General features: G+C 64.3%; 106 protein-coding genes (2 of these 106 cut by a window edge). 56 read left to right on the forward strand and 50 right to left on the reverse strand.

Going from position 1 to position 113,330, the window contains the following annotated elements; all coding sequences use genetic code 11:
* A protein-coding gene (dcp, locus tag ISS97_RS01480) for a peptidyl-dipeptidase Dcp (RefSeq protein ID WP_379987507.1) crosses the window boundary here: on the forward strand, positions 1-1,877 show its 3' portion. It extends 316 nt beyond the left edge of the window; 1,877 of the gene's 2,193 nt are visible here — the last part of the coding sequence; the start codon falls outside the window, past its left edge; it ends in the stop codon at positions 1,875-1,877.
* A 135-nt stretch (positions 1,878-2,012) separates the two neighbouring features.
* The gene (locus tag ISS97_RS01485) at positions 2,013-2,396 is read left to right on the forward strand and encodes a hypothetical protein (RefSeq protein ID WP_379987509.1); all 384 of its coding nucleotides are present in this window, start codon (positions 2,013-2,015) and stop codon (positions 2,394-2,396) included.
* Positions 2,397-2,490: 94 nt separating this feature from the next.
* Here ISS97_RS01485 and ISS97_RS01490 read toward each other — a convergent pair whose 3' ends face one another.
* The 5 genes from ISS97_RS01490 to bufA2 all read right to left on the reverse strand — a co-directional run bounded on the left by ISS97_RS01490 (position 2,491) and on the right by bufA2 (position 6,414).
* Complete coding sequence (locus ISS97_RS01490) at positions 2,491-3,444, reverse strand: MBL fold metallo-hydrolase (RefSeq protein WP_379987511.1); 954 nt, start codon at positions 3,442-3,444, stop codon at positions 2,491-2,493.
* Positions 3,441-4,343, reverse strand: coding sequence for a helix-turn-helix transcriptional regulator (locus tag ISS97_RS01495; RefSeq protein WP_379987512.1), 903 nt, complete (start codon positions 4,341-4,343; stop codon positions 3,441-3,443). The genes ISS97_RS01490 and ISS97_RS01495 overlap by 4 nt, the downstream gene beginning before the upstream one ends.
* Before the next feature lie 101 nt (positions 4,344-4,444).
* Positions 4,445-5,227, reverse strand: coding sequence for an HvfC/BufC family peptide modification chaperone (locus ISS97_RS01500; protein ID WP_379987514.1), 783 nt, complete (start codon positions 5,225-5,227; stop codon positions 4,445-4,447).
* A complete protein-coding gene (gene bufB / locus ISS97_RS01505; protein WP_379987516.1) occupies positions 5,224-6,066 on the reverse strand; it encodes an MNIO family bufferin maturase in 843 nt (280 codons plus the stop codon). Before bufB ends, ISS97_RS01500 begins: the two co-directional genes overlap by 4 nt.
* A 66-nt stretch (positions 6,067-6,132) precedes the next feature.
* Positions 6,133-6,414 carry a BufA2 family periplasmic bufferin-type metallophore gene (bufA2, locus tag ISS97_RS01510; RefSeq protein ID WP_379987518.1) on the reverse strand — a complete coding sequence of 94 codons (282 nt, stop codon included), beginning with the start codon at positions 6,412-6,414 and terminating at the stop codon, positions 6,133-6,135.
* 272 nt (positions 6,415-6,686) lie between these two features.
* Between bufA2 and ISS97_RS01515 the strand changes: the two genes are divergently transcribed.
* Complete coding sequence (locus ISS97_RS01515; RefSeq protein WP_379987520.1) at positions 6,687-7,148, forward strand: DoxX family protein; 462 nt, start codon at positions 6,687-6,689, stop codon at positions 7,146-7,148.
* Between the two features lie 58 nt (positions 7,149-7,206).
* Here ISS97_RS01515 and ISS97_RS01520 read toward each other — a convergent pair whose 3' ends face one another.
* The 5 genes from ISS97_RS01520 to trxA all read right to left on the reverse strand — a co-directional run bounded on the left by ISS97_RS01520 (position 7,207) and on the right by trxA (position 13,393).
* Positions 7,207-8,574 (reverse strand): glutamate--cysteine ligase, encoded by a 1,368-nt coding sequence (locus ISS97_RS01520; RefSeq protein WP_379987522.1) that lies wholly within the window; start codon positions 8,572-8,574, stop codon positions 7,207-7,209.
* 336 nt (positions 8,575-8,910) lie between these two features.
* Positions 8,911-10,362 carry a sensor histidine kinase gene (locus ISS97_RS01525; protein WP_379987524.1) on the reverse strand — a complete coding sequence of 484 codons (1,452 nt, stop codon included), beginning with the start codon at positions 10,360-10,362 and terminating at the stop codon, positions 8,911-8,913.
* Complete coding sequence (locus ISS97_RS01530) at positions 10,331-10,996, reverse strand: response regulator (RefSeq protein WP_379987526.1); 666 nt, start codon at positions 10,994-10,996, stop codon at positions 10,331-10,333. Before ISS97_RS01530 ends, ISS97_RS01525 begins: the two co-directional genes overlap by 32 nt.
* 135 nt (positions 10,997-11,131) lie before the next feature.
* On the reverse strand, positions 11,132-12,916 hold the full coding sequence (rho, locus tag ISS97_RS01535) for a transcription termination factor Rho (protein WP_379987528.1): 1,785 nt from the start codon (positions 12,914-12,916) through the stop codon (positions 11,132-11,134).
* A 150-nt stretch (positions 12,917-13,066) separates the two neighbouring features.
* Positions 13,067-13,393, reverse strand: coding sequence for a thioredoxin TrxA (gene trxA, locus ISS97_RS01540; protein WP_090449422.1), 327 nt, complete (start codon positions 13,391-13,393; stop codon positions 13,067-13,069).
* Positions 13,394-13,823: 430 nt separating this feature from the next.
* Here trxA and ISS97_RS01545 point away from each other — a divergent pair, with 430 nt between their 5' ends.
* The 12 genes from ISS97_RS01545 (at position 13,824) to ISS97_RS01600 (ending at position 29,359) form a co-directional block, all read left to right on the forward strand.
* Positions 13,824-15,539: a DEAD/DEAH box helicase gene (locus ISS97_RS01545; RefSeq protein WP_379987530.1), complete on the forward strand. Its 1,716-nt coding sequence runs from the start codon at positions 13,824-13,826 to the stop codon at positions 15,537-15,539.
* Between the two features lie 103 nt (positions 15,540-15,642).
* Complete coding sequence (gene ftsE, locus ISS97_RS01550; protein WP_379987532.1) at positions 15,643-16,320, forward strand: cell division ATP-binding protein FtsE; 678 nt, start codon at positions 15,643-15,645, stop codon at positions 16,318-16,320.
* 26 nt (positions 16,321-16,346) lie between these two features.
* Complete coding sequence (gene ftsX / locus ISS97_RS01555; RefSeq protein WP_379987692.1) at positions 16,347-17,306, forward strand: permease-like cell division protein FtsX; 960 nt, start codon at positions 16,347-16,349, stop codon at positions 17,304-17,306.
* A 137-nt stretch (positions 17,307-17,443) separates the two neighbouring features.
* Positions 17,444-18,301: a response regulator gene (locus ISS97_RS01560; RefSeq protein ID WP_379987533.1), complete on the forward strand. Its 858-nt coding sequence runs from the start codon at positions 17,444-17,446 to the stop codon at positions 18,299-18,301.
* Positions 18,298-19,020, forward strand: a complete 723-nt coding sequence (gene ung / locus ISS97_RS01565) for a uracil-DNA glycosylase (protein WP_379987535.1) — start codon at positions 18,298-18,300, stop codon at positions 19,018-19,020. Before ISS97_RS01560 ends, ung begins: the two co-directional genes overlap by 4 nt.
* Before the next feature lie 128 nt (positions 19,021-19,148).
* A complete protein-coding gene (locus tag ISS97_RS01570) occupies positions 19,149-20,105 on the forward strand; it encodes a hypothetical protein (RefSeq protein WP_379987537.1) in 957 nt (318 codons plus the stop codon).
* 157 nt (positions 20,106-20,262) lie between these two features.
* Positions 20,263-21,120: an RNA polymerase sigma factor RpoH gene (gene rpoH / locus ISS97_RS01575; RefSeq protein ID WP_379987539.1), complete on the forward strand. Its 858-nt coding sequence runs from the start codon at positions 20,263-20,265 to the stop codon at positions 21,118-21,120.
* An 81-nt stretch (positions 21,121-21,201) separates the two neighbouring features.
* Positions 21,202-21,903 (forward strand): response regulator transcription factor, encoded by a 702-nt coding sequence (locus ISS97_RS01580; protein WP_379987541.1) that lies wholly within the window; start codon positions 21,202-21,204, stop codon positions 21,901-21,903.
* On the forward strand, positions 21,900-23,321 hold the full coding sequence (locus ISS97_RS01585; protein ID WP_379987542.1) for a sensor histidine kinase: 1,422 nt from the start codon (positions 21,900-21,902) through the stop codon (positions 23,319-23,321). The genes ISS97_RS01580 and ISS97_RS01585 overlap by 4 nt, the downstream gene beginning before the upstream one ends.
* A gap of 177 nt (positions 23,322-23,498) precedes the next feature.
* On the forward strand, positions 23,499-26,705 hold the full coding sequence (locus ISS97_RS01590; RefSeq protein WP_379987544.1) for an efflux RND transporter permease subunit: 3,207 nt from the start codon (positions 23,499-23,501) through the stop codon (positions 26,703-26,705).
* Complete coding sequence (locus ISS97_RS01595; protein ID WP_379987545.1) at positions 26,695-27,897, forward strand: efflux RND transporter periplasmic adaptor subunit; 1,203 nt, start codon at positions 26,695-26,697, stop codon at positions 27,895-27,897. The genes ISS97_RS01590 and ISS97_RS01595 overlap by 11 nt, the downstream gene beginning before the upstream one ends.
* Positions 27,881-29,359 (forward strand): efflux transporter outer membrane subunit, encoded by a 1,479-nt coding sequence (locus ISS97_RS01600; RefSeq protein ID WP_379987547.1) that lies wholly within the window; start codon positions 27,881-27,883, stop codon positions 29,357-29,359. The genes ISS97_RS01595 and ISS97_RS01600 overlap by 17 nt, the downstream gene beginning before the upstream one ends.
* Positions 29,360-29,365: 6 nt before the next feature.
* On the opposite strand, the gene ISS97_RS01605 is transcribed toward ISS97_RS01600, so the two are convergent.
* From ISS97_RS01605 to ISS97_RS01650, 10 genes are all read right to left on the reverse strand, one after another.
* Positions 29,366-29,965: a cytochrome c3 family protein gene (locus tag ISS97_RS01605; RefSeq protein WP_379987548.1), complete on the reverse strand. Its 600-nt coding sequence runs from the start codon at positions 29,963-29,965 to the stop codon at positions 29,366-29,368.
* A gap of 2 nt (positions 29,966-29,967) precedes the next feature.
* Entirely contained in the window at positions 29,968-30,513 is a 546-nt protein-coding gene (locus tag ISS97_RS01610; RefSeq protein WP_379987550.1) for a nitrate reductase cytochrome c-type subunit, read from the reverse strand.
* 11 nt (positions 30,514-30,524) lie between these two features.
* Complete coding sequence (napA, locus tag ISS97_RS01615) at positions 30,525-33,020, reverse strand: periplasmic nitrate reductase subunit alpha (RefSeq protein WP_379987552.1); 2,496 nt, start codon at positions 33,018-33,020, stop codon at positions 30,525-30,527.
* Positions 33,017-33,328: a chaperone NapD gene (locus ISS97_RS01620; protein ID WP_379987554.1), complete on the reverse strand. Its 312-nt coding sequence runs from the start codon at positions 33,326-33,328 to the stop codon at positions 33,017-33,019. Before ISS97_RS01620 ends, napA begins: the two co-directional genes overlap by 4 nt.
* Complete coding sequence (napF, locus tag ISS97_RS01625) at positions 33,325-33,840, reverse strand: ferredoxin-type protein NapF (RefSeq protein WP_379987556.1); 516 nt, start codon at positions 33,838-33,840, stop codon at positions 33,325-33,327. Before napF ends, ISS97_RS01620 begins: the two co-directional genes overlap by 4 nt.
* Positions 33,841-33,844: 4 nt before the next feature.
* Positions 33,845-34,006 carry a periplasmic nitrate reductase, NapE protein gene (locus ISS97_RS01630; protein ID WP_379987557.1) on the reverse strand — a complete coding sequence of 54 codons (162 nt, stop codon included), beginning with the start codon at positions 34,004-34,006 and terminating at the stop codon, positions 33,845-33,847.
* A 240-nt stretch (positions 34,007-34,246) separates the two neighbouring features.
* Positions 34,247-35,200: a transaldolase gene (gene tal / locus ISS97_RS01635; protein ID WP_379987559.1), complete on the reverse strand. Its 954-nt coding sequence runs from the start codon at positions 35,198-35,200 to the stop codon at positions 34,247-34,249.
* Positions 35,201-35,236: 36 nt separating this feature from the next.
* Positions 35,237-36,532, reverse strand: coding sequence for an NAD(P)/FAD-dependent oxidoreductase (locus tag ISS97_RS01640; RefSeq protein ID WP_379987561.1), 1,296 nt, complete (start codon positions 36,530-36,532; stop codon positions 35,237-35,239).
* Positions 36,533-36,630: 98 nt separating this feature from the next.
* Entirely contained in the window at positions 36,631-38,799 is a 2,169-nt protein-coding gene (locus tag ISS97_RS01645) for a primosomal protein N' (RefSeq protein WP_379987562.1), read from the reverse strand.
* A 478-nt stretch (positions 38,800-39,277) separates the two neighbouring features.
* Positions 39,278-40,486 (reverse strand): DUF3667 domain-containing protein, encoded by a 1,209-nt coding sequence (locus ISS97_RS01650; protein WP_379987563.1) that lies wholly within the window; start codon positions 40,484-40,486, stop codon positions 39,278-39,280.
* A gap of 105 nt (positions 40,487-40,591) precedes the next feature.
* On the opposite strand from ISS97_RS01650, the gene ISS97_RS01655 reads away from it, so the two are divergent.
* Positions 40,592-41,971 carry an MATE family efflux transporter gene (locus ISS97_RS01655; RefSeq protein WP_379987565.1) on the forward strand — a complete coding sequence of 460 codons (1,380 nt, stop codon included), beginning with the start codon at positions 40,592-40,594 and terminating at the stop codon, positions 41,969-41,971.
* Between the two features lie 51 nt (positions 41,972-42,022).
* Entirely contained in the window at positions 42,023-43,885 is a 1,863-nt protein-coding gene (gene sppA, locus ISS97_RS01660) for a signal peptide peptidase SppA (protein ID WP_379987567.1), read from the forward strand.
* 26 nt (positions 43,886-43,911) lie between these two features.
* Here the strand turns inward: sppA and ISS97_RS01665 are convergent, their stop codons facing one another.
* Together ISS97_RS01665 and ISS97_RS01670 are read right to left on the reverse strand one after the other, a co-directional pair.
* A complete protein-coding gene (locus ISS97_RS01665) occupies positions 43,912-44,745 on the reverse strand; it encodes an ABC transporter ATP-binding protein (RefSeq protein ID WP_379987569.1) in 834 nt (277 codons plus the stop codon).
* Positions 44,746-44,749: 4 nt separating this feature from the next.
* The gene (locus ISS97_RS01670; protein ID WP_379987571.1) at positions 44,750-44,965 is read right to left on the reverse strand and encodes a hypothetical protein; all 216 of its coding nucleotides are present in this window, start codon (positions 44,963-44,965) and stop codon (positions 44,750-44,752) included.
* A 75-nt stretch (positions 44,966-45,040) separates the two neighbouring features.
* Here ISS97_RS01670 and ISS97_RS01675 point away from each other — a divergent pair, with 75 nt between their 5' ends.
* Positions 45,041-45,823 carry an SDR family oxidoreductase gene (locus ISS97_RS01675; protein ID WP_379987572.1) on the forward strand — a complete coding sequence of 261 codons (783 nt, stop codon included), beginning with the start codon at positions 45,041-45,043 and terminating at the stop codon, positions 45,821-45,823.
* A gap of 179 nt (positions 45,824-46,002) precedes the next feature.
* Here the strand turns inward: ISS97_RS01675 and ISS97_RS01680 are convergent, their stop codons facing one another.
* Positions 46,003-46,647 (reverse strand): DUF4124 domain-containing protein, encoded by a 645-nt coding sequence (locus tag ISS97_RS01680; RefSeq protein WP_379987574.1) that lies wholly within the window; start codon positions 46,645-46,647, stop codon positions 46,003-46,005.
* Between the two features lie 26 nt (positions 46,648-46,673).
* The gene (locus ISS97_RS01685) at positions 46,674-47,618 is read right to left on the reverse strand and encodes a DegV family protein (RefSeq protein ID WP_379987575.1); all 945 of its coding nucleotides are present in this window, start codon (positions 47,616-47,618) and stop codon (positions 46,674-46,676) included.
* A 232-nt stretch (positions 47,619-47,850) separates the two neighbouring features.
* Here ISS97_RS01685 and ISS97_RS01690 point away from each other — a divergent pair, with 232 nt between their 5' ends.
* The gene (locus ISS97_RS01690; protein ID WP_379987576.1) at positions 47,851-48,636 is read left to right on the forward strand and encodes an AMP nucleosidase; all 786 of its coding nucleotides are present in this window, start codon (positions 47,851-47,853) and stop codon (positions 48,634-48,636) included.
* A gap of 160 nt (positions 48,637-48,796) precedes the next feature.
* Here the strand turns inward: ISS97_RS01690 and ISS97_RS01695 are convergent, their stop codons facing one another.
* From ISS97_RS01695 to ISS97_RS01715, 5 genes are all read right to left on the reverse strand, one after another.
* Positions 48,797-51,871, reverse strand: a complete 3,075-nt coding sequence (locus ISS97_RS01695) for a TonB-dependent receptor (RefSeq protein ID WP_379987577.1) — start codon at positions 51,869-51,871, stop codon at positions 48,797-48,799.
* Positions 51,872-52,445: 574 nt separating this feature from the next.
* Positions 52,446-53,369 (reverse strand): Grx4 family monothiol glutaredoxin, encoded by a 924-nt coding sequence (gene grxD, locus ISS97_RS01700; protein ID WP_379987579.1) that lies wholly within the window; start codon positions 53,367-53,369, stop codon positions 52,446-52,448.
* Positions 53,370-53,455: 86 nt separating this feature from the next.
* On the reverse strand, positions 53,456-54,313 hold the full coding sequence (locus ISS97_RS01705; protein WP_379987580.1) for a UDP-2,3-diacylglucosamine diphosphatase: 858 nt from the start codon (positions 54,311-54,313) through the stop codon (positions 53,456-53,458).
* A 109-nt stretch (positions 54,314-54,422) separates the two neighbouring features.
* On the reverse strand, positions 54,423-55,025 hold the full coding sequence (locus tag ISS97_RS01710; RefSeq protein WP_379987581.1) for an SGNH/GDSL hydrolase family protein: 603 nt from the start codon (positions 55,023-55,025) through the stop codon (positions 54,423-54,425).
* 9 nt (positions 55,026-55,034) lie between these two features.
* A complete protein-coding gene (locus tag ISS97_RS01715; protein ID WP_379987583.1) occupies positions 55,035-56,273 on the reverse strand; it encodes an aminotransferase class I/II-fold pyridoxal phosphate-dependent enzyme in 1,239 nt (412 codons plus the stop codon).
* A 316-nt stretch (positions 56,274-56,589) separates the two neighbouring features.
* Between ISS97_RS01715 and rsgA the strand changes: the two genes are divergently transcribed.
* The 5 genes from rsgA to aceE all read left to right on the forward strand — a co-directional run bounded on the left by rsgA (position 56,590) and on the right by aceE (position 66,273).
* Positions 56,590-57,645 carry a ribosome small subunit-dependent GTPase A gene (gene rsgA, locus ISS97_RS01720; RefSeq protein ID WP_379987585.1) on the forward strand — a complete coding sequence of 352 codons (1,056 nt, stop codon included), beginning with the start codon at positions 56,590-56,592 and terminating at the stop codon, positions 57,643-57,645.
* Between the two features lie 28 nt (positions 57,646-57,673).
* Positions 57,674-58,945, forward strand: coding sequence for a flavohemoglobin expression-modulating QEGLA motif protein (locus ISS97_RS01725; RefSeq protein ID WP_379987587.1), 1,272 nt, complete (start codon positions 57,674-57,676; stop codon positions 58,943-58,945).
* Positions 58,946-59,524: 579 nt separating this feature from the next.
* Positions 59,525-61,816: an NADP-dependent malic enzyme gene (locus tag ISS97_RS01730; protein ID WP_379987588.1), complete on the forward strand. Its 2,292-nt coding sequence runs from the start codon at positions 59,525-59,527 to the stop codon at positions 61,814-61,816.
* A 199-nt stretch (positions 61,817-62,015) separates the two neighbouring features.
* Positions 62,016-63,395 carry a hypothetical protein gene (locus ISS97_RS01735; protein ID WP_379987590.1) on the forward strand — a complete coding sequence of 460 codons (1,380 nt, stop codon included), beginning with the start codon at positions 62,016-62,018 and terminating at the stop codon, positions 63,393-63,395.
* Between the two features lie 184 nt (positions 63,396-63,579).
* The gene (aceE, locus tag ISS97_RS01740; RefSeq protein ID WP_379987592.1) at positions 63,580-66,273 is read left to right on the forward strand and encodes a pyruvate dehydrogenase (acetyl-transferring), homodimeric type; all 2,694 of its coding nucleotides are present in this window, start codon (positions 63,580-63,582) and stop codon (positions 66,271-66,273) included.
* Between the two features lie 72 nt (positions 66,274-66,345).
* Here the strand turns inward: aceE and ISS97_RS01745 are convergent, their stop codons facing one another.
* The 3 genes from ISS97_RS01745 to ISS97_RS01755 form a co-directional block, all read right to left on the reverse strand.
* Entirely contained in the window at positions 66,346-66,681 is a 336-nt protein-coding gene (locus ISS97_RS01745; protein WP_379987594.1) for a hypothetical protein, read from the reverse strand.
* Between the two features lie 90 nt (positions 66,682-66,771).
* Positions 66,772-67,446, reverse strand: coding sequence for a glutathione S-transferase family protein (locus ISS97_RS01750; protein WP_379987595.1), 675 nt, complete (start codon positions 67,444-67,446; stop codon positions 66,772-66,774).
* Between the two features lie 53 nt (positions 67,447-67,499).
* Entirely contained in the window at positions 67,500-68,426 is a 927-nt protein-coding gene (locus ISS97_RS01755) for a LysR family transcriptional regulator (protein ID WP_379987596.1), read from the reverse strand.
* 91 nt (positions 68,427-68,517) lie between these two features.
* On the opposite strand from ISS97_RS01755, the gene ISS97_RS01760 reads away from it, so the two are divergent.
* Entirely contained in the window at positions 68,518-69,753 is a 1,236-nt protein-coding gene (locus tag ISS97_RS01760; RefSeq protein ID WP_379987598.1) for an MFS transporter, read from the forward strand.
* A 41-nt stretch (positions 69,754-69,794) separates the two neighbouring features.
* Positions 69,795-71,099, forward strand: a complete 1,305-nt coding sequence (locus tag ISS97_RS01765; RefSeq protein ID WP_379987600.1) for an SGNH/GDSL hydrolase family protein — start codon at positions 69,795-69,797, stop codon at positions 71,097-71,099.
* Positions 71,100-71,765: 666 nt separating this feature from the next.
* On the opposite strand, the gene ISS97_RS01770 is transcribed toward ISS97_RS01765, so the two are convergent.
* Together ISS97_RS01770 and ISS97_RS01775 are read right to left on the reverse strand one after the other, a co-directional pair.
* Positions 71,766-73,031, reverse strand: a complete 1,266-nt coding sequence (locus ISS97_RS01770) for an MFS transporter (RefSeq protein WP_379987602.1) — start codon at positions 73,029-73,031, stop codon at positions 71,766-71,768.
* A 61-nt stretch (positions 73,032-73,092) separates the two neighbouring features.
* Complete coding sequence (locus ISS97_RS01775; protein WP_379987604.1) at positions 73,093-74,295, reverse strand: acyltransferase family protein; 1,203 nt, start codon at positions 74,293-74,295, stop codon at positions 73,093-73,095.
* Positions 74,296-74,449: 154 nt separating this feature from the next.
* On the opposite strand from ISS97_RS01775, the gene ISS97_RS01780 reads away from it, so the two are divergent.
* From ISS97_RS01780 to ISS97_RS01795, 4 genes are all read left to right on the forward strand, one after another.
* On the forward strand, positions 74,450-75,325 hold the full coding sequence (locus tag ISS97_RS01780) for a LytTR family DNA-binding domain-containing protein (RefSeq protein WP_379987605.1): 876 nt from the start codon (positions 74,450-74,452) through the stop codon (positions 75,323-75,325).
* 162 nt (positions 75,326-75,487) lie between these two features.
* The gene (locus tag ISS97_RS01785) at positions 75,488-76,222 is read left to right on the forward strand and encodes a hypothetical protein (protein ID WP_379987606.1); all 735 of its coding nucleotides are present in this window, start codon (positions 75,488-75,490) and stop codon (positions 76,220-76,222) included.
* 75 nt (positions 76,223-76,297) lie between these two features.
* Positions 76,298-76,744 carry a DUF6491 family protein gene (locus tag ISS97_RS01790; protein WP_379987608.1) on the forward strand — a complete coding sequence of 149 codons (447 nt, stop codon included), beginning with the start codon at positions 76,298-76,300 and terminating at the stop codon, positions 76,742-76,744.
* A 10-nt stretch (positions 76,745-76,754) separates the two neighbouring features.
* Positions 76,755-77,018 (forward strand): hypothetical protein, encoded by a 264-nt coding sequence (locus ISS97_RS01795; protein ID WP_379987609.1) that lies wholly within the window; start codon positions 76,755-76,757, stop codon positions 77,016-77,018.
* A gap of 27 nt (positions 77,019-77,045) precedes the next feature.
* On the opposite strand, the gene ISS97_RS01800 is transcribed toward ISS97_RS01795, so the two are convergent.
* From ISS97_RS01800 to ISS97_RS01815, 4 genes are all read right to left on the reverse strand, one after another.
* Positions 77,046-78,104 carry a serine hydrolase domain-containing protein gene (locus ISS97_RS01800; RefSeq protein WP_379987611.1) on the reverse strand — a complete coding sequence of 353 codons (1,059 nt, stop codon included), beginning with the start codon at positions 78,102-78,104 and terminating at the stop codon, positions 77,046-77,048.
* 80 nt (positions 78,105-78,184) lie between these two features.
* Positions 78,185-79,006 carry a ferritin-like domain-containing protein gene (locus ISS97_RS01805; RefSeq protein WP_379987613.1) on the reverse strand — a complete coding sequence of 274 codons (822 nt, stop codon included), beginning with the start codon at positions 79,004-79,006 and terminating at the stop codon, positions 78,185-78,187.
* 218 nt (positions 79,007-79,224) lie between these two features.
* Positions 79,225-79,641, reverse strand: coding sequence for a universal stress protein (locus ISS97_RS01810; RefSeq protein WP_379987615.1), 417 nt, complete (start codon positions 79,639-79,641; stop codon positions 79,225-79,227).
* 27 nt (positions 79,642-79,668) lie between these two features.
* Complete coding sequence (locus tag ISS97_RS01815) at positions 79,669-80,094, reverse strand: glycine zipper 2TM domain-containing protein (protein WP_379987617.1); 426 nt, start codon at positions 80,092-80,094, stop codon at positions 79,669-79,671.
* A 355-nt stretch (positions 80,095-80,449) separates the two neighbouring features.
* Here ISS97_RS01815 and ISS97_RS01820 point away from each other — a divergent pair, with 355 nt between their 5' ends.
* From ISS97_RS01820 to ISS97_RS01860, 9 genes are all read left to right on the forward strand, one after another.
* Positions 80,450-80,908 (forward strand): hypothetical protein, encoded by a 459-nt coding sequence (locus ISS97_RS01820; protein ID WP_379987618.1) that lies wholly within the window; start codon positions 80,450-80,452, stop codon positions 80,906-80,908.
* Positions 80,909-81,005: 97 nt separating this feature from the next.
* Positions 81,006-81,548 carry a peroxiredoxin gene (locus ISS97_RS01825; RefSeq protein ID WP_379987619.1) on the forward strand — a complete coding sequence of 181 codons (543 nt, stop codon included), beginning with the start codon at positions 81,006-81,008 and terminating at the stop codon, positions 81,546-81,548.
* A complete protein-coding gene (locus ISS97_RS01830) occupies positions 81,548-82,024 on the forward strand; it encodes a hypothetical protein (protein ID WP_379987620.1) in 477 nt (158 codons plus the stop codon). The genes ISS97_RS01825 and ISS97_RS01830 overlap by 1 nt, the downstream gene beginning before the upstream one ends.
* 65 nt (positions 82,025-82,089) lie before the next feature.
* Positions 82,090-82,842, forward strand: a complete 753-nt coding sequence (locus ISS97_RS01835; RefSeq protein WP_379987622.1) for a DUF2884 family protein — start codon at positions 82,090-82,092, stop codon at positions 82,840-82,842.
* Positions 82,843-82,962: 120 nt separating this feature from the next.
* Positions 82,963-83,403 carry a PA2169 family four-helix-bundle protein gene (locus ISS97_RS01840; protein WP_379987624.1) on the forward strand — a complete coding sequence of 147 codons (441 nt, stop codon included), beginning with the start codon at positions 82,963-82,965 and terminating at the stop codon, positions 83,401-83,403.
* Positions 83,404-83,412: 9 nt separating this feature from the next.
* Positions 83,413-83,979 (forward strand): DUF924 family protein, encoded by a 567-nt coding sequence (locus ISS97_RS01845; RefSeq protein ID WP_379987626.1) that lies wholly within the window; start codon positions 83,413-83,415, stop codon positions 83,977-83,979.
* Positions 83,980-84,015: 36 nt separating this feature from the next.
* Positions 84,016-84,288, forward strand: a complete 273-nt coding sequence (locus ISS97_RS01850; protein ID WP_379987628.1) for a DUF2845 domain-containing protein — start codon at positions 84,016-84,018, stop codon at positions 84,286-84,288.
* A gap of 112 nt (positions 84,289-84,400) precedes the next feature.
* Positions 84,401-84,712 (forward strand): DUF2845 domain-containing protein, encoded by a 312-nt coding sequence (locus ISS97_RS01855; RefSeq protein WP_379987629.1) that lies wholly within the window; start codon positions 84,401-84,403, stop codon positions 84,710-84,712.
* 75 nt (positions 84,713-84,787) lie between these two features.
* Positions 84,788-86,011 carry a low temperature requirement protein A gene (locus ISS97_RS01860; protein WP_379987630.1) on the forward strand — a complete coding sequence of 408 codons (1,224 nt, stop codon included), beginning with the start codon at positions 84,788-84,790 and terminating at the stop codon, positions 86,009-86,011.
* Between the two features lie 297 nt (positions 86,012-86,308).
* Here the strand turns inward: ISS97_RS01860 and ISS97_RS01865 are convergent, their stop codons facing one another.
* Entirely contained in the window at positions 86,309-87,331 is a 1,023-nt protein-coding gene (locus tag ISS97_RS01865) for a 2-dehydropantoate 2-reductase (RefSeq protein ID WP_379987632.1), read from the reverse strand.
* Complete coding sequence (locus ISS97_RS01870) at positions 87,328-88,986, reverse strand: FAD-binding dehydrogenase (RefSeq protein WP_379987634.1); 1,659 nt, start codon at positions 88,984-88,986, stop codon at positions 87,328-87,330. The genes ISS97_RS01865 and ISS97_RS01870 overlap by 4 nt, the downstream gene beginning before the upstream one ends.
* A gap of 323 nt (positions 88,987-89,309) precedes the next feature.
* Here ISS97_RS01870 and ISS97_RS01875 point away from each other — a divergent pair, with 323 nt between their 5' ends.
* From ISS97_RS01875 to lpdA, 5 genes are all read left to right on the forward strand, one after another.
* On the forward strand, positions 89,310-90,143 hold the full coding sequence (locus tag ISS97_RS01875; RefSeq protein ID WP_379987636.1) for a DUF2884 family protein: 834 nt from the start codon (positions 89,310-89,312) through the stop codon (positions 90,141-90,143).
* A 409-nt stretch (positions 90,144-90,552) separates the two neighbouring features.
* Positions 90,553-91,377 carry a mechanosensitive ion channel family protein gene (locus ISS97_RS01880; RefSeq protein WP_379987637.1) on the forward strand — a complete coding sequence of 275 codons (825 nt, stop codon included), beginning with the start codon at positions 90,553-90,555 and terminating at the stop codon, positions 91,375-91,377.
* Positions 91,378-91,527: 150 nt separating this feature from the next.
* Positions 91,528-93,213, forward strand: a complete 1,686-nt coding sequence (aceF, locus tag ISS97_RS01885) for a dihydrolipoyllysine-residue acetyltransferase (protein ID WP_379987639.1) — start codon at positions 91,528-91,530, stop codon at positions 93,211-93,213.
* Positions 93,214-93,237: 24 nt separating this feature from the next.
* Positions 93,238-94,176, forward strand: coding sequence for a mechanosensitive ion channel family protein (locus ISS97_RS01890; RefSeq protein ID WP_379987641.1), 939 nt, complete (start codon positions 93,238-93,240; stop codon positions 94,174-94,176).
* 53 nt (positions 94,177-94,229) lie between these two features.
* Positions 94,230-96,002, forward strand: coding sequence for a dihydrolipoyl dehydrogenase (lpdA, locus tag ISS97_RS01895; RefSeq protein WP_379987643.1), 1,773 nt, complete (start codon positions 94,230-94,232; stop codon positions 96,000-96,002).
* A gap of 85 nt (positions 96,003-96,087) precedes the next feature.
* Here the strand turns inward: lpdA and ISS97_RS01900 are convergent, their stop codons facing one another.
* A complete protein-coding gene (locus tag ISS97_RS01900; protein WP_379987644.1) occupies positions 96,088-96,783 on the reverse strand; it encodes a hypothetical protein in 696 nt (231 codons plus the stop codon).
* 197 nt (positions 96,784-96,980) lie between these two features.
* Between ISS97_RS01900 and dapB the strand changes: the two genes are divergently transcribed.
* On the forward strand, positions 96,981-97,781 hold the full coding sequence (gene dapB, locus ISS97_RS01905) for a 4-hydroxy-tetrahydrodipicolinate reductase (protein WP_379987646.1): 801 nt from the start codon (positions 96,981-96,983) through the stop codon (positions 97,779-97,781).
* 9 nt (positions 97,782-97,790) lie between these two features.
* Here the strand turns inward: dapB and ISS97_RS01910 are convergent, their stop codons facing one another.
* On the reverse strand, positions 97,791-98,471 hold the full coding sequence (locus ISS97_RS01910; protein WP_379987647.1) for a hypothetical protein: 681 nt from the start codon (positions 98,469-98,471) through the stop codon (positions 97,791-97,793).
* Positions 98,472-98,539: 68 nt separating this feature from the next.
* Positions 98,540-99,640, reverse strand: coding sequence for a DNA polymerase IV (gene dinB / locus ISS97_RS01915; protein WP_379987649.1), 1,101 nt, complete (start codon positions 99,638-99,640; stop codon positions 98,540-98,542).
* Positions 99,641-99,823: 183 nt separating this feature from the next.
* On the opposite strand from dinB, the gene ISS97_RS01920 reads away from it, so the two are divergent.
* From ISS97_RS01920 to ISS97_RS01930, 3 genes are all read left to right on the forward strand, one after another.
* The gene (locus ISS97_RS01920) at positions 99,824-100,510 is read left to right on the forward strand and encodes a type 1 glutamine amidotransferase domain-containing protein (RefSeq protein WP_379987650.1); all 687 of its coding nucleotides are present in this window, start codon (positions 99,824-99,826) and stop codon (positions 100,508-100,510) included.
* Between the two features lie 196 nt (positions 100,511-100,706).
* Positions 100,707-102,038, forward strand: coding sequence for an APC family permease (locus tag ISS97_RS01925; RefSeq protein ID WP_379987652.1), 1,332 nt, complete (start codon positions 100,707-100,709; stop codon positions 102,036-102,038).
* Positions 102,039-102,392: 354 nt separating this feature from the next.
* Positions 102,393-104,534 (forward strand): beta-galactosidase, encoded by a 2,142-nt coding sequence (locus tag ISS97_RS01930; protein WP_379987654.1) that lies wholly within the window; start codon positions 102,393-102,395, stop codon positions 104,532-104,534.
* Between the two features lie 13 nt (positions 104,535-104,547).
* On the opposite strand, the gene ISS97_RS01935 is transcribed toward ISS97_RS01930, so the two are convergent.
* Positions 104,548-105,000 (reverse strand): hypothetical protein, encoded by a 453-nt coding sequence (locus tag ISS97_RS01935; RefSeq protein ID WP_379987655.1) that lies wholly within the window; start codon positions 104,998-105,000, stop codon positions 104,548-104,550.
* On the reverse strand, positions 104,997-105,563 hold the full coding sequence (locus tag ISS97_RS01940) for an RNA polymerase sigma factor (RefSeq protein ID WP_379987657.1): 567 nt from the start codon (positions 105,561-105,563) through the stop codon (positions 104,997-104,999). The genes ISS97_RS01935 and ISS97_RS01940 overlap by 4 nt, the downstream gene beginning before the upstream one ends.
* Before the next feature lie 127 nt (positions 105,564-105,690).
* Between ISS97_RS01940 and ISS97_RS01945 the strand changes: the two genes are divergently transcribed.
* Positions 105,691-106,014: a hypothetical protein gene (locus tag ISS97_RS01945; RefSeq protein ID WP_379987659.1), complete on the forward strand. Its 324-nt coding sequence runs from the start codon at positions 105,691-105,693 to the stop codon at positions 106,012-106,014.
* Between the two features lie 112 nt (positions 106,015-106,126).
* Complete coding sequence (locus ISS97_RS01950; protein WP_379987660.1) at positions 106,127-106,489, forward strand: hypothetical protein; 363 nt, start codon at positions 106,127-106,129, stop codon at positions 106,487-106,489.
* Positions 106,490-106,515: 26 nt separating this feature from the next.
* Here the strand turns inward: ISS97_RS01950 and ISS97_RS01955 are convergent, their stop codons facing one another.
* The 4 genes from ISS97_RS01955 to ISS97_RS01970 are packed head-to-tail and all read right to left on the reverse strand — an operon-like array spanning position 106,516 to position 108,629.
* Positions 106,516-106,920: a hypothetical protein gene (locus ISS97_RS01955; RefSeq protein ID WP_379987662.1), complete on the reverse strand. Its 405-nt coding sequence runs from the start codon at positions 106,918-106,920 to the stop codon at positions 106,516-106,518.
* On the reverse strand, positions 106,917-107,396 hold the full coding sequence (locus tag ISS97_RS01960) for an Mpo1 family 2-hydroxy fatty acid dioxygenase (RefSeq protein WP_379987664.1): 480 nt from the start codon (positions 107,394-107,396) through the stop codon (positions 106,917-106,919). The genes ISS97_RS01955 and ISS97_RS01960 overlap by 4 nt, the downstream gene beginning before the upstream one ends.
* Positions 107,396-107,728: a DMT family transporter gene (locus tag ISS97_RS01965; RefSeq protein ID WP_379987665.1), complete on the reverse strand. Its 333-nt coding sequence runs from the start codon at positions 107,726-107,728 to the stop codon at positions 107,396-107,398. Before ISS97_RS01965 ends, ISS97_RS01960 begins: the two co-directional genes overlap by 1 nt.
* Positions 107,729-107,732: 4 nt before the next feature.
* Positions 107,733-108,629, reverse strand: coding sequence for a phosphoribosylaminoimidazolesuccinocarboxamide synthase (locus ISS97_RS01970; protein ID WP_379987667.1), 897 nt, complete (start codon positions 108,627-108,629; stop codon positions 107,733-107,735).
* A gap of 198 nt (positions 108,630-108,827) precedes the next feature.
* On the opposite strand from ISS97_RS01970, the gene ISS97_RS01975 reads away from it, so the two are divergent.
* The 3 genes from ISS97_RS01975 (at position 108,828) to rpe (ending at position 110,725) form a co-directional block, all read left to right on the forward strand.
* Entirely contained in the window at positions 108,828-109,145 is a 318-nt protein-coding gene (locus tag ISS97_RS01975) for a c-type cytochrome (RefSeq protein ID WP_379987669.1), read from the forward strand.
* On the forward strand, positions 109,142-109,951 hold the full coding sequence (djlA, locus tag ISS97_RS01980; RefSeq protein ID WP_379987670.1) for a co-chaperone DjlA: 810 nt from the start codon (positions 109,142-109,144) through the stop codon (positions 109,949-109,951). Before ISS97_RS01975 ends, djlA begins: the two co-directional genes overlap by 4 nt.
* Positions 109,952-110,056: 105 nt before the next feature.
* Positions 110,057-110,725, forward strand: a complete 669-nt coding sequence (gene rpe / locus ISS97_RS01985) for a ribulose-phosphate 3-epimerase (RefSeq protein WP_379987672.1) — start codon at positions 110,057-110,059, stop codon at positions 110,723-110,725.
* A 484-nt stretch (positions 110,726-111,209) separates the two neighbouring features.
* On the opposite strand, the gene ISS97_RS01990 is transcribed toward rpe, so the two are convergent.
* Positions 111,210-111,335 (reverse strand): hypothetical protein, encoded by a 126-nt coding sequence (locus ISS97_RS01990; protein WP_379987674.1) that lies wholly within the window; start codon positions 111,333-111,335, stop codon positions 111,210-111,212.
* A 171-nt stretch (positions 111,336-111,506) separates the two neighbouring features.
* Here ISS97_RS01990 and pdsR point away from each other — a divergent pair, with 171 nt between their 5' ends.
* The 3 genes in view from pdsR to ISS97_RS02005 are tightly spaced (at most 40 nt apart) and all read left to right on the forward strand, a layout consistent with a single transcriptional unit that may run on beyond the window.
* The gene (pdsR, locus tag ISS97_RS01995; protein WP_379987676.1) at positions 111,507-112,196 is read left to right on the forward strand and encodes a proteobacterial dedicated sortase system response regulator; all 690 of its coding nucleotides are present in this window, start codon (positions 111,507-111,509) and stop codon (positions 112,194-112,196) included.
* Positions 112,196-112,783, forward strand: a complete 588-nt coding sequence (locus ISS97_RS02000; RefSeq protein WP_379987678.1) for a hypothetical protein — start codon at positions 112,196-112,198, stop codon at positions 112,781-112,783. The genes pdsR and ISS97_RS02000 overlap by 1 nt, the downstream gene beginning before the upstream one ends.
* A gap of 40 nt (positions 112,784-112,823) precedes the next feature.
* Positions 112,824-113,330, forward strand: partial view of an ATP-binding protein gene (locus ISS97_RS02005; protein WP_379987679.1) — the start only. It continues 1,509 nt past the right edge of the window; the window shows 507 of its 2,016 coding nt (coding positions 1-507); its start codon is at positions 112,824-112,826; its stop codon lies off the right edge, out of view.

Genomic DNA, 113,330 nt, shown 5'->3' on the forward strand with positions numbered 1-113,330 from the left:
AGAAGTCGGGCAGCCTGCTTCATCGTGTCAACAATGCGTTTGATGCCGTGACCAGCGCCAACACCAGCGACGCGCTGCAGAAGGTGCAGGAAGAGGAAGCGCCCAAGCTGGCCGCGCACCAGGATGCCATCTACCTCAACGACAAGCTGTTCAAGCGCGTCGAGGCGATCTATCAGCAGCGCGACACGTTGAAGCTCGACCCCGAGTCGCTGCGCCTGGTGGAAGTGACCTACCAGAAGTTCGTGCACCATGGCGCCAAGCTGTCCGAGGCTGACAAGACCAAGCTGAAGGAACTCAACAAGGAAGAATCCACGCTCAGCACGCAGTTCACCAACAAGCTGCTGGCCGCGACCAAGGCCGGCGCCGTGGTGGTGGACGACAAGGCGAAGCTGGCGGGGCTTTCCGATGGCGACGTCGCTGCCGCCGAGCAGGCCGCCAAGGAGCGCAAGCTCGACGGCAAGTGGGTGCTGTCGCTGCAGAACACCACGCAGCAGCCGGAACTGCAGAGCCTGGACGATCGCGCTACCCGCGAGGCGTTGTTCAAGGCTTCGTGGGATCGCGCCGAGCACGGCGACGCCAACGATACCCGCGCCATCATCGAGCGCATCGCGCAGTTGCGCGCGGAGCAGGCCAAGCTGCTCGGCTTCCCGAACTACGCGGCGTGGACGCTGGAAGACCAGATGGCGAAGACGCCGGAAGCGGCCATCAAGTTCATGCAGAACCTGGTGCAGCCGGCCACGGCGCGCGCGCAGACCGAAGCCAAAGACATCCAGGCGGTGATCGACCAGCAGAAGGGTGGCTTCAAGGTCGCAGCCTGGGACTGGAGCCACTACGCCGAGCAGGTGCGCAAGGCCAAGTACGATCTTGACGAGTCACAGATCAAGCCGTACTTCGAGCTGGACAACGTGCTGCAGAACGGCGTGTTCTACGCCGCCAACCAGCTCTACGGGCTGACCTTCAAGGAGCGCAAGGACATCCCGGTGTACCAGCCGGATGTGCGCGTGTTCGAAGTGTTCGACAAGGACGGTACCTCGATGGCGCTGTTCTATTGCGACTACTTCAAGCGCGACAACAAGAACGGCGGCGCGTGGATGAGCAACTTCGTCGATCAGTCCAAGCTGCTCGGCACCAAGCCGGTGATCTACAACGTCGCCAACTTCACCAAGCCGGCACCAGGCCAGCCGGCGCTGCTGTCGTTCGATGACGTCATCACCATGTTCCACGAATTCGGCCACGGCCTGCACGGCATCTTCGCTGATTCGCAGTACCCGAGCCTGTCGGGTGCCAACACCGCGCGCGACTTCGTGGAGTTCCCGTCGCAGTTCAACGAGCACTGGGCGACCAACCCCAAGGTCTTCGCCAACTACGCCAAGCACTATCAGAGCGGCGAGCCGATGCCGCAGGCGCTGGTGGACAAGATCAAGAAGGCCGCCACCTTCAACAAGGGCTACGACATGACCGAGCTGGTCGCCGCCGCCCTGCTCGACATGAACTGGCATAGCCTGGGCGCGGATGCGCCGAAGCAGGACGCCGACGCCTTCGAAGCCGCCGCGCTGAAGAAGGACAAGATCGACCTCAGCTACGTGCCGCCGCGCTACCGCTCCAGCTACTTCCAGCACATCTGGGGCAACGGCTACGCCGCCGGCTACTACGCCTATCTGTGGACGCAGATGCTGTCGGACGATGCCTTCGAGTGGTTCAAGGAACACGGCGACCTGACCCGCGAGAACGGCGACCGTTTCCGCGCAATGATCCTTTCGCGCGGCAACACGGTGGAGCTCGGCAAGCTGTATCTCGACTGGCGCGGCAAGGAGCCGAGCGTGGAGCCGATGCTGATCGACCGCGGCCTGAAGAACGCACCCGCAGCCAAGAAGTAACCGGTGTCGTGGCGAACCGGTGCGGGAGACGCGCACCGGTTCGCAGGACTGGCGGCCTGCTGGAAGGCAGGCCGCGATTGCAGCAATGGTTGTACGGATCAAAACCGTTTTTCGCATCCACTTAAGGAGAAAGTCATGCAAAAACTGCCGTCCATGCTTGCATCCATCGTCTTATCGGGAGCATTCGGTCTGTTAGCCGTGGCGCCCGCGGCCCATGCGCAGTCGACTGGCGTAGCACTGTCGTGCGACGTCAATGTTTGCGATGCAACCGCATCGAGCCCGGGTTCGCCGACGCCGTTCCAATACAACTGGTCGTTCAGCGGCACTGCGCATTTGAGCGCACCGTTCCATTGCAATAACAGTGGGCCGCTGGGGCACAAGGCCGAGTGTACGTTCCAGTGTTATCAGCCGTACCAGGATCACATCATCATGCACGTCACGGCGCTGGATGCGACCGGCGCCTATATCGGTGAGGCATCGGCCGGTACCGTCTGCAACGGCACCGCCGGTGGTGTGTAAGCGCGGTATGGCCGGTGGCCGGATCTTCGCCGGCTGAGGCAGCATCGTATTATTGGGATCGGAAAGGGTCGGCTTATGCCGGCCCTTTTTTTGTCTACATGGCGTCGTTGCGCAAAGGTAGCGGAAGGCATAGGCCATCATGCGCAACCTCCACGGGTCCGCGGTAGATTGAGCGGATGACGCGCAGCGACTCCGGCAAGGCCTGCTCGGAACGCTGCATCAAATGCGAAAGCAGCAGGCGCCGCACACCCGCGCGTTGCGCCAGCGCGGCAATGCGGGAAGGCGGTGCATGCAGGCGTGACGCAACGTCGTCATCGCCGTGCTCGGAAATTGCCAGATTGGCGATCAGCAGGTCGGCATGCTTCGCCAGTTCGAGCAGAGCCGACGCTTGCGCATCCGTATCGCCAAGGTAGACCACCGAGCGTCCCCGCACATCGACACGCCAGGCGAGCGCAGGAACCGGTCCGTGTTGGACGGGTGTCGCACGCACGTTGAAAGCGGGGTTGGTGAATACCGTGGCGATATCGCCTTCACTCAGCTGCAACGTGGTGGGCCGGAGCCGATAGGCGGCGCCGTCGGGTTGCAGGAATCCGGCGAGATACGGATAGGCAGCATGGTCGTCGCTGAAGAGGGCGGAGAGCCAGGCGCCGAGCGAGGGGAAGGCATCATTGCCGGGAGGGCCGAGGATTGGCAGGTCGTTTCGACGTTCGCTGAAGAAGGACGCTTTGACATACGCGGGTATGTCCGCCGTGTGGTCGGTGTGCAGATGCGAAAGGGCGATCAGGTCAAGATCTTCAAAGTGTCCTTGCGCCTTGCCGAAGGCGACGGCGGTACCTGCGCCCGCGTCGAAGATCGCGCGTGCCTTGCCGTCGATCCAGAGTACGTGACCGCTCTGCGCTCGCTGGTTGAGCTCTGGGCCTCCACTGCCCAAGACCTGCCAGGCAATATCGCGGTCGCAGGTGGCGGGCGCGTCCGATGCCGTTGCGGACAACGTGGCCGATGTGAATGCAAGTGCGCACGCGAAGCGACGTAATCCCCAGGCCATCATGCCGCGAGCGCATCCGCGCGCACGCTGCCGGGGCTGACGCCGCTTACGCGTTTGAACAGGCGACGGAACGCTGCCTCGCTGCCGTAGCCCATGCGCTCGGCAATCGCTGCGACAGACAGTTGCCGCTCGCGCAGCAATTGCTCGGCAAGACTCACCCGCCATTGCGTGACGTACTGCATCGGCGGCATGCGCATCAGTTGGGTGAAGCGTTCGGCGAAAGCCGAGCGAGACATGCAGGCCAGCGCGGCCATCGACTGCATGGTCCAACTCTTTCCCGGTGTTTCATGGACGGCATGCAGCACTTTGCAGATGCGCGTGTCCGCCAGTGCGGCGAACAGGCCGCGGCGCTCGGTGCTGCGGCTGGCGTAGTCGCAGACGGCCAGGGTGAACAGGGTATCGGCCAGCTTGTTGAGCAAGACCTGGCGGCCAGCCAGCCCGGAGCTGGACACCTCAACCATCATGCTGGAGAGCTGGCGAAAGGTAGAGCCGGCCTCGCTCGAACGCACCACGAAGCAGGCGGGCAAGGCATGGCTGAGCGGATGATGGGCGCGAGTGGAGAAATGCAGTTCGCCGCAGATGAGGCTGGTCGCATCGGGATGCTCGCGGTCGGCAGCCGTGAGGCGATGCGCATGGCCATGCGGCAGTACCACCAGATCGCCGGCTTCCAGGTGTAATGCCCGCACCAACGCCTCGCTTTCGACCCGGCATTCGCCGGCGCCGACAAGGTGAAACAGGCCGCAATCGAAGCGGGGCTCATCGAGGAACCAGGAGCCGCAATGTTCTTCCTCGGCCACGATATCCACGCGCAGCGTCGACTGGTTCAGCAGGGCCTCCAGAGCCGGTGCCACCGATGAGCAGATGCCGGATGGCTGGGGAGCGGAGCAGGCTGCGGCGAGCATGAGGATCCCTTTCGTTGAGCGTCTAAGCGTTCATTCGAAGGGGAGGGGCTTTGGGTTACCTGTGAGTAGCCCGAATTCTGGTGGGTGTCCTTCCGCGGTCGTTATCCATCCAGCGACCAGGACTGGATCAGCCCGGCCTCCAGCCATCCGTGAAGCAGGGCGGCGAGGCGCGACATGGCTTGTTCCGCGTCGCTCAGCTCGGCCAATCGGCTACATAGGTCTGCCACGGTTTCGCCGCGCGTCGCGCCGCCCAGCAGCTGGCGCTCGTCATCGGCGACCCAGCGGTAGCGCACGGCCAGCGCCTGGCGCCACACCAGCAGGTGACGTGGATGCCGGAAGCGACGCAGATGCGGGCGTGGCCCGCTCTGGTCCGCGGCGCGGCGGAAAGCATCGGCATTGCAGGAGAGCGTCAGTATCTGCAGATGGATTTGCGGCCGCAGAGACAAGGATACCCAGCGCTCCGGCGGAACTACGGCGAGATCGGCAGGCGCGACGCAAGCCTCATCGGCCGCGTCGAAGGCGGTGGAGATGGCCCAGTCCAGCCGCGCCATGTCGGCCAGCTCGGGTCGTTCCAGCCAGGGCTGCGCATAGTCGAGGAATGCGGCGAGACCCGCGCCGTGCCAACGGATGTTGTAGTGGGTGGACGGGTGCGCGTCGATGTAACGGTCCAGCAGCGTGTTGAAGCGGCGGCCGGCGAGGCAGCGCAGGCCGGAGTATTCGCTGGCGAGCGCGTCGCGCAGTCGTGCGCGGTAGCCATGCCGGTAGATGCCGAGCCGCGCTTGCGCATCGGCGCTGGCGTCACCGCGAATGTCGTCCAGCCGTGGCGGCTTGTCCGCCAGCACGGCTTGCTGCATGCGCTGCTGCAACGCTTGCAGGCTGCTCATGCCGCATGCCTCAACAACGGCTCGGCCAAGGCGCGTGCCTGAGCCAGTTCGGCGAGCAACTCGGCGAGCGGCGGCATATGGTCGTCGCGTTCGATCATGGTGGAGACCGGGCCGAAGCGGCGCACGGCATCCTGGTAGAGTTCCCACACAGGCGACGCGACCGGTGCGTCGTGGGTATCGATGATCAGCGCTCCGCCCTGTTCATGCCCCGCAAGGTGGAACTGCTGCACGCGAGGCGGGGGGATGCCATCGAGATAGCGCAGCGGCGCGAAACGATGGTTCTGCGCGCTGACATAGATATTGTTGATGTCGAGCAGGATCAGGCAGTCGGCGCGCTCGGCCACGGCGGCGAGAAACTCCCACTCGGTCAGTTGTGCGTCGGCGAAGCTGACATAGCTGGAGACGTTCTCCAGCAGGATGCGGCGACCGAGACGGTCCTGTACCTGCTTTACGCGTTCCACCACGTGAGCGAGCGCTTCCTCGGTGTAGGGCAGTGGCATCAGGTCGTGCAGATTCACGCCCTGCACCCCGGTCCAGCAGAGGTGATCGGAGATCCACGCTGGCTCGATGCGGTTCGCCAGTGTGGCGAGGCGAGACAGATAGCCTTCGTCCAGCGGATCGGTACTGCCGATGGACATCGATACGCCGTGCATCGCCAGCGGAAAGCGCTCGCGGAAGCGTTCCAGCCAGACCAGCGGCAGGCCGCCGGGCACCATGTAGTTCTCGGAGACGATCTCCAGCCATTCGACGCCCTGCGGATGCTCGAGCAGTTCCTGGTAGTACTCGACGCGCAGGCCCAGGCCATAACCAAGGTGGGGCAGGCGGGCGGAGGTAGGCATGGCGAGATCTCCTCGATGAAGAAAAACTGGCGGGGTCTCGTGTAAGTCGAAACCCCGCCGGATACATCAGCCAGCCGTCTTGGCGGCAGCCTGGGCGGCGTCGCAGTCCTGCTGGCTCTTCTGCATGGTGAAGCCCTGACCCTTGCAAGCGTTCTTGCCCTTGCAAGAGTTGCTGGCCTGCTTGCATGCACCGTGGCCCTTACAGGCCGACGAGTTCATGCACTTCACCTCGGCCTTGTTGCCGGTGGAGGACTGGTCGGCAGCCATAGCGGCCGAGGCTGCGGTCATCGCAAACAGGCCCGCCACCATCGCGGCCATCGCACCACCGTTGAATGTCTTGGTCTTCATCTGTGACTCCTTGGAAATGTCAGGGGCCGCGGTTTGCGGCGAAAGTGTCTCGTCCGGCATGCAGGGGATAGGTTCCGGTCTCGACGCCGATATTGTGCGCAGCGATCAAGGCGCCGGATGCTTCCGAACATCCCGCGTTTATGACCAATCGTCCGGACGCGCGGATAAGTGTGCAGGACAGGACGGCGGGCAAGAAAGCGCGGACGGTGGGACATGGAGGCGGCCAGGGGTGGCGGACATCATGCGGACACCCTCTCCAAGGAACGATCACGATGCGACAGTTTATTGCCACGCGCGCTTCGCGCCTGCTGGATGTTTTGTATGCGGCGCGCTGGACGGGTCCGCTGGTGCTGCGATTGGTGTTCGGCTACTTCTGGCTGGAGACCGGGATAGGCAAAGTGCAGCATCTGGATGGCTTCACCCAGCGCTTCATCGGTTGGCACATTCCGTTTCCTGTCTTTAGCGCGACGCTGTCGGCATGGACCGATCTGATCGGCGGTGTGCTGTTGATACTCGGTCTGTTCACACGGCTCGTATGCGTGCCGATGATCATCAACATGATCGTGGCCCTCGCGTTGGTCGTGTCGATGGATCTGTCGGGGCTCGACGATCTGGTCGAGACCTCGGAGCTCACCTACATCCTGATTTTCTTCTGGCTGCTGGTGGCCGGGCCGGGCAAAGCCAGCGTGGATACGTTGCTGGCGCGCTGGCTGGGCATTCGCACCCACGCATAAATATAAAAGGGCGGACCTCACGGTCCGCCCTTTGGTCCTTCACGCTTGGCGAGTCTGCTCAGTAAGCGAATTCGCGGAATACCGGATCGACACTGCCGTTCCACGCGCCATGGAACAATTCCAGCTTGCGCTCGGCCGGCGTCTGGTTGGCCTCGACGATTTCGAGCAGCGGTTCGAGGAAGATGCTTTCGTCGGCGCCGTTGCGGTTGAGTCTCTGCCTGCGCTTGAGGCCGTGCGCAGCGATCTTCAGCGTCTCAGCGGCCAGCTCGCGTACCGAGTAGCCACGGAACGGCAGCTTCAGTGCGTGTTTCGGCACGCCGTCGCGCAGGGCATGGCGCTCGGCGCGGTTGAAATCCTTCACCAGATCCCAGGCGGCCTGCAGCGCTTCGTCGTCATAAAGCAGGCCTACCCATAGCGCGGGCAGGGCGCACAGCCGGTTCCACGGGCCGCCATCGGCGCCGCGCATTTCCAGGTATTGCTTGAGGCGCACTTCGGGGAAGGCGGTGGTGAGATGGTCCGCCCAATCTTTCATGGTGGCCTTCACCCCGGGCAGGGACGGCAGTTCGCCTTGCATGAAGCGCTTGAAGTCCTGGCCCGCGAGATCGATGTAGCGGCCGTCCTGATAGCTGAAGTACATCGGCACATCGAGGATGTAATCGACATAGCGCTCGTAGCCGAAGCCGTCCTCGAACACGAAGTCGAGCATGCCGGTGCGGTTCGCATCGGTGTCGGTCCATACGTGAGAGCGGTACGACAGAAAGCCGTTTGGAATTCCTTCCTTGAACGGCGAATCCGCGAACAGCGCGGTGGCGATCGGCTGCAGTGCGAGGCTGGTGCGGAACTTGCGCACCATGTCCGCTTCGCTGGCGAAATCGAGATTGACCTGCACGGTGCAGGTGCGCGTCATCATGTCCAGGCCGAGCGAGCCGACCTTGGGCATGTATTCGCGCATGATCTTGTAGCGGCCCTTGGGCATCCATGGCATTTCGTCGCGGCGCCACTTGGGTTGGAAGCCCATGCCGAGAAAGCCGATGCCGAGATCGTCAGCGATCGAGCGTACTTCCTCCAGATGGGTATTCACCTCGCAACAGGTCTGGTGGATGGTTTCCAGTGGTGCGCCGGAAAGCTCCAGTTGGCCGGCCGGCTCCAGCGTGATCGAGGCCTTGTCTCGCGACAGCGCCACCGGGTTCTCGCCTTCGCGTGCCACCTCCCAGCCGTAGCGTTCGGCCAGGCGTTCCAGCAGGACGCGGATGCCGCGCTCCCCGTCGAAGGTGGGTGGGCGCAGGTTGTCGGTCAGGAAACCGAATTTTTCGTGCTCGGTGCCGATGCGCCAGGCTTCACGGGGCTTCTCGCCAGCGGCGAGATAGTCGGTGAGCTGCTGGCGGTCGCCAATGGGCGTGCTCTTGACGGCACTGGGTATAGACACGGGTGGCTCCTTCACGAGGGTCGCCCCACTTTGGGGGTGTTCCCGGCATTTTCAAAGTGCCGAGTGTCAGCAAGGGATGCTCTGAACCCGTCTACGTAGCCGCCACCGGCTCTGTCTGCTCGCCGCTCCGTGGTGCGTTGGCGACGGCAGACTGGCCGTCTTCCTAGCCGGCGCGCCGCGGAGCGGTGGGCAGACAGAGCCGGCCCTCACGTGTTGAATCAAAATGACAGGGTGATGTGTGGGAGGTCCGCAGGCTGCGGCCCACGTCTAGGCAAGGCAGCCAGCCTTGCCGTCGCCGCGCGCCACACCCTGCGAACCTCCCACACATCATGGCGGCTACGTAGACGGGTTCAGGGCATCCCTTGACGAAGGGCGCCGGGTATCGCTCTCCATCGCCGGAAAGTCGATGCGCATGCGCGTGCCGCGGCCGCAGCCGCCGTCGAGGATGCTGAAGGTGGCGCCATGGGCGCGGGCGGATTCGTCCACGATGGACAGGCCCAGGCCGCAACTGTCGCCGCCGCTGTTCTGGCCGCGATAGAAGCGTTCCTTGACGCGTTCGCGTTCCTCCGGCGGGATGCCGCTGCCGGTGTCGTCGACCTCGAGGAACGGTTGGCCCTGCGCCACGCCGCAGCGCAGGGTGATGTGGCCGCCGGGCGGCGTATAGCGGATGGCGTTATCGACCAGGTTGGTCAGCAGTTCGTGCAGCACCCAGTACACGCCGGAGACTTCGGCCGGCTGGCAGTCGGCGCCGAGGTCGATGTCGTACGCGAGCGCGCGGTCGAGCGAGGCGCCGATCACTTCGGCGACCAGATTGGACAGATCCACCGGCAGGAAATGGCTGGAGCCGTGTGCCGATGGTTCAGCACGCGCCAAAGCCAGCAGTTGGTTGGCGGTGTGGGCGAGCCGGTCGATACCGCCGTGCAATTGGTCGATGCGCGACTGCAAAGGCGTGCCGCTGGTTTCGCGGACAAGCACTTCGAGTTGGGCTTTCAGTCCGGTCAGCGGCGTGCGTAGCTGGTGCGCCGCATTGGCGAGGAAGTGCTGTTGCGACAGCGCCGATTCGCGCACGGTGGCGAGCAAGGTGTTGAGCGAATCGACCAGTGGCAGCACTTCGCTGGGCACTTGCTCTGTCGGCAAGGCGGTGAGGATATGCGCGGGACGGCCGGTGATCTGGTCGCGCAGGCGTTGCAGCGGACGCAGCGCCACGCTGATACCGAACAGGGCGATGCCGAACACTAGCAACATCTGCACGCTGTCGTTGACGCCGAAGGACAGATCCATTTGATGCACGGCGCGGTTGCGCCGGTGCGGCGTCTCGCCCACGGTGATCACCAGGCGTTCGCCAGCCTCGACCAGGCGATAGCTCACCAGGCGCAGGCCCATGCCGTGGTAGTCGGCGTCCTGATAGGCGAACTCGTCGTTGTGGATCGCGGGCACGACAGGCAGGTCGGGCGAGCCGGCCAGGGTCGCGCCCTGTTCGTTGCTGACGCGATAGAAGAAGCGTTCTTCCGGCAGCGCGCGCAAGGGCGGCGGCGGATGATCGGGCAGCATGATGTCGAACTGTCCGCCGGGCTGCCGGTGGATCTGCGCGGCAACGGCCAGCACGGCACGCGACAGCGAGCGGTCGAAGGCGGCGTAGATCGGACTGACGATGGAGTGGTGATCGATCGCTACGCCGATCACCAGCATCAGCGTCAGCGGGGCGAGCAGATAGCCCAGCAGACGGCGACGGACGCTGGGACGGAACCGCTTGATATCAGTTGTCCTCGAGGCGATAGCCGAGTCCACGGATGCCGCGTATCGAGGCGGATTCGCCCAGCTTGCTGCGCAGGCGCGAGACATGCACCTCGATCGCATTGCCGGAGATATCCTCGCTCCAGCCGGCGATGGCCTGGGTCAGGCGCTCCTTGCTCACCACTTTGCCGCTGTGATGGGCCAGGCATTCCAGGATCGACCATTCGCGGCGGGTCAGCTCCAGTGCTTCGCCGGCGGCATTGATCGCGCGGCGTCCGGCAAGGTCGATGCGCAGCTTGCCGACCGTCAGTTCGTTGGAAGTGGCGGCGCTGGCGCGGCGGATCAGGGCGCGGCAGCGCGCGGCCAGTTCCGGCAGGGCGAACGGCTTCACCATGTAGTCGTCGGCGCCCAGGTCCAGCGTGCCGACACGGTCATCCAGGCTGTCGCGGGCGGTGACGATCAACAGGGGCAGGGCCTTGCCGGAGCGGCGCAGCCGGCGCACCAGGCTGAAGCCGTCCTCGCCGGGCAGGCCGAGGTCGACGATGGCCAGGTCGTAGTGGGCGCTTTCCATCATGCCGGAAACCGGCTCGGCCATGGCGGTGTGGTCCACCACATAACCTTCGCCGGTGAGGCCGCGGACTATGCCGTCGGCAACCATGGGATCGTCTTCGACTAACAGGATGCGCATACGGGACACAGTGAACGGATTCCGCAACATGCTAACAGTTGCGCAGGCCCGCAAAATAGCGGGGGCGGAGCGTCCACTTCAAACGAAAGGCCGGCGCAAGGCCGGCCCTTCGACGTGCTGCGAGAGGCGGTGGCCTCAGCGCTTCATGGAGTTGAAGAACTCGTCGTTGGTCTTGGTGTTCTTCATCTTGTCCAGCATGAACTCCATCGCGGCCAGCTCGTCCATCGGATGCAGCAGCTTGCGCAGGATCCAGATCTTGGCGAGCAGGTCCGGGTCGATCAGCAGGTCTTCGCGGCGGGTGCCGGAGCGGTTGATGTCGATGGCCGGGTACACGCGCTTCTCGGAAATGCGGCGGTTCAAGTGCACTTCCATGTTGCCGGTGCCCTTGAACTCTTCGTAGATCACCTCGTCCATCTTGCTGCCGGTGTCGGTCAGCGCGGTGGCGATGATGGTCAGCGAGCCGCCTTCTTCCACATTGCGCGCGGCGCCGAAGAAGCGCTTGGGACGCTGCAGGGCGTTGGCGTCGACACCGCCGGTGAGCACCTTGCCGGAGCTGGGTACCACGGTGTTGTAGGCGCGGGCGAGGCGGGTGATCGAGTCGAGCAGGATCACCACATCCTTCTTGTGCTCGACCAGGCGCTTGGCGCGCTCGATCACCATTTCGGCGACCTGCACGTGGCGCACGGCCGGTTCGTCGAAGGTGGAGCTGATGACCTCGGCGCGCACGGTGCGGGCGATTTCGGTCACTTCCTCCGGGCGCTCGTCGATCAACAGCATGATCAGATGCACGTCCGGATGGTTGTACTGGATGGCCTGCGCGATGTTCTGCAGCATCATCGTCTTACCGGACTTCGGCTGCGACACGATCAGGCCGCGCTGGCCGCGACCGATCGGCGCCACCAGGTCCAGGATGCGGCCGGTGATGTCTTCGGTGGAGCCATTGCCGCGCTCGAGATGGAACGCCTTGCGCGGAAACAGCGGCGTCAGGTTCTCGAACAGCATCTTGTTCTTCGACGCTTCCGGCGGATCGCCGTTGATGTCGTCGACCTTCAGCAGCGCGAAGTAGCGCTCGCCTTCCTTCGGATGGCGCACGCGTCCGGTGATGTAGTCGCCGGTGCGCAGGTTGAAGCGGCGGATCTGGCTGGGCGAGACGTAGATGTCGTCCGGGCCGGCCAGGTAGGACTCGTCAGCCGAACGCAGGAAGCCGAAGCCGTCCTGCAGGATTTCCAGCACGCCCTCAGCCCAGATACCGCCGCCGGAGCGGGCGTGGGCCTTGAGGATGTTGAACACCACATCCTGCTTGCGGGCGCGGGCGACGCCTTCCTGGACGCCCAGCGACTCGGCGAATTCCATCAGCTGGATCGCGTTCTTGCGCTTGAGCTCAGTAAGGTTGATCAGGCGGTCGTTGCTGCCGGCGTCAGCGTACTCGTCGTCCACCGGCAGGCCGTTATTGTTGCGCGGATGCTGTTGCTGTCCGCCACCACCACCGCCGCCACCCTGGCCGCCACGCTGCTGGTTGCGCTCGTGGCGACGGCGGCGGCCACGATCGTTGCGGTCATTGCGACGATCGTTGTTGTTCGGGTTGTTCGGGTTGTTCGGGTTGCCGCCTTGATTGGGCTGGCCACCTTCGCGCGCCTGCTGCGGAGCGTTGTCGCGCGGCGCGCCATCGCCCTGAGAGGAGCCGCCGCCGTCGACCGGGAGGCTGGCCTGCACAGGCGCTTCGTAAGACGGGGCTGGTCGCTCGATCGGCGGAAGCGGCGGCGGAGGGGTGTACTCCGGCTTCTCCGTCCTCGGTGCGCTTTCGGCGCTGGCCGCCGCGGCAGCCGACTTGCGTGGCGCTCGCGTACGCGGCGCGTCAGCCACGGTCTTGGGTTCGGCGCTCTTGGCGTCGGTCTGGTCTTTGCTTTCGATATCGGACACGGGCAAACCTCACGGGGCGCCGTTAATTACAGGAGGGAAGGTTGCGCTCGAAGCGCGGAGGGCGCGGGGGACAGCGTCCCAACAGGCCTATGGAATCTAGCACCCGCCGCGTGACGCCGTAAAGCGGTGCGGCGGATGCAATGAGGCGAATCAGATCGCCTTGTCGATCATCTGGGCCAGCTGACCCTTGCTCACGGCGCCGATCTGGGTCGCTTCGACCTTGCCGTTCTTGAACACCATCAGGGTGGGAATGCCGCGTACGCCGTAATTCCGCGGGGTCTTCTGGTTGTGGTCGATATTGATCTTGGCGATGCGCAGCTTGCCTTCGTACTGCTTGGCCAGATCGTCCAGGATCGGTGCGATGGCCTTGCAGGGGCCGCACCACTCCGCCCAGAAGTCGAGCAGGACGGGGGTATCGGACTTCAGCACTTCCTGCTCGAAGGCGTCATCGCTTACATGGGTAATCAGGTCGCTCACCGGGGTCTCCGAAACTGGGCGGGGGGAAGGTTTGACGACCGCGCGGCCAGCATCGGCTACACTGGGGCGCCCATGAAGCGCGGGTCGGACCGGAAAAAGGAAGTGATGCCGTTGCGGCAGGCCTCCATTCCAGCGTAACTCAGGGCACGATTCAAGCGATTCAAGGGCTGCATCGGACAGTTCCGTTGATATAGGTGAAAAGGCTCCTCTGTACAGCCTGTTCACCTATGTCAGCGGGACTGCCGGTTCCAGAGCCCGCCACCTCGGCGCCAGCCGCGAAGCGCACCGCGATCCACCGCGGCCTTTGCCGCGCTGCCCGGCCATCCTCGCTTTTGGCCCGCGCCGTCTCATCCACCCGTCCCGGGCTGCCGACCGCCGTGGGGCCGGGCGCACCACTGTCGTGGCCGCCCTACCGCTGACTACTCATCTAATGTCCCAAACCGTACTCACCGACACCTTCTTTACAAATTTTGAACTTCACCCCCTGCTGCAACAGGGCCTGGACGAGAGCGGTTTCACCCGCTGCACGCCCATCCAGGCACTGACCCTGCCGATGGCGCTGACCGGCCGTGACGTGGCCGGCCAGGCCCAGACCGGCACCGGCAAGACCTGCGCCTTCCTGGTCGCGATGATGAATCGCCTGCTGACCCGCCCGGCCGTGGCCGAGCGCAAGGACAGCGACCCGCGTGCCCTGGTGATCGCGCCGACCCGCGAGCTGGCCATCCAGATCGACAAGGACGCGCGCAACATCGGCCGCCACACCGGCCTGAAGACCGCGCTGATCTACGGCGGCGTCGACTACGACAAGCAGCGCCAGCAGTTGCACGATGGCTGCGACATCATCATCGCCACCCCCGGCCGCCTGCTCGACTACTACAAGCAGAACGTGTTCGGTTTCAATGGCGTCGAAGTGATGGTGATCGACGAGGCCGACCGCATGTTCGACCTCGGTTTCATCAAGGATGTGCGCTTCATCTTCCGCCGCCTGCCGGCGCGCGAGCAGCGCCAGGTGCTGCTGTTCTCCGCCACGTTGAGCCATCGCGTGCTGGAGCTGGCCTACGAGCACATGCACAACGCCGAGAAGCTGGTGGTGGAGACTGAGAACGTCACCGCCGACCGCGTGCGCCAGCAGGTCTACTTCCCCTCCAAGGAGGAGAAGATGCCGTTGCTGCTCAACCTGCTGGAGCGCACCAAGCCCAGCCGCAGCATTGTCTTCGTCAACACTAAGGCCGCCGCCGAGCGCATCACCGACCGCGTGAAGCGCCAGGGTTACCGGGTGGGCGCGTTGTCCGGTGACGTGCCGCAGCTGAAGCGCCAGAAGTTGCTGCAGCGCTTCCAGGACGGCCAGCTCGACATGCTGGTGTGCACTGACGTCGCCGCGCGCGGCCTGCACATTCCTGCGGTCAGCCACGTCTTCAACTACGACCTGCCGCAGGACGCCGAGGATTACGTGCACCGTATCGGCCGTACCGCGCGCCTGGGTGCCGAAGGCGACGCGATCAGCTTCGCCTGCGACTTGTACGCCATGTCGTTGCCGGATATCGAGACTTACATCGGCCAGCGCATCCCGGTGGCCACCATCGATCCCGAACTGCTGGTGATGCCGAAGCCGCGCGAGATCGATCCGCAATACGCTGCCGAAGCGGCCGCCGACAGCGCAGCCTTTGGCGACAAGGTCGAGAGCCGCGAAAAGAAGGAAGGTGGTTCGCGCGGTCGCCCGCGTAGCCGTGGCGGGCGCGACGGCGAGCGTCAGCCTCGCGACGGCCAGCCGCGCAAGCCGCGTGCGGAGCAGCCGGCCAAGGTTGCGACTACCGACGAATCGGCCCAGCCTGCAGCACCCGCGGTGGGCCAGGAAGCGGTCACGGCCGAAGGCGAACACAAGCGCCGTCGCCGCCGTGGCGGCCGCGGCCGTCGCCGCGAAGGCGCGCCGGGCCATAACGAGAATGGCGTCAATGTCACCGCGTTGAACGATAACGGTCACGGTGCACGTGGCGAGCGTCGCCCGTCGCGCGAGCGCAGTGGCGCCGATACCAACGGCTCCCGTCCGTCACGCCAGGTTGCCCTGACCGCCGGCCACAACACGGAAGCGGCACCGAAGAAGCAGGGCTTCTTCCGTCGCCTGGCGCGGCTGTTCACCGGCCGCTGAACCGGACTCCGCCGCGCGTAGAAAACGCGCGGCGGGGGCTCACCTTGGCGGCGCCATCCCTTATCCTTGCCGCCAGTGCGGCATCAGGGATCGAGGAAACGCGGTGATCCGCTTCGACCAAGTCAGCAAACGCTACGAAGGCGGCCACGAGGCCCTGTCGCAGCTATCTTTCCATGTCGCTCCCGGCGAAATGGCTTTCGTGACCGGACACTCGGGCGCGGGCAAGAGCACGCTGTTGAAGCTGCTCGGCCTGATCGAGCGGCCGTCGCATGGCGTGATTACCCTGGATGGGCAGAACCTGTCCAAGATCGGGCGCGGCGGTATACCCAAGCTGCGGCGGCGCATCGGCATGGTGTTCCAGGACCATCGTTTGCTGATGGACCGCACCGTATTCGCCAATGTCGAGCTGCCGCTGGTGATCGGCGGCATCGCTCCGGTCGAGCGCGGCCGTCGTGTGCGCGCAGCGCTGGAAAAGGTGGGGCTGCTCTCTTATGAGCGGCAACTGCCCGTCACGCTGTCGACCGGTGAGCAGCAGCGCGTGGGTATCGCCCGCGCCATCGTCGCCAAGCCGACCTTGCTAATCGCCGACGAACCTACCGGCAACCTCGATCCGCAGTTGGCGGTAGAGATCATGGCGCTGTTCGCCGAGTTCCAGCAGGTTGGCACCACGGTGTTGATCGCCAGTCATGATCTGCCGCTGATCAAGCGCATCAAGAAGCGTGTGGTGGTGCTGGATCACGGCCGCCTGGTCGCCGACGTCGCCGCGCAGGAGGTGCTGTGACCACGCAACCGGAATTTCCTAACGAGATGCCGATTGTGCCCGAGGCTGCGCCACGGGTAGAGCGTAGCCGCGCACGGCCGGTAGCGAGCTGGCGCGAGCATCATGGCTGGAGCGCGGCGGCCAGTTTGCGTCGCCTGATGTCCCGTCCCGTCGGCACTTTGCTGACCGTGGCCGTGATGGCGCTGGCGCTGGCGCTGCCGCTGACGTTTTATCTGTTGCTCGGCAATGTGCAGAAGCTGGGCGATGTGCTGGGGCAGAACCAGACGGTGTCAGTGTTCCTGCAACCCAGCCAGAGCGGTCCGGCGGTGGAGCTGCTGGCGACCAAATTGCGCGAGCGTGCGGACATCGCGACGGTGACCGTGAAAACTCCGCAGCAGGGCATGGATGAGCTGGCCAAGATGCAAGGCTTCTCTGGCGCGCTGCATACCCTGGATAACAATCCGCTGCCTTATGCCATCGAAGTGCTGCCGAAGCAGGGCCTTGATGCCGACGCGGTGGGGCGCCTGGTCAGCGAGCTGCGCGAAACGCAGGGCGTGGATCTCGTGCAGGACAGCGGCACCTGGCGCCAGCGCCTGGATGCGTTGCTTGGCGTAGGCAACCGCGCCGTGCTGGTACTTGCCGTACTGCTGGCGCTGGCGGTGTTGCTGGTGGTGGGGAATACCGTGCGCGTGGATATCGCCAGCCGTAGCGAAGAAATCGGTGTACTGATGCTGGTCGGTGCGAGCCGCGCATTCGTGCGGCGGCCCTATCTTTATGCGGGCATCTGGTACGGCTTGTTCAGCGGTGTGCTTGCCGCAGGCGTGGCGGTGCTGGTTGAAATGGCGCTGGCCGAGCCGGTGACACGGCTTAGTCATGTGTATGACGGCAAGCTACAGGTAGGAGCGTTGCCGCTGTGGGTGCTGGGCGCCGTGCCGCCGGTAGCGGCCTTGCTGGGTTGGCTGGGCGCGCGCCTGGTCAGTGCCTGGCAGTTGCGCAAGGCGGCCTGAGCGGAGCCAGACCGGCAGAGGTGACGCCGGTCGCAGGCGCCGTGCCGACATCGGTGCAAGATGCCTGGAATGCGTGGCGCAGGGGGCGTCCGTCGAATCGTTGGCATGGATGCCATGAGACGCGTGGATGGGTGGGAATGAGTGCAGGTTTCAGCAACCGTATCGTCAGCGCCGCGCCGCGCGTGCTGGTGGTGGACGGTTCCAAGGTAGTGCGACAACTGATTAGCCGCGTGCTGCAGGCCGAGTTGCCTGCGGCCGAGGTGGTCGGTTGCGCGTCGGGCGCCGAAGCGCAGCAGCTGCTGGAAGGTGGCCTGCTCGAGAGCGGCATATTCGACTTCATTACGATCGCGCTGCGGCTGCCCGACATGGATGGCTTGGAGCTGGCGCGCTACGTGCGCGAATCGGCGCCGCAGATCTATGTGCCGATTGTGGTGGTGTCCGGCGATGTCGATGACCGCCTGCACCGACGTGCGCTAGGCGAACACGTGACTGATTACTTCGATAAGTCGCTGGGTTTCCAGGCGCTGGCCGAATTCATCCGCGGCTACGTGAAGCCGGAAAGCAGTGCCGAGGGCGAGGTGCTGTACGTGGAAGACAGTCGCGTGGTGGCGTTGGCGACGCGCCGCATGCTGGAAAAATATGGCCTCACCGTGCGCCATGTGATTAGCGCCGAAGATGCGCTGGCCTGGCTGGAGACGGCGCGGGCAAAGGATCAGGTGGGCGCCGACATCGTGCTCACCGACGTCAGCCTGAAGGGCGAACTCACCGGCGGCGATTTGCTTGAGCGCATCCGGCGCGAATACGGTTACAGCAAGGGGCGCCTGCCCGTGCTGGTGATGACCGGCGATGAGAACCCCGCCAACCAGGCGGCATTGCTCAGGGCTGGCGCCAACGACCTGGTCGAGAAGCCGATCGAGGAGACGCTGTTGATCACCAAACTTCTGTTCCAGTTGCGTGTTGCGCGGCACCTGCGGCTGCGCGACGAAGCGGCATGAACGAGAGTCGCATCAAGCTGGAGCCCTCCTGGAAGGAGCGCCTCGGCGGTTATCTCGAACGACCGGAGATGCAGGCGTTGTCGCAATTTCTGCGCGCGGAGAAGCAGGCCGGCAAAGTGATTTACCCGCCAGGGCCGGAGATGTTCGCTGCTTTCGATCACACGCCATTTGACGCGGTGCGTGTCGTCATTCTCGGCCAGGATCCCTATCACGGCCCGGGGCAGGCGCATGGCCTGTGCTTCTCGGTGCGGCCGGGTGTACAGCCGCCGCCCTCGTTGCAGAACATCTTCAAGGAAATCCAGCGCGACCTTGGCATTGCACCGCCTGATCACGGCTGCCTTACGCCGTGGGCGGATCGTGGCGTGCTTTTGCTCAATAGCGTGTTGACGGTGGAGCGGGGATTGGCAGCTTCTCACCAGGGCAAGGGGTGGGAGGGGTTCACCGATGCGGCCATCGATGCCCTCAACCGGGAGCGCGAAGGCCTGGTGTTCATGCTGTGGGGCTCGTATGCCCAGCGCAAAGGGCAGCTGATCGATGCCCGGCGGCATCACATTCTCAAGTCGGTGCACCCGTCGCCACTTTCCGCGCACCGTGGCTTCATCGGTTGCGGCCACTTTTCTGCCGCCAACGGTTATCTGGAAGCCCAGGGCCAGGCGCCCATGGACTGGTCGCTGCCGCGACGCGCCGAGCTGATGCCGGCGACGACTTCTGCAGAATGAATGCATGGGTCATCCGTGGGCGCGCCATCCCCGCGCCTTGATGGCTAGGCAAATCAGCCGGCAAGTACAATCAATGGTTGCCACGTCGCACGCGTGGACCCACGGACAGATCGAGAGATGCAGCGAGTATGAGCGGAACAGAGCCAGTGGCCGGCAATACGGAAAGCGCCTCCAAAGTGACGGAACGGCCGAAAGTCGTCGTATGCATGACGACCCACGAGCGTGCGGATTGCGCCCGGATCAACATGGAAATCGTCAAGCTCAACTACCCGGAGCCGTGGCCGATCGTGCATGCCTGCTCGGGTTCCTCGTATGAGAAGTACATGGAAGACGAGCTAGTGTGGTGCCAGCCGCTGACCATCATCGATGGCGCTTTGAATCTGGTGAGGAAGTCCTTTCGCGCCGCGGCCGATAAGTACAACCCGGACTACATCATCCACCTCGATGCGGATACCTGGGTTTTCGATCAGGGTCTGTTGCAGCGCTATATCGACCTGCTTGCCCGTGACGACAAGGCGATCATCGCGGCGTCGTCGTGGAGCACCGACCAGCGTCCGAAATGGCGGCAGTCGAAAAATCCGCTGGTTCGACTCAAGGGGCACCTCGCCAAGCTTCTGAATGCGGTCGGGATCGATTTCGGCATCAAGCGCAAAGACACGCTGTCCACACAGTTCTTCATCGCGAAGAACGATCCGCGCTTCCTGGAGTTGCTGGAGACGTTGGTGCCGGTTGAGGGGCATACGCTCGAGACGGACTTCTATGCCGCCGTGGTCAAGACCTTCGGCCCCAAAGCCATCATCGGCATGGTCGAGCGGGAGCCGGTCCATCCGGAGAACCGGCATTGGTGCCCCCAGATGACCCTGCATTGCCAGCATTGGCCAGAGCAGCTGCCGCGGCCGGAGGGTATGGCGGCCGGTGTCGTGGCGGATGGCAAATATGCTGATGGCATCTCAGGCCAATACGATATTCCCGGCAAGAAAGACGTCCTGAAAGCCAGGAGTTTCAGTCACTTGGGGCCGGCCATGCGCCGCCTGCTCGAGTCGACCGACCTGAGCTATTACAACGCCAAGGCCAAGCGCTATTGATTGCCGGGCCATAGGCCCAAGGTGGGTATGGGTGGCGATGGACGAACCTATCTGATTCATGTACTATTCGGTTCACTAAAGCGGCTGGAACTCTTGGCCGCTTTAGCACTCTCATCCCCAGAGTGCTAAGCTGACCCCATATCAGGAGGTTCCACACATGTCTCAAGCCTTGGTGACCGCCAACCTGCCGGTTCCTAGTGTCGTTGGCAGTCTGGATGCCTATATCTCGGCGGTACACCGGATTCCGGTGCTCAGCCAGGATGAGGAGCAGGCGCTGTCGCGCCGCTACAACGAAGAAGAAGACTTGGCCGCCGCCAGGAAGCTGGTGATGTCGCACCTGCGTTTCGTGGTGCACGTGGCCCGCGGCTACAGCGGCTACGGCCTGCAGATCGCCGACCTTATCCAGGAAGGCAACATCGGCCTGATGAAGGCCGTGAAGCGTTTCGACCCCGACCAGGGCGTACGCCTGGTGAGTTTCGCCGTGCACTGGATCCGTGCCGAAATGCACGAGTTCATCCTGCGCAACTGGCGCATCGTCAAGGTCGCCACGACCAAGGCGCAGCGCAAGCTGTTCTTCAACCTGCGCAAGAGCAAGAAGCGCCTGGGCTGGATGAACGCCGAAGAAGTGCGCATGGTGGCGAAGGATCTGGGCGTGCCGGAAGCGACGGTGCGCGAGATGGAGTCGCGCCTGTCCGGTCGTGACATCGGCTTCGAAGCGCCGGCGGATGCCGACGACGACGCCAAGCCGGCACCGGAAGCGTTCCTGATCGACGAAGGCGCGGACCCGTACGAAAACGTGTCCGATGCCGACCAGGCCGATAATCAGCTCGAAACGCTATCCGCCGCGCTGCAGAAGCTGGATGAGCGCTCGCGCGACATCATTCAGCGCCGCTGGCTGAACGAGGAAAAGGCGACGCTGCAGGATCTCGCCGACGAGTACGGCGTCTCCGCCGAGCGCATCCGCCAGGTCGAGGCGAATGCGATGAAGAAAATGCGCGGCCTGTTCGCCGCCTGATCGCCAGCGCAGGCGTTACCATGCCGACGGCCCCGCTGCGGGGCCGTTGGTTTTTCCGCTTCCCACATTCGTAATTTCGCCATGCCCAGAGTGCTGGTCATCGAAGACGACGAAGTCACGGCCCGCGAGATCGTGGCCGAACTGAGCGTGCACGGCATGACGGCCGAATGGGTGGCCGACGGCAAGGAAGGTCTTTCGCGCGCGACCGCGCAAGGCTATGACCTGATCACACTCGACCGCATGCTTCCCGGCATGGACGGTATCGAAGTGGTGGCCGGTCTGCGTCGCCAGCAGATCGACACACCGGTACTGATGATCAGCGCGCTCAGCGACGTCGATGACCGCGTGCGCGGCCTCCGTGCGGGTGGCGACGACTACCTCACCAAGCCATTCGCCCCGGACGAGATGGCTGCCCGTGCCGAAGTGCTACTGCGCCGCCGGCAGCCGCAGCAGAACGACACGCGCCTGCGCGTCGGCGATCTGGAACTGGATCTGGTGCGCCACGTCGCCTACCGCAAAGACCAGCCATTGACCTTGCAGCCCACCGAATATCGGTTGCTGGAATGCCTGATGCGCAACTCCGGCCAGGTGCTGACCCGCAGCATGATTTTCGAAGCCGTGTGGGGTTTCCACTTCGATCCCGGCACCAACGTGATCGACGTGCATATCGGCCGGCTTCGGCGCAAGATCGACGGCGCCGGCCAGTCGCCATTGATCCGCACCGTGCGCGGCACCGGCTATATGATCACTTCGGCCCCCCAGAACGCATCGGCCCAGCCATGAACGCCCGTCCCAATGCCTGGCGCTCCGCCACCTCCCGATTGATCCTGATCTACGGTTTGCTGTTCGCCGCGTGGGGGTTGGTGCTGGTTGGCGTGATCCAATGGGAAAGCGCGCGCTATCTCAATACGGTCGTCGACCAGATGCTCGAGCAGCGCATGCACTATCTGGTTGCCACTGACGCGCAACGTCTGCCGGCGACGGTGGATGCTGCGAGCACCATCGACCCGCACGGCATCATGTCGGTGGGTCTGTTCGACGCCAGCGGCCACGCGATCGCCGGCAACGTCGCCCGCATCCCCGCAGAGCTTGCCGTCGACGGCAAGGTGCGTCTGCTGACGCGAGGCATGCCGCGCCCCGATCGCGATGCGACGCGTGTGCGCGCACGCGCGCTGGCGACGCATCTGCCTGATGGTCGCGTGTTGGTGATCGCCAAGGACACCAGCACCCTCGACGGACTCGGCACCATCGTATGGCGCGCGCTGCTATGGGCCCTGTCGCTGACGATCATTCCGGGACTGCTTGGCGGCTTCCTGCTGCGGCGCGGACCGGAAAGGCGTATTCGCGAACTGCAAAAGGCTACCGAGCCCATTCGCCAGGGCGATCTCTCCAAGCGTCTGCCCGTGAACGGGCGCGGTGATGAACTGGACGTGCTCGCCGGCATCGTCAACACCATGCTGGGCGAGATCGAGCGCCTGATGAATGAAGTCAAAGGCGTGTGCGACAACATTGCACACGACTTGCGCACGCCGCTGACGCGCCTGCGCGCGCGGTTGTATCGCGCGCAGCAGCAATTGTCGGGGCAGCCCGAAGCAGCCCTGGTGGAAGCGAGCATCGTCGATATCGATGCGGTGCTGGGGCGCTTCCGCGCTCTGCTGCGTGTTTCCGAACTGGAAGATAGCCATCGCAATGCCTGCTTCGCCGAAGTGGATCTTGGTCAGGTGTTGCAGCAAGTACATGAGTTCTACGCACCCGTGGCGGAAGATCGCGGCCAGCCGTTCGCGCTGGAAGTCGAGCCGATGACCGCCGTGCGTGGCGATGCGCATCTGCTGTTCGAAGCGCTGGCGAACCTTGTGGGCAATGCCATCAAGTTCACCCCGAACGGTGGCCAGGTGCGCCTGCGTGCGCGCATGGACAGCCGCGGGCCGCGTGTGGACATTCTCGACAGCGGTCCCGGTATTCCCTCGAACGAGCGCGACGCCGTGACGCGACGGTTCTATCGCGGCGACAACAGCCGTACGACACCGGGTTCGGGGCTCGGCCTGAGCATCGTCAGCGCCATCGTGCGCCTGCACGGCTATGCCCTGGATATCGGCGATGCGCCGGGTGGTGCGCGGATCACGTTGTATTGCTACCCGGTAGCGCCGGGCGAAGTGCCGGGCACCTGTCTTTCGCGCTCGGTCACCGCGCAGGTCGTCTGAGATAGCTGCCGAGGGGTGTCGAAAGTCATGACACCCTCATAAAGCCAAGCCCTGCACGGAGTCGGCCGGGCAGGGCGCATCCAATATGAAAATATCTTCATCCGTCTAGCCGGCCGTTCCACCAGGCCCCATGCGAAAATTTGTGGCGACGCATCATTCGCGCACGGAATCCCCCGCATGCTTGGCATCGTCCGGATCGCGCTTTCGCGGCCCTACACCTTTGTCGTTCTCGCGTTGTTGATCCTGATCATCGGTCCTCTAGCCGCGGTCAGGACGCCGACGGATATCTTTCCGGACATCAAGATTCCGGTGATCAGCGTGGTGTGGCAGTACACCGGCCTGCCGCCCGACCAGATGGCGGGCCGTATCGCTTCACCGTTCGAGCGCGTGCTCACCACCACGGTGAATGACGTAGAGCACATCGAGGCGCAGTCGATCGCCGGCTTCGGCGTGATCAAGATCTTCTTCCAGCCCACGGTCGATATCCGCACCGCGAACGCTCAGGTGACTGCGGTTGCGCAGACCCTGCTGCGGCAGCTGCCGCCGGGCATCACGCCACCGCTGATCCTCAACTACAACGCATCCACCGTCCCCATCATCCAGCTCGCGTTGTCCGGCAAGGGTCTTAGCGAGCAGAACCTGGGCGACCTCGGCATCAATGCGGTGCGTCCGGTACTGACCTCGGTGGCGGGTGCGTCGATTCCGTATCCGTTCGGCGGCAAGACGCGCCAGGTGCAGATCGATATCGATTCGGCCGCCTTGCAGGCACGCGGGTTGTCGGCGCAGGACGTAGCCAATGCGCTGGCCGCGCAGAACCTGATCGTGCCCGTGGGTACACAGAAGATCGGCTCCTACGAATACACCCTGCAGCTCAATAACGCGCCGTCGGACATCAACGCGCTGGGCGACCTGCCGGTAAAAACGGTTAATGGCACCACGGTCTACATCCGCGACGTGGCTCATGTACGCGATGGCAATCCGCCGCAGACCAATGTCGTGCATGTGGACGGCGGCCGTTCCGTGCTGATGACGGTGCTAAAGAACGGCTCGGCCTCGACGCTGGCGATCATCGAAGGCGTAAAGCAGAAGCTCGCCGCGGCGAAGGACACGTTCCCCGACACGCTGGAAATTGCACCCATCGGGGATCAGTCGTTGTTCGTGCGCGCGGCGATCAGCGGTGTGGCGAAGGAGGGCATCATCGCGGCGGCGCTGACCAGCCTGATGATCCTGCTGTTCCTCGGTAGCTGGCGCTCCACCGTCATCATCGCCACGTCGATCCCGTTGGCGATCCTGGGATCCATCGCTGCGCTGTCGGCGGTGGGTGAAACCATGAACATCATGACCCTGGGCGGCCTGGCGCTGGCGGTGGGCATCCTGGTGGACGACGCCACCGTGACCATCGAGAACATCAACTGGCACCTGGAGCACGGCAAGGATGTGGAAACGGCGATCATGGACGGCGCCCGCCAGATCGTGACACCGGCCTTCGTGTCACTGCTATGTATCTGTATCGTGTTTGTGCCGATGTTCTTCCTGCAGGGCGTGGCGCGCTTCCTCTTCGTGCCGATGGCCGAAGCGGTGATGTTCGCCATGATCTGCTCGTTCATCCTGTCGCGCACGCTGGTGCCGACGATGGCCATGTACCTGCTGAAGCCGCACGCGCCGCACACCGACGAGCATGGCACCGACCAAGCGCTGCCGCCGTCGCGTAATCCGCTGGTGCGTTTCCAACGTGGTTTCGAGGCGCGTTTCGAGCGGGTGCGTTCGGTGTATCACGACTTGTTGGCGATGGCGCTCGAACACCGTCGAGTGTTCGTGGTGGGTTTCCTGAGCTTCATTGTCTTGTCGTTCGCGCTGGTGCCGTTCCTTGGGCGCAACTTCTTCCCGTCGGTGGATGCCGGCCAGATCCTGTTGCACGTGCGCGCACCGGTCGGCACGCGCGTTGAGGAAAGCGCGACATTGTTCGCCAATGTGCAGGCATCGATCCGGCGCATCATCCCATCGGATGAGCTGGGTACGGTGGTGGACAACATCGGCCAGTCCATCAGCGGCATCAACACGGCCTACAACAACACGGGCACCACGGGTTCGTGGGACGGCGATATCCAGCTCTCGCTGAAGGAAGGCCATCGCCCCACGGCAGACTATGTGCGCGAGATGCGCGAGCGGCTGCCGCGCGAATTCCCCGGTGTGACCTTCTCGTTCCCGCCGGCGGATATCATCAGCCAGATCCTGAACTTCGGTTCACCCGCGCCGATCGACTTGCAGATCCGCGGCAACAACCTGCCGAAGAACTTCGCCTTCGCCAACCAGTTGTTGCGCGAGATCCGGCGCGTGCCAGGTGTGGCCGATGCGCGCATCCAGCAGTCGCAATCGAACCCGACCTTCGCCATCGATGTGGATCGCACGCGGGCGCAACTGCTCGGCGTCACCGAGCGCGACGTCACCAACAGCCTGGTAGTGAACCTGGCCGGCTCCAGCCAGGTGGCGCCGACGTTCTGGTTGAACCCGGTGAACCAGATTTCCTACCCCATTGTGATGCAGACGCCGCAGTACAAACTCGATTCGCTATCCGCGCTGGAGAATTTGCCAGTGACGTCGAGCGGCGGCGGTCAGTCGCAGATCCTTGGCGGCCTCTCCACCATGACGCGCGGCGCCAGCAATGCGGTAGTGAGCCAGTACAACATCCAGCCGATGGTGGAGATTTTCGCCACCACGCAAGGGCGCGATCTTGGCGCGGTAGCTGCCGACATCCAGAAGATCGTCGACGCACACGCCAAGGATCTGCCGAAGGGTTCGTCTACCGCACTGCTGGGCCAGGTGCAGACCATGAACAGTGCCTTCTCCGGCCTGATCTTCGGGCTGCTTGGCGCAGCGGTGTTGATCTACCTGCTGATCGTGGTGAACTTCCAGTCGTGGAGTGATCCGTTCGTGATCATTACCGCGCTGCCCGCCGCGCTGGCCGGCATCGTGTGGATGCTGTTCGCCACCCACACCACGCTGTCGGTGCCCGCGCTTACCGGCGCCATCATGTGTATGGGTGTGGCCACGGCCAACTCGATTCTGGTGGTGAGCTTCTGCCGCGAGCGTCTGGCCGAGCATGGCGACGCGCATCAGGCGGCGCTGGAGGCTGGCTTCGTGCGTTTCCGTCCGGTGCTGATGACGGCGCTGGCGATGATCATCGGCATGGCACCGATGGCATTGGGTCTGGGCGAAGGCGGTGAGCAGAACGCGCCGCTCGGCCGCGCCGTGATCGGCGGTCTGATCTTCGCTACCGTCGCCACTTTGTTCTTCGTACCCGTGGTGTTCCGCATCATTCACGCGCGGCATGGCCGCGCATCTGCCCCGGCACTTGCTTCCGGAGAGCCCGCCCATGTCGCCTGATACCCACAAGCCCACCCCCATCTCCCCGCGTCGCCTGAAGCGCGCCGGGTGGGTCGCCGTCATCGTCATCGTTGTGGTGGTGGTGAGCGGCGTCGCCACTCGCGCCAACGACGCGCGCAAGCTCAAGAGCTGGACCGAGGCGCAAGCCGTGCCCACGGTCAGCGTGGTGGCGGCGGAGCGCAGCGATAAAGGTTCCTCGCTGGATTTGCCCGGCCGTCTGGAAGCCTATTCGCGCGCACCGATCTACGCGCGCGTCAGTGGCTACCTGAAATCCTGGAAGGTCGATATCGGTGCGCCGGTGAAGGCCGGCCAGCTATTGGCGGAAATCGAAACGCCCGATCTCGACCAGCAACTGCTGCAGGCCAAGGCTGACCTCGCCAGCGCTGAAGCGAACTCCGCGCTGGCCGCGACGACGGCAAAGCGCTGGCAGGCGATGCTCGGTTCCGACTCAGTGTCGCGCCAGGAAGTGGATGAGAAGAGTGGCGACTACACCGCCAAGCAGGCGCTCGCCAAAGCGGCCAAGGCCAACCTGGACCGCATCGAGGCGATGAAGGGTTTTGCCCGCATCGTGGCGCCGTTCGATGGTGTGGTGACCGCGCGCGAAACCGACGTGGGCGCGTTGATCAATGCCGGCAGCGGCAGTGGCCCGGAGCTGTTCGTGGTCTCCGACATGCGCAAGCTGCGCGTCTACGTGCGCGTGCCGCAGAACTACGCGCCATCGATCAAGCCCGGTGCCATTGCTCAGCTTACCGTGCCGGAATATCCGGGCCGTACCTTCCAGGCCCGTGTCGAGGCGTCGGCCGGCGCCGTCAATGCGGAGTCCGGTACCACGCTGATCCAGCTCGCGGTGGACAACGCCGACGGCAAGCTGATGCCCGGTGGCTTTGCCGGCGTGAAGCTGGATCGTCCCGCCGATGTCGCCGCGCTGCGCGTGCCGGCCAGTGCGTTGATCTTCGACGATCAGGGGCTGCGCGTGGCGACGCTGGGCGCGGACGGCAAGGTGGCTTTCAAGAAAGTCACCATCCTGCGCGACTACGGCAAGTCGCTGGAAATCGGTTCCGGCCTCGCCGAAGGCGACCGCGTGATCGAAAGCCCGCCGGATGGCCTCGCCGAAGGCGACCATGTACAGACCGCCACCAACAACGCCGAGCTGGCCAAGTCCCAGGGTCGTACCAATGAAAAGAAGGCCTGAACTGGCGTTGCTGATGCTTGCCCTGGGCGGCTGCTCACTGGCGCCCGCGTACAAGGTGCCGGAAGTGCCGGTGGCGGAGCAGTATCAGGAACATGGCGCCGCACTCGGCAAAAGCTGGGTTGAAGCCCAGCCAGCCGATCACTTGCCGCGCGATGGCTGGTGGAAGCTGTACGGCGATACTCAGCTCGATCAGTTGCAGCAACGCCTGCTTGCCAACAACACCGACCTCGCCGCTGCGCTTGCGCACTATCAGCAGGCGCAGGCGTACAGCATGCAGGCGCGCGCAGGGTTGTTCCCGCAGATCGGTGCGAACGCCAACGTGCAGCGCGACCGGCAATCGGATACCCGACCGCTGCGCGGCGCGACCTCGCCGGCTTACTACGACAGCTACACGCTGGGTGCCGAACTCGACTATGAGCTCGACTTGTGGGGGCGCGTGCGCAATACCGTCGAAGCCGGCAAGGACGACGCGCTCGCCGCCGCCGCGGATCTGGCTTCCGCGCGCCTCAGCCTGCAGGCGCAGCTGGCCGACAATTACATCGTGCTACGCGGACTGGATCAGCAAATCCAATTGCTGAAAGACAGTGTGAGGGCCTACGAAAAAGCGCTGGAACTCACCAAGACACGACACGGCGGTGGCATTGCCTCGGGTCTGGACGTGGCGCGCGCGCAGACGCAGCTTTCCTCGGCCAAGTCGATGTGGTCGCAGACGCTGGCGCAACGCGCCATGGCAGAGCACGCAATCGCCGTGCTCGTGGGCGAATCCGCCTCGAAGTTCAGCCTGACACCCGAGACCAGGGCATTGCCGCTGCCGTCGGTACCGGTCAGCTTGCCGTCCACCCTGCTGCAGCGCCGCCCGGATGTGGCCGCCGCCGAGCGACGCACTGCCGCGGCGAATGCGCGTATCGGTGTGGCGCGCGCAGCGTATTTCCCTTCGTTGAGTCTGAGTGCGCTGGGCGGTTACCAAAGCGCCGAATCAGCGGGCCTCCTCACCGCGCCGAATCGCTTCTGGGCGATCGGGCCAACGGCGCTGCTCACAATCTTCGATGGCGGTCGGCGTAAAGCCGGTGTGGAAGCGGCGAAGGCTGCCACGGATGAAGCCGGTGCGCGTTACCGCGGCGTGGTGCTTGCGGCGTTCCAGCAAGTGGAAGACAACCTCGCCCAGCTCGATCATTACGGCACGGCGCGTTCGGACCAGAAGGATGCCGCCGAGGCCGCCGCGCATTCCCTGGATCTGGCCATGGACCGCTACAAGCAAGGTGCGGTCGGTTATCTCGATGTGGTGCAGGCGCAAACCGTGTCGCTCGATGCGCAGCGCAGTCTGCTCGATCTGGATACGCGGCAGCTTCGCGCGAGTGTGCAGTTGGTGCGCGCACTCGGTGGTGGCTGGTCGACGGATCAGCTGGCCGGTGCGAGCACCAGGTCTGCGACGCCGGCAACAGGATCGCAGGGCGCGCCATAGGCGCTTTCAGCCCTGCGGTATCCCTGTCATATCGGGCAGGTGGTGTGCGATGCCCTTGTGGCAATCGATACAGGTCTTTTCGCCGGTGCCTAACCAGCGCTTGTGAATCTGCGCCGCGCGCGTGGACTGCCGGGTGAGGTCCATCGAGTTGTAGTTGTGGCAGTTGCGGCATTCGAGCGAGTCGTTGGCCTTCAGCCGCGTCCATTCGTGCTCGGCCAGGACCAGCCGGGTATCCAGGAATTTCTGTCGCGTGTCGATGCTGCCGAATACCTTGCCCCAGACCTCTTTCGAGGCCTGCATCTTGCGCGCAATCTTGTCGGTCCAGTTATGCGGTACGTGGCAGTCGGGGCAGGTGGCGCGCACGCCGGAGCGGTTGCTGTAGTGGATGGTGGTCTTCAGCTCCTGAAAAACGTTGTCGCGCATTTCGTGGCAACTGGTGCAGAAGGCCTCCGTATTGGTTTTCTCCAGCGCGGTATTGAACGCGCCCCAGAAAATGACGCCGGCGATGAAGCCGCCGAGCGTCAGGAAGCCCAGGCTGTAGTGCACGCTGGGGCGGCGCATGGTCCGCCAGAACATGCCGATCCATTGCTTGATCCGCGGCCACATGGTCAGTTCGCCTTCTGCTGCTCGGACAGCACGCTATCGATGTCCTTGAAGCCATTGGCGACCAGCGGCTTGGCGTCGGTCTGGACGACGTGACACTGATTGCAGAAGTAGCGTCGCGGTGAAATGGTGGCGAGGAACTGGTCGTCGCGATCCATGTAGTGCGTGACGCTGACCGGCGGGGCCTGGAACTTGTCCGCATTGGCGCGCGCATGGCAAAGCATGCAGCGATTGGAGTTCTTGTCGATCTGGTAGCCGTCGATGGTGTGCGGGATCGTTGGCGGCTGCATGGGATAGGCGCGGTTGCGCCTTATGTCCGTGTTCTCCACGCGGGCCATGGCCGGCGGATCGATCTCGCGGTCAATGGGCGCGCCGCGACGGAGCGCGTCGATCTGGTTGCCAGCGGGTGGTGCGTCGACCGGCGCTTGCGGTGCGGGCGGGACTGAGGCCATCGGGTGGGAGCCGGCAGAGCCGCGGCCTGCCACAAAAGCGATGGCGGCGACCACCAGCAGTGCCAGGATGCCGACCGCGATGAACGTCTTGTTGCGCATGTCGATCCTCCTCAGGCGGCTACGACCTTGACGGCGCACTTCTTGTAGTCGGTCTGCTTGGAGATCGGATCGGTGGCGTCCAGCGTGACCTTGTTGATCAGTTGGCCGGCATCGAACCACGGCACGAATACCACGCCGCGAGGCATCCGGTTTCGCCCGCGCGTCTCGATGCGGGAGCGCATTTCGCCGCGACGGGAAACCACCCGCACTTCGTCGCCACGCTTGAAGCCGCGCGCAGCCGCGTCGTCTGGATTCATGAACACCACGGCGGCGGGGAAGCTGCGGTAAAGCTCTGGTACGCGCATGGTCATTGAGCCGGAGTGCCAGTGCTCGAGTACGCGTCCGGTGCTGAGCCAGAGATCGTATTCGGCGTCAGGTGCCTCCGCCGCCGGCTCGTAGGGCAAGGCCCAGATCACCGCGCGGCCATCGGGGTTGCCATAGAACTGGAAGCCGCTGCCCGCTTTGACATAAGGGTCGGCACCCTCTCGATAGCGCCACAACGTTTCCTTGCCGTTGACCACCGGCCAGCGCAGACCGCGCGCACGGTGATAATCGTCGAAGGGCGCCAGGTCATGGCCGTGGCCGCGTCCGAACTCGGCGTACTCCTCGAACAAACCCTTCTGCACGTAGAAGCCGAACGCGGCTGTCTCGTCGTTGGCGTAGCCGGCTTCCACTTGTGAAGCAGGAAACTGGTCCACCTTGCCATTCTTGTAGAGCACGTCGAAAAGAGTCTTTCCCTTGAACTGCGGGTTGGCGGCAAGGATGTCGGCTGGCCAGCACTCGTCGGTCGTGAAGCGCTTGGAGAACTCCATCAGTTGCCACAGATCCGAGCGTGCTTCGCCTGGCGCTTTCACCAGCTGGTGCCAGAACTGGGTGCGGCGCTCGGCATTGCCGTAGGCACCTTCCTTTTCGACCCACATCGCGGCCGGCAGGATAAGGTCCGCCGCTTGGGCAGTGACGGTGGGGTAGGCATCGGAGACGACGATGAAATTGTCCGGATTGCGATAGCCCGGATAGGTCTCCTGCAACATGTTCGCGCCGGCCTGCATGTTGTTATTGACCTGCACCCAGTAGGCATTCAGCCGTCCATCCCTGAGTGCGCGATTCTGCTCGACAGCATGGAAACCGACCTTGGATTGGATGATGCCGTGAGGGATCTTCCAGATCTCTTCGGCATGTTTGCGGTGTTCCGGATTGGTCACCACCATGTCCGCCGGAAGACGGTGGCTAAACGTGCCTACCTCGCGTGCGGTACCGCAGGCCGAGGGCTGGCCGGTGAGCGAGAACGGGCTGTTGCCAGGGGTGGCGATCTTGCCGGTGAGCAGATGCAGGTTGTAGACCATGTTGTTGGCCCACACACCGCGCGTGTGCTGGTTGAAGCCCATGGTCCAGAACGACACGACCTTGGTCTTGGGGTCGGCATAGAGTTCCGCGAGCTGTTCCAGCCAGGCGCGCTCCACGCCGGTCATCGCGATTGTTTTTTCCAGTGTGTAGGGTGCGACAAACGCAGCGAACTGCTCGAAGTCAATGGGCTGACCGCCATTGGGATCCTTGGCGTTCTTTGCTTTCAGCTCCAGTGGGTTGTCCGGCCGCAGGCCATAGCCGATGTCGTCGTTGCCGCGCTTGAAGCTGGTGTGCTTGCTGACGAAATCCTTGTTGACGCGCCCAGTCTTGATGATGTGGTTGGCGATGTAGTTGAGGATGACCAGGTCCGTCTGTGGTGTGAACACGATCGGGATGTCGGCCAGCTCAAAGCTGCGATGCTCAAAGGTCGACAGCACAGCCACCTTCACGTGCGGGTTGGACAGCCGGCGATCGGTCACGCGGGTCCACAGGATCGGATGCATCTCAGCCATGTTCGAGCCCCATAGAACGAAGGCGTCGGCAGCTTCGATGTCGTCGTAGCATCCCATCGGCTCATCCATGCCGAACGTGCGCATGAAACCCATCACGGCGGATGCCATGCAATGCCGTGCATTCGGATCGAGATGGTTGCTGCGGAAGCCGGCCTTCATCAGCTTGTTGGCGGCGTAACCCTCGAAGATGGTCCATTGGCCGGAGCCGAACATACCGACGGCTTCGGGGCCTTTCTCCTTCAGCACGCGCTTGAACTGTGCAGCCATGACGTCGAAGGCTTCGTCCCACGACACGGGGGTGAATTCGCCGTTCTTGTCGTACTTGCCCCCGGTCTTGCGCAGCAGCGGCTGAGTCAGGCGGTCGCCGCCGTACATGATCTTGGACAGGAAATAGCCCTTGACGCAGTTGAGGCCGCGATTGACTTCGGCGTGCACGTCACCGTGAGTGGCGACCACGCGGCCATCCTTCACCGCCACATTGACACCGCAGCCGGTGCCGCAGAAGCGACAGGGTGCCTTGCTCCATGTGAGCTGGGTCAGGTCGCCTTCGAGCAGCACATTGCTCGCCGCGGCTGGCAACGCGATGCCGGCGGCGCTTGCCGCAGTAGCTATCGCGGTATTCCGGACGAACTCCCGTCGCGTCATGGTCATGGGTCGGCTCCCTGGGGTAATCCGCTTTGCGGCAATCGGTCCTGCCCGATGGGTTTATCCATTTCCTCGCGTGATTCCGCGTGGTGGTAGATCAGCGATACGGTGAGAACGCCGTCCACGGCGTGCAGCTCGTCGATGCAGTCCATCAGGACGCGCTGGTTGTCGGTTTCGCACAGCACCACGCAGCGGCAGTCGCCGCGCGCGGCGATTTCCATGCTGGCCGTTGCATCGATGAGTGCTTCCAGCCGGGCGATGGCGTCGTGGCGGTGTTGCACCACCAGGCTCGAAATGTGCAGCTCCGGATTCATGGTGGTGCCTCAGGGATACGCAGCGCGATGGCCGTCGCCGGGCACAGGCTCACGCAGGCGCCGCAACCAGTGCAGGCGGCAGGATCGACGGTAATGGTCTGGATGCCACCCAGTGCAGGCCGCAAGCGAATGGCCCGCTCCGGACAGCCATCCGCGCAACTCGCGCACACGATGCCTTGCTCGGCGAAGCAGCGGTCATGCTGGATGTGGGCTTTCCAATGCCAAGGAAGTGAAGTGGTCGAGCGATCCAGCGCCTTGCTCGCGCAGGTATCCACGCAGCTGCCACAGAAGCTGCATTCGCCAAGCCTGGGGTCGAATTCCGGATAGCCGCCCGTGCCTATGACCAGCACCTGTTCGGGACATGTTTCGACGCACTCGCCGCAGCGCGTGCAGGCATCGAGAAAGCGTGGCTCGAGCAGCGCCCATGGCGGGCGGATGGTGGTGCGGGCGCTCGCTCTGCCGCGCAGGAAGGCGCGGCGGCCAGCGTGTGGGACGTTGTCGGGGGAAGCCATGTGCTCAGCTACCCGGCGGGCCGCTGAGCAGCATCTGCCAGATCCATATGGCGAACCCGTAGGACGCCACGATGGCCACGGCGAGGATCGGAAACAGCGCCACCGTGAGCACCAGGAATACGGTGCGCTCCCACGGCTTCTGGCTTATCTCTGGTGACGATTCCATATTCGTCCCGGCGATAAAAGAGGCTTGCCCCAAGTGCCTGGTCAGGCGCTCCGCGACCGCGGAGGCCTGAAGTCTGGCCGAGGCTATCACCAGAATTGTGATGTAACCATGATCTGCATCAGCCGGGAGCGCGGATGACCATGCACGATCGGCAAGCTACCGGGCGCGCTATGGCGCCACGGGTAATGACGCGCAGATCTTCAGAGAGACAGCCGGGCGGTCGGCCCGGCCACTCTGAACTTAGAGCTTCGTGGCTAGCAGTGCTTCCAGCTTGCGCTGATCCGCCGCGAACTTGCGGATGCCATCGGCCAGCTTGTCGCTGGCCATCGCGTCTTCGTTGTGTCCCCAGCGGAAAGCGGCTTCGCTGATCGGCGGCACCTTGTCGTGGCGCGCGCCATCGTCCTGCAGCACGCGCGGCAGCGAGGCGTCGGTGGCTTCGAGTTTTTCCAGCAGATCGGGGCTGATGGTGAGGCGGTCGCAGCCGGCCAGTGCCTGGATCTGCCCGATGTTGCGGAAACTGGCACCCATCACGACAGTGTCGTAGCCATGGCGCTTGTACCAGTCGTAGATGCGGCGCACGGATTGCACGCCGGGATCTTCATCCGGCGCATAACTCTTGGTGCCGGTGTTGGCGACATACCAGTCCATGATGCGGCCAACGAAGGGCGAGATCAGGAACACACCGGCTTCGGCGCACGCTATCGCCTGTTCGAACGAGAACAGCAGGGTGAGATTGCACTGGATGCCACGGCGTTCCAGCTGTTCGGCGGCGCGGATGCCTGCCCAGGTCGAGGCGATCTTGATCAGGATGCGATCGCGCGTTACACCCGCCGCTTCATAGAGCGATACCAGCCGTTCGGCCTTGGCGACGGTGGCGTCGGTATCGAATGAGAGGCGCGCGTCCACTTCGGTGGAAACACGGCCAGGCACGAGTTCAACGATCTTGCGACCCACGGCCACCGAGAGATGGTCGCCAGCGTCGATCAACTGCCGCTCACGCGATGCGCTTTGCGTCTTCGCCCACTGCACCGATTCATCGATCAGCGGCGCATACGCCGGCAGCTCGGTGGCCTTCAGCAGCAGCGAGGGGTTGGTGGTGGCGTCCACTGGGCGGTAACGGGCGATCGCCTCGATGTCGCCGGTGTCGGCGACCACGGTGGTGTACTGGCGCAGTTGTTCGAGTTGGTTGGACACGTCGGAATCCGTAGGGGGAACGGCCTATTGTCACTCTCAGACGTCTTTCGGCAAGCGAGAATCGCTTTCGTCTGCCTGATCGGAACCGATGACGATGCGGGCGTGGCGCTGGTAGGTCCAGTAGGACCAGGCCCAGTCCAGCAGCACCACCAGGCGATTGCGGAAGCCGATCAGGAAATAAACGTGGGCTACCAGCCATACCCACCACGCGAAGAGCCCGGAGAATTTCAGCCGCCCGAACTGCGCTACTGCGGCCATGCGGCCGATGGTCGCGAGCGAGCCGTCGTCGCGGTAGCGGAAGGGCTGGACGGTTTTCTCGCCGCGCAGGCGGGCAAGAATGCACAGCGCCGCATAGCGGCCCATCTGCTTTGCCGCCGGCGCGACGCCAGGCACGGGTTTGCCGTCCGGCTGGCTGACACTGGCGAGGTCGCCTACCACGAACACCTCGGGGTGGTCGGGCAGGTTCAGGTCGGGCGATACCTGCACCCGTCCGGCGCGATCCAGCGGCACGTGCAGCTTCCGGCCCAGCGGTGACGCCGCCACGCCGGCCGCCCACAACACGGTGCGTGCGGACAGAGGCTGATCGCCAAGGATGACGCCGTTGTCGTCGATGGCGGTGACCGCGGTGCCGGTGCGCACCTGCACGCCCAGCTTTTCCAACTGGCGCTGGGCTTTCTCGGAGAGGTCCGTCGCGAACGCCGGCAGCAGGCGCGGGCCCGCTTCCACCAGCAACACATTGGCGCGGCGCGGGTCGCTGCGGCGGAACTCGCGCGGCAGCGTGTGGCGTGCGATTTCCGCCAGGGTGCCGGCCAGTTCCACGCCAGTCGCGCCGCCGCCGACGACCACGAAGTTGAGCCACTCCTGCCTTCGCTCGGGATCGTCCTCGCGCTCGGCCCGTTCGAACGCCAGCAGCACGCGGCGGCGGATGGTGAAGGCGTCGTCCAACGTCTTCAGTCCAGGCGCATGCTGCGCCCAGTCATCGTGACCGAAGTAAGCGTGGGTGGCGCCGGTGGCGACGATCAGGAAGTCGTAGTCGAGCGTGCCGTGTGCCAGCTGCACCTGGCGCTTTGCCAGATCGATGTCGAGCACCTCATCCAGCAACACGGTGGCATTGCTTTGCTTGCGCAGGATCTGCCGCAACGGCGCGGCGATGGAAGGCGCGGAGAGCCCCGCGGTGGCGACCTGATAGAGCAGAGGCTGGAACAGATGGTGGTTGCGCCGGTCGACCAACGTGACGCGGAGCGATGGATCGTCGAGCTGGCGGGCCGCGGCGAGGCCGCCGAAACCACCGCCGAGGATCACGACATGCGGTCGTGCATCGGTGTCTGCCATGAGTTACCTCGAAGCGTGAAGCCTTCCGTGATTATGGGGACGGAACACGCCCATGGTAGGGGCAACGCGTCGCTGTTACGTTTTGATGCGGCGTTTTTTCAGTAGAGATCGATCGGATCCACATCCAGCGACCAACGCACGCGGCGCGCCGAAGGCAACGATGCCAGGGCACGTTGCCACGGCTTCAGGACCGCATGCAGCGCGCTGCGACTGGCCGCTTCGATCAACAGTTGTCCGCGATGGCGCCCCGCACGCAGTGGCATGGGAGCGGGCATGGGGCCGGCGATCTGCAGCGCGTCGCCGGCCAGCGCGCCGTGAGCTTCCCGCAGGAAGGTGTCGACGTGTTCGCGCTGGTGGGCATCGGCGCGTAATAGCACCTGATGATGGTAGGGCGGCAGTTGCAGCAGTTGCCGTTCGGTCAACAATTCCTTGGCCGCGGCACCGTAGCCCTGTGCGAGCAACTGGCGCAGCAGGGGATGTTCGGGGTGATGCGTTTGCAACAACACGCGGCCGGGCTTGCTAGCGCGCCCCGCGCGGCCGGCCACCTGCACCACCAGCTGCGCCAGGCGTTCGCTGGCCCGGAAATCCACGCTATGCAGGCCTTCGTCGACGCCCACAATCGCAACCAGGGTCAGATTGGGCAGGTCGTGGCCCTTGGCCAGCATCTGCGTGCCGACTAGGATCGCCGCGCCTTCGCCGCGCAACCGATCCAGCAAGTGCTCGAAAGCATCGCGGCGGCGCGTGGTTTCGCGATCGATGCGCAACACGGGCACGTGAGGAAACTGCGCGGCGAGCGCTTCTTCCAAACGTTCGGTGCCTTGGCCTTGTGGCTTCAGATCAGTTGCGCCGCATGAGGGGCAGCTTTCCGGTACGCATGCGTGGTAATCGCAGTGGTGGCAGATAAGCTGCCGGCGTCCCGCATGCAGGGTCAGCGGATGTTCGCAGCGCGGACATTCGGCATGCCAGCCGCATTGGTGACAGAGCAATACCGGCGCGTAGCCGCGGCGATTGCGAAACACCAGCACCTGTTCGCCGCGTGCGACGGTATCGGTCACCGTGCTCAGCAGGGTGGGTGATAGTCCGTGTTCGAGGCGCTGGGCGCGCATGTCCACGATCTGCACCTGCGGCGGCCGTACCGCGCCCGGACGCGCACGCAGATGCAGGGTGCGGTAGCGGCCCGCTTTTACGTTCGCCAGCGATTCCAGCGAGGGCGTGGCGGAGCCGAGCAGTACTGGAATGCCCAGTTCGCGCGCGCGCAGCAGTGCGAGATCGCGTGCGTGATAGCGAAAGCCTTCCTGCTGCTTGTAGGCGCTGTCGTGTTCTTCATCGACCACGATCAACCCGGCCCGCGGCAGCGGCGTGAACACGGCCGAGCGTGTGCCGAGGATGACCTTCGCCTCACCGCTGCGCGCGCGCAGCCAGGCGCGCGCGCGATCGCCCTCGGAGAGATTGGAGTGCAGTACTTCGACAGTCACGCCCAGCCGTTCGCGCAGGCGCCGGACCGTCTGCGGCGCCAGGCCGATCTCGGGCACCAGCAGCAAGGCCTGCTTACCCTCGCTGAGCACCTGTTCGATCAGGGCGAGATAGACCTCGGTCTTGCCGCTGCCGGTGACGCCATCGAGCAGAAACGGCTGGAAGCGATCCAGCGCGGCGGCGACCGCCGCCACGGCCTGCTCTTGCTCGGGGCTGAGCGCGGGCGGTTCGGTGCCGGGCGTGGGGGCATCCGTTGCGCGCTCCACACGCTCGATCAGGCCGGCGCTGGACAGCCGGCGGGCGGCTTCGCGCCAGTCGGGGAGTTGTTCGTGCAGCTCCGCTGCGCTCAGCGCGGCGGGGGCCAGTGTCTCAAGAAGACGGCGGCTGCCTCCTTTGCGGCTGCCTGCATCCAGGGCGCTGCGGCCGGCGATGGTCAGCGCCCAGACTTCCTCGCGGGTATCCGGCAGCGGCTTGTCCTCGCGCAGCGCAAGCGGCAGGGCATTGGCATAGGCTTCGCCGGGCGCGCCCAGCCAGTAATCGGCGGCCCAGGCCAGCGTCTTCATCAACTCGGCGTCCAGCAGGGGCGCGTCGTCGAGCAGGCGGATCACCCGTTTCAGGCGTGCGCCGCCTACCGTTGCCTCCGCACCGGTGTCCACCACCACGCCGACTGCCTTGCCGCGTCCGAAAGGCACCAGCACGCGGCTACCCGCCTGCGCCTCACCCGCCGTGGGCGGCAGGTAGTCGAACAGGGTCGGCAAGGGGACGGGCAGGGCGACGCGAAGAACGGCTGGCATGCATACCTCGTGGCGGGCCAGTGTAACGGCGAGCCGAAATCCGGGTGAGTGGGCGCCAGGAAGAGGCTGCGGCGCGCTGTCACATCGGGGATGTCCCGTCGCGGTTGGCGCTTGGCTGTGCTTGCTGCTCCGGGGTCGAGGAGTGGCAGGTAAGTGGTTAAGTCCGTAAGAAATTTGCCCTTATCCACAAGAGCTGTGGATAAGTCTGTGGATGCAACGGGGACGGAGACCCCTCAGGCCCGTGATTAAGCCCTTCGCGACGCCCTGAACAAGTTTTAGCCATGGATTAATGGCCTTAACTATCAATGAGTTGTAAATGGCGCTTGGCTGGTGTTCATACAACTGCCATGAAGCGATGGCCTGTCTTGACAGCTTTGTGATGCTGTGCAAAACCCGCTTTCACGGGGTTGCAAGCGGGCCGCGAATCTGCTGGATCGCACGGACTTTGTGTGATTTGCGTCGCAAAAAATGAAGGTCTTCAATGAGTAATGCCGAGCATGACTGCGATACCCAGCGCAGAGCCGAGCAGCCACGTGTAGCACCAGCCGACCAGCAGATATTTGAAGATGGTCATGGCCCACCCCTGGCGATAGATACGCTTCTGCATCCACAGGAGATAGACCGGTGCCCACAGGGCCAGGCCCCACTCGATCCAGCGCAGCGGATAGGCCGCCCAGGCCGCATGGGGTTCGATCCACGCCTTGAGCAACGCGACCACGACCGCAAGCAGGAGCGTCAGGAACAGGAAGGCGTGGCTGTGCAGCGCCACGATCAGATGTTCCATATAGAGCCGGCGCTTGAATAGGTAGACCAGCTTCAGCAGCAGGGCGAACAGCGGCATCATCAGGAACATGGTTTGCGGCAGTACGCCGAACAGCCCGGCTTTGATGCGCTCGATAGCCTCGTCTTTGGCGGCGCCACCCTGGCTGATGCCGGCCAGGTTGGCTTTGAGGTTGGCGGTTGCGTGAGCGAGGCGGGCATTGGCGAATTCGGGCAGCCAGGCGACAGGGGTGAAATGAATCTTGGTGCTGCCGTGGGTCCGTCCGCGGTGCCGTTTTCCCGTGTCGTCGGTTTCCTGGTCTTCGGCGTCTGCAGTGGCGGGTTTTGCCGGTGTTGCGGCCGATGAGCCCGCCGCCGGTGCCCCTTGCAACACTGCGATACGTGCCGCCGCCTGCGCCCGCAATATCTTCTCGGCGTCATCCAGTTTGGCATCGGCCAAGTGCAGGCTTGGTTCCCGGGCGCTATCCAGTTCCGCCACCTTCTCGTCCAGCAGGTGCTTCACTTCGGCCGGCGTCTGCAAGTCATCGAACGTATGCTCGCTCACATGCACCGAAGGCGTGACGCTTTCCGTCAGACGGTGTTCGGTCAAGACATCGATGGCGATATGCGTCAGGAAGAACGCCAGCAGGCACAGGATGAACATCAGGCGGAACGGCGCGATATAGCGCTGACGCCGGCCGGCGAAGTATTCCAGCGTGAGAAAACCGGGCTTGGTGAACAGTGGCGGCAGCGTGTGGAACAAGCGGCCGTCCACGTGCAGCACCGTTTCCAGGGCGTCTTCCGCCATATGGTGCACTGGCTTCAGCACGGTATGGATGGACTGCCCGCAGTGGTGGCAGTACTCGCCCTGCATCGGCGCGCTGCAATTGGCGCAATGCACGCCGTCGTAGGAAACGACTTCCTTCATGCCCTGACCCCTCCCCATGAAGCGGGCGATCTTGGCACAACCTGATGGCGGCGACAGCTCCGTCGGACGACTCCTGTAGAATCGCAAGTTCTGGAGTCCCTGCTTATGAATCTGTTCCGTTCCGATCGCGCCCGCGTCGCGCATGAGATCGGCGCCACCATTCGCCTCGCCCTTCCCCTGATCGCCGCCCAGCTGGCCGCGGTGGGCACCAACGTGGTGGACGCTGTGCTGGCTGGCCATTACAGCGCGCACGTACTCGGCGCTGTCGCCGTAGGCGCCAGCATCTGGGCGCTCGCCATTGTGTCGGGTATCGGCATGATGATGGCCGTGCCGCCCTCCGTCTCGCAGTTAGACGGTGCTGGCCGGCGGCATGAAGTGGGCGCCGTGTTCCGTCAGGCGTTGTGGCTGGCGGTGGGTATGGGCGTGTTGCTGTGGGCCGGCGTGCGGCATGCCGCGCCGCTGATCGATCTGATTGGGGTTGCGCCGGGCTTGCGCGCGGATGTGGTCGAGTTCCTGCACGCGATCAGTTGGGGCGCGCCGGCGTTGACGACGTATTTCGCCTTGCGTGGCCTGTCGGAAGGGCTCTCGATGACCCGGCCCTCGATGTATTTCAGTCTGGGTGGCCTGGCCGTGCTGGCGCCGCTGGGTTACGTGCTGATGTTTGGCAAGTTCGGCCTCGAGCCGCAGGGTGCACGTGGTTGCGGCATCGCCACGGCATTGGTGCTGTGGATGGAGATGCTGGGCTTTGCTTTCTATGTGTCGCGGCACGGCAACTATCGCGGCTTGAATCTGGGCGAGCGCTTTGACCTGCCGAACCTGCGCCGCATCCGCGAACTGACGTGGGTCGGTCTGCCGATGGCGGTGACCCTGCTGGCCGAGGGTGGCCTGTTCGTGGCGGTGGCCCTGGCGCTCGGCACCCTGGGTGAAGACGTGGTGGCCAGCCACCAGGTGGCGCTGAACATCGCCTCGTTCTTCTTCATGATTCCGCTGGGCCTGGCCATGGCTATCACCGTGCGCGTCGGCAACGCGGTGGGCCGCGGCGATGCCGAGGGCGTGCGTTATGCCGGCTTCTGCGGCATTGGGCTGACTCTGGCGACCCAACTGGTGTCGGCGGGGCTGATGCTGAGCCTGCCGCATGTGATTGCCTCCCTGTACACGCGCGACGCCACGGTGATCGTGCTGGCGACCCAGCTGATTGTGCTGGCCGGCATTTTTCAGTTCTCCGACGGCATCCAGGTCGCCTCCAACGGCGCCCTGCGTGGACTCAAGGACACGCGCGCACCGATGGCGATGACGCTGTTCGCCTATTGGGTCATCGGCATGCCGGTAGGTTGGTGGCTGGCGTTCCGCCACGGCCTGGGCGCACGCGGTATGTGGATGGGGCTGGTGGCCGGGCTCAGTGTGGCGGCGGTGCTGCTGTTCACCCGCTTCTGGCGCAGCTCGGCCAGCGAACGCTGGCGGCGCTATGCCGAGAGACCCACATGACCTCGGCAGCTTGACCGGTTACGCTGCCAGTGTCTTAGCGAGGAACGACGAATGACGGAGCGCAGCGGTAACGGTTTCTGGAATTTTCTCTGCGTGTTCGGGCGCGGTATCAATGTGGTCAGGCTGGTCATCATCAACCTGATCTTCTTCGCGTTCCTGTTCGTGTTCCTGCTGATCGTGCTGGGCTTCAGCCTGAGCGGCCGCAGCGAACGCAGTATTCAGAACGACAGCGTGCTGGTGTTGAAGCCGCAGGGCGAGCTGGTCGAGCAATACAGCATCGAGCCGCTGCAGCGCGCGCTGGCCGGGCTCTCCGGCAATCAGCCCAAGCAGATCCAGTTGCGCGATCTGATCGGCGCCATCGACGGTGCCGCCAAAGACAGCCGCATCAGCCGCATCCTGCTGGAGCCGGGCGAATTGCACGGTGGCGGTTTCGCCGCGCTGCGCGAAGTGGGCGCGGCGCTGGATCGCTTCCGCGCCGCCGGTAAGCCGGTGGTGGTGTGGGCGGTGAATATGGACCAGGGCCAGTACTACCTGGCCTCGCACGCCGACAGAGTGCTGCTCGATCCCAAGGGCGGCGTAGTGCTCACCGGCCTCGCCAATTACCGCCTGTTCTACAAGGATCTGCTCGATAAGCTGGGTGTCGACGTGCACCTGTTTCGCGTCGGTCAGTTCAAGAGCGCCGCCGAGCCGTACATCCTCGATCACGCCTCGCCCGAATCGAAGGAAGCCGACAGCTACTGGATGGGTGGCCTGTGGGACAGCTACATCGGCGAAGTCGCCAAGGCACGCAAGCTGGAAGCCGCCAAGCTGCGCGCCGACATTGATGGCCTGCCCGAAGCCATCGCCAGCACCCAGGGCGATCTTGCCCAGCTGGCTTTGAACGAACATCTGGTGGATGGCCTCGCCACGCGCGCCGAACTCGAAACCATGATGCGCAAGGAAGGCGTGCCGGCCGGCAAAAAGGGCGAGGGTTTCCGCCAGGTCGAACTGCCGCGTTATGTGGCGAACCTGCCCAGCACCAGCGTGATGGCATCGGGTGTCTCGGTGGTTGTGGCCGAGGGTGAGATTACCGGCGGCAAGCAGCCGCAGGGTTCGGTGGGTGGCGAGTCCACCGCCGCACTGATCCGCGCTGCACGCGAAGATCGCCGCACCAAGGCGCTGGTGCTGCGCGTGAACTCGCCGGGTGGCGAGGTGTACGCCGCGGAACAGATCCGCCGCGAGGTCGAGTTGACCAAGGAAGCCGGCATCCCCGTAGTGGTCTCGATGGGTAATGTCGCCGCCAGCGGCGGTTACTGGATATCGATGAATGCCGATCGCATCTTCGCCGAGCCCAACACCATCACCGGTTCCATCGGCATCTTCGGCATGTACTTCACCGTGCCCGGCACGCTAGATAAGCTGGGTGTGAAGAGCGACGGCGTCGGCACTAGCCCGCTGGCCGGCGCTTTCAACATCACGCGTCCGCTGGATCCCAAGGTCGGCACCTTGATCCAGGCCATCATCGACAAGGGCTATCACGACTTTGTCGGCAGTGTGGCCAAGGCGCGTGGCAAGGATTACGACGCCATCGACACCATCGCGCAGGGTCGCGTGTGGACCGGTCAGCAGGCGCTGGAACGGGGCCTGGTCGATCAGCTCGGCGGCCTGGGCGATGCGATCGCCGATGCGGCCAAGCGCGCCAAGCTGAGCGGCAACGCACCGGTGCACTACATCGAGGCCCCGCTCGGCGGCTTCGAGCAATTCCTGGTGGGACTCAACGACAACGCGGCAACGGTTGCGCTGCAGGCTTACGGTGTTCGCCTGCCGTCGTGGGTGGCACAGTTGCCGGCCATGGCGCCGGAGCTGAAGCTGCTGCGCACCGCGCAGTCCGGACAGCCAAACATCTACGCGTATTGCTTCTGCGAGCCGCGCTGAGCGGCACCGTAGATTCGGGAGCGCGGTTACTCGACAGGGACCGCGTTGTAGTACTCGCCATGCCGTTGCACGGCCATCGGCATGGCGAATGCCTTGGTAAGCAAGTCGTCGGTCAGCACGTTCTGCTTGTCGCCATGGCACAGCACCTTGCCCTCTCGCAGTAGCACGACCTGCGAAATCTCCGGCACCACCTCTTCGATGTGGTGCGTCACCAACAGCAGCGTGGTGCCACCCCGCGCAAGCTGCCGCAGGCTTTCCAGGAAACGCCGGCGCGTGGCGAGATCCAGGCCCGCGCTGGGTTCGTCCAGCAACAGGGCGCGCGGCCGGTGTACCAATGCACGGGCGATCAGTACGCGCCGCGCCTCACCGGTGGAAAGGCTGGCCATCTGACGTCCGATCAGATGGCTGACGCCCATCTGCTCCAGTGCCTCCTGCGCGCGCTGGCGCATGGATAGCGTCACACGATGATCCAGGCCCACACCGCGCGCAGCGAAGAAACCGGACACCACGGCATCGAAGACTTCGAGCGGTGTTTCGGTGGTGTAGTCCAGCTGCAGGGACGGCGACACCATACCCAGCAGGCCGCGCAGTTCGGTGATGTGCCAGCGGTCGCGGCCGAACACCTGCACGCTGCTGCGGCCATGGTCGTGGGCCAGCGGATAGATCTGGCGCGCCACCAGCTTGACCAGGGTGGATTTGCCCGAGCCGTTGGCGCCAAGGATCGCAGTGTGCTGCCCGGTGGCGACACGCAGGCTGAGCTGGTCGAGGATCAACCGGCCATCGCGCAGCACGCTGGCGCGGTCGAGCTCCAGCACGGGCGCATGGGCTTCCGTGGTGGCGCGGATATCCGATGAATTCATGCCGTCACTGTTCGGCGGCATCGATCTGCTTGCGCTGCTGCTCGGCCTGCTGGTCCGCCGTTTTCTGGACATCCTTGGCCTTCTGTTCGTCCTTTTTCAGATCGTCCCAGGGCGTGGCGGTGCGAGCCGCCTCGGCTTTGGGTACGGCTTGCGGAGCCGGTGGCTTACCGGAACAGGCCACTAGCGCGAACGTACACAGAGGAAGGATGAGCCACTTCATGGACGATTCCTGCTGCGGAGACAGGGGGAGTGTCGCCCGCAGGCAACGTGCCGGCAAGCGGGTTAAGCTTTCCACATGAACAGCCGCATCGACGCCTGGCAGTTGCAGGGCCACACCGCTTTGATCACCGGTGCCAGCAAGGGCATCGGCTACGCCGCCGCGCGCGAACTGGCCGGCCTGGGCGCCAACCTGCTGCTGGTGGCACGCGATGAGGACTATCTCGAACAGGTGCGGGTCGAGCTTAGTGACGATTTCGAGGGCATCGAGGTGCTCGCCTTCGGAGCCGACTTGAGCGAGCAGGAAGAACGCCTCGCGGTGTTTGACTGGATCGCCGACCTGGGCGCGCCGCTGTCGCTGCTGGTCAACAACGCGGGCGGCAACATGCCGGCACCCACGCTCGAGTACAGCGAGCAGGACTATCACGCGATCTTCGAGCTGAATCTGTTCTCTGCGTTCGAGATGTGCCGGCTGGCGCATCCTCAGCTGGTGCAGCATGCCAACGCTGCCATCGTGAATGTGGGATCGGTTTCCGGTGTCACCCATGTGCGTACCGGTTCCGCCTACGGCATGAGCAAGGCCGCACTGCATCAGCTCACCCGCAATCTCGCGGCGGAATGGGCCACCGACGGCATCCGCGTCAACGCGGTGGCGCCCTGGTATATCCGCACGCAGCGTTCCGAGCCTGCGCTGGCCGATGACGAGTATCTCGATGAGGTGCTCGATCGCACGCCATTGCGCCGTATCGGCGAGCCGGAAGAAGTCGCCGCGGCCATTGCCTTTCTGTGCCTGCCTGCGGCCAGCTACATCACCGGGCAAGTGCTCGCGGTGGACGGCGGCTTTCTCAGTTACGGGTTCTGAAGTTTTCCACAGCCGCTGGGGAAAGCCTGGTGACAAGCCTGTGGATGACTTGCCGATCGCCTTGTGCCATCTGTACTTGGCACGCGCTGCATAGCATTTGACCAGTAGCAGCGCACCCTGTGCGCGACCTGCTTGCGAGAAGCCATCGCGCACAGGGTGTGTTCCTGGCCATACAGCCTTCAGCAGTTGCCGAGCTGTGCGCGCAGTTCGTTGTCGCGCTGTTCCAGCGGCGGACGGTCGCTCTTGAAGGCTCGCCTCAGTTTGCGCGCGTTCTCGTCATAGGCGTCCTGCAGTGCGTGGCAGATCTCCTGCACCGTCAGTGGACGACACTGGTCCTGCACCCACACGTAGTTGCTGGCGACCAGGCCGGGCGTGATCTTGCCGCGATTGACCTCCGGCGCCGAGATGCCTGCGCCGCCTGCCGGGCCGTAGGCGTGCGCGAGCGGCATCTGTACCGCACCGAGCATGCCGAATGGCGCGAGATAAGGCTCGGGATAGCCGTTGCCGCTGAAGTAAGCCTTGCCGTCGGTTGCGCGGATACAGGCGTACATGCGCGGCAATGGAGCTGCTGGTTCGAGCGGCGGCGGTGTAGGTGCTGCGTCCGCGCGGTCCGTGGTTGCCGAAGGCTGCGGCGGTGCTACGGGTGCGGGTTGGGTCGCTACGTCAGGCAGGTCGAGTGTCTGCTGCCGTTGGGCCTTGCCACAGGGCGAATCCTGAAAGATCACCTTGCCGTCGCTGCCCGTGCACTTGTACACGGTCGTGGCGCCCATCGGCAGGCCGACGCAGGGCAGTAGCCATAGCAGCAGGGCAAGAGGACGGCGCATGTGCGGATTCTAGTTCCGCCGCCGGCTCAGAACTCAGCTACGTGTTCTTCGGCGGCAAAGCCCAGGGTCACGGCGCCTTCGCCGACGTTGACCATGCCGGTGATGCTCATCGGCGCTTCCATCAGCTCGACGCCGCACTCCTCGCAAGCCGCGCGCAGTCCGGCGTAGCCAGGCAGCTTGGGCAGTTCGGCCAGGTCGCCGCCATAGCTCACGCAAACCACCGGCACCAGCAAGCCGGCATGCACGCGCTGCGCGGCATAGTTGAACAGGGTTTCGGCACCGTGTTCGAAGCCACGTACTTTGCCGACCGGGCCGGTGTCGCCACGGTAGCCACGCAATAGCGGCTTGATGTCCAGTGCCGATCCGAGCATCGCGCTGAACAGGCCGACGCTGCGGTCTCCCTTTTTCTTGGCGCGCGCGCGCAGGTAGTACAGATCGCGCGGCAGCATGTAGCCGTAGGAGTTATTGGCGATGTGGGTGAGCCGCTCGCGGATGGCTGGGGCCGATTCGCCGGCCTGGATCAGCCGTGTGGCTTCGACGATACACGGCGCCGCACCGGCGAACAGGTTGCGCGTGTCGATCACTCGCATCAGGAAGGGACCCGGGATGCCTGCTTTATCGCGCACTTCGCGGTAGTGCTTGAGCACGCCGAAACTGGCCTTGATCACATGGTCGTTGATCGGGCTGCGGGTAGCCGTAATGGTGAGGCAGAACACGCAGTCCTGCTCCAGCACCAGCTTGTCCAGGAACAGCTTCTGCACCTCTTCGACCGAGCAGGGTTCGGTTTCGGCGGAATGGCTGCGGTCGCCCAGCTTGCGGTCGAGGAAGCGGTGGATCTCGGTCTGGCTGCGGTTGTCCAGGAAGACCTCGTCGTCGACCCGGACCGTAATCGGCATCACCGCGATGCCGTGTTCCTGCAAGAAGGCCTGCGGAATATCGCAGGACGCATCGATAGCCAGCCCCATGCGCATCAGTTCTTCTCCCCCTCGATGATGGCGGGCGCAACATAACATGGGGCGAGCGGGCTGCCGACTGGGTCACACCGAGGCGGCGCCGGTGGTGACCATGGTCGCTGCGGCAATCCATACAGGGCCAGGCAAGCCGCAACCGGTAGTATAGGCAGGATCAACTGGCATATCGCCGGCGTGGCGTCGCCGGTAACGCGCAGCGGAAGGTTCCCTGCGCCGACCTCAAGGGGTCTTAATGAAAGACAAGCATGAAATCGTCTCCAACTGGCTGCCGCGCTATACCGGCACGCCGCTGGAGCAGTTCGGCGAGCACATTCTGCTCACCAACTTCGGCCATTACGTGGACCTGTTCGCGGAGTGGCACGGCGTGGAGGTGCAGGGGCGCGACAAGCCCATGCCCAATGCCACTGCCGACGGCATCACTCTGATCAACTTCGGCATGGGCAGCCCCAACGCGGCCACCGTGATGGACCTGCTCAGTGCGATCGAGCCCAAGGCCGCGTTGTTTCTCGGCAAATGCGGCGGCGTGAAAAAGAAGAACGCGATCGGTGACCTGGTGCTTCCCATCGCCGCCATCCGCGGCGAAGGCACGTCCAACGACTACCTTCCGCCGGAAGTGCCAGCGCTGCCGGCGTTTCAGTTGCAGCGTGGTGTGTCCACCATGATCCGCGACCTCGGCTACGACTACTGGACGGGCACGGTGTACACCACCAATCGCCGCGTGTGGGAGCACGACGAGGCGTTCAAGGAGTATCTGCGCCGCACGCGTTGCATGGCGGTGGACATGGAAACGGCCACCATCTTCGCGGCGGGCTTCGCCAATAAGATTCCGTGCGGCGCGCTGCTGTTGGTGTCCGACCAGCCGATGATTCCGGAAGGCGTAAAGACCGAGGCCAGCGACCGCAGCGTGACGGCGCAATACGTGGAGCGCCACATCCGCATCGGCATCGAGGCGTTGAAGCTGGTGCGCCGCAATGGCCGCAGCGTGAAACATCTGCGCTTCGAGGAAGGCGTGGAGTGAATCCCCGGCCGATGCGTCGGGCGCATCGGCCATTCCCCCGAATAAAACTCCCGAATAAAAAAAGGGCTGCCAGCGAGGCAGCCCGGATTGGGGAGATTCCAGCTGTTTTTGGTGTGGAACCCCCGTCCAGAGGCTCCACACACTTTGTTGATGACTTAGCTCAGAGCGAGAAGTCGTAACGCGCGCCGAGGCGGACGTAACGCGGATCCTGGAACGAACGCGGGCGGAAGCAGTTGATCGAAGTGTTGCCCGACGGGTCTTCGCAGGATTCGAACAGCTGGGTCACGCGCTGCTTGCCGAGCAGGTTGAAGACATCCGCCGACAGGGTGAGCTTGTGATCCAGGAAGGCCGGCTGCCAGGCAGCGCTTACGTTGAACGTGTAGGTCCAGGGCGTGCGGCCGCGCGAACCACGCGACGAGGGCTGGCCGTTGCACCAGAAATAAGCCGCACCGTAACCCATCGGATCACCACCCGCCGACAGCGGACGGGCACCGATGCAGCTGACCGGTGTGCCGGAGGCAATGCGGGTCACCGTCGAGACGCGCCATTCCGGCGTCGGCTGGTACATGCCGATGATACGGAACTGGTGAGTCTGGTCGTTGGCCAGTGGACCATTGGTGTTTTCCATGACCTCCGGGAAGTCCCAGCTCTCGGTGGTCGACACGTCGGCCTGCACGATGTCGGAATCGAGCTGGCCTTCCGAGTTGCCGTAGCTGCGCGAGAAGGTGTACTCGAACTTGCCGTACCACTTGTCGCTGAACTGATGCTCCGCATACATGTCGAGCATGTAGTAGCGGCGCTTGGCGTGCGGTTCGCCGATCTGGGCCGCGTTCAGCGGAACCTCGAGGTACTGGCCGGGCGAGGGCGACAGTACGAAGGTACCGTGGTTACCCGGGTTGTACAGCCAGCAGCCCGTACTGGCGTTGAGGCCGGCAAGTACTTGGTCATGCAGGCCATGCGCATCGCCCCAGGCCTGCAGCGGACGCGAGTCGCAGTCGTCGTCGATCAGGTTGCGCAGGATGCGGAACATGGCCTTGGCGCCAACCGTCCAGTTGTTGGGCAGCTGCTTGTCGAAGCCCAGGATGTATTCGTCCTGGAAGTAGGTCTTCATGTCCTTGATGGAGACGGTCTTCGCATCCGGAGGCGTACCGTTGGCGCCGTTGGCGAAGAACGTACCGGAGAACGGCTTGCCTACGCTCAGGCCCGTCGGAATGCCAGTGACCGGGTCGATGCCGGTGAAGCTGTAGTAGGTCGTCGGGAAGGTCGATGGACCGGCACCGCGCACGGCCACGCTGGTCGGCAGGCCAAGGTGGTAGCGGCCGGCGTTGCCGTAAATCTTCAGGCTGCTGTCGCCATAGACGTCCCAGGAGAAGCCCAGGCGCGGATCGAGCTGGTTGCGCTCTTTCGCATAAGGCTGGCCGACGCCGTTGTAGTTGGTGAACTGCTCATTGCGCAGGCCAAGGTAGGCGTGCCAGCGATCGGTGATCTGCCAGTTGTCTTCGATGAATTCCGAACGCTGCGCGGTGCGCGCCGAGGTGCCGGTGCTCAGGCCCGTGGATTCGACGTACCAGCCGTTCGGGAAATCCGCTGGGTTGTACAGGCTCGGGCTGAGGCCGAGGTTGACCAGTCGGTTGACAATGGCCTGGCCGTTTCCGACGTCGAAGTAGCGATAGCCAGTGCCGCTGACGGGCGCATTGCCCCAAGTGGCGCGCAGGTTGTAGTTGTCCATACCGGCACGCAGATCATGGCCGCCCAAACGGTATTCGACGTTGAAGCTCCAGCCTGAGGTGCGGTCGCGCGAACCTGGCATCAGGATGGAGCCATTGCCGAAGCTGCAGCTTGGCGCTGGATTGCTGGATGCGATAGCGCGGTTGTCGGTGATGGTCGGACAGGCGGTGCCGCTACTACCCGTAAGCGTCTGGACATGATCTGAATTGCTCTTGCCATACATGGCGTTCAAGGTCAGATCGTCCGTGATGTAGCCGGTGTAGTGGCCGATGTAGATGTTGCCGCCCGGCGTGCCGTTGGTCTGGGTGCCGTTGTAGTTCTTGGTGTACTGATGACCGAGGAACTTGGTGGTCTGACTGGTGAGGTAGTTGTAGCCGTAGATCTGCGAGTCGGTCTGCTCGTCGTCGCCGATGCCGGTGAACTCGAGGATGTGGTTATCGGTAATGTTCCAGTCCAGCTTCACCAACCAGCGGCTGATCTTGTTCTTGTCGTTCTGGACGGTAGATCCTGCGGTCTGCGCGGTGTAAGCCTGGTCCGTCGAATGGATCGCGTCGGCTGCGCCGAAGAAGAACAGCTTGTCCTTGATCAGGGCGCCGCCGATCGAGCCGGAATACTGCAGCTCGTCGCGGTCGCGGCCGGCGAAGCCATTGCCGATCTGGTACAGCGTGCCGTTGCGGCGACGCACATTGCGTGGCTCCTGGGACAACTGCTCCGGCGACCACAGCACCTGCACATCGCCCTTCCACTCGTTGGTACCGCGCTTGGTCACCACGTTGATTACGCCGCCGGTAGAGCGACCATATTCAGCGCCGTAGCCGCCGATCAGCACCTGCTCCTGATCGATGGCGTCATACGGCAACTGACGCGAGCTCACGCCTGTCAGCGGGTTGGTCGCTGAAAAACCGTTGATGTAGTACGAGTTCTCGGAGGCCGACGAGCCACCGAACGACAATGCGTTGCCGTAGCCACGGGCTGCGGGAACTGTGCCAGGCGCAAGCAAGGCGACCGAGCTGATCGAGGTGCGGGCGATTGGTAGTTTTGCGAGCTGGTCGGCGGTGACCACCGCGCGCGAGTCCACCGATGACACGTCGATCGCTGGCAGTACATTACCCACGACCTGCACAGCGCCGAGGTTCTGCGCGTTGGCGGCGCTGGCCGCCGATGTAAAGGAGACCTCGGTACCGCTGCTGATGTTGGTCTGCACGCCAGTACGGCTACTAATAACCTTGCCGTCCTTGACGATCGACACGGAGTACACGCCGATAGGCAGCGAGGCGGCGCGATAGCGGCCCTGTGAGTCAGTGGTGAGGTCGCGCTTGAGACCAGTCTGGGTGCTTTCGATGTGGACGGTTTCACCCGGCTCGGCCTGGCCGAAGATCACGCCTGTCGCGTTGGACTGGGCAAACGAAGCTCCGCTGGCAAGGCTGAGGCATAGCGCCACGGCAAGGGCTATCTGGCGTCGTGGCAGTGCGTAACTACCGGAACGGTTGGCGTTGCTGGAAGTCATGGTCAAACCTCGGTTGATGATTGTTCTGGCTACTGAGCGATGTCATCGAACCGGAATGCCGCCCACGGCAAAGCACGCATGGACGCGTTCTGCTCCGCCATGCGAAGTGCCAGCCCTGGTAGGTCTACTCCCCCGATTCGTCCGGATGTCCCCACACCCGGAGGCTTGGTCAGGCAGAAACGCCGTGACTAATGGCCTAGATCGAAACTACGAAGGGGGTAATTGTTATGCAATGGTTACAGTGTGAAGGCAAAACCTTGCGATTGGCCTCTTGGCCTGTTTTTTGCGCCGCAGCATCTTGTTTGAATAGTCGAAATATATTGCGAAATAGCGATATATCTACAGCTTCGCGTAAGTATTAAGCAAAATCATGTGCTCTGATTTCGCCCGAATTTTCGTTGACTCGATGAATCGAGATGCTTATGTGAAGGTGTCATCCGACATTTATAAATGAATCATGAACAGGTGGTCGTGATTTAAAAATTTTCTGCTCCGAATTTCCACGGTTGTCCGGTCTTTCGAGACAAAAAAACGGGGCCGAAGCCCCGTCTTCTCACTGGCAATGAGCGACCGCTCAGTAGCGAGGCACGCTGGCATCGATCTCCGCCGCCCACGCATCCATACCGCCCTCGACGTTATAGATGTTGCCGAAACCGTGCGCCGCGAAGCGCTCGGCCACGCCGCGGCTGGAAACGCCGTGATGGCAGATGAAGGCGAGGTGGGTGTCCTTGGGCAGGGCGGCCAGGGCCTCATAACCCTCATCCTCAAGCACACGGGCCTGGGTCAGCGGCGCCGCCTGGGCGCGGCCGTGGGCCGGGCGCACGTCGATCAAGGTGATGTTGCCAGCGGCCAGGCGGGCCTTGAGTTCTTGCACGGTCAGGGACTTGATCTCCTGGGCGCCGGGAAATTTCAGGCTCAGGCCTTCGCCCTGCACGGTGGATACCCAGTCGATCACGATGCCCTTGGCGCGCTGGGCGCTGCCCGGGTCGAAATGCACCTCGATGCCGTTGCTGCTGACCACGATGTCGTGGTCGCCGGCCGGCGCCAACTGGAAGCCGGCGCTATGGTCCGGACCGATCTCCAGGTGCAGGGCCAGCCCCTGGGCGTTGGTCGTGCCCTGGCGGATCGCCTCGGCGGCCTTGTCGGTAATGGTGATTTCCGGCGGGGTGCGGTCTGGCGCGGCGGCGCCGAACAGCTGGTGCAGCTCGCCGCTACCGTACATCTGGCGAATGATGTCGGCGCCGCCGACCAGCTCACCTTCCACATAGAGCTGCGGAATCGTGGGCCAGTCGCCGTAAGCCTTGATACCCTCGCGGATCTCCGGATCTTCCAGCACGTTGACCGTGTGGTATTCCGGCAGCAGTTCATTGAGCGTGTTGGTGGCCGCGGCGGAGAAACCGCACATCGGCTGTTGGCGGGTTCCCTTCATGAACAACACCACGCGGTGGCTCTTGAGCAGGGATTCGATACGGTCGCGGGTGGCGTTGTCGAGGGACATGAGGGACTCCGGCAAAGGGGTTTAATGATACGCCCCCTCCATATGCCGTCGTCGCCGGAGTGCTTCAAGCGCTCCGGCGACGGAATTCAGGCTGCGGGCCGCAGTTCCGCCAGATCGCGCCGATGCCGGGCCAGCGGCGCCAGCGCCAGCGCGGCGGCCGGGGAAGGTAGCACCAGTTCGCGGCTGGCGCGGCCGAGGGCTGCGGGCTGCTCGCTCCAGTGGATCAACTCCATGGCGCCGGTGTGGTCCTCGACCAATGCGGTGCAGTGTTCCACCCAGTCGCCGTCGTTGAGGTAGAGCACGCCATCCATCTCACGCACGTGGCCGAAGTGGATGTGGCCGCAAATGTGGCCGTCGAAGCCGCGTTCGCGCGCATCGTCGGCCACGCGGTTCTCGTACGCGCGGATATACGCCAGCGCCTTGCCGATATGCGATTTCACGATGATCGACAGTGGCAGGTAAGGCAGCTCCAGCCGCCGCCGCATGGCATGCACGCGGCGGTTGGTCCAGCAGATGAAGCGATGCATCACTTCACCCAGATGCAGCATCCAGGTGCGGCCGACCTGTTCGGGGTCGAACTCGTCGCCGTGGCTCACGTGGTAGCGCCGTCCATCGGCGCCTTCATGCACGGCGTCCAGTGCGATGCGCACGCCGCCGAAGCTCTGTCCGGCCAACCCGCGCAGCGGGGCATCGTGATTGCCAGGTATGTAGGTCACTTCGACGCCGCGGCGGGCCATATCCAGCACTTCGGCCAGCACGGCGCCGTGGTCGGCATGCCACCAGGTGCGGCGTGCCAGCGACTCCATGTCGATGATGTCGCCGACCAGATAGAGCTTTTCGCAACGCAATTTGCGCAGAAAGTCGAGCAGGTAGCCGGCCTTGCAATCGGGCGTGCCCAAGTGCACGTCGGAGATGAAGGCACTGCGGCAGTGGTAGGTCGCCATGGCTGTCTCTCCCGGTGTTATCCGGGATGTCAGTGTGGTGCGCTTGCGTCACCGTGCGATGGCGGAATGGTTGCAGTGTTGTTGCGCTGCGCCAAGGCGGCGTGATGACTTAGAGCGAGGCGAGAGCGGCCTGGGCGGCCGGCAAGGCCTGCTGCATCCACAAGGTGTATTGCGCGGCGGAGGGGTGCAGGCCGTCGTCGGCGAGCCGGCCGGGGTGCTGGCGCGATAGCGGAGTGATATCGACCCAGTGCGATCCGGCACGCCGGGTCTCGTCGCGGGCGATCGCGTTATACGTATCCAGTTCCGTAGCGATACGGGCCACATCCCTGCCGCTGTTATGGGCAAATGGTGTGACGCCCCAGTCCGGGATCGACAGCACCACCAGTCGCTGCGGGCGCATGCCGGCCAGGGCGATGGCACGGTCGCGGAGGCGAATGAATTCTTCGCGGTAATTCTCCGCGCTGCGCCCGCGGTACTGGTTGTTGACGCCGATCAACAGACTTGCCAGATCGTACGGCGGCGAAAAGCTGGCGGCGTCCATCGCCGTCGACAGCTCGTCAGTGGTCCAGCCGGTGACGGCGATGATCTGCGGATCGCCCAGCGGCACACCTTCGTCGCGAAGACATGCGGCCAGTTGCACCGGCCAGCGGCCGTTGACGGGCACGCCTTCGCCGATGGTGTAGGAGTCGCCGAGTGCGAGATAACGGAGCATCGCGCGGGGTCAGGCCACCGCGCGGGTTTTTTGCTCGCTGGCCATGCGTGCCAGCACGCGCTCGATGCGCACGAATACCTCGCGCATCTGGTCCGGCGGTGGCAGCAGGGTCAGGCGCAGGTGTCGGCTGTGCGGCACGTTGAAGCTGCTGCCCGGTACTACCAACACTGATTCCTCTTCCAGCAGGCGCAGGGCGAAGGCGTTGTCGTCGAATTCGGCGAGGCGATCGGCGCGCACGCGCGGGAAGGCGTAGAGCGCGCCACCCGGTGCGACCAAGTCGAGGTAATCGCTGGCGGCCACGCCTTCAAGGATCATGCGGCGCGCCTCGTGCAGGCGGCCACCGGCGCTGGTCAGGCTGCCGATGGTGGGGGCGGTTTCCAGCGCGGGGAGCACCGCCCATTGCGCGGTGACGTTGGCGCACAGGCGCAATGCTGCGAGCAATTGCAGCGCGTCGCGGTAATCCGCCGTGCGTGAAGGATCGCCCGACAGGCTCATCCAGCCCACGCGATAGCCGCAGGCGCGATGCACCTTGCTCAAGCCGCCGAAGCTGACGCAGGGCACGTCGCCGGCAACTTCAGCCAGTGGCTGGAACTGCGCACCGTCGTAGAGGATTTCGTCATAGATCTCGTCGCACAGCAGCAGCAGGCGATGGCGCGCCGCGATCTCGACGATGCGTTCCAGCAGCTCGCGCGGATACACCGCGCCCGTGGGGTTGTTCGGATTGATCAGCACCAGGGCGCGAGTGCGCGGTGTGACCAGCGACTCGATCTCGGCCGGGTCGGGCAGGTGCCCGTTCTCGGCCAGGCAGCGGTAATAGCGCGGCTTGCCGTCGTTGAGGATGGTGGCGGCGCTCCACAGCGGATAGTCCGGGCTGGGCAGCAGCACTTCATCGCCGGGCTGCAGCAGGGCGCGCAGGCTCAGGTCGATCAGCTCGCTGACACCGTTACCGATAAAGATGCGCTCCACTTCCACGCCGCGCGCACCGCGGAAACGCTGCTGGGCAGCGATGGTCTCACGCGCCTCTTCCAGGCCTTGCTCGTGGCCGTAGGCCTCGCTGTCGCGCAAATGCTGGCCGATGGCCTCGCGCAGATGCGGCGGCGTTTCAAATCCGTAGCGACCCGGGTTGCCGATGTTCAACTTGATGATGGGCAGGCCGGCGGCTTCCAGCTCGCGCGAGCGCCGGGTGAGTGCGCCACGGATTTCATAGCGCACGTCCGCCAGGTGCGCACTGGGTTTGATCGAGGCCAAGGTTCGCGTCCTTCGGGTGCTTGGCGGCCCTTGGGGTGGCCGCTGTTATCTGTTTGGGCATGCTAGCAGCGTCATGCTGCACTGCGCGAGGCACATAAAAGCCGGATTCCGGGCGCGCGGAGCCTGTTCACGGCCTTCGCGTAGCCCGCGCCGGGATCTGTTTGCGCGCAGGGCGAGGAAGAGGGAGGGCGTGGTCCGTACACAACCGAGTGATGACGCTGCCCTGCGCGCAAACAGATCCCGGCCCGAAGGGTTGAATCGCCGTGGGCCACGCGGAGGCCGTGAACAGGCTCCTTGGGCAGGGCATAATCGCCGGATGAGTGAGGCCGAGATCATCGAACGGTTGCGCCGCGTCGGTTGGCGCGGCGATGCCCTGCCGGGCGGTGGCCTGCGTCTGGCCCGTGTGGTGGCGCAGCACCGGGCCGGCTACGAATTGCACGACGGCGAATCGCTGTTCGGTGCCCAGCCGGCCGGCTACTTCCTCAAGCGCAGCCTGGATCCATCGGAGCGTCCCGCCGTGGGCGATTTTGTGGAACTGGAGCCGGGCACCCCCCCGCATATCGTCAAAGTGCTGCCGCGCCGCACCGTGCTGTCGCGTGCGGCGGCCGGCGAGCGCTACGAACGCCAGATCATCGCGACCAATATCGATTACGTGCTGGTGTTGACAGGCCTGGACGGCGACTTCAACCCGGCCCGTATCGAGCGCTACCTCTCGCTCACCGAGGACTCGGGTGCGCAGCCCGTGGTGCTGCTCAGCAAGCTGGATACGCGCGTCGATGCCGACGAACTGGTGCAAGCCCTGCGTTCCCGGCTGCCGGCCGGCACGCCGGTGCATGCCATCAACGGCAAGGACCCGGCCAACGTGGCGGTACTGACCCAATATCTGCAGCCCGGCGACAGTGCCGTACTGGTCGGTTCGTCGGGTGCGGGCAAATCCACGCTTACCAATACGCTGCTCGGTACCGATCGCATGGCGACCAGCGAGGTGCGCGCGCATGACAGCCGCGGCCGTCACACGACCACCCATCGCGCTTTGCTGCAGCTGCCCAGTGGCGGCTGCCTGATCGACACGCCCGGCATGCGCGAACTCAAGCTCACCGGCGAGGAAAATCTCGACCTGTTCGCCGATATCGAAGCGCTGGCCGAAACCTGTCGCTTCGCCGATTGCGGCCACGGCAGCGAGCCTGGCTGCGCCGTGCAGATTGCACTGGATAGCGGCGATCTGTCGGCCGAGCGCTGGCGCAACTATCTGAAGCTGCGCGATGAGCGCGAGGAACAGGCCGCGACGCTCGAAGCCCGCCTTCGCCGCCAGCGCGGCGGCCGGCCACCGACCAAGCCGCATAGCCAGCGCGGCACGCGCGAACGGGAATAGGGCGGCCAACGGGTCGATGGAGATAGCCATGAACGCAGCCACCCCTCTTGCCCCTGAATTGCAGCGCTACGCGGACCTCGACCAGCGCCTGCTGGGCGCCGTCAAAGGCATCCGCATCCTGCCTACCGTGGCATGGCCGGCCACGGTCGAGAACCGCATGATCGAGGCGTTTGGCAAGGGCCAATACAGCCTGCCGGAAGTGAGCTACCAGCGGCCCGATCTCTCCGAGGCACGTGCCGAACTCGCGGCGATCGAGCGTGAGGCCGGACATGACGATCCGATGGGCGAATACCTTTGCCGCACGGCTGAATCCTGGCGCATTGCAGCGGAGATGCTGGAGGCCGTAGGCACTGCGGAAGTTACGGCGCCCTCCATCGTGTTGTATGGCCGGCCTGGCGATCCGATTCCCGGCAGCGACCGCAGCAACCTGGACGCGGCGCGCTACTTCGTGGAGCTCTCGGATGAGCTTGGCGCTGATCTGCTCGCCGACGACGTCAGCACCAACCTGCCGGCCGACGTATTGCGCGCGGATTTGGCCAAGACGCTGGATGACTTTTTCGGTGCTGGCACCATCAGTGTCGAAGTGGACGACGAGTTGACCGCCAAGGCGGCGGCCGGTGCCACCCGCATCCGTCTACGTGGCGGCACCAGCTTCAGCGAATACGACCGCCACCAGCTGCTTGCGCACGAGGCCTTCGTGCACTCGCTGACCGCTTTGAACGGTCGCGCCCAGCCGGTGCTGGCCTCGCTGGCGCGCACGTCGCCCCGCGTCACGGCCACTCAGGAAGGGCTGGCGGTATTCGCAGAGCTGATGTCCGGCGCGATCGACATCGCGCGGCTCAAGCGCATCAGCCTGCGTATCCTGGCTATCGATATGGCGCTGAGCGGCGCCGATTTCGTCGAGGTCTACAAGTACTTCAGCAATTGCGGACAGAGTCCTGGCGACAGTTTTCACTCGGCGCAGCGTGTGTTTCGCGGCGTGCCGCTGACGGGCGGCGCGGCCTTTGCCAAGGACAACGTGTACCTCAGTGGTTTGCTTACCGTGCACACCTTTTTCCGCTGGGCGCTCAAGCAGCGGCGCATGGACATGCTGCGGCATCTGTTTGCCGGCAAGTTGTCGTTGCATGACGTGATCAGTCTGGAGCCGCATTTCGAATCCGGGGCCATCGCTCCGCCGCGCTGGTTGCCGCCGTGGATGCAGCATGTGCATGGTCTGGCGGGGAAGTTGGCGTTTTCGCTGTTCGTCAATCGCATCCATATGGGGCGGGTGCAGGCGGATGCGCTTTCGTTGAGTCTTTGAGTGGCTCTGTTTTTCTCTCCCATCCTTCAGGAGAGTTCGGTTTTGCCGCGCACTCGCCTACTTCGTCATCCCTGCGTAGGCAGGGATCCAGTGGTGGTGTGCTTCGGTTGTGGCGTCTGCGTGCCCTGGCTCGCCTGCGACGCGAAGCTAGTCCCGTGGGGCCGCGGGCTTCCGATTCGCTGCCGCGAGCCGGGTCACTTTCTCTTTGCTGGCCCACGCACCCGCAGGAGCGGGTGCGAACAGCGCAGCTGGCCCGAAGGGCGGAGGGCATGGATGCCCGGAGTCAAGAGAAAGTAACCAAAGAGAAATGGCCTGAAGAGCGGGCGGTGTACTTCGTAGCAACGCTTTTCCCAGTGTCGGACGTCGAGATAGTGTTCTTCGAGGCCTGATCGTCCAGCCGCCGTGGCCGCAGATCGCCAGTTCGAAAGCATTTAGCTCGAAAGCGTTAGTTGTCACACGCGCAGGCCATACCTACGCTCGTGTTCTTGCGACGCAGCGGGTTTGGCCTGCTAACACGGTGCTAACATGTCCGGATGCCGCCGTCGCGGCCCTTTATTCCCTCACCCGATAGCGCATCCCATGGCACTCCCCGAAGAACTTCGACTCGCCGCTCTCGAATATCACCGCCTGCCGCACCCCGGCAAAATCAAGGTAACGGCCACCAAGGCCATGGTCACCCAGCGTGATCTCGCCCTGGCGTATTCGCCGGGCGTGGCTTATGCCTGCGAGGCGATCGTGGAGGATCCCAACGCCGCCAGTGAAATGACGGCGCGCGGCAACCTGGTGGCGGTGATCACCAACGGTACGGCGGTGCTGGGCCTGGGCGACATCGGGCCGCTGGCCGGCAAGCCGGTGATGGAAGGCAAGGGTGTGCTGTTCCAGAAGTTCGCCGGCATCGACGTGTTCGATATCGAGTTGAACGAGCGCGATCCGGACAAGCTGGTCGACATCATCGCCTCGATGGAGCCGACCTTCGGCGGCATCAATCTTGAGGATATCAAGGCACCCGAGTGCTTCGTGGTCGAGCGCAAGTTGCGCGAGCGCATGAAGATTCCGGTATTCCACGACGACCAGCACGGCACCGCGATCATCGTGGGTGCCGCCGTGCTCAATGCGCTGGAAGTGGTCGGCAAGAAGATCGAGGACGTCAAGCTCGCCACCGCCGGCGCCGGCGCGGCGGGCATTGCCTGCCTGGATATGCTGGTGGCGCTGGGCCTGAAGCCCGAGCACATCCTCGCTTATGACCGCGAGGGCGTGCTGTATACCGGCCGCGATCACATGGATCCGGACAAGCAGCGCTACGCGCGCGACACCAAGGCACGCACGCTGGCCGAGATCGTCGACGGCGCGGACATCTTTCTCGGCCTGTCCGCCGGTGGCGTGCTGAAGCCGGACATGGTGGCGACGATGGCCGACAGGCCGATCATCCTCGCCCTGGCCAATCCGAATCCCGAGATCTCGCCGGAAGACGCGAAGAAAGTCCGCCCGGACTGCATCATCGCCACCGGCCGTTCGGACTATCCGAACCAGGTCAACAATGCGCTGTGCTTCCCGTACATCTTCCGCGGCGCGCTGGATGTCGGCGCTACCGGCATCAATGAGGCCATGAAGCTCGCCTGCGTGCGCGCCATCGCCGGGCTGGCGCGGATGGAGGCCGGCGATCTGGCCAGTGCCTACGGCGGCGACGTGCCGACCTTTGGCGCCGACTACCTGATTCCCCGCCCGTTCGACCCCCGCCTGCTGGTGATGCTGGCGCCGGCGGTGGCGCAGGCGGCGATGGATTCCGGCGTGGCTGCGCGTCCCATCACCGATATGGATGCGTACAAGGAAAAGCTCGGCCAGTTCATCTACCGCACCGGCCTGCTGATGAAGCCGGTGTATGAGCGCGCGCGTGCCGACCGCAAGCGCGTGGTCTATGCGGAAGGCGAGGAAGAGACCGTGTTGCGCGCCGTGCAGACGGTGATCGACGAGCGCCTGGCGTTCCCGATCCTGATCGGCCGTCCTGACGTGATCGAGACGCGCATTCAGCGCCTCGGCCTGCGCATGCGTGTCGGCGTCGATTTCGAACTCACCAATATCAATGACGATCCGCGCTTCAATGATTACTGGCAGCAGTACCACGCGCTGACCGAGCGCCGCGGCGTATCGCCGGCGGCGGCCAAGAACCTGCTGCGTTCGCGCCCGACCCTGATCGCTTCGCTGATGGTGGAGCGCGGCGAGGCGGACGCGATGATCTGCGGCCTGGTCGGTCGCTTCCACAAGAAGCTCGGCTACATGCGCAGCGTGTTCGGCCTCGATCCGGGCGTGCAGTGCACGTCGGCGATGACTGGCGTGATCAACGACCAGGGCGCGTGGTTCTTCCTCGATACCCATGTGCAGGTCGATCCCACTGCCGAGCAGATCGCGGAAGCGACGTTGCAAGCCAGTTACCGCCTCAAGCTGTTCGGCATCGAGCCGAAGGTCGCGTTGCTGTCGCACTCCAACTACGGCAGCCACGACAACCCCAGCGCGCAGAAAATGCGCAAGGTGTACCAGCTGCTCAAGTCGCGCATACCCAAGCTTGAGGTGGATGGCGAGATGCAGGCCGACACCGCGTGGGACGAGGGGCTGCGTACGCGCATCTTCCCCAACACCACGCTGACCGGGCGCGCCAATCTGTTCGTGATGCCGAATCTCGATGCGGCCAACATCACCTACAACATGGTGCGTGTGATGACCGATGGCGTAGCCATCGGTCCGATCCTGATGGGCCCGGACAAGCCGGCGCATATCCTCACCCCGGCCTCGACGCCGCGCCGCGTGGTGAACATGACGGCGATTGCCGCGGTGGATGCGCAGATCCGTCAGACCCAGAGCGAAAGGCGCAGCTGAGCCAAGGAATCCGCGCGTTTGCCCATGGCGAACGCGCGGTCGTCCAGATACATAGTGTGCAGTGCCGGGGAAGCGCCGGTACTTCCCGGAAGGATGCGTCTTCATCGGTAAGACGCGAAACGTTGTGCTTTGTCCGGTACTGCAGGAAGCAGTCATAAACCAGACTCGGAGCTTGGGTGTTTCCACGGAAGGAAATCTGATGCTGATGGAGCAAACGCCGCTCATCGTTCTGCGAGCCTATCTTCTCGGGCGATACCGCCAGGGGCTTTGGTTTGTCTTTCTAGTGGGCCCGCTTTGCTGGGCCATGGCAGCCGGCCTTTTCGTGGGCTTCCCACAGGGTCTATCCGTCGCTCGCCAGCCCGTGCCGAATTGGGTGCCCGCTGTCGTCGCGGGCCTGCTGATCGGCGTGGGATACGTCAAGTTTTTCAGCACGGGCCTTCAGTTCCTGAGGGCGCGTGGTCTGCTGCATGCAGCGGAAACGCGGCCGCAAGGCATCGTGCTGATCTACCGCGAGGCCACCACGATTTCGCAGGGTGCTTTCATGCCCAGCGTGGACAAGGAAGAGCGGATCGTCCTGGCGGACGACCAGGGCAAGACATACACGATTCCCGGCGGCTACAAAGACGACACGGCGTTCTGGAACGCCGCCACGGCCGTGTTTGCGAAGGCGCATCGCGGCGCCACCCACTACATCGTCGAACTCTATCGGCGAGACGCCCTCGGCGTTCCTCGGCGAGATCCAGCGGCAGGATCTGAGCCACCACCCGTCATCCCACCACGAGGCCCCGCTTCAATGATCTACGTCTATTCGATCGTCACCAAACCGTTGGCAAGCGACCGCCTGCCCCATGAGAGCTGCCCCGCGTGCGGCAAGCAGGGTGGCGTCGAAGTCACCCTCTACACGCGCTACATCAGCATGATCGCGCCCATCTTCGGCATGGGGTTGCGGACCGGTGTCGAGTGCACCTTGTGCGGCCATCAGATCAAGCATCCACAGGCCGGCATGCTGGCCCGGGCCAAGTGGTCGCCGGCCGTGGCGGAAGCCATCAAGTCCATTCGCGCCAATACCAGGCGCACGATATGGCAGCGGCTGTATCCGTGGACGTTGTCCATCGTTTTCGGGGGGCTCGTCGCCGGGGCTTTGATCGCCAAGCCGTTCCTGCAGGCATCGAGGGACCAGGTGACGGCCAGCAACAAGGCCTTGCTGGCGCATCCGCAAGCCGGCGACATCTACAAGGTGAATCTGATGGCGATGGCTCCCGAAGGGCAGGGCGCCGGCAAGGTGGCGTTGGTGAAGGTGGTCCGCATCACGGGCAATGCCATGGTGCTGGTCCGGGGTAAGCAGATGCTGCCGTTTGGTTTCAATGACAGCGACTGGACGAATGTCTCGCGGAAGGACGACGCGTTCGACAGCCAGGAATACAAGGCGGACCTGGATAAGTTCCTGCACGGCCGCGAGCCGGGCCAGTTTCACGTCTACAACGACGGCGCGGCAGCGGAGATTTCGAAGCACCAGGAGCTACTTGGCGAGGTCATGGGCGACAACTATGGTCGCCTGCACGTGGCGGAGCGGCCGTAACGCCGCCAGTGGCAGGGTGGCTTGCGGACGCGTCGGTGCATAACGCCATTCGCCTCCGTATTGTCTCGATCCAATTGGCGAAAAAAACCTCCGGAGCTACACTCGGAGGGTTTCCCGCCTCTTACCCGGAGGCGATCCACCTACAGCCGCGCCAAGCCCCCGGCGCCGCGGAGAGAAGCTCCCCATGGATCAGCTCGACGACATCCTCCACCAGGACCTCGACCCCACCGAAACCCAGGAATGGGTCGAATCGCTCAATGCGGTGATCAATCACGACGGCACCGAGCGCGCGCACTACCTGCTGGAAAAGATGGTCGACTCGACCCGCCGCGCGGGTGGCTATCTGCCGTTCAATCCCACCACCGAGTACGTCAACACCATCTCGCCCGGCAACGAAGCGAAGATGAGCGGCGACGCGGCGATGGAGTGGCGCATCCGCACCCTGGTCCGTTGGAACGCGATGGCGATGGTCGTGCGCGCCAACCGCAAGCCGGGTGAGCTGGGCGGCCATATCGCCAGCTTCGCTTCCTCGGCGACGCTGTACGACGTGGGTTTCAACCATTTCTGGCGCGCGCCGAGCGCCGACCATCCGGGCGACCTGATTTTCCATCAGGGCCATTCCAGCCCCGGCATCTATGCGCGCTCCTTCCTGGAAGGCCGCATCAGCGAAGAACAGCTCGATCTGTTCCGCATGGAAGTGGCCGGCCATGGCCGCGGTCTTTCCTCGTATCCGCATCCCTGGTTGATGCCGGATTACTGGCAGGTGCCGACGGTGTCGATGGGCCTGGGCCCGATCCAGGCGATCTACCAGGCGCAGTTCTGGAAGTACCTCGAGCATCGCGGCCTGATTCCGAAGTCCGACCGGAAAATCTGGTGCTTCATGGGCGATGGCGAGACCGACGAGCCCGAGTCGCTCGGCGCCATCTCGCTGGCCGGCCGCGAAGGTCTGGACAACCTGGTCTTCGTGATCAACTGCAACCTGCAGCGCCTGGACGGTCCGGTGCGCGGCAACGGCAAGATCATCCAGGAACTCGAGGGCGTGTTCCGCGGCGCCGGCTGGAACGCCATCAAGGTGATCTGGGGCAGCTACTGGGATCCGCTCCTGGCCCGCGACAAGAACGGTGTGCTGCGCAAGCTGATGATGGAAACCATCGACGGCGAGTACCAGGCGTGCAAGGCCTTCGGCGGTGCGTACACGCGCGAGCATTTCTTCGGCAAGTATCCGGAGACGCGCGAGATGGTCGCCAACCTCAGTGACGACGATATCTGGCGCCTCAACCGCGGCGGCCATGATCCGCACAAGGTCTATGCGGCTTATCACCAGGCGGTGAACACCAAGGGCATGCCCACGGTGATCCTGGCCAAGACGGTGAAGGGCTACGGCATGGGCGCGGCCGGCGAGTCGCAGAACCCCACGCACCAGCAGAAGAAGCTGGACGACGAGGCCGTGCGTCACTTCCGCGACCGCTTCAATATCCCGGTGCCGGACGACAAGCTGGCCGACGTGCCGTACTACCACCCGGGCAAGGATTCGCCGGAAGTGCAGTACATGCTTGAGCGCCGCCGTGCGCTCGGCGGTGCGTTGCCGCAGCGTCGCCGCAAGACCGACGTGAAGATCACGGCGCCGGAACTGTCGGCGTTCGAGCAGATCACCAAGGGCACCGGCGAGCGCGAGATCTCCACCACCATGGCGCTGGTGCGCGGCATGAACCTGCTGCTGCGCGACAAGCAGATCGGCGAGCGCATCGTGCCGATCGTGGCCGACGAGGCGCGCACCTTCGGCATGGAAGGCATGTTCCGCCAGATCGGCATCTACGCGCCGTTCGGCCAGAAGTATCGCCCGCAGGATGCCGATCAGCTGCTGTATTACCGCGAAGACCAGAAGGGCCAGGTGCTGCAGGAAGGCATCTCCGAGGCCGGCGGTATGGCCGCCTGGATGGCCGCGGCAACCAGCTACAGCATCAGCAACGTGCCGATGCTGCCGTTCTTCATCTACTACTCGATGTTCGGCTTCCAGCGCATCGGCGACCTGGCCTGGGCGGCCGGCGACATGCGCGCGCGGGGCTTCCTCATCGGCGGCACCTCGGGCCGCACCACGCTCAACGGCGAGGGCCTGCAGCACGAGGACGGCAGTTCGCATCTGATGTCCGGCGCGATCCCGAACGTGAAGTCGTACGACCCGACCTTCTCGTACGAGGTCGCGGTAATCATGCAGGACGGTACGCGCCGCATGCTCCAGGAGCAGGAGGATGTGTACTACTACATCACCGTGATGAACGAGAACTACAGCCACCCCGATCTGCCGCAAGGCGTCGAGGCGGACATCATCAAGGGCATGTACCTGTTCAAGGATGCCGGCAAGCCGAAGAAGGGCGAACCGCGCGTGCAGCTGCTCGGTTCCGGCACCATCCTTCGTGAGGTGATTGCGGCGGCCGAGCTGCTGGAGAAGGATTTCGGCGTCACCGCCGACATCTGGTCGGTGCCGAGCTTCAGCGAAGTGCGTCGCGATGGCTTCGATGCCGAGCGCTGGAATCGCCTGCATCCGGAAGCCGAGCAGCGCGTGCCGCACGTCACCGCCCTGTTGCAGGGGCGCCAGGGGCCGGCCATCGCCGCAACCGACTACGTGCGCGAGTTCGCCGACCAGATCCGTGCCTTCATGCCCGACGGCATGCGCTACACGGTGCTCGGTACAGATGGCTTCGGCCGCAGCGACACGCGCGCCAACCTGCGCGGCTTCTTCGAGGTCGATCGCTACTGGATCGCCCAGGCCGCGCTGACCGCGCTGGCGAAGGACGGCAAGGTCAACGCCAAGGATGTGAGTCGCGCCATCAAGACCTACAAGCTGGATCCGGACAAGCCGAATCCGATGACGGTCTAAGCGCCATCAAAAAGAAACCCGCCGGAAGGCGGGTTTCTTTTTAGGCGGTTCGTCGAGATAGAGGTGAGCCGATCAATCCTCGTCGCGGCTGCGGAGCGCGCGACGCAGCAGCAGGAACGCGCCGATGGTGCCGGCCACCACGGCTGCGGTCGCTACCGGATGACGGCCGACGTGGCGGCGCAGGCGGCGATACTGGTAGTTCGCCTCGTCGGCGAAATCTTCGGCCGCGTGGGAGAGGCGTTGCGCATAATCGTAGCGTTGACGGCCGAAGCGGCGACGGATCTCGCGGCTGCGCTCCAGCAGGCCGTCGGCGCGGTCGCCTGCTTCGCTGGCATAGTGACGTACGCGTTCGCGTACCTGTTCGCCCACGCCGTTGATGCTGCTTTCGATGTCGCGATTCCGGGCCATGATTGCCTCCTTGTGTTCAGGTGTACGAACTTGCCAGTGCGCGCGTGAGCGGTGCGTAAACAGGGCTTTTCGCGGTTCAGCTGCGGTCACCTAGCCGACCATGGCGTAGTCGCCGCCGCGCTCGATCGCACGCTGGTAGGCGGGGCGCGCGCGAATGCGCTGCAGGAAATTCCACAGGCGTGGTCGCGTGGTGGCGTCGAGTCCGGCGCGGGCCGCGGCGGCTTCCAGGGGAAAACTCATCTGGATGTCCGCAGCGGTGAAAGCATCGCCGCCGAACCATGGTGACTTCGCCAGCTCGCCTTCGAGATAGTCGAGGTGCAGTTTCAGTTGCGGATCGACAAAGTTGCGCTGCACCTTGCCGGCAATACCCCGCAGCAGCGGTCTCACGAAGAACGGCGCGGGACTTGTGGCTAGCCGGTTGAAAACCAGCTTCAACAGCAGCGGCGGCATCGCCGAGCCTTCCGCGTAGTGCAGCCAGTAGCTGCAGCGCAGGCGCCCAGGCGTGCCGGGGGCAGGCAGCCACTGACCCTGGCCGTAGCGGTCCGCGAGGTATTCGATGATGGCACCGGACTCCGCCATGGTCACATCGCCGTCGGTGATCACCGGCGATTTGCCGAGTGGATGCACCTCACGCAACTCCGACGGCGCCAGCAGCGTTTTCGGATCGCGCTGGTAGCGCTTGATCTCATAAGGCAGGCCCATCTCCTCCAGCAGCCACAGAATGCGCTGCGAGCGGGAGTTGTTGAGGTGGTGGACAACGATCATGGAGGGCTCCGAAGTTCTACATCAAAGTGTCTGCGCCGCGATCACGATGGCCGCTATGACGCATGTCGCAGATGTTTTTCCCACGGCAGATCATCGCTGAAGTGTTCGGCGAGGAAGTCGATAAAGGCCTGCACCCGCTGCGGCACCATGCGACGCTGCGGCGTCACCGCGTAGATGCCCGTATCGGGCGGCGGGTAGTCCGACAACACTACCCGCAGGCGGCCGGCGCGCAACTCGCCTCCGATATGCCAGGTCGAATGCAGCGCAACACCCAACCCGGCGAGGGCGGCGTCGCTCAGCAGCTCGCCGAAGTTGCTCTCGAAGCGCCCGTCGACGCGCACCGCCAGTGGGCGCCCGTTGGCGTCGCTCAGGCCCCAGATATCCTGACGGCCGTGACTGCCTACCTGCAGCAGGCACTCGTGATGCGCCAGGTCGGCTGGCGTGCGCGGTGTGCCGTGTTGCTTCAGATAGGCGGGTGCAGCGCACAAGACACGCTTGTTGGTCGCCAGCCGGCGCGCCACCAGGCTGGAGTCGCTCAGCACGCCGATGCGGATGGCCAGATCGAAACCGGCGGTGACCAGGTCGACCACCTGATCGCTCAGGTTGACGTTGAGCTTGATGCCCGGGTGCCGCGCGAGAAACTGGGGCAAAAGCGGCGAGACGTATTGACGTCCAAACGCCGCGGGCATGGTGACCCGTACCGGGCCGCTGACACTGCTGCCTGACTTGCGCAGGCCGGAAGTCAGCGCCTCCAGGTCTTCGATCAACACTCGGCCCTGTTCGGCCAGGGCGGTGCCTTCGGGCGTGGCATGCAGCTGGCGGGTGGTCCGGTGCAGCAGGCGCACGCCGAGATCGCGCTCGAGCCGCTTCAGGCGCTGGCTGGCCACCGCTACGGAGAGGTCGAGACTGCGTGCCGCGGCGCTGATCGAGCCCAGGTCGAGCACGCGCAGGAACAGGCAGATGTCGTCGATGCGGTTCATTATTATCAATAATAACTTGAAAGTGATTATCTAATATGGTGGTTGTTGAAGAATATGGCCGGGCCTACGCTGCCGCATCTTTTTCCAGCAGATGCTCTCCATGACCAGCCCCGCTCCCGTCAAACCTCGCATACCCATCGGCCTGTACTCGCTTACCGCCGGCGCCTTCGGCATCGGTACGACTGAATTCGTGATCATGGGTTTGTTGCTCCAGGTGTCCGCCGATCTGCACGTGTCGATCACCGCCGCCGGCCTGCTGATCTCCGGCTATGCCCTGGGCGTGTTCGTCGGCGCGCCGCTGCTGACCATGGCGACCAGTCGCATGCCTCGCAAAGCAGTGTTGGTCGCGCTGATGGTGATCTTCACCATCGGCAACCTGGCCTGCGCGCTCGCGCCCAACTACGGCTTGCTGATGGCCGCGCGCGTCATCACCTCGCTGGCGCATGGCACTTTCTTCGGTGTGGGTGCGGTCGTTGCCACTGGCATGGTGCCCGCAGACCGCAAAGCCTCAGCGATCTCGATCATGTTCACCGGCCTTACCGTGGCGACCTTGCTCGGTGTACCCGCCGGTGCGTGGCTGGGGCTGCACTTCGGCTGGCGCGCGACCTTTTGGGCGGTGGCGGCCATCGGTCTGATCGCGACGCTGATCATCGCGACGCTGGTGCCGGCTGACGCAGGCAAGCGCGAGCCGATCGCCTTTGCCGACGAGCTGAAAGTCATCGCGCGGCCGCAGGTGTTGCTCGGCCTGCTGATGACCGTGCTCGGCTATGCCGGTGTGTTCGCCGTATTCACCTACATCCAGCCGATTCTCATGCAGTTGACTGGCTTTGCCGAAAGCGCGGTGTCGCCGGTCCTGCTGGTGTTCGGGGTGGGCCTGATTGTTGGCAATCTGCTCGGTGGCCGACTGGCCGATCGCCGTTTGGTGCCCGCCTTGCTCGGCACGCTGATGGCACTGGTTCTGGTGCTTGGCGCCATGAGTTTCGCGCTGCATAGCAAAGCCGCCGCTGTCGTCTTCACCGGGTTGCTCGGCGTGGCTGCGTTCGCCACCGTCTCGCCGTTGCAACTGCGCGTGCTGCAGAAAGCGGAAGGTGCAGGCCAGAGCCTGGCTTCCAGCTTCAACATCGCCGCCTTCAATCTTGGCAATGCGATGGGTGCATGGCTGGGTGGCGTTGTGATCGATCACGGTCCGGGGCTGGGAGCGGTGACCTGGGTCGCTGCGCTGGTCACGCTGTCCGGATGGCTGGTGGCCTGGTGGAGCGTCCGTCTCGACGGCGACCGTCAGACGGCGGTCGCCGCGACCGCCGCCTGCATGCCCGGCCAGCCGTGAGCGCCCTCGCTCGCTTCGTGTGTTCTCTCCCTGAGGTCATCATGTTCAACCATTCATGGTTTCGCCATCCGATGTCTGTCGTGCATCGGCGTCTTTTGACCGCTTTCGTCCTAGCCTTCGTGGCCGTGGCATCGCTACATGCAGCGCCTACGCCGAAAGCACCGCCACGCGACGACGCGCGCTGGGTAGCCACCTGGACCGCCAGCCCCGAGCCGCGCTGGGATGGCGACTTCGCGCTTCCGCTCAATCTGCCTTCGAGTCTGTGGCAGCAGACCGTGCGTCAATCGGCGCGCGTGAGCGTGGGTGGCGAGCGGGTGCGCGTGATGCTTACCAACGAATACGGCACGCGTCCGCTGGTGATTGGCGCCGCGCATATCGCCCTGGCGGGTGAAGGCGCTGCGATTGTCGCCGGTTCGGATCGGGCGCTGACTTTCAACGGCCGGCCGTCAGTGACGATTCCGCCGGGCGCGCCGATGCTCAGCGATCCTGTCGATCTGAATGTGGTGGCGCTGGGCAACGTCAGCGTCAGCCTGTATCTGCCTGAGCCAACGGCACCCGCGAGTTTCCACTGGGACGCACGCCAGACGACTTATGTCGTTGCGGGCGACCAGGCCGGAGCGCCAACGATCAAGCCGGACGCGATGCTGACCTCACGTGTGTTTCTTCGCTCGATTCTGGTGGCCGATACGGCTGGCACGCGCGCTGTGGTGGCGCTGGGGGATTCGATCACCGACGGTAACGGCTCGAGCATGGATGCCAATACACGCTGGCCGGACTTTCTCGCCAAGCGTTTCGCCGGCCAGCACGTCGCCGTACTCAATGCCGGTATCTCCGGTGCCCGTGTCTTGCGCGATGGCATGGGCGAGAACGCACTGGCTCGCTTCGAACGGGACGTGCTCAGCCAGCCCGGCGTATCGAGCGTGATCGTGATGATGGGCATCAACGACATCAGCTGGTTTGGTACACCGCTGGGGCCTAAGGACGAAGTGACGCCAGCAGAGGCGTTGATCGCCGGCTACCAGCAGCTGATCGCCCGTGCGCATCTGCATGGCGTGCGCATCATTGGTGCCACGTTGACGCCGTTTGAAGGCGCACTGGAAGACACGCCGATGAAGGGTTACTACAACGCTGACAAGGAGCGCGTGCGCCAGGCTGTCAATCGCTGGATCCGCGAGGGCGGGGCGTTCGATGTGGTGGTGGACTTCGACGCCGCGCTGCGCGATCCGGCGCGCCCGCAGCGCTTCCTGCCGGCTTACGATTCCGGCGATCACCTGCATCCTGGTGATGCCGGGTATAAGGTCATGGCTGACACCATTGATACGCGAGCGGTGTTCGGTAGTCCGTGATGGAGGCCGGCATGCGCATGTGTTGAAGAGATGTCGTGTAAGTGGCGCGGGTTGTTCTTTGTGTTCGCGACAATCGCTGGGTTGTCGCGACCTGGCCGCTTACGCAGCGGGCGTTCCGAACCGCTGCCGCGGTCCGGGTCACTTTCTCTTTGCTGGCCCAAAGAGAAAGTAACCAAAGAGAAATGGCCAGAGAGCAGGCGGTGGACTCTGTAGCTGCGCCTTTTCCAGTGCTAGATATCGGGAGGGCTTCGCTTCTTGCTCCACTCTCCTTCGGAATTGATTGGCGTCGTCAGACCTGCGCGTGCTTTTCTCCTCCCCCTGCTCGCAGGGGGAGGCCGGGAGGGGGTAAGCCCTTGGGACAACCTCTCCCGATACGTTTTCTCAAGTACTCACCCCTCCCCAACCCTCCCCTGCGAGCAGGGGAGGGGGCAAGAGCAAACCCAACGTCTGACACTGGAAGACGCGTAGCTACAAAGCACACCGCGCTCTTCTAGACCATTTCTCTTTGGTTACTTTCTCTCTAGGCCCCTCGGGGGGGCAGCAAAGAGAAAGTGACTCGGGCGCCGGCAGGCGTCCTACATGCCCGCTGCATAAGCGGCCAGGTCGCGATAGCCCAACACCAAAGGCTCCCCGCGCGCAGAGGGATGGAGCAGATCGATACAGCGCTCACAGCGTATCGGCGGCAGGTTCCGACAACTCGCTGGGCTCCGCGTGCAGGCGCTGCCGACGGCGCAGGGTAGGAAACATCCACATCCACAGGCCAACCACCACCAGCGTGCCGATGCCGCCCAGCAAAGTCGCGTTGATCGCGCCGATCCATGCGGCGAGCAGGCCGGATTCGAACTCGCCGAGCTGGTTGGAGGTATTGATGAAGATCGCGTTCACCGCGCTTACGCGGCCGCGCATATCGTCTGGCGTATCCAGCTGCACCAGTGCGCCGCGGATCACCATGCTCACCATGTCGAACGCGCCGAGCGCGAACAGTGCGGCAAGCGAGAGCCACAGCGTGCTCGACACCGCGAACACCAGCGTGGCAAGACCGAAGCCGGCGACCGAGGCGAACATGATCGGCCCCACGCGCCGCTCCAGGTTGTGCCGCGCGAGCCAGAACGACATCAACAATGCGCCTACGGCAGGCGCCGCGCGCAGCAGACCCAGGCCCCACGGCCCGGTATGCAGCACATCCTTGGCGAAGATCGGCAGCAACGCGGTGGCGCCGCCCAGCAGCACCGCGAACAGATCCAGCGAGATCACGCCGAGCACGTCTGGCCGCTGGCGAATGAAATGCACACCGGCAAACAGCGTCTTCAATGTGGCTGGCTCGCGCCGTGGCGGGGCCTGCTCGTAGCGCAGACGGCTCATCAGGATTGCCGAGGCCAGATACAGCACGCCCGACACCACATACACCGTGCCCGGTCCGGCGATATAGAGCAGGCCGCCGAGTGCCGGCCCCATGATCATTGCCGCCTGGCCAGCGGAGCCATTCACCGCCATCGCGCGCGCCAGCATCGGCTGCGGCACCAGGGCGGGCAGCATCGACTGCATCGCGGGGAATTCGAACGCCTTCGCCACGCCGATGGCGAACACTAGGATCAGGATGCCGGCCTCATGCACCGCGTGCAGCAGACTGAGCGTTGCCAGCACCGCGATTGCCAGCAACTCCACCACTTGTCCCAGCAGGACGATGCGACGCCGTTCGAACTGATCGGCCACGTGCCCGGCGGGCAGGGCCAGCAACACGGAGGGAATGAACTGCACCAGGCCGATCAGGCCCAGGTCGAAAGCGCGGCCGGTGATCTCGTAGATCTGCCAGCCCACCGCGACGGAAAGCATTTGGAAGCCGAAGCTGGAGGCGATGCGTGCAAACCAGAACTGGACGAACGCGGGATGCCGGAAGGGCGAATCCGTTGTGACAGGGGTGGGGGACGGCATGAGGTTTCCCGGAGGTGAGCACGCATTATCGGGCTCGCCTCCGGGCTCGGCAAAACCATTTTCAGGCGATGTCGTCGGCCGGGCGCAGAAGGGTCTGCGCGGCGCGGCTGTTCGGGCTGGCATCCAGCCCGAACAAGGGTCGCAGCCAATGCGTGCGGCGAATGACGTATTCGTGCAGCAGCGCGCAACCGCCTATCGTGCCGAGCACGACCAGCAGCGGTTCCAGCACGGGTCCGAGGTGCAGGCGCACGACCCACCACGCGACCAGCAAGAGCAGGCTCTGATGCAGCACGTACCACGGGTACACCGCCTCGCGCGCATAGGGCAGCCAACGGAATGGCCGGTTGAGCAGGACGTGGCCCCAACCCAGCACCGCGGCGATGGCCGTCCAGCAATAGAGATAGCGCAGGCTGTCGATCAACGCCTTGGCGATCAGCATGTGGGCGGGTGTCAGCGAGCTGCCGCCAAGCAGGTCGCCGGCGAATTTATCCAGGAACAAGTAGAGCGCGAAGCAGCCCAGCGCCAACGGCAACGAGAGACCGCGCAGACGCGCCAGTTCGCGCCACAGGCCGGTATCGGTGCCGAGCAGGTAGCCATAGATGAAGCAGGTGGCGTACAGCGCATGCGCATACCAGTCGCCCACCAGGGCATGGGTTTCCGGAAAGCGATGGCGCAGCAGGAAGCCGATCACGAAGAGCGGCAACGCCGGCAGCAGCAACAGGGGGATGCCGTGCAGTTGGCGAATGCGGGCGCAGAAACGTTTCCCCGGCGCCGATTCAAGCACCGGCAGCAATGCCAGCAGCCCCATGGTGTACAGCCACAGGTAGGGCAGGTACCACAGATGGTTCCAGGTCAGCCCGTAGTCGCGGTAGCCGTGCGTCCAGTAGTGCGGCAGGAAGGCCAGGAAGCCTGGCTCGATGCCATGCTCAGCGAGCCCCTGCACATAGGGCTGGATCGGAATGACCACCAGCATGCCGAACACCAGGGGCAGCAGCAGGCGCGCCGTGCGCTTCCAGGCCAGCCTGGGCAGGCCGGTCTTGCCGCGCAGGAAATGCATGGCCAGGCCAGAGATCAGGAACAGCAGTTCCATGCGCCAGCGGTTGAGGAACAGCATCGGGTATTGCAGCCATTCGGCCAGGTGGCTGCTCTTGAGGTGAAAGCCCCAGTCCGACACGGGCGCCACATAGAGCATGGCCGCGTGGTAGAGGATCAGCAGGCCGAAGGCCAGCACGCGCAGTGCGTCGATATCGTGGCGGCGGTTCATGGCGGGACTCCATCGGGAAAGTGCGACGGATGCTGAGCCGCGGCCTTCCGCGCGTCGCCCGCTAAGTGACTGATCGCGATGTGGTTGGGACAAGCGGTGGACAGGCGGGACGAATGGGGCCGGCGGTGGTCGGCCCTATGCGTAGAATCCGCGCATGACAAACCGGCCCGGCTTCAGCTACGAATCCTTCCAACCCTGGCGGCGCACTTTCGAGGTGGGCTTCTGGGTGGCCGTGTACGTCTTGAATGCGACGTTCAACAGCGTGGTCTCCCGGATCGACCATCCCCGGGCGGCTGCCTGGGAGCCCTGGGTATGGGAGTGGAGCAGCGCCCTGGTCATGCTCGCCCTGGTGCCGGTGGTGATTGCCCTCGAAAGGCGCTGGCCGCTCCGCTTCGACACCTGGCGGCGCAACCTTCCCATCCATCTGCTGGTCAGCGTGCCGTATAGCCTGATCCATGTTGCCGGCATGGTGGCCCTGCGGACGCTCGCCTATGCCAGTCAGGGGTGGCACTACGACTTCGGCCCGTGGCTGCCCACCTGGAGTTATGAATATCTCAAGGATGTGCGGACCTATCTTTCGGTGATCGCCACCGTCACGTTGTACCGCCTGTGGTTGATGCGCCTGCAGGGCGAGGCGCGCTTGCTGGTCGCGCCGGACGATGGCCCGCCGGTAGAGCCGGTGGAACGCCCGGAGCGCTTCCTGGTGCGCAAGCTAGGCAAGGAGTTTTTGATCAACGCGCGCGAGATCGAGTGGCTGCAGGCCTCGGGCAATTACGTGAACCTGCATGTTCGCGGGCGTGACTATCCGCTGCGCACCACCATGGCGGGGATCGAGGATCGCGTCGATCCATCGCGCTTCGTTCGGGTGCATCGCAGCTACATGGTCAACCTCGACTATCTGGCTGAGATCGAGCCGCTGGACACGGGTGATGCCCGTCTGTCGCTGCGTGACGGCGCCAAGATTCCCTGCAGTCGCCGCTACCGGGCGCAATTGCGCGAGCGCTTCGGCGAGGCAGCGCCGACACCATGAAAGAGAGGGCCTAGCCTTGTAGGAGCCCACCCTGTGGGCGACCGCTGCATCGACGCTTCGTAGGCTCGCGCACAGGGTGCGCTCCTACAGGGAAGCATGTCGGTTGCACCATCCCGGCCACCCGTTCCACTCTAGGCACCTTCCCGTCACCGGATACTGCCGATGAACCTGCCGCGCTTCCGCCCCGCCGTTACCGCCCTGGGCGTCGCCCTCGCTCTTGCCGGTTGTTCGCAATCAGGCGATCAGGCCTCGACGGCAGCCCAGGCGCCCGCCCAGGCCCAGGCCGACGAAGCGGCGAAGAAGCTGGATACCTATCACCAGCTGCTGCGCATCAATAACGACGAAATGGCCGTCACCATGGGCAAGGACATCGTCAGCCGCTATCCCGACAGCGCGGCGGCCAAGGAAGTGCAGCAGAGCCTGCCCGAGATCGAAAAGCGCTGGAAGGAAACCAGCGAGAAGAACCGCTTGCAGGGCTTGTGGCTGTATCAGGTGTCGCCGATGCAGGGCGGCACACAGTCCACCGCCACCATCTACAGCAGCCAGCCTTCCGGCAACGATCGCGTACGCCTGGTGCTGCGCCGGCACACCGAGTGGGGACAGAACGCATTCCTCTACAGCGGCGGCGCTCACGGCTTCGTATGCAAGGCCAACTGCACCTTGCATACGGTGGTGGACGGCAAGGAGACCGGCATCAAGGCGTTCGCGCCGAGCACCGGCGAGCCGGCGCTGATGATCCGCGACGACAAGGCGTTTATTGCCATGCTGGAGAAGGCGAAGAAGATCGCCATCGACGTCACCATGCAGGACGGCGAGAAGAAATTGACGCTGGTGTACGAGGTCGGCGGTTTCGATCCGGCCAAGTGGCAGAGCGTCGGTAAAAGTAAGAAGAAATAAACGCCGGTTTGCGAAAGCGTGAACCGGTTGGGTTGTTGCGCGTTTCTACGGTTGTCCCCACACGGAGGTTGTCCCATGTCCGCCAAACGTCTTCTGATGGGCGCCGTACTCGTCGCGTCGCTGGCCGCCTGCTCCAGCGTCCCTTATGCGCAGCGCATGAGCAATCGCCAGGCTGCGTATGCCGCCGCCGCCGGCGAACCCGTGCGCAACTTCCGTTTCTTCGAGCTTTATTCGTGGGAGCCGCTGGGCAACAGCCAGCTAGCCGTCTATACCCGGCCGAACGAGGCCTGGCTGTTGACGGTATCGGGTCCTTGTCCGGATCTGGATTTCACCAATGTCATCGGCCTCACCTCCAATCTGCATGAGGTGTCGATCAATTTCGACAAGGTGCTGACGGGTCGCACGTTCCCCTGCACCATCGCGCAGATCCGCCCGGTGGATGTGGCCAAGCTCAAGGCCGTCGAACACGAGCAGCGCAAGATCGAAGCGGCCGCGCGTCCGCAAGAGCCCACGAAGAACTGATACGCGGGACATGAGCGAGCCGGAGATCTACTGCCCGCTGTGCACCTGGCGCCCGGTGGGCAGTAGCCGGTGGTTGTGTTCGCCTCGTATGGGTGGCTGCGGCACGCAGTGGAACACGTTCTGGACCGGCGGTATCTGTCCCGGTTGCAGCTATCGTTGGGAAATCACCGTGTGCCTGGCCTGTAAACAGTTTTCGCTGCACGAGGACTGGTATCACTGGCCGGAAGGGCAGGCCAAAGGGCGCGAGCGCCGGTTGGAAACGGAGCAACCGTAGCCCGTCGAAGCCGACGAGCGTTCCTTTTCAGGGATGCAGCATTGGCCACTCCAGCACCGGATGGGCGCCGGGCACATGTGCTTCCAGCAAGGCCGGTGCCAGGGAAAGACCGCGATCGCTGTTGGTGAACCACAACACGCCGCGGCCGGATGCCGGGCACACCATGAAGAACGACTGGAATCCGTTGTTGACGCCGTGGTGGAACGCGCAGCTCGCATCCGCTTGTGTTTCCAGGCCTACGCCCAGGCCCCAGTCGAGCGCGTACTTCGCATCCACTTCGGTCTGCCGCTCGCGCTCGAGTGCAAGTGGCGTTCCCGGCGCAGCGCGCAACAGCGCGCGCACGAACTTCGCGTAATCGGCCGGCGTGGTGTAGAGCGAGGCGGCGGCAAGCGGCCGCCGGAAACGCACCACACCAAGTGCCTTTCCCTCCGCGTCATAACCTGTGGCGATACGGCCGTCGTAGGCATCGCGCCAGACGTAACTGCTGTCGCGCATACCGAATGGCTTGAATACCTGCTCGTTGGCCAACTGCTGCAAGGGTTGGCCAGTGATGGTTTGCAGCACGGTAGCGAGATAAGCGAGGCCTTCGCCGGAGTACTTCCAGCGCTCGCCGGGATCGGCGGCAAACTGCAAGGGCTCACCGAAGGCCCAGTTCGGCCATCCGCTGCGATGGCTCAACACCATGCGCGCGGTGACTTTCGCCAGGCGCGGGTCGCTGACGGTATCCCAGACCGGCTGCGCGCCCATCGGGTTCTGGTCGTGCCGATAGGGGCCGTGCAGATAGCTGACCAGCGGGCGATCGAGGTCGAGGCGCCCCTGCTGGACCAGCTTCAAGGTGATCAGCGCAAACACCGGCTTGCTGAGCGACGCGGCCTGAAACACCGTGCGTTTGCTCATGGGTCGCTGATGCGCCGTATCCGCGAGGCCGCAAGTGCTGAAGCGGGTCTGTTGTCCGTCGAAGGTCGCGATCACCACGCCCGGCACGTGAGCGTCGCGCAAGGCATCCGGTGTCGGGCAGTCGTTGGCTTGCGCCGTGCCCCATGCAACCCAGGCGATGAGCAGCAAGCCGCGCAAACAGATGTTCATCGTGACCCCCCAAGGTAGGCGGGGATCAGGATGCAGGAGCGTTGCTGCGGCTTTAAGCCCCAATCGTCATGGGTGACGGCTCAGTTGAGGAACAGTCTCTCGGCAATCCGGGCCAGCGGTTTTTCCACCATGTCCTGCACGCGTGGCGGCAGATCCAGTGGCTTGAGCAGCATCTTCACCGTCATCTCGGCCGGGATATTGCGGCGGAGCAGAGCTTGCGCGCGACCGGTGATGCGCCGGAATTCCGCGTGGTTCTCCTTGTGCTGCGGGTAGCACTGGTTGAACACGTGGCGCAGCGCGATATCGCTGTCCTCGCTCTTGATCTCGTTCACGCGCTTGAGAATGGTGCGGAACACCTTGTAGCGGCCAAAGCCTTCCCTTTCGCGGTACAGGCGGAAGTGGTGGTAGAAGTGCTTGTAGTGGCGTACTTCGTCGCTCTTGATGCGGTTGGTGAGCTGCTTCAGTACGGGCTCGTCGGTGATGTCGTTGAGCGCGCGGTACAGACTGGCGGTGCCGGTTTCCACCACGCAGCGCGCGGCCAGTTCGAGCCCGCGGCTGGCTTCCAGCTGGTCGCTGGTGCACACCGCGCCGTATTCCTGCCAGAACGCCTGAAAGCCGCGCTCCCAGTCGAATTCCGGCCATACCTTTTTTACGTAGGTGGCGAGGGCGTGGCCGTGCTGCAGCTCCTCGTGCTCCCAATGCTGGCTGAGCCAGGTCTGCAGGGCCTCGTCGCCGGCGAAGTGATCGATCAGGTTATGCGTGTAGAGATCGGAGCCGCTTTCGACGAAAGAGGAGCTGCAGAGCAGGAAAAACAGGTCTTCGTTGTGGCGGATACGCTCGAATTCGATCTGATCGAAGTCCAGGCTGTCCAGAGTCCAGGGCAACGGGGTGTTGTAGCTCACGCGGGGGTTCCTGTGCGGGGCCCGGGCCGGTTCGTTGCGGGGCTTACGCCGGCCTGGCATGACTGTTCTATGACAACAGGATACGACGAGTCCGCCCAGACGGATTAACGTCTGCCGACCTGTAGTGTGCACAGGGTCATAACACGCAGGGACGCGAGGCTTGGTGAGGCGGCCTCGTAGAAACTTGCTTTTCCCGTCTCTGCGAGAAGGCGTCGCCGCTAACGCACCACTGTCACCGGTACGTGCGAACCGGCCAGTACGTCGGTGGAGACTGAGCCGAGCAGCCAGCGCGCCAGGGCGCCGCGTTCGGTGTGGCCGATCACGATGTGGTCGACACCGTGCCGCTTCACTTGCTGCAGCAGCACGTCGCCCGGATTGCCGGGGACGACTTCGACGTCGATCAGTTCAGCGGCCTCCGGTGCCATGATCTTCAGCTCCGCCATCAACTCGTTGGCGCGCCGGGTGCCGGAGTCGGCCATCACCAACGCGCAAGTGTCGGCGGCGCCTTCGATCAGCTTGACCGCGTTGACCACGCGCACCCGTCCGCCACAGGTGCGCGCCAGGTCGATCGCAAGCCGGAACGCGCGCTGCGAGGTGACGGAGCCGTCATAGCCGACCAGGGAATACTTGAACATGGAACACTCCTTGGACCGGCGCCGATTTTATGGAGTCACTTCGTGGCAGCGGCGCTCGACGTGGGTGTTCTTCGCCTGCTGGTTTTCCTGGATCTTCTTGCCCGCATAACCGCCGCCGACCGCGCCGGCCACCGTGGCCAGCGTGCGGCCCTTGCCGCTGCCGATCTGGTTACCCAGCAGGCCGCCGGCCACACCGCCGATCGCCATGCCGGCGATCTGGTTGGAGTCCTTGGGCTGATCCTGCACCGTAACGTCCTCGCACACCGTGTGCGTTTTTGGCTGCGTGGCGGCGGTGTGTTTGGTGGTCTTGTGCTTGGTCGTGGTGTGCTTGGTGGTGCTCTGCCCGCTACTGCTGGAGCTTTGGGTGCTCGGCTGGCTGGTCTGCGCAAAGGCGGCGGGACTGCCAGTCAGGATCAGTGCGAAACCGAGGGCGTAGACAATGCGCATGCTCATGACATCCCCCTTCAGTGAGTGCGTGTGTTGGTAGCTCCAGTTTGCGCGGGGACTTGTTAGCGGACGATCAAAAACGCCGGATAGTCGCTGGGGCGGCATCCGGCGAAAGGCCCGGGCGAAACTTGTCCTGCTGCGCGCGTCGGCGGGCAAGTTCGCCATTACGCGTTGTCGGCGGCGTCAGGCCATTCAAACGCTGCCGTAAAAGGGGGCCATGCGCCACTTCCTTTTCTATCCACGCCACGCTCACGTGTGATGACCAAGGCTGAATGTCTCCGCGCGATCTTGCTGGTCCGTTCAGCAGGCTGGTCTAGCATGTATTGCTGCAGGACCCCTGACTACCGCGAAGGAGACGACGATGATCAAGCGCTCTATGGCAATGGCAGCACTGGTGCTGGCAGTGGCGAGTGGTACGGCGATGTTGCCGGTGACACACGTGCAGGCTGCCGAGGCGAAAGTGGATTGCGATCTCAAGTTCAACCTTTCCGGCTGGTCCATTCTGTACAAGCACGCGGAAGGCTCCGGCACGATCACTTGCAACAACGGCCAGACTTCGCCGGTGAAGATCACCGTAGTGGGTGGCGGCCTGACCGCTGGCAAGTACCGCATCGATAACGGCAAGGGCGAGATCACCCACGTGCGTAGCATCCAGGATGTATTCGGTGACTACGTGCAGGCGAGCGCCGAGGCTGGCGTTATCAAAAGCGGCACCGCGCAGGTGCTGACCAAGGGCACCACTTCGCTGGCGCTGGCCGGTGAAGGTGAGGGTGTGAACCTGGGCATATCGGTGGGCAAGTTCACTATCAGCAAGCCGTAAACCCGGTGATGTCGATTTGCAAAGGGCGCCGCATGGCGCCCTTTGTCATGGCTGCGCGTACACTTTGCCAGCTATCCCTCACCCCGGAGTTGCCGTCATGCGTCGTAACGCCTTGCTCCTTCTGCTGGCCTTGTTGGTCGGCCTGATCGCTCCCGCTTTTGCCGACACCTCCAGCGCGTTGCCCCAGACGGGCCAGGCCGCACCGGATTTCCGCCTGCAGGACCAGAACGGCAAGTGGCACACCGCCGCCGATCATCGCGGCCATTGGCAGGTGCTTTACTTCTATCCCAAGGATTTCACGCCGGGCTGCACCACCGAGGTCTGCACCTTCCGCGATGACATCGCCAAGCTGCGCCAGGCCGGCGCCGACGTGGTGGGCGTGAGCCTGGACGACGTGAAGTCGCATGCCGAGTTCGCCGCCAAGTACAAAGTGCCGTTCCCGCTGTTGGCCGATTCCGAGCACAAAATGTCCGAAGCCTATGGTGTGCTCACGTCCAAGATGGGCATGCACTACGCCAAGCGCACCACCTTCCTGGTCGATCCGCAGGGCAAGGTGGCCAAGGTCTATCAGGATGTCGACCCGGAGAAGAATTCCGCCCAGGTATTGGCCGATCTCGCTGCGCTGAAGGCTGCTTCCTGATGTTCTTGAAAGTCCGTCGTAATGCGGCAAATTCCGGACAGGGATTTGCCGCATGGCGCATAGCGCTGTGGTTGTTGCTGCTGCTGGCGGCGTTCGGTGGCGTGCAGTATCTGCGTTACGCCCAATACCCCTATCTCGTCGGTGCCTTCGCTGTGATCGTGGTGTGCGTTGGCTGCATCCTGCGGCAGGAATGGGCGCGACAGGCCATGCGTGTGTTGGCCGTGCTACTGGCCTTGTGGTCGCTGGTTACCGGTGGCCTGATGTTGGCGCAATGGGGCCAGTTCGAGCAGGCCCGGCAGGCGGCGCAGGCACAGCCGCAACTGGCCGAGCTGGCAACCATGATGATCGAGCATGCCAAGCGCATCTATCAGATCGTGTTGGTCATCAAGGCCATCGCCGTACCGGTGTTGCTGTGGCTGGCCTGGCAACTGGGCTTGCCGACGGTGCGCAAGGAGTTCCACACGCGTCCTGTATAAGCGGATTCAGCGGGGGTTGGCGCGTGGCGGGGTATCGCTGCGGCCTTCCTTGTTGAGGATGCTTCATGCGCCACCTTCTGTTTCCGTCAGTCCTGATGCTGGCTTTCGTCTCTGCGGGCGTACATGCCCAGGACCTCGCCACCACCTGCCAGGCCAGCAGCAGCTACGACCTGACCCTGAAGCCGGACAGCGTGATGTTCGATCGTCCGCAGCCGGCACCATTCCATGTGGAACTGCATGATGGCGGCCTGCGTACGGATGGCGCCGCTGTGCGCCTGAGCGCCGAGGACCAGGATCGGCTTGCCTTGTTCGAGCGCGAACTGCGCGCGCTGGCTCCACGCGCCAAGAATGTCGCTCAGAACGGTGTGGACCTGCTGGCGCAGGGCATGCGCGAGGAAGCGGCCGGCATGGGGCTAGGGGTGGATACGCAAGCCACATTGAACCAGCGCCTGGCTTCCCGCGTCGCTGAGCTGAAGCAGCGCATCGCCGCCAGCAACAGCACGCATGACTGGCAGGGCGACATGGCCGATCAATACGCCAACCAGATCGCCGGCGATCTGCTGCCTCTGTTGGCCGGCGATCTTGGACAGCAAGCCGTACAGGCGGCGATGAGCGGCGACCTGCAGGCAGCCGCCAGCCTGCGCGACCGCGCTTCCGACCTGGCCACCCAGTTACGGCCGCGGTTGGAAGGCCGCATGCAAGCGCTGCGCCCGCAGATCCAGGCGCTATGCCCCTCGATCCAGCGTCTGGCCGAGCTGCAGCAAGGGGTGCGGGGGAGTAAAGGCCAGCCTTTGAACCTGTTGCGGATCGGCCAGTAGCAACGGTGGCTGAGCGCCTGGGTGTGGCTAATGACAAATTAATGTCTGGCTAAGCGGGCGAGCCTGAGGATAGCGACAGTTCGAACCCCACTCCCCTCGAGCCGCCCGGAGGCGGTCGCCGTGTCCTTTCTCAATCGCCCGCTCTATAACGCCCTGATCCGTCGTGGTATCGACGACCGCGGACTGCATCGGCGGGCGCTGGCCCAGGTACGCGACCCGGCCCTGCAGATGCTGCTGTTCGAAAACCTGCAGACGCTGGACTCATTGATCGACGACTTGCAGGGCCTGGTACGTGTCGACGGCGGCTCGCCGGCGCAGCACGGCACCCTGACGGGCACCCTGCGCAACATGATGGCGGACCTTTCCACGCGCTTCTCCGCGCATCGCGACACGGCCTGGGTGCAGTGGCTGGCGCGCAACGAATGCGATCTGCTGCATAGCTTCGAGCGGCGCATGCAGCGCGCGCCGAGCGAATCCGGCAGCGTGCCCGGCAGCCAGTTGAGCCGCCTCCACGGCATGCACAAAGAGATGCATTGCCTCGCCGGAACCACCCACGGTTAAGCGCCTGCCATGCCCACGGCCAAGGATGTGCTGGAATTCTGGTTCGACCCCGCCAACGAGCCGCGCTGGTTCGAGCGCGACGACGCCTTCGACGCCGAGATTCGCGAACGCTTTGGTGCCTTGCAGGGCAGGGCGGCGCGCGGTGAGCTCGACGTCTGGGCCGAAAGGCCCGAAGGCTGGCTGGCCCTGCTGATCCTGCTGGATCAATTCAGCCGCAATCTTTACCGCAACGATCCGCGCGCCTTCGCCAGCGACTTGCATGCCCAGGCACTGGCCCTGGCGGGAATCGCTCGCGGCCATGACGCAGCGCTGCCGCCGCTGTGGCGCACATTTGCCTACGTGCCCCTGGAGCATGCCGAAAATCCTGTTCTGCAGCGACAGTGCATCGACTTGTTCGGCGGGCTTTGCACGCAGGTACCGGGCGAGGCGCGCTTCACCAACTATCTGGATTACGCGCGCCGCCATCAGGCGGTGATCGATCGCTTCGGGCGCTTCCCCCATCGCAATGCAGTACTCAGCCGGCGCTCGACGCAAGATGAGGAAAGTTATCTTGCGCAGCCCGGTGCGGGCTTCTAGCTTCGTCGTCCCCCACCCCAGGAAAGGAGATCCACCGTGCGTCGTTCGCTGTTGCTCGTGCTGTTGTCGGTCAGCGTTGCCGCTCATGCTTCCGGCACGTTGCGTATTGGCAGTCAGGTGCTGGTGGTGGGCGACAGCGTGTCGCGCGCCATGCAGTTGCTGGGTGCGCCCGGTTTCAAAGAACCGATCGAGAATGACAAGGGCGCCTATGTCGGTGAGCGCTGGCAGTACCAGCGCGACGACGGCCATGTGGTCACCATTACCGTGATCCACGGCAAGGTGGGTTCGATCGAGGATCGCGCGCGCTAAGCGCATCGGCTAATCCTTACAATTTTGACCGGTGCGGCGGGGATGCCGCCGCGCCAGCATGCGTCGCTATGGTTTCCGGAGGGCGGCTGAGCCGCGGCCAAAGGAAATCGTTATGCGCAAAGGCTGGGTAGTGATTCTATGGATGTGGGCTGCGACGGCGCATGCCTCCGACACGTTGCGGGTGGGCAATAAAGTGCTGAGCAGCGGCGACAGTGCGGCGCGGGTGATGGAGTTGCTCGGCAAGCCCACGCACAAGGCGCGTGCCGGCAAGCCAGCCAGCGGCAAGTCGACCCGCGGTAAATCCAAGGGGCAGGCTAAGCGGGCGGATACCGGTGGCGAGCACTGGCAATACCGGCGTGGTGGCCGGACCGTCACGATCACCCTGGTCGATGGCAAGGTCAGCCACATCGACGACAGCCGCTAGGCTGAGGATCGGCTACCCCGTGGCAGCCCGCCGTGCGCCATGCGATAAAAGTGTCGGTTCCTGGGGAGTTCTTCCATGTCGCAGCACCCATCCACTCCGACGACACCGGCCGGCAGCCTGCTGCGCGCACGCGTGGCCGGCGGGCACGGCAAGGTCACTAATATCGAGCTGTTCTTCGATCTGGTGTTCGTTTATGCGATCACCCAGCTTTCGCACACGCTGCTGCACCAGTTGAACCTATCGGGCGCATTCCAGGTGCTGCTGCTTTTTCTGGCCGTGTGGTGGGTGTGGGTGTTCACCGGCTGGATCACCAACTGGCTCGACCCCGAACGGCTCGCGGTCCGGGTGATGCTGCTGGCGCTGACTTTCGCCGGCCTGCTGTTGTCGACATCGTTGCCACAAGCCTTCAGTGAGCACGGTCTGCTGTTTGCCGGCGCCTATGTCTCTATGCAGGTGGGGCGCACGTTGTTCATGTTGTGGGCGATGGGGCGTGATGCGCCTGCGGCGAACCGGCGCAACATCATCCGCATTGCCGTGTGGCTTTCCACCGCCGGTGTGCTGTGGTTGTTCGGTGGAACGCAGGAAGGCGAAGCGCGATTCGCATCATGGGCGGCGGCACTCGCCATCGAATACCTCGGGCCCGCTGCGTACTTCTTTGTGCCGGGGCTGGGGCGTTCGAGCACGTCCGAATGGGATGTCGAAGGTGGCCATATGGCCGAGCGCTGCAGTCTGTTCGTGATCATTGCGCTGGGTGAGTCCGTGGTGGTGACCGGCTCCACCTTCGCGGAGACCATGCGGCAGGCGGACTCCGTATTCGCATTCGCGACGGCGTTTCTTGCCTGCGTGGCGATGTGGTGGATCTATTTCGATCTGGCTGCCGAGCGCGGTAGTCATTCCATTCGTCACGACGCCGATCCGGGTCGCGTCGCACGCCTGGGCTATACCTACCTGCACCTGTTGATCGTCGCCGGCATCGTGGTGAGTGCGGTGGGCGACGAGTTGAGCCTCAGTCATCCGCATGCGCGTGGCGATGTGGCGAGCGTGGCGGTGCTGGTGGGTGGGCCGGCGCTGTATCTGCTCGGGAATGCGTTGTTCAAGATGACGGTCAATCACACCAGCTTTCCACTGTCGCATCTGGTCGGGTTGGGGTTGCTGGTGTTCCTGGTGGCGCCGGCGTTCTTGCTGTCGGTGATGTGGCTGGCCGCGTTGACTACAGCGGTGCTGATGGTGGTGGCGGTTTGGGAGACGGTGTCGTTGAAGGCGGTGCGGAGGATGTTGGTGGAGGGGGCTGAGGATTGATCTCGCTTTCTCTCTCTCCCTCCGGGAGGGGGTTCGGCTCTTGCGATATCTACCCTTATTCGTCATCCCTGCGTAGGCAGGGATCCAGTGGCGTTGTCGCCCGGTTTTAGCGTCTGCGTGCCCTGGCTCGCCTGCCGCGGTCCGGGTCACTTTCTCTTTGCTGGCCCAACCCCCCGAGGGGGCCTAGAGAGAAAGTAACCAAAGAGAAATGGCCTGAGAGCAGGCAGTGTGCTCCGTAGCCTCGCCTTTTCCAGTGTCAGGCGTCGGGATGCAAGCTCAGATAAGCGCCTGCGGGCGCTAGCTTGCGTTTGACTGTGCTCTGCGAAGAGCTTCAAGCAATATTTCGGACGTCCATTTGACGGGTGCCTGCTCGGCTTCGCGTATCAGTTCAATGATGCGCTCATTGATGGGCGCTCGTTTCCCCATCGCCGTCGCCAGTTCGACGATGGCTCCATGCAATGCATCGACTTCGGTTCGGCGGCCTGCCTGCAGGTCTTCCCAGGTGGATGATCGTGCGTGGGGGTCGATGGCCAGCATGCGGGGCGCGATGCGTGCGAATAGTGCGTCGGGCAGGGCGAGGATGTGTGGCAGCCAGTTGGCGGGTAGTGGGGTCAGGCGGGCGACTGGGAGGTGTGCGGCGGCAAAGATGTCGAGCGCTTCCCGTTGCGCCAGAGCCAGGCAGCGCCGCCATCCGCGTTCGGCGAGTTCCTGGCGTAACGGCAGGTCGGATAATGCATTGATGGCGTTGTTGAGATTGAACAGCAGTTTGGCTCGCTGGATGGCGGGCATGTCGGCGTGCTGTTGCAGGTGAAGTCCCGCGCTGGCGAAGGCTGGCAGATAGGGAGCGAGCGCGGGATGTGCTTCGACTATCAGGTCGCCGCTGGAACCCTGGTGGAAGCTTCCGGGTGAACGTTGCAGCACGTTGAACGGCACCATGCCGGCGAGCACGGTGCGGCCGGGCAGGGCGGTGCATAGCAGGTCGGCGTTATGCAGGCCGTTCTGGAAGCTGATGACGATGGCGTCGTGTGGCAATACGTCGGCCAGCTCGCGGCCGGCCTGGACGGTATCGGCTGATTTCACTGTGACAAGGACCAAGGGTGCGCGGGCGGCCTGTGGTTGCGTTTGGACGTCCAGTGCCCCGGCGGGAATGTATTGGCGGAACCCCTGCAGGTCGCTGAGCGTGAGGCCGTGTTCGTGCAGTACGTCGGCCATGCGCGGTCGTGCGATCAGCCGCACGGCGATGTGGGCGTGCAGGCGGCCACCGAGATAGCAGCCGACGCTGCCGGCGCCGTAGACGACGATCGCCGGCTGTTGGTTCATGCCAGAGCTGCCGCCGCGGCGCGGCCCGCGACGCGTCCGGAGAACAGGCAGCCGCCGAGGAAGCTGCCCTCGAGCGCGCGGTAGCCATGCAGACCGCCGCCACCAAATCCCGCCGCTTCGCCCGCGGCGTACAAGCCGGGCAGCGGCTGTCCATCGTGGCCCAGCACACGCGCCTGCAGATCGGTTTCGAGTCCGCCGAGCGTCTTGCGGGTAAGGATGTTGAGCCGCACCGCAATCAGCGGTCCGTTGGCCGGATCGAGCAGGCGGTGCGGCTTGGCCACGCGCACGAGTTTGTCGCCGCGATAACGGCGCGCGTTATGGATGGCCATCACTTGCCCATCCTTGGCATAAGGATTGTTGAATTGCAGGTCGCGCGCTTCGATCTCGCGGCGGATCAGCGTGGGATCGAGCAGGCCGTTGCCGGCCAGCGCGTTCATGCCGGCGACCAGCTCTTCCAGCGTGTCGCGCACGATGAAATCGCGGCCATGTTGCTTGAAGGCTTCCACCGGCGCGGGCGCGCCTTTGCCGACGGCGCGTTTCGCCACCTGGCGCCAGCTCTTGTTGGTGAGGTCGGGGTTTTGCTCGGAGCCTGACAGCGCGAACTCGCGCCGAATGATCTGCTGGTCGAGGATGAACCAGCTGTAGTCGTGACCCGTGCGGCGTAGATATTCCAGCGTGCCGAGTGTGTCGAAGCCCGGCCATAGCGGACCGGGCAGGCGCTTGCCGGTGGCGTCGAACCATAGCGATGAAGGGCCGGGCAGGATGCGGATCGCGTGCATCGGCCAGATCGGATTCCAGTTCTCGATGCCTTCCACGTAGTGCCACATGCGGTCGCGATTGATCAGTCGCGCGCCCGCGGTTTCGCTGATGTCGAGCATGCGGCCGTCCACATGGGCAGGCACGCCGCACAGCATGTGCGCCGGCGGCGCACCCAGACTCTGTGGCCAGTTGCGGCGCACCAGTTCGTGATTGGCGCCGATGCCGCCGGAGGCAACGATCACCGCCTGCGCGCGATGCTCGAACGAACCCGTGACCTCGCGCGAGCTTGGCTTGCCGCGTTCCATTGCATCGGCGGCCAGCACGCTGCCGCGCGCACCGGCGACGGCGCCGTTCTCCACGATCAGCTCATCCACGCGGTGACGGAAGCCAAACTGCAGCAGGCCTTTCGACTGAGCTTCGCGCGCGCGCCGCACGAAGGGTTCGATCACGCCGGGCCCGGTGCCCCAGGTGACATGGAAACGCGGCACCGAATTGCCGTGACCGTAGGCGCCATGCCCGCCACGCTCGGCCCAGCCCACCACCGGAAACCAGCGCATGCCCATCGCGTACAGCCACGAGCGTTTCTCGCCCGCGGCGAAATCCACATAGGCTTCGGCCCATCGGCGCGGCCAGTGATCCTCGGGGCGGTCGAAGCCGGCGGTGCCCATCCAGTCGGCCAGGGCCAGTGCGTGGGAATCGCGCACGCCCATGCGGCGCTGCTCCGGCGAATCCACGAAAAACAGGCCGCCGAACGACCAGAACGCCTGCCCACCCAGGCTTTGCTCCGGCTCCTGTTCCAATACCAGCACCCGCTTGCCGGCATCGGCCAGCTCAGTGGCGGCTACCAGGCCGGCCAGTCCGGCGCCGATCATGATCACATCGCACCCGTCCCGCATGACGTTCCCCATGGCGATTACCGGCACCGAACTTAGCCGGTCCCGATCGGGCTGCCTATGCGCATTGCGCCATCCATAGTGTCTGGCCCCCCGTAGGAGCGCACCCTGTGCGCGAAAGCCCTGCATAGCAGGGCCATGCTCTTCCCCCCGTGTGGGAAAAGCGGCCCTGCTATGCAGGGCTTTCGCGCACAGGGTGCGCTCCTACGGAGCTATGACCGATGGCAGGGGATGACGCCTGGCCCATGCCCGGCGTACGGCGCGGCGCGATGGTATCGGTATGGGCCGCGGGGATCAGTCGGCCGGTGACGAAGAGGGAGGCCGTCATGCGTACAACGTTCACCGCAATCACTCTGGCGTTGGGGCTGGCGCTTACCGCGCCGGTGTCGGCGCACGACATCCATATTCATCACCAGTCCTGCGACTACAGCAGCAACTACGATGTGCAGGTAGATGCCTCCGGCATCCGCTTCGACCGCGACAGCGGTGCGCCTGCCAAGGTCTTCATACACAACGGCCGCCTGCAGGTGGATGGCCGCGACGTCGCGGTCTCGGCCGACGACACAGCTCGTTTGCGCGAATACGAAAGCAATGTGCGTACGTTGCTGCCGGAAGTGGCCGGTGTGGCACGCGAAGGCGTCGACGTCGGCTTCGCGGCGATGCGCACCGTGATGATGACTTTTGCCGAAAACGATAGCGAACGCCGCCAGATGATCGGTCGCCTCGACGACAACCATCGGCGCGCGCTGGCCCAGGTCGAGGGCTCACTCGGCCAGGGTGTATGGAAGCACGCTGCGATGGGTCGCGCGCTGGGCGACAGCATCCAGGAGACCGTGGCCGACCTGGTCAGCAAGGTCACGGCCAGCGCGGTCAAGGCGGCGCTGAGTGGCGATCAGAGCAAGGTGGTGGCGCTGCAGGCGCGCGCGGATTCGCTGGACAAGACCATCGAGAAGGAGGTCAACACACGTGCCGATCGCCTTGAGCAGCATGCGCAGGCACTGTGCCCGCGTTTGCAGGCGCTGGCGCAGCTGCAGCAGCAGTTTCAGTTCCGTCTTGTCGACGGCTCGCGCCTAGAACTGGTGACGAAGGACAAGGACGAGAACCACAAGGATGAGAAGAACAGGGCGGCCGGCAAGAGTACCGATGTCGCCTCGCGCTAAGAGCCTCTGAGCGGGCTCGCCGCGCTAGCAGGGCCGGCAGTTTCTCCCTCGTGTCCGGTCCTCCGTGCCGCGCTCTTCCCCAGGGCGCGGCTTTTTTTTGGGAGCCTGCTCGGTATCTCTGATTCCGTATGGATCTGCTTGGGGCTTCCGATGGTGGGGTAAGCCTTCGGTTCGTGGCTTGTTGCCTTGGTGTTGGGTTGTCGCGACATGCCCGCTGCATAAGCGGCCAGGTCGCGACAACCCAACGATTGTCGCGAACACAAAGCGAACTCCTCAGCGCCGCCCCACATATCCAAGCACGGAGATTTTGTGCAGGCTCTTAGAGCAGCCCCTCCGCGCGTGCAACAGAACCTTGATATTTTGCCTGCTAGGCTTCGCAGCTTCGCTTCGCCAGCCAAGGCTCAGTTCGATGCATGATTTTCTCCAGCGGCTGCATTTCTCCGAAGGCGGGATCCAGCTGATTTTCAACGTGGGTGGCGCATTGCTGATGCTGTTGATCGGCATCTGGCTGGCCGCGCGCGTCGCCAACTTCGCGCAGCGTGCGATGCAGCGCGCCAACGTCGATTCCACCCTCAGCGGTTTCCTGCGCAATCTGATCAACGGCGTGCTGATCGTGTTGCTGGTGGTGATGGCCTTGCAGCAGGCCGGCATCCCATCGGCGCCGCTGATTGCCGCGTTGAGCACGGCAGGCCTGGCCATCGGCCTGTCGCTGCAGGGCTCGCTGAGCAATCTTGCCTGGGGCGTGTTGCTGATCGTGTTTCGCCCGTTCCGCGTGGGCGACTTCATCCATGCCGGCGGCATCGATGGGACGGTGGAAAGCATCAACCTGATGCACACCTTGCTGGTGTTGCCGGACAACCGTGAAGCGATTGTGCCCAACGGCAAGATCGGCGTGGACTCCATCATCAACTTCAACCGCCGCGGCACCCGTCGCTTCGAGCTCAAGGTGGGCATCGGCTACAAGGACGACATCGGCAAGGCCATGAGCGCGGTACAAGAGCTTTTCGGGGCCGACTCGCGCATCCTGCGCGACCCGGAGCCGGGTGTCTGGACCGAAAGCCTGGGCGACAGCGCCGTGAATCTGGTGGTGCGGGCCTATGTGCGTAGCGGCGACGTCTGGGCGGTGCAGACCGACCTGCTGCGTTCCATCAAGGAGCGCTTCGAGGCCGAGGGCATCAGCATCCCGTTCCCGCAGCGCGAGCTGACCGTGGTGCAGGGCCGCCTGCCGGAGTAGCGCAAGGGCGTGCCGGGCACCTGCATACGTATGCGCATGGTGCCCAAGACCAAGGTCGAGCCAGACGGAATCGGTACTCCTTCGCTATGATTGGACTCTTGCGCGCCGCCATCCCCGGGCGCTGCGCCATCGCCATCCGCAGGAGAAACCATGGCCGACCTGAAAGAAGCCCGCGTTCCCGACATCGGACACGATAACGTCCCGGTGATCGAGGTTCTGGTCAAACCCGGCGACAAGGTCGCGAAAGAGCAGAGCCTGATCACGCTGGAATCGGACAAGGCCACCATGGAAGTGCCGGCCCCGTTCGCCGGCACCATCAAGGAAATGAAGCTCAAAGTGGGCGACGAGGTCTCTGAGGGCGCCGTGATCGCCATCATCGAGGCCGATGACGCTAGTGCCGCTCCGGCCCAGCCGGAAGCGACCAAGGCCGCCGCCCCGGCGCCTGCTCCCGCTGCCGCTGCCGCCAAGGCCGCCGAACCCACCCGCGCCGAACCCGTGAAACCCGCCGCTGCCAGCGGTGGCGCGCACGAAGCGCTGGTGCCGGACATCGGCGGCCACGAAGGCGTGCCGGTGATCGAGGTGCTGGTGAAGGTCGGCGACACCGTCGCCAAGGACCAGAGCCTGATCACCCTGGAGTCGGACAAGGCCACCATGGAAGTACCGGCCCCGTTCGCTGGCGTGGTGAAGGAACTCAAGGTCAAGGTGGGCGACGAGCTCTCCGAGGGCAACGTGATCGCGCTGATCGAAAGCGCGGACGCCGCTCCGGCTCCTGCCCCCGCGCCGGCCAAGGCCGAAGCGCCGAAGGTGGAAGAGAAGCCGGCGCCGATCGGCGGCCGCAGTGTGCTGCCGGGCAATGCACCGGAAGGCGACGTGGCGCCCGCCGCGCGTCCGCCGTTCGATTCGCGCATCGTCATGCCGGGCGACGCCCCGTACGCCAGCCCCTCGATCCGCGCTTTCGCGCGCGAGCTGGGTGTGGATGTCCATCAGGTGAAGGGCACCGGCCGCGGTGGCCGCATCATGCGTGAGGACGTGGCCGCCTATGTGAAGCATGCGCTCGCCTCCGGCGCGCGCCCGACAGGCGCTCCGCAGGCGACCGGCGGCGGGCTCAACCTGCTGCCGTGGCCCAAGGTCGACTTCGCCAAGTTCGGCGAGATCGAAGAGAAGCCGCTGTCGCGTATCCAGAAGATTTCCGGTGCCAACCTGGCGCGCAACTGGGCGATGATCCCGCACGTCACCCAGCACGAAGACGCCGACATCACCGAGCTGGAAGCCTTCCGCAAGAAGCTCGGCGAAGAGAACAAGGACCTCAAGGTCACCCCGCTGGTGTTCCAGATCAAGGCGGTGGTCGCGGCGCTGAAGAAATTCCCGCAGTTCAACGCCTCGCTTGATGAGAGCGGCGAGAAGCTGATCCTCAAGAAGTACTTCCACATCGGCATCGCGGTGGACACGCCCGATGGCCTGGTGGTGCCGGTGATCCGCGATTGCGACAAGAAGGGCCTGCTCGACTTGGCCGTCGAGCTGGGCGAGATCTCCAAGAAGGCGCGCGACAAGAAGCTCGGCCCGAACGAGATGTCCGGCGGTTGCTTCTCGATCTCCTCGCTGGGCGGCATTGGCGGCACCGCGTTCACGCCGATCGTCAACGCACCGGAAGTCGCCATCCTCGGTGTCTCGAAGGCACAGACCAAGCCGGTGTGGAATGGCAAGGAATTCGCGCCGCGCCTGATCCTGCCGCTGTCGTTGTCCTACGACCACCGCGTGATCGACGGTGCGCTCGCCGCGCGCTTCGCTTCCTTCCTCGCCACCCAGCTCGGCGATATCCGCCGCCTGCTGCTCTGACCGAGACGGGGTGAGGCGGTGCTTGTGCGCGCCCACCAGACCACGTCCGCACTGACCGTCCTGGCCAGTGCGGGCATGGGCGACGCGCCCGGCGGCTGGTTCGGCACGCGTCTGATCCACACCGACGAATTCGACCTCTCCCTCGGTGCGGTGATCGCCGCATGTCTGCTGTTCCTTGGCTGTCTGGTGGTCTCGGCGGTGCTGCGTTACCTGCTGCGTCGCTACGCGCGCAAGCATGAAAACGTCAATCAATCGGCCGTCTATACCGTCGGCCGGCTGATGCACTACCTGCTGCTCACCCTCGGCGTGCTGCTGGCGCTCAACGCCACCGGCATTCCGATGGCGCGCTTCACGGTGTTCGCCGGTGCGCTCGGTGTCGGTCTGGGCTTCGGCCTGCAGGCGATCTTCAACAACTTCGTGTGCGGTCTGATCCTGTTGTTCGACCGCAGCCTGAAGGTGGGCGATTTCGTCGAGCTGGCGTCCGGTGTGCATGGCGTGGTGCGCGACATCCATATCCGCGCCACGCGTGTCACCACCAACGACGATCTCGACATCCTGGTGCCGAACTCGGAGTTCGTGAATGGTCGGGTGGTCAACTGGACGGTGCGCGAAGGCCTGCGCCGGTTGAAGGTGCCTTTCCATGTCGCCTACGGCAGCGATAAAGAACAAGTCAAGGAAGCCGCACTGGATGCCGCACGCGCCGTGCCTCACACCTATGCGCTTGAGGGGCCGCACGCTCCGCAAGTGTGGCTGGCGGAGTTCGGCGACTGGGCGTTGAAGTTCCAGTTGGTGGTATGGCTCAACGCCGATGCCACGCGCCGTCCCGGCAGCGCAAAGGCAGCCTACAACTGGGCCTTGCACTCGGCCCTGCAGGCCCACGGTATTCGCATTCCTCTACCCCAATACGACGTGCGGATGCGTGACCCGCAGATCGCAACGGCAACCGATAATTCTCCCCATTGATCACACGGTGGGTGCCGGTCACCGGCATCCACCCGAACACCCAAGGAAACAGCATGGCCAACACCATTGAAATCAAGGTTCCCGACATCGGCGGCCACGACGGCGTGCCGGTGATCGAAGTGCTGGTGAAGGCCGGCGACACCGTGACCAAGGACCAGAGCCTGATCACGCTGGAGTCGGACAAGGCCACGATGGAAATCCCGTCGAGCGCCGCCGGCACCATCAAAGAGCTGAAGGTAAAGGTGGGCGACGAGCTCTCCGAAGGCTCGGTGATCGCGCTGCTTGAAGTGGCCGGCGATGCCGCCGCGCCCAAGGCGGAAGCGCCGAAGGCCGCGCCAGCTCCTGCTGCGGCCCCCGCACCGGCCAAGGCAGCCGCGCCGGCGCCGCAAGCCGCTGGCGCCTCCGGTCGCGCCGCCGATATCGAGTGCAAGCTTGTCGTGCTCGGCTCCGGCCCCGGCGGTTACACGGCCGCCTTCCGCGCCGCCGACCTGGGTGTCGATACCGTACTGGTGGAGCGTTACGCTACCCTCGGTGGCGTCTGCCTCAACGTCGGCTGCATTCCGTCCAAGGCTCTGCTGCATGCGGCTGCCGTGATCGATGAGGCCGAGGCGATGGCCGCACACGGTGTGAGCTTCGGCAAGCCCAAACTCGACCTCGACAAGCTGCGCAGCTTCAAGAACAAGGTGGTCGGCCAGCTCACCGGCGGCCTCGCCAGCATGGCCAAGCAGCGCAAGGTGCGCACCGTGCAAGGCGTCGGCACCTTCGTGTCGTCGCACGAGATGGAAGTGGAAACGGCCGAAGGCAAGAAGCTGATCCGCTTCGAGAACGCCATCATCGCCGCCGGTTCGCAGTCGGTGAAGCTGCCGGCATTCCCGTGGGATGACGAGCGCATCGTGGACTCCACCGGCGCGCTCGAAATGAAGGACGTGCCGGCCAAGCTGCTGGTTGTCGGCGGCGGCATCATCGGCCTGGAAATGGCGACCGTGTATTCCGCACTCGGCAGCGAAGTGACCGTGGTCGAGTTCATGGATCAGTTGATCCCCGGTGCCGATGCCGACCTGATCAAACCGCTGGCCAAGCGCCTGGGCGGCAAGCTCAAGGGCGTGCATCTCAAGACCAAAGTGGTCGAGGCCAAGGCCACCAAGAAGGGCATCGAGGTCAGCTACGAGGGCGAGAGCATCCCCGAGACCAAGCTGTTCGATCGCGTACTGGTTTCCGTGGGCCGCTCGCCGAACGGCGGCAAGATCGGCGCCGACAAGGCCGGCGTCGCTGTCACCGAGCGCGGCTTCATCAACGTCGATACGCAGATGCGCACCAACGTGCCGCACATCTTCGCCATCGGCGACCTGGTCGGCCAGCCGATGCTGGCGCACAAGGCCACGCATGAGGCGCGCGTTGCTGCCGAAGTCGTCGCCGGCATGAAGAGCTACTTCGACGCGCGCGTGATTCCGTCCGTCGCCTTCACCGATCCGGAAGTGGCATGGGTCGGCGTGACCGAGCGCGAGGCGAAGGAAAAGGGCCTGAAGATCGGCGTGGGCAAGTTCCCATGGGTGGCCAGCGGCCGCGCCATTGGCATCGATCGCACTGAAGGCTTCACCAAGTTGCTGTTCGACGAGGAGACGCACCGCGTGGTCGGTGGCGCCATCGTCGGCCCGCACGCCGGTGACCTCATCGCCGAGATCACTCACGCCATCGAGATGGGCAGCGAAGCCGCCGACATCGGCCTCACCATCCATCCGCATCCGACGCTCAGCGAGTCGGTCGGCATGGCGGCCGAAGTGTATGAGGGCACCATCACCGATTTGTACATCCCGAAGCGGAAGTGAACTTCCGCGATGCAAAAAAAAGCCCGGGCATGCCCGGGCTTTTTTTGCATCTGTGGAGCGCGCTGCGCGTGACTGTCAGCGTGAATCAGGACGCGGACGACGGCTTCGCATCTGCAGCGCCTTCGTTCGGCAGCGCAGTCATGAGTTGTTTCTCCAGCGAGCCCAGCGCGTTCACCGTCTGCTGTTGAATGGCGATCATCTGGCTGACGACATGCAGGAACTCGCGGGGCTGCACTTCGTTGGTTTGCAGGTCGGCGACCGTGTCGACCAGACGCGAGCCACTCATCAGGATGGTGGTGTTTTCGGTCATGCTGGTAATGGAATCGCGCTGGTTGGCATAGGCGGCGGCGTAGCGCTGCAGGCGATCATCCTCCATCCAGCTCGCCGCCTGGTTCGCCACGCTCACGTCCCATGCTTCGTGGCGCAAGGTGGGGAAGCGCAGTTTCAGGTCGAAGTTGTCCTTGGTCAGCGCCAGGATGCGCTGTTTGATCGTGTCGTCGGCGACGCCTGATTTCAGATGGTCGATGACCGCCTTGCGGATCTCGCTCAGGCGTTTCAGTTGTTCGGTGTCCTGTTGCAGGGAGGTGCGCGTCTGGCTCAGGTTGGTGCGGATTTCCGCCTCGATCCGCTGGCTGGCTGCGTCGGCGGCATGAGCGCGGTGCGAATGTTCGATCCACGCTTCCAGGCCCAGCGCCGTGAGGATACTGAGCACGATCATCAGATAGTGCTTGGCAAAATCCTTGAGCGAATGAAGACGCACTTTCGTCACTTCGAGATGCATGGCGCGAATCCGGGCTGATGGGCGTGGACTAAGGGGCCGGAGCGTACCTGATTGGCTTCGGGAATCGCAGTGCGACAGGCTGGGCTGATGTGGCCTTGACGGGCCATGCGGATTGCCGCTTCTTGTGCGCATTGAGTCTCCCTGGGTAAAGCCCAATCTCCCTCTGCTCAACCCGTGCGATAGCCAAGGAAATCGCTATGCCCCTGAAAATTTGTCTTGCCGGCGCCACCGGCTGGGCCGGTTCCGAACTTGCCCGCGGTATCGCGGCCGCCGCCGATCTCAAGCTGGTCAGCGCGATTTCGCGCAAACACGCAGGCGAGAGCCTCGGCGCCGTACTCGGCGACGGCCGCCTGGACACGCCGGTTTTTGCCAGCGCCTCCGAAGCGCTTGTGCAACCCTGCGATGTCTTCATGGAATACACCAAACCAAACAGCGCCAAGGGCAATATCCTCGCCGCGCTGGAACACGGCGCGCACGTAGTGGTTGGCACCTCCGGCCTCACCGACGAGGACTACGCACAGATCGACGAGGTGGCGCGCAAGCACCAGCGTGGTGTGCTGGCCTGCGGCAACTTCGCGCTGACCATGGTGCTGATGCAGAAGTTTGCCGAGATGGCGGCGAAGTACATCCCGAGCTGGGAAATCATTGACTACGCCTACGAAGGTAAGCCGGACGCGCCCAGCGGTACGGTGCGCGAACTCGCGGGGCGCCTGGGCAAGGTGCGGCAGCCGGAACAGGCAGTTCCGGTGGACAAGACCAACGGTGTGCGGGAAACGCGCGGCGGCAACCTGTCCGGCACCCAGGTGCATGCCGTGCGTCTGCCCGGTTTTGTACTCGGCGCCGAGGTGATCTTCGGCATGCCCGATCAGATGCTGACGCTGAGGCACAACGCGGGCGGTAGCGCCAAGCCGTATGTGGACGGTGCGCTGCTCGCGATCCGCAAGGTATCTACGCTGGTGGGCGTGCACCGCGGCCTGGACGCGGTGCTGGATATCTAAACCCTCCGATCAGCCATGCGCCTTGCCCGCTTCGGCGGGCAAGGCTTTGACCAGATGATCTTCCAGTTGCTTGAGGTGTGACTGGGTTTCCGCCGCGGTGTTGATCATCTGGCGCAGTACGACCAGGTATTCGACCGGGTCGACTTCGATGCCAAGGTTGATCCGCGTGCGCAGCGTGGACATGTGCGGTGCATCGAGCGTGAGCGTGCTGTCGTGCGTCATCCAGGATGACGCATCGCGCAGGTCGGCATAGGCGGCGGAGTACTGGCGCAGTCTGGCGGGATCGATCCAGCTGGCGGACTGGTTGGCGACAGCCACGTCCCAGGCCTGGCTGGCAAAGGCGGGCCAATTGAGGCTGAGCCGAAAGTCGTCCTTATGGGCCTGGATATGCTGGTTGATGGTGACAGCCGGCACGCCATCGCGGATGTCCTTGGCGATAGCGGTGTCCAGCTCCCGCATCGGCAGGAATCGCTCTTCATTGGTCTTGATGGAGCTACGCACGTCGGCCAGGGTGCCACGCAGTTCTTCGTCGATCTGCGCGCTCGCCGATTCCGCGGCATGCACGTGATGCGTGTGTTCGATCCATGCCTCCAGCCCCAGCGCGGTCAGGATGCTCAGCACGATCATCAGATAGTGCTTGGTGAAGTCCTTGAACGAGTGCATGGGAACCTTGGGAACTTCGAAGTGCATGTCGTGCTCCGGGGCAGGCGGAGGCGAAGCGTACCTGATCGGTTCCGGCGCCAGCGAGTGCGGGCCGGTCAACCGGGCGGGTTTTCGAACAGGTCGCGCTGCGCGATAAAGCTGTCCACCTCCACGAAGCCGGACAGCCCCACGCCGACCAGCCGATAGCGGCTCTCGGCAGGCCGTTCCACGCGGGCACGCAGGGCACAGGCCAGGTCGGCCAGTTCGAGCGCGGACGTGGGGCGGGTCGATGGGGTCAGGCTGCGGGTCAGCGTGTGGAAGTCGGAGGTTTTCAGCTTCAGCACCACGGTGCGGGCGATGCGGCCGTGGTCGCTCTGCGCCTCGCGTTCGTGCGCGGCCCAGGCTTTTTCGGCGAGCCGGCGGATATGCGGCTCCAGTTCGTCCAGCGTCAGGTCGTGTTCGAACGTGTCTTCGGCGGACACCTGCAGGGTCGGGCGATCCGGCTGCACCGCGTGATTGTCGATGCCCAGCGACAGCTCGTGAAGGCGCCGTCCCCAACGGCCGAACTGCTGCTCCAGTTCTTGCAGTGACCGCGCACGCACGTCACCCACGGTGGCGATTCCGAGTGCGGCGAGTTTGGTTTCCATCACCTTGCCCACGCCGGGCAGGCGGCCGACGGCGAGCGGGGCCAGAAAGGCCAGCACTTGTTGCGGACGGATCACGAACAGGCCATCGGGCTTGTTCCAATCCGACGCGATCTTGGCGAGAAACTTGTTGGGCGCGACACCGGCGGAGGCGGTGAGCTGGGTTTCTTCGCGTATTGCCGCGCGGATCGCTTCGGCGGTAGCGGTAGCCGAGGGCAGGCCGGTCTTGGTGGCGGTGACGTCGAGATACGCTTCGTCCAGCGACAGCGGCTCGATCAAGTCGGTATGGCGCGCAAAGATCTCGCGCACCTGCCGCGACACGGCCTTGTAGCGCACGAAATCCGGTGGCACGAAGATCGCCTTCGGACACAAACGCTCCGCGCGTACCGCCGGCATCGCCGAGCGTACGCCGAACTTGCGTGCCTCATAGCTCGCCGCGCACACCACCGAACGCGCGCCGCGCCAGGCCACCACCACGGGCTTGCCGCGCAGCGAAGGGTCGTCGCGCTGCTCCACCGACGCGTAGAACGCGTCCATGTCGACATGCAGGATCTTGCGTGTGGCGGGTGGCACGAAAGGCGGTCGATAGGGATGAGAGCGTCAAGAGTTAAGCACGGAATCGACACGCGATGCCCGATCCAGCGGATAGCTTGCCTATTCCTGCGGCAGGGATTGAACGCGCCGGCTACACCCGCAGATCACATGCACTTGCCGCTCGCCTTGTCAGGATGAGTGGCCCACTCCGAGGAATGACCGATGAAGATTTTGATGGTGCTGACGTCGCACGACCAACTGGGCAACACCGGCCACAAGACCGGTTTCTGGCTGGAAGAATTCGCGGCGCCCTATTACGTGTTCAAGGATGCCGGCGCAGAGATCGTGCTCGCCTCGCCCAAGGGTGGCCAGCCGCCGCTGGATCCCAAGAGCGATGCCCCGGAATCGCAGACCGAGGCGACCCATCGCTTCCGTGCCGATGCCGCGGCCACCGCCGCGCTGGCCTCGACGCTCAAGCTTGCTGATGCGGTGAAAGGCCAGTACGACGCGGTCTTCTATCCGGGCGGCCACGGTCCGTTGTGGGATCTGGCGGAGGATACGGATTCGATCCGGCTGATCGAGCGCACCTACGCCGCTGGCAAGCCGGTGGGTGCGGTATGTCATGCGCCGGCCGTGCTCCGCCACACCAAGCGCAGTGATGGCCAGCCGCTGGTGCAGGGCAAGTCGGTCACTGGCTTCACCAATAGCGAGGAAGCGGCGGTTGGCCTGACCGACGTGGTGCCGTTCCTGGTCGAGGACATGCTGAAGGCGAATGGTGGCCACTATGCCAAGAAGGCCGATTGGCAGCCCTACGCCATCACGGATGGCAACCTGATCACCGGTCAGAATCCGGCGTCATCGGTGGATGCCGCAAAGGCTGTGCTCGCGCTCCTCCGCGCCGAAGGCTAACGCGCGCTCTGTAGGAGCCCACCTTGTGGGCGACCCGGCCCGCGAGGGCCGGGCTCGGGCCGGCGCCTTCGCGCACAGGGTGCGCTCCTACAACGAATGATGGCCTGGAGCTTTGTGCAAGGCATGGAGCCCAGGCCCGCGAATGTGGCGGAGGTCATCGGTTCTTCCGCCGCTTCTCGGGTTATCGTCGGCAACCATGACCGATAACTCATCCAGTTCGTATCTGCGCCGCCTGGGCACCTGGGACGCGGCCGCCATCGTGATCGGCGGCGTCATTGGCGGCGGTATTTTCCGCAGCGCCTCAAGCGTGGCTGAAAGCACTTCGTCAGGCGCGCAGTTGCTGACGCTATGGGTTATCGGTGGCCTGCTCACCCTGGCCGGCGTGTTGTGTTACGCGGAGCTGGGTGCAAGGCGGCCGCATGCAGGCGGCATCTATATCTATCTGCGCGAGGCGTTCGGCCAGTTGCCGGCATTCTTGTTCGGCTGGTGCATGGCCTTGATCAACTACCCCGGCAGCGTGGCCGCGGTGGCAACGACCTTCGCGGACTATTTCTGCGCGGCCGTCGGTTTGCCGCTGCAATGGGTGAAGCCGGTAGCGGCGGGCGCCATCATGTTTATCGTTGGCGTGAACTTCTTCGGCATTCGCGCGGGTGCGCGCATGCAGAACCTGTTCACCCTGCTCAAGCTGGCTGCCATCGCGGTGCTGGTGGTGACGGGGCTGGTGCTGGCGCGCGGCCACCTTGGCGTGGTGCTGGAGCCGGATCCCACACACCCGGTGGCGCCGTGGGCTTTCCTCGGCGCCTTGCTACCCGTGCTGTTTACCTACGGCGGCTTCCACTATCTCAATGACCTCGCCGGCGAAGTGAAGGAGCCGCAGCGCACCCTGCCGCGCGCGCTCGGCCTGGGCCTGGCCGGCGTGGTGGTGTGCTACGTGCTGGTCAATCTGGCTTACCTCGCTGGTCTCGGCCATGCCGGTCTCGCCGCCAGCCAGGCGCCGGCGGCGGATCTGATGCGCCGGCTGTTCGGCGAGTCCGGCGCGAAACTGATTGCAGTGGGCATTGCCTGTTCTACTTTCGGCTATTGCAGCATCGCGATCGCCGGCGGTGCGCGCGTGCTGCAGACCATGGGTGCGGATGGGATGTTCTTCCGCGCGGTCGGCCGCATCGAGCCGCACACGCGTGCGCCGCAGGTGGCATTGGCTGTTCTGGGCGGGTGGGCGATCGTGCTGGTGTTGTCGGGCAGCTTCAATCAGTTGCTCAACTACACCACAGTGGGGGAGTGGCTGTTCCACGCGTTTGGTATCGCTACGTTGTTCTGGTATCGCCGCCGTTTCGCCAATGAGCCTTCGCCGTATCGGGTGCCGTTGTATCCGTTGTTGCCGCTGGTGTTTGTGGTGACGGTGCTTGGGGTGATTATTGCTACCACGCTCGATTCGCCTGGGGATGCGGGCATCAGTTTGTTGCTGGTTTTGATGGGGGCGCCGGTGTATTTCGTGTGGCGCGCCTGGCGGGGGCGAAGGGCAGCTTGAGGGTGGGTGCTCGCCATACGGCTTCCTACGCCGTCATTCCAGCGTAGGCTGGAATCCAGTAGTGGTGCGCTCCGATTTTTGCGTCTGCGTGCCCTGGCTCGCCTGCCGCGGGCTTCCGAACCGCTGCCGCGGTCCGGGTCACTTTCTCTTTGCTGGCCCAAAGAGAAAGTAACCAAAGAGAAATGGCCTGAAGAGCAGGCGGTGGGCTCTGTAGCTACGCGTCTTCCAGTGTCAGGCGTTGGGATGGTGTCCTTCAGGTTCCGATCGCTCAGCTCTCACTGTTGCGAGGGTATGGCAAGCCCCGCTTCATGCGGGAGGGGCATACTTTGGGTCTCTTTGCGCGAAGGAAGTCGCATGAACCGCGTTTGGGTGGTCGGTTTGTTGAGCCTTACGTTGCTGACGGCGTGTCATGTGGCGGCGGATGCGCCGGTGGCGGATCTTGCTCAGGCGACAGGCGGGTCTCGTGTGACGCTGGATCAGGTGCAGCGTGTGGGTGCGCCGGAGAAGGCCGCGGATGGCCAGATGCTGCAGCGCTATGCCTTTCAGCCCACGGTGCAGCCGCAGGTGGTTGTGTCGGCGGAGCATGGCAATTGGGATTGGTCGACGCAGGGTGAGCTGCGGGTGCGTGTGCAGAATGCGATGGACTGGGCGGTGACTTTGACCATCGATATCGATGGCGCCGGCAAGGATCAGCATCTGCATGCGAGCATCGGCCTGCCCGCCGGACCGGCGCAGACGGTGGTGGTGCCGTTGCATGCGGTGTCGCCGCGCGCGCAGGGCATGCAGGTAGGGCCGCCGATGCCGTATGACGCCAACGGACAGCGCATCTTGCTGGCCACGACGGTGGAGGGAGCGGTGGATCTCAAGCAGGTCGCTGCGGTGCGGCTTGGGATGCCTGCACCGCAGGCGCCGCAGACGCTTTTGCTCGGTCGCGTCGAAACGAAGGCGGATGATGGCGCCTTGCAGGATGCCTATGCCGGCATCATCGATCGCTACGGTCAGTACACGCGCGGGAAGTGGCCGGAGAAGATCGATACGGATGAAGCGCTGCGTGCCGCGCAGGCGAAAGCGCAAGCCGCGCCCGCTGCTCAGGTCGCATCCGGTGGATACGACACCTACGGCGGACGCACGGATGTCGCTTCGTTCAAACCTGGCGGCTGGTTTCGCACCGAGCAGCGCGGCGGGCGCTGGCAACTGGTGACGCCCGAGGGGCATGCGTTCTTCTCGCTGGGCGTCAACGCGGTGGTGCCGGATGGCGGTCGTAGTTATGTGGAAGGACGCGAAGGGATGTTCAAGGATTTGCCGGCGGATAGCGGTGAATGGAGCGCGTTCTACGGCAGTAGCGATAACCGCCGGCCGGACGCGAGTTCCACCAGCGGGATCGGTTACAACCATGGTCGCTGGTTTGATTTCTACGCCGCCAATCTCTATCGGCTCGATGGTAAAGATTGGCTCGCAGCGTGGAGCACGCGCACGCTGGATCGCCTGCGCAGTTGGGGTTTCAACACGCTGGGCAACTGGAGCGACGATGCTTTAGCCAAGGCCCACAAGCTGGTTTACACGCGCTCGATCAACATCGATGGCGAGTTCGGCAACGTGTCCAGTGGCTACGACTACTGGGGCCGCATGCCCGATCCGTTCGATCCGCGTTTTGCGCAGGCGGCCGAGAACGCGGTGACGAATGCGGTGAAGGAGGTGCGCGACGATCCCTGGTTGCTGGGCTATTTCGCCGACAACGAGCTGGCCTGGGCGGGGCAGGGACTGCAAGGGCGCTGGGGACTGGCGCAGGGTACCTTGCACGGCGAGGCCCGCAGTCACGCGAAGCAAGCCTTTATCGCAGCGTTGAAACAGAAGTACGGTGAGCCGGCGAAACTGGCGGCGGCGTGGGGCATCACCTTGCCATCGTGGGACGCGTTGAATGCCACGAATTTCCCGGCGCCCGATCCCAGCGAAGCGCATCCTGCCATCGCGACCGACTACAGCGCCTGGTTACGGCAGTACGCCGACATGTATTTCCGCACTGTCGCGGAAGCGATTCGCCGGCACGATCCGCACCATCTGTTCCTCGGCGGCCGCTTTGCCGTGAACACGCCGGAAGCCGTTGCGGCCTGCGCGCAGTATTGCGATGTCATCAGCTTCAACAGCTATACCGACGTGCCGCAGCATGGTGTCGATATGGCCGCCGTGGCGAAGCTCGGCAAGCCGGCGCTGATCACCGAATTCCACTTCGGTTCCGACGACCGCGGGCCGTTCGGCAAGGGCGTGGTGTCGGTATGGAACGAGCAGCAGCGAGGCGAAGCGTATGCGCGTTTCATCGCGGCGGCGGCGCAGGACCCGAACATCGTGGGCGCCCACTGGTTTCAGTACGCCGATCAACCCACCAGCGGGCGTCTGCTGGACGGTGAGAATGCTCACATCGGGCTGGTGGGTATCACCGACGTGCCCTTCGATGGTTTCGTGAAGGCGGTGGGTGACGCCAATCGAAAGGCGAAGTAGCGCGTACGCGTGCTCAATGCACACGACGCTGCCACTGGGCGATGCCCTGCGATAGCCCGATGCAGCAGGCGAAAGCGAGCAGCCAGGGGTTGGTCAGTACGGTCATGGGTACGGCGGCGCTGAATGAGGGCAACCATTCGCTGGCATGGCCGGCAACAACGACGATGGCACCCACCATCAGCACTGCGACGAGAAAGCGCTGCAGATAGCGTTCAAAACCAGGATCCGCACTGGCCCTGCTGGCGGCGCTCAGCTCGACCTGGCGAGCGACACGCTGTGCGAAATCGGCCGGCAGTGCCTGTTCCGGCGGTTGCCGCAGTGCCCGTGCAAGGACGCGATAGCGCAACACCCTGGCATCGTCGGTGGCCGGGTCCAGGCCATGCCGTTCGCGCTCGATCGCCTGTTCCTGCGCCTGCCATTCGCGTTCGGCGGCGTCGTTATCGGGTGGGCGTGTATGGGTCGTCATACGGTGGTTCCTATCCGGGGTTCGAGCACGCTGCGCAAGCGCAGCCGGCTTCGAAACAAATAGCTCTTGATTGTGCCGTCGGCCAGGCCGGTGATCTTCGCTATCTCGGGGATGGACATCTCTTCCAGGTGATACAGCGTCAACAGCGTACGTTGCAACGGTGGCAGGGTTTCGATGGCGGCGCGGAGATGGCGCGCCACTTCCTCGTCGGCGCAGGCCGCTTCCAGGTCGAAGCCGTCGCCACAGTTCTCCAGCAAGTCTCCATCCTCCTCCCCCTCGGCGGCTTCGACCAGCGGGATGCGCCGCCGTTCGAGGTGCCGCAGGGCGATCGAGTACGCCACCTGGCCGATCCAGGACTTCAGCGCGCTTTCGTAGCGGTATTGATAGAGGCATTGGTGCACGCGCAGAAAGGTGTCCTGGCAAAGCTCGCGCGCGTCCTCCGGGTGGCGGACCATCCGGTAGATGATGTGCCAGCACAGGCCCTGGTACTCGCGCACCAGGCGCTCGAACGCGCCCGGCCGGTTGGCCAGAACGGCGTCGACCAGGTCCCGATCCTGGCTCATGTGGCTTTGTCATCCATGGGATACGGGATACGCGCAAGGCTGGAACGGTTGCAAGTACCGCCGTTGCAACCGACGAGGTCGAGACCGTATCTATGGCCCCGACCGTCCAAGTTCCGCGGAGAACGATATGCAACAGATCCTGATTCCGATCGCGCTGTTCGTCTGTGTCACCTATGTCATCAAGCTGCTGGTCGAGGCGCGCCTACGCCACCAGTTCTTCAAGAACAACGGTTCCGAAGAGTTGGTGCGTTCGATCCTGCAGGCCGAACAGATCCAGCGCCGGCAGTCATCGTTGCGCTGGGGGCTGGTGCTGGTGGCGCTGGGGATCGGCTTCGGTTTGATCCAATGGTTCGGCTGGCAGGAGATCAATCCCGGCGTGGTGGCCGTGCTGGCCAGTGTGGCGGGACTGGGCAATCTGGCTTTCTTCGCCATTGCGCGGCGCGAGAGTTGAGCCACTCTCGGTTTCTTATCGCCGCGACTTAAACCCAGAGTGCACCGCGACGCGTCCCCATGATGTATGTCGCGATGGGGGACTGCGTTGCATTCCTACGGTGGGGGTCTCTATGCGTCGGTGGTTACTAGCTGCGTTATTCGTCAGCCTTCCGGCTGTCGCATCGGTCGATCGCGTCTGTTACGTCAATCTGGTCAACGATGCGGAGAGCAGCATCGTTTCATTCGAGGCCGCACCCGCCAGGAGTCAGCAATGGGTGCGGATACCCATCGGCGAGCAGCCGCTGGCGGGTGGTGGGGCGACCATGCTCGGCATACGCAAAGGCACGGATTGCCTGCACGATTTCCGCATCGCTTTCGCGGATGGCCGTACCTTGATCCAGAGCGGTTTCGACATTTGCCGATTCGCCAGCTTTCATCCGGACTTTTATCTCCGGCATGGCAAGCCGGTGCATGATGGCGAGCCGAAGATCTAACTGGCGTGGGACGCTTTTGCGCCGGCTCAGCCCAGCAGGCTGCTGACCGCGCCAAAGACGACAAGCATAATCACCGCCACCGCCAGGCAGGCGCTGGTGGGCTTGATGCGTCGCGCGTCGATGCGCGGCACCAGGCGCCACAGCAGGGCGGCGCCAAGCAGCATGTTGGCGACCATGAAAACGCGCCACCAGACGGTCTTCATCACGGCGGCATCGAACTGCGCGCCGCTACGCACGAACACCACAGCGATGACCACCACGTCGATCATCATCCACAACAGGCAGGCGAGGTAGGTGCGGTTGAACACCACCGCAGAACGCTCGATCCAGCGCAGCACCGCCCACGCGATGATGGCGATGAACAGCGCGCCGATGCTGCTGTAGAGCACCCACCACAACAGGCTGCTGAGCAGCACCAGTAGCGTATTCACGTGGCATCTCCCAGGCCGAGCCGGCGCAGCAGTTTGTCCATCAGCCACGCCGGGCCGATCAATAGATACGCGAGGTCGGTGAGGAAGCTGGGGCGACGCCCTTCGATGGCGTGGCCGACGAACTGGCCGACCCAGGCCACCGCGAATACGCCGAGCGCGCTCCACAGCAAAGCCACCGGCCCAAGCTGGCGATAGAGCAGCTCGGTAAGCAGGTCGAGAAGGATGAAGGCGATCAGCAGCGCGCCCGCGAGCCGGCGCGAATGCCTCCAATACCAGGCGAATGCCAGCACCTGCACGCCGACCGACCAGAATCCCGGGCGGCCGAGCATCGACGGTACCGGCGCGGTCCACAACATAGCTACCGCGCACCACACGATCAGCGGCACGCAGATCCAGTGCAGCAGCCGGTTGGTTGGGTGCTGATGATCGCGGCTGTAGCTGTCGAGCCAGTCGCGCATGCTGCGTGTGCCGTCCATCAGTGCGCGCTGCTCTTGGAGAACAGGTTGAGCACCAGCACGCCCGCCACGATCATGCCGATGCCGAGCATGGCGGCGGGATCCAGTTTCTGCCGGTAGGCCACCACACCGATCAGCGCGATCAGGGCGGTACCCGCACCCGACCACACCGCGTAGGCGATGCCGATCGGGATCTGGCGAAGGGTGAGGCTGAGGCAATAGAACGCCACGCCATAACCGACTACCACGGCGATACTCGGCAGCAGCTTGGTGAAGCTCTCGGAGGACTTCAGCGCGCTGGTGGCGATGACCTCGGCCAGGATGGCGAGGCCGAGACAGAGCCAGGCATTCATCGGCTCAGTCCAGCACGATGCCGGCGAGGCGTTGCAGAGCCTCGGCGTACTTGGCGGAGGTGCCGTCGATGACGCCGGCCGGCACGCGCGGACCGGGGGCCGTCTTGTTCCAGTCCAGCGTTTCCAGATAATCGCGTACGAACTGCTTGTCGTAGCTCGGCGGGCTGATGCCCACGCGGTACTCATCGGCGGGCCAGTAGCGGCTGGAATCCGGCGTCAGCATTTCGTCCATCACGTAGAGCTTGCCGTGCTCGTCGGTGCCGAACTCGAGCTTGGTGTCGGCGAGGATGATGCCGCGCTCGGCCGCATAGGCGGCGGCCCACTTATAGATGGACAGCGTGGCCGCGCGAACCTGCTCCGCGAGTTCGGAGCCGACGGCGGCAACCACGGCGTCGAAGCTCACATTCTCGTCGTGGTCGCCCACGGCGGCCTTGGTGGACGGGGTGAAGATCGGTTCCGGCAACTGCTGTGCCTGCTGCAGGCCGGCCGGTAGCGTGATGCCGCACAGCGAGCCGGTGGCCTGGTAATCCTTCCAGCCCGAGCCGATCAGGTAGCCGCGCGCAATCGCTTCCACCGGCACCGGCTTCAGGCGGCGGGTGACCACGGCGCGCTTTTCGTACAGCTTCAGGTCGGTGCCTTCCGGCAGCACTTCGCTCAACGGGGTGTGCAGCAAATGGTTGGGTACCAGATGCTCGGTCTTGCCGAACCAGAAGTTGGAAATCTGCGTGAGCATTTCGCCCTTGCCCGGAATCGGGTCGGGCAACACCACGTCGAAAGCCGACAGGCGATCAGTGGCCACGATCAGCAAACGGTTGCCGGGCAGCGCGTAGACGTCGCGCACTTTGCCGCGATGGATCAGCTCCAGGCCGGGCAGGTTCGATTGCAGCAGGGTGGTGGGCACGGCGGGCTCCTGGGCGATCCGATGGGGCAAGGGAAGCGCGACATTGTACCGGCAGGCAGCTGCCGCACGGCCGACAGGGGTTGAAGTCCATTGCCGCGCGCGGGGCGAAGGCAAATCCGACATGTGCTGTCGCCGCAGGCCCGACTCCGCCCGGTAGGGGCTGCTAGAATCGCCAACCTTTAACCCTACGTGTGGCCGATGCGAATCGTACTGACCGCGGCACTGAGCCTGGCCGCCAGCCTGCCCTCTCTTGCCGCGCCGGTCGCCAAGCCTGCCCGCCTCGGCCTGTGCGCGGCCTGCCACGGTGAAACTGGCATCGCCCAGATTCCCGGAGCCCCCCATCTGGCCGGCCAGAAATTCGACTACCTGCGCGAGGCCCTCAAGCAGTATCGCGACGGCCGCCGCAACGTGCCGTTGATGCGCGCCGCGATCGGCCCGGTCAGCGACGCCGATCTGGAAGAGCTGGCCCGCTGGTACAGCGTGCAGTCGCCGCAACCGCCGCAGGCCAAGCCATGAACGTGTCCTGGACCCTGCTGCTGGCCTTTCTCGGCCTGATCTTCGGCCATGGCCTGCCCGGCGCCATCGTGGGCGGTATCGCCGGCTTCATCATCGACAGCCTCAAACAAGGCCAGCGCCGCCGCGCTACGCCCGAGGCCGGCGGCTATATCAGCCCGCTGTTCGCCTTGCTGGGTGCGGTGGCGAAATCGGACGGCCGTGTGTCGGAGGCGGAGATCGCCATCGCCGAGCGCGTGATGTCGCGCATGGGCCTGGATACCGAGCAGCGCAAACAGGCTATCGGCAGCTTCAACGCCGGCAAGCAGCCCGAGTTCGACGTGACGCCGGCCATCGACGGCCTGCGCCAGTGGGTCGGCATGCGCCGCGACCACGCCTTCCCGGTGCTGGATGTGGTGATCGAGACGGTGCTGGCCGAAGGCAATCCGCCGCCGGAGAAGATGGCCATCCTGCGCCAGCTCGCCTTCGCCTTGCGCGTCAGCGACATGGAGCTGATGGCGCTGATGGCGATGAAGGGTTATGCCTGGAATGCCGCCACTGGTGGCGGCTATCGCGGCAACGCGTATGGCAACGGTGGCTATGTGCCGCCCCAGCGCAACGCCAGCGGTCCCGATCCGTACACCGTGCTGGGCATCTCGCGCAGCGTCGACGACCGCGCGGTCAAGCGTGCCTATCGCAAGCTGATCTCCGAACATCACCCCGACCGCCTCGGCGACCTGCCCGAAGATATGCGCAAGCGCGCCGAAGCCCGCGCGAGCGAGATCAACGCGGCGTACGAGCGGATCAAGGCAGAACGCGGGTTCAAATAAGCTCGACATGTGTAGGAGCCCACCCTGTGGGCGACGTTCTACCTGCACGCAGCACCATCGTTTCACCGGATCGCGCACAGGGTGCGCTCCTACAGGACTTACACCATGAGCAAGCAGAGCCCCGTCATCGCCCCCTCCATTCTTTCCGCCGATTTCGCCCGTCTCGGCGAAGACACGGCCAAGGCACTGGCGGCCGGTGCGGAGTGGGTGCACTTCGACGTGATGGACAATCATTACGTGCCCAACCTCACCATCGGCCCGATGGTGCTCAAGGCGCTGCGCGGCTACGGCATCACCGTGCCGATTGACGTGCATCTGATGGTGAAGCCGGTGGACCGCATCGTGCCGGACTTCGCTAAGGCCGGCGCCAGCCTGATCAGCTTCCACCCGGAAGCCAGCGAGCATGTCGACCGCACCATCGGCCTGATCAAGGACTCCGGCTGCCAGGCCGGCCTGGTGTTCAATCCGGCCACGCCGCTGAACTGGCTGGACCATGTGCTCGACAAGCTGGACCTGGTGCTGATCATGTCGGTGAACCCGGGCTTCGGCGGCCAGAAGTTCATCCCTGGCGCGCTGGACAAGCTGCGCGAGGTGCGCCGCCGTATCGATGAAAGCGGCCGCGCCATCCGTCTTGAAGTGGACGGCGGCGTCACCGCCGACAATATCGGCGAGATCGCCGCGGCCGGCGCCGACACCTTCGTGGCGGGCTCGGCCATCTTCAACGCACCGGACTACCGCACGGTGATCGAAGCCATGCACAAGGCCATCGGCTGAGCGGAAATAAAAATCCCGGCGCAGGGGAGGCGCCGGGATAAAGGACGTCGGAACGACGTTCAGAGGAGACCACGCTGGCCGGCACCCGGCGCTCCTGCGTGCTCCACGGCAATGGAACGGGTGCCTGCCGCAAGTTCAGACCGGAGCAGCACGGAATGGTTCCCCGGACCGCATGAATTTTTCGGGGCGGCATGGCAGGTGTTGCCGCAGGTTTTTGCGACGACTCCAAAATCGTGCGGGACAACCGGATGGGCAGCGATCGCTGCGCCGCTTTCAGTGCCCTGATCAGTCCGACGGGCGGCCATAAAAAAGCCCCGCGGGGGAGCGGGGCAAGAAAGCATCGTCCAGAGGGCATCGCAAACAAAACAGTCGTCGGTGGGGCGATTCCTTGCCCCTGGCGACCGGCGCGATTCCTTTCACGCCAGCCGCCTCCATGCCTTCCACGGCAGCTCACAGGAGTCGGATCAGGTCGGGCCCACGGCCATCAATGGATGCTCATGACCAGGCCAAGCAGTAGCGCGCCTACGGCCAGCACTACACGGAGAGGTTCGAAGCCGCGCAGTTCGGCGTTGGGGTCGCGGTCGGTCGATTCGGGCGAAGTCATGGGCATCGGGGCTCCGTGGGACTGGAGCCTATGAGGCGCCCGGGTGGGGCGCGCCGCACGGCGGGCTGCGGCCGATCGTGCGATGGCATCTGGCAAAATGCGGGCAAAGGCCATGGCCGGCTTGCGCACGGTGGGGCCACATAGCACCCTGCGCAGCACTGACCACAGGGAACCGCCATGGGCCGCAGTATTGCCATCGTCGAAGACGAACCGTTGATCCGCGCGAACTATGTCGAGGCGTTGAACCGCTTCGGTTACGACACGCGCGGTTACGGTTCGCGCCAGGAAGCCTCCAATGCTTTCGCCATGCGCTTGCCGGAGCTGGTGATCATCGACATTGGTCTGGGCGATGAGCCTGAAGGCGGTTTCGACTTGTGCCGCGAGCTGCGCGCGAAGTCGGCCACGCTGCCGATCATCTTCCTCACCGCGCGCGATTCGGACTTCGACGTGATCTCCGGCCTGCGCCTGGGCGCGGACGACTACCTGAGCAAGGACACCAGCCTGCATCAGCTGGCTGCGCGCATAGCCGCGCTGTTCCGCCGCATCGAATCCCTGAAGGCACCGGCCTCCAGCGAAACGGTGATCGAGCACGGTCCGCTCAAGCTCGAATCCGAGCGCATGCGCATCACCTGGAACGATGAGGAAATCCCGCTCACTGTCACCGAGTTCTGGATGGTGCATACCCTGGTGCGTTTCCCCGGTCACGTGAAAAACCGCGACCAGTTGATGCGTGAGGCCGAGCTGGTGGTGGACGACGCCACGATCACCTCGCACATCAAGCGGATCCGCAAGAAGTTCATCGCCATCGCGCCGGAGTTCGACGCGATCGAAACCGTGCATGGCGTCGGCTACCGCTGGCGGCCGTGATGCGTGCTTTGCTGTTGGGTTTTCTATTCGTGCTTGTATCGGCGGCGCAGGCCGCCGCTTCGGGTGAGCAGACCGCGACGGTCAATGGCAAGCCGGATGGTGCTGTGCCGGGCTGGGTAATTGCCACGCGTGTGCCCCAGGGCTGGACGCAGGATTGTTGTCAGTACGCCAAGGCCATTGGCGTCAATCTGGTGCTCTATCGAGGCGAATGGACCGGTGAGCCGGACCGGGTGATGGTGCTCAATGTGTGGCCGTCGAAGTTGCCGACGCTGGCGGCCGAATGGCAGGACGACAAGAAGCACTATCTGCAACGCGATCCCGCCGGCAAGGTGGCGGCATTTGCGGTCAGCCATCCGACGATGAATTGCCAGGGTGGCCTGTATCAGGGCACGGATCACATCGATGATGTGGTGGTGTTCTGCGATCCGGGTAAAGCGAGCGGCATTCGTTTCAGCTGGTCGATGACGGTGGCGGCCGGCGATGCATCGCGCGGCGAAGTGCTTGAACGTTTCAAGCGGGTCGTTGAGCAGTCCACCTACGCGACCTACGTGCCCGGGCACGCTCCGGCACAAGCGGCCAGGCATTGATTAGTCGCTCGATGCCGGCGGCCGGCGATACAGTGACGCCATGACTCTCCGCCGCAAACTTCTCCTTGTCGCCCTCTGCACGTTGGCGTTGCCGATTGCCGGCTGGCTCTACGTGCGCCAGATGGAAATGCTGTTGCGCGAAGGGCAGGAGCAGGCGCTGATTGCCTCGGCACGCGCGGTGGCGCGCAGCCTGGTAGTGACGCATGCGCCACTGCCGCAGGGTGATGCCGGCTGGTATGTGCAGCAGTCGGCCAATCCCATCACCGTGGATGGCTACGGCGACGATTGGGCGCCGCTGACACCGTGGAGCCAGCCGCTGGGCGGGCGCGGCAAGCTGTTGCTCGCCGAAGACAAGGACTGGCTCTATCTCTACGTTGACGTGCGCAGCACGCATCGCACGCGCGCCGACGCCGGCGACGCCAACGCGCTGGCCGCCGACCATCTGATCCTCGGGCTCGACAAGGGCGGGCAGCAGCGTCGCTATCTGCTCGCCAGCATGGCGCCAGGGCCGGTCACCGCGCGCCCGCTCGATCCTCCCGCACAGAAG

This window comes from Dyella koreensis, from assembly GCF_044904565.1.
In the GTDB taxonomy this organism is placed as follows: domain Bacteria; phylum Pseudomonadota; class Gammaproteobacteria; order Xanthomonadales; family Rhodanobacteraceae; genus Dyella_D; species Dyella_D koreensis.

Coding starts and splice junctions, on each gene's coding strand:
- rpe (WP_379987672.1), top strand. CDS start 110,057: ATGAGCAAGCAGAGCCCCGTCATCGCCCCCTCCATTCTTTCCGCCGAT.
- ISS97_RS01500 (WP_379987514.1), bottom strand. CDS start 5,227: ATGAGCAGCCTGCAAGCGTTGCAGCAGCGCATGCAGCAAGCCGTGCTG.
- ISS97_RS01710 (WP_379987581.1), bottom strand. CDS start 55,025: ATGCTCCGTTATCTCGCACTCGGCGACTCCTACACCATCGGCGAAGGC.
- ISS97_RS01925 (WP_379987652.1), top strand. CDS start 100,707: ATGACCGATAACTCATCCAGTTCGTATCTGCGCCGCCTGGGCACCTGG.
- ISS97_RS01725 (WP_379987587.1), top strand. CDS start 57,674: ATGAACGCAGCCACCCCTCTTGCCCCTGAATTGCAGCGCTACGCGGAC.
- ISS97_RS01860 (WP_379987630.1), top strand. CDS start 84,788: ATGTCGCAGCACCCATCCACTCCGACGACACCGGCCGGCAGCCTGCTG.
- ISS97_RS01580 (WP_379987541.1), top strand. CDS start 21,202: ATGCCCAGAGTGCTGGTCATCGAAGACGACGAAGTCACGGCCCGCGAG.
- ISS97_RS01945 (WP_379987659.1), top strand. CDS start 105,691: ATGCAACAGATCCTGATTCCGATCGCGCTGTTCGTCTGTGTCACCTAT.
- ISS97_RS01810 (WP_379987615.1), bottom strand. CDS start 79,641: ATGTTCAAGTATTCCCTGGTCGGCTATGACGGCTCCGTCACCTCGCAG.
- napA (WP_379987552.1), bottom strand. CDS start 33,020: ATGACCATGACGCGACGGGAGTTCGTCCGGAATACCGCGATAGCTACT.
- ISS97_RS01690 (WP_379987576.1), top strand. CDS start 47,851: ATGAAAGACAAGCATGAAATCGTCTCCAACTGGCTGCCGCGCTATACC.
- ISS97_RS01595 (WP_379987545.1), top strand. CDS start 26,695: ATGTCGCCTGATACCCACAAGCCCACCCCCATCTCCCCGCGTCGCCTG.
- rpoH (WP_379987539.1), top strand. CDS start 20,263: ATGTCTCAAGCCTTGGTGACCGCCAACCTGCCGGTTCCTAGTGTCGTT.
- ISS97_RS01870 (WP_379987634.1), bottom strand. CDS start 88,986: ATGCGGGACGGGTGCGATGTGATCATGATCGGCGCCGGACTGGCCGGC.
- ISS97_RS01680 (WP_379987574.1), bottom strand. CDS start 46,647: ATGCGCCGTCCTCTTGCCCTGCTGCTATGGCTACTGCCCTGCGTCGGC.
- napF (WP_379987556.1), bottom strand. CDS start 33,840: ATGGCTTCCCCCGACAACGTCCCACACGCTGGCCGCCGCGCCTTCCTG.
- ISS97_RS01675 (WP_379987572.1), top strand. CDS start 45,041: ATGAACAGCCGCATCGACGCCTGGCAGTTGCAGGGCCACACCGCTTTG.
- bufB (WP_379987516.1), bottom strand. CDS start 6,066: ATGCCTACCTCCGCCCGCCTGCCCCACCTTGGTTATGGCCTGGGCCTG.
- ISS97_RS01795 (WP_379987609.1), top strand. CDS start 76,755: ATGAGCGAGCCGGAGATCTACTGCCCGCTGTGCACCTGGCGCCCGGTG.
- ISS97_RS01730 (WP_379987588.1), top strand. CDS start 59,525: ATGGCACTCCCCGAAGAACTTCGACTCGCCGCTCTCGAATATCACCGC.
- aceF (WP_379987639.1), top strand. CDS start 91,528: ATGGCCGACCTGAAAGAAGCCCGCGTTCCCGACATCGGACACGATAAC.
- ISS97_RS01530 (WP_379987526.1), bottom strand. CDS start 10,996: ATGCGCATCCTGTTAGTCGAAGACGATCCCATGGTTGCCGACGGCATA.
- ISS97_RS01570 (WP_379987537.1), top strand. CDS start 19,149: ATGAGCGGAACAGAGCCAGTGGCCGGCAATACGGAAAGCGCCTCCAAA.
- ISS97_RS01670 (WP_379987571.1), bottom strand. CDS start 44,965: ATGAAGTGGCTCATCCTTCCTCTGTGTACGTTCGCGCTAGTGGCCTGT.
- ISS97_RS01605 (WP_379987548.1), bottom strand. CDS start 29,965: ATGTGGCCGCGGATCAAGCAATGGATCGGCATGTTCTGGCGGACCATG.
- pdsR (WP_379987676.1), top strand. CDS start 111,507: ATGGGCCGCAGTATTGCCATCGTCGAAGACGAACCGTTGATCCGCGCG.
- ISS97_RS01590 (WP_379987544.1), top strand. CDS start 23,499: ATGCTTGGCATCGTCCGGATCGCGCTTTCGCGGCCCTACACCTTTGTC.
- ISS97_RS01495 (WP_379987512.1), bottom strand. CDS start 4,343: ATGCTCGCCGCAGCCTGCTCCGCTCCCCAGCCATCCGGCATCTGCTCA.
- ISS97_RS01990 (WP_379987674.1), bottom strand. CDS start 111,335: ATGCCCATGACTTCGCCCGAATCGACCGACCGCGACCCCAACGCCGAA.
- sppA (WP_379987567.1), top strand. CDS start 42,023: ATGACGGAGCGCAGCGGTAACGGTTTCTGGAATTTTCTCTGCGTGTTC.
- ISS97_RS01685 (WP_379987575.1), bottom strand. CDS start 47,618: ATGCGCATGGGGCTGGCTATCGATGCGTCCTGCGATATTCCGCAGGCC.
- ISS97_RS01610 (WP_379987550.1), bottom strand. CDS start 30,513: ATGCGCAACAAGACGTTCATCGCGGTCGGCATCCTGGCACTGCTGGTG.
- lpdA (WP_379987643.1), top strand. CDS start 94,230: ATGGCCAACACCATTGAAATCAAGGTTCCCGACATCGGCGGCCACGAC.
- grxD (WP_379987579.1), bottom strand. CDS start 53,369: ATGTCCCTCGACAACGCCACCCGCGACCGTATCGAATCCCTGCTCAAG.
- ISS97_RS01880 (WP_379987637.1), top strand. CDS start 90,553: ATGCATGATTTTCTCCAGCGGCTGCATTTCTCCGAAGGCGGGATCCAG.
- ISS97_RS01900 (WP_379987644.1), bottom strand. CDS start 96,783: ATGCATCTCGAAGTGACGAAAGTGCGTCTTCATTCGCTCAAGGATTTT.
- ftsX (WP_379987692.1), top strand. CDS start 16,347: ATGCCGATTGTGCCCGAGGCTGCGCCACGGGTAGAGCGTAGCCGCGCA.
- ISS97_RS01865 (WP_379987632.1), bottom strand. CDS start 87,331: ATGAACCAACAGCCGGCGATCGTCGTCTACGGCGCCGGCAGCGTCGGC.
- ISS97_RS01750 (WP_379987595.1), bottom strand. CDS start 67,446: ATGATCGTTGTCCACCACCTCAACAACTCCCGCTCGCAGCGCATTCTG.
- ISS97_RS01585 (WP_379987542.1), top strand. CDS start 21,900: ATGAACGCCCGTCCCAATGCCTGGCGCTCCGCCACCTCCCGATTGATC.
- ISS97_RS01920 (WP_379987650.1), top strand. CDS start 99,824: ATGAAGATTTTGATGGTGCTGACGTCGCACGACCAACTGGGCAACACC.
- ISS97_RS01640 (WP_379987561.1), bottom strand. CDS start 36,532: ATGGCAGACACCGATGCACGACCGCATGTCGTGATCCTCGGCGGTGGT.
- ISS97_RS01950 (WP_379987660.1), top strand. CDS start 106,127: ATGCGTCGGTGGTTACTAGCTGCGTTATTCGTCAGCCTTCCGGCTGTC.
- ISS97_RS01695 (WP_379987577.1), bottom strand. CDS start 51,871: ATGACTTCCAGCAACGCCAACCGTTCCGGTAGTTACGCACTGCCACGA.
- ISS97_RS01560 (WP_379987533.1), top strand. CDS start 17,444: ATGAGTGCAGGTTTCAGCAACCGTATCGTCAGCGCCGCGCCGCGCGTG.
- ISS97_RS01600 (WP_379987547.1), top strand. CDS start 27,881: ATGAAAAGAAGGCCTGAACTGGCGTTGCTGATGCTTGCCCTGGGCGGC.
- bufA2 (WP_379987518.1), bottom strand. CDS start 6,414: ATGAAGACCAAGACATTCAACGGTGGTGCGATGGCCGCGATGGTGGCG.
- ISS97_RS01775 (WP_379987604.1), bottom strand. CDS start 74,295: ATGAACCGCCGCCACGATATCGACGCACTGCGCGTGCTGGCCTTCGGC.
- ISS97_RS01735 (WP_379987590.1), top strand. CDS start 62,016: ATGCTGATGGAGCAAACGCCGCTCATCGTTCTGCGAGCCTATCTTCTC.
- ISS97_RS02000 (WP_379987678.1), top strand. CDS start 112,196: ATGCGTGCTTTGCTGTTGGGTTTTCTATTCGTGCTTGTATCGGCGGCG.
- ISS97_RS01770 (WP_379987602.1), bottom strand. CDS start 73,031: ATGCCGTCCCCCACCCCTGTCACAACGGATTCGCCCTTCCGGCATCCC.
- ISS97_RS01485 (WP_379987509.1), top strand. CDS start 2,013: ATGCAAAAACTGCCGTCCATGCTTGCATCCATCGTCTTATCGGGAGCA.
- ISS97_RS01760 (WP_379987598.1), top strand. CDS start 68,518: ATGCTCTCCATGACCAGCCCCGCTCCCGTCAAACCTCGCATACCCATC.
- ISS97_RS01780 (WP_379987605.1), top strand. CDS start 74,450: ATGACAAACCGGCCCGGCTTCAGCTACGAATCCTTCCAACCCTGGCGG.
- ISS97_RS01910 (WP_379987647.1), bottom strand. CDS start 98,471: ATGCACTTCGAAGTTCCCAAGGTTCCCATGCACTCGTTCAAGGACTTC.
- ISS97_RS01930 (WP_379987654.1), top strand. CDS start 102,393: ATGAACCGCGTTTGGGTGGTCGGTTTGTTGAGCCTTACGTTGCTGACG.
- djlA (WP_379987670.1), top strand. CDS start 109,142: ATGAACGTGTCCTGGACCCTGCTGCTGGCCTTTCTCGGCCTGATCTTC.
- dapB (WP_379987646.1), top strand. CDS start 96,981: ATGCCCCTGAAAATTTGTCTTGCCGGCGCCACCGGCTGGGCCGGTTCC.
- ISS97_RS01655 (WP_379987565.1), top strand. CDS start 40,592: ATGAATCTGTTCCGTTCCGATCGCGCCCGCGTCGCGCATGAGATCGGC.
- ISS97_RS01830 (WP_379987620.1), top strand. CDS start 81,548: ATGTTCTTGAAAGTCCGTCGTAATGCGGCAAATTCCGGACAGGGATTT.
- ISS97_RS01545 (WP_379987530.1), top strand. CDS start 13,824: ATGTCCCAAACCGTACTCACCGACACCTTCTTTACAAATTTTGAACTT.
- ISS97_RS01745 (WP_379987594.1), bottom strand. CDS start 66,681: ATGGCCCGGAATCGCGACATCGAAAGCAGCATCAACGGCGTGGGCGAA.
- ISS97_RS01515 (WP_379987520.1), top strand. CDS start 6,687: ATGCGACAGTTTATTGCCACGCGCGCTTCGCGCCTGCTGGATGTTTTG.
- aceE (WP_379987592.1), top strand. CDS start 63,580: ATGGATCAGCTCGACGACATCCTCCACCAGGACCTCGACCCCACCGAA.
- ISS97_RS01975 (WP_379987669.1), top strand. CDS start 108,828: ATGCGAATCGTACTGACCGCGGCACTGAGCCTGGCCGCCAGCCTGCCC.
- rsgA (WP_379987585.1), top strand. CDS start 56,590: ATGAGTGAGGCCGAGATCATCGAACGGTTGCGCCGCGTCGGTTGGCGC.
- ISS97_RS01965 (WP_379987665.1), bottom strand. CDS start 107,728: ATGAATGCCTGGCTCTGTCTCGGCCTCGCCATCCTGGCCGAGGTCATC.
- ISS97_RS01650 (WP_379987563.1), bottom strand. CDS start 40,486: ATGAAGGAAGTCGTTTCCTACGACGGCGTGCATTGCGCCAATTGCAGC.
- ISS97_RS01490 (WP_379987511.1), bottom strand. CDS start 3,444: ATGATGGCCTGGGGATTACGTCGCTTCGCGTGCGCACTTGCATTCACA.
- ISS97_RS01825 (WP_379987619.1), top strand. CDS start 81,006: ATGCGTCGTAACGCCTTGCTCCTTCTGCTGGCCTTGTTGGTCGGCCTG.
- ISS97_RS01815 (WP_379987617.1), bottom strand. CDS start 80,094: ATGAGCATGCGCATTGTCTACGCCCTCGGTTTCGCACTGATCCTGACT.
- ISS97_RS01875 (WP_379987636.1), top strand. CDS start 89,310: ATGCGTACAACGTTCACCGCAATCACTCTGGCGTTGGGGCTGGCGCTT.
- ISS97_RS01645 (WP_379987562.1), bottom strand. CDS start 38,799: ATGCCAGCCGTTCTTCGCGTCGCCCTGCCCGTCCCCTTGCCGACCCTG.
- ISS97_RS01855 (WP_379987629.1), top strand. CDS start 84,401: ATGCGCAAAGGCTGGGTAGTGATTCTATGGATGTGGGCTGCGACGGCG.
- ISS97_RS01820 (WP_379987618.1), top strand. CDS start 80,450: ATGATCAAGCGCTCTATGGCAATGGCAGCACTGGTGCTGGCAGTGGCG.
- ISS97_RS01765 (WP_379987600.1), top strand. CDS start 69,795: ATGTTCAACCATTCATGGTTTCGCCATCCGATGTCTGTCGTGCATCGG.
- ISS97_RS01620 (WP_379987554.1), bottom strand. CDS start 33,328: ATGAATCCGGAGCTGCACATTTCGAGCCTGGTGGTGCAACACCGCCAC.
- ISS97_RS01665 (WP_379987569.1), bottom strand. CDS start 44,745: ATGAATTCATCGGATATCCGCGCCACCACGGAAGCCCATGCGCCCGTG.
- ISS97_RS01935 (WP_379987655.1), bottom strand. CDS start 105,000: ATGACGACCCATACACGCCCACCCGATAACGACGCCGCCGAACGCGAA.
- ung (WP_379987535.1), top strand. CDS start 18,298: ATGAACGAGAGTCGCATCAAGCTGGAGCCCTCCTGGAAGGAGCGCCTC.
- ISS97_RS01845 (WP_379987626.1), top strand. CDS start 83,413: ATGCCCACGGCCAAGGATGTGCTGGAATTCTGGTTCGACCCCGCCAAC.
- ISS97_RS01800 (WP_379987611.1), bottom strand. CDS start 78,104: ATGAACATCTGTTTGCGCGGCTTGCTGCTCATCGCCTGGGTTGCATGG.
- ISS97_RS01960 (WP_379987664.1), bottom strand. CDS start 107,396: ATGGACGGCACACGCAGCATGCGCGACTGGCTCGACAGCTACAGCCGC.
- ISS97_RS01755 (WP_379987596.1), bottom strand. CDS start 68,426: ATGAACCGCATCGACGACATCTGCCTGTTCCTGCGCGTGCTCGACCTG.
- ISS97_RS01630 (WP_379987557.1), bottom strand. CDS start 34,006: ATGGAATCGTCACCAGAGATAAGCCAGAAGCCGTGGGAGCGCACCGTA.
- ISS97_RS01835 (WP_379987622.1), top strand. CDS start 82,090: ATGCGCCACCTTCTGTTTCCGTCAGTCCTGATGCTGGCTTTCGTCTCT.
- ISS97_RS01940 (WP_379987657.1), bottom strand. CDS start 105,563: ATGAGCCAGGATCGGGACCTGGTCGACGCCGTTCTGGCCAACCGGCCG.
- ISS97_RS01705 (WP_379987580.1), bottom strand. CDS start 54,313: ATGGCGACCTACCACTGCCGCAGTGCCTTCATCTCCGACGTGCACTTG.
- ISS97_RS01785 (WP_379987606.1), top strand. CDS start 75,488: ATGAACCTGCCGCGCTTCCGCCCCGCCGTTACCGCCCTGGGCGTCGCC.
- ISS97_RS01790 (WP_379987608.1), top strand. CDS start 76,298: ATGTCCGCCAAACGTCTTCTGATGGGCGCCGTACTCGTCGCGTCGCTG.